Annotated in this window: 82 protein-coding genes and 4 pseudogenes; 40 read left to right on the top strand and 46 right to left on the bottom strand. The window is 71.0% G+C overall.

Annotation, left to right across the window (positions count from 1 at the left end; translation table 11 throughout):
- Positions 1–872 (bottom strand): DNRLRE domain-containing protein (locus AB0E77_RS14620; RefSeq protein ID WP_361569781.1); only part of this gene is annotated, 872 nt, incomplete at its 3' end.
- An 87-nt stretch (positions 873–959) separates the two neighbouring features.
- Here AB0E77_RS14620 and AB0E77_RS14615 point away from each other — a divergent pair.
- Positions 960–1,874, top strand: a complete 915-nt coding sequence (locus tag AB0E77_RS14615) for a HipA family kinase (RefSeq protein ID WP_361569779.1) — start codon at positions 960–962, stop codon at positions 1,872–1,874.
- 73 nt (positions 1,875–1,947) lie between these two features.
- On the opposite strand, the gene aceB is transcribed toward AB0E77_RS14615, so the two are convergent.
- A complete protein-coding gene (gene aceB, locus AB0E77_RS14610; protein ID WP_361569777.1) occupies positions 1,948–3,570 on the bottom strand; it encodes a malate synthase A in 1,623 nt (540 codons plus the stop codon).
- Positions 3,571–3,754: 184 nt separating this feature from the next.
- Complete coding sequence (locus tag AB0E77_RS14605) at positions 3,755–4,354, bottom strand: nucleotidyltransferase family protein (RefSeq protein ID WP_361569776.1); 600 nt, start codon at positions 4,352–4,354, stop codon at positions 3,755–3,757.
- Between the two features lie 199 nt (positions 4,355–4,553).
- On the opposite strand from AB0E77_RS14605, the gene AB0E77_RS14600 reads away from it, so the two are divergent.
- The gene (locus tag AB0E77_RS14600; protein WP_361569774.1) at positions 4,554–4,868 is read left to right on the top strand and encodes a DUF5955 family protein; all 315 of its coding nucleotides are present in this window, start codon (positions 4,554–4,556) and stop codon (positions 4,866–4,868) included.
- A gap of 128 nt (positions 4,869–4,996) precedes the next feature.
- Here AB0E77_RS14600 and allR read toward each other — a convergent pair whose 3' ends face one another.
- Positions 4,997–5,800, bottom strand: a complete 804-nt coding sequence (gene allR / locus AB0E77_RS14595) for an allantoin degradation transcriptional regulator AllR (RefSeq protein WP_361569772.1) — start codon at positions 5,798–5,800, stop codon at positions 4,997–4,999.
- 302 nt (positions 5,801–6,102) lie between these two features.
- On the opposite strand from allR, the gene allB reads away from it, so the two are divergent.
- Positions 6,103–7,443, top strand: coding sequence for an allantoinase AllB (gene allB / locus AB0E77_RS14590; RefSeq protein WP_361569771.1), 1,341 nt, complete (start codon positions 6,103–6,105; stop codon positions 7,441–7,443).
- 61 nt (positions 7,444–7,504) lie between these two features.
- Positions 7,505–8,635, top strand: a complete 1,131-nt coding sequence (gene alc / locus AB0E77_RS14585; RefSeq protein WP_361569769.1) for an allantoicase — start codon at positions 7,505–7,507, stop codon at positions 8,633–8,635.
- 70 nt (positions 8,636–8,705) lie between these two features.
- Here the strand turns inward: alc and AB0E77_RS14580 are convergent, their stop codons facing one another.
- A complete protein-coding gene (locus AB0E77_RS14580; RefSeq protein WP_361569767.1) occupies positions 8,706–9,473 on the bottom strand; it encodes an SDR family oxidoreductase in 768 nt (255 codons plus the stop codon).
- Between the two features lie 177 nt (positions 9,474–9,650).
- Between AB0E77_RS14580 and AB0E77_RS14575 the strand changes: the two genes are divergently transcribed.
- Positions 9,651–10,064: a ribonuclease domain-containing protein gene (locus tag AB0E77_RS14575; RefSeq protein ID WP_361569765.1), complete on the top strand. Its 414-nt coding sequence runs from the start codon at positions 9,651–9,653 to the stop codon at positions 10,062–10,064.
- Between the two features lie 30 nt (positions 10,065–10,094).
- Here AB0E77_RS14575 and AB0E77_RS14570 read toward each other — a convergent pair whose 3' ends face one another.
- Entirely contained in the window at positions 10,095–10,295 is a 201-nt protein-coding gene (locus tag AB0E77_RS14570) for a hypothetical protein (RefSeq protein WP_361569763.1), read from the bottom strand.
- Between the two features lie 236 nt (positions 10,296–10,531).
- Between AB0E77_RS14570 and AB0E77_RS14565 the strand changes: the two genes are divergently transcribed.
- From AB0E77_RS14565 to AB0E77_RS14545, 5 genes are all read left to right on the top strand, one after another.
- Positions 10,532–11,734, top strand: a complete 1,203-nt coding sequence (locus AB0E77_RS14565; RefSeq protein ID WP_361569936.1) for a histidine kinase — start codon at positions 10,532–10,534, stop codon at positions 11,732–11,734.
- Between the two features lie 49 nt (positions 11,735–11,783).
- On the top strand, positions 11,784–12,461 hold the full coding sequence (locus AB0E77_RS14560; RefSeq protein ID WP_361569761.1) for a response regulator transcription factor: 678 nt from the start codon (positions 11,784–11,786) through the stop codon (positions 12,459–12,461).
- 155 nt (positions 12,462–12,616) lie between these two features.
- Complete coding sequence (locus tag AB0E77_RS14555) at positions 12,617–12,919, top strand: hypothetical protein (protein ID WP_361569759.1); 303 nt, start codon at positions 12,617–12,619, stop codon at positions 12,917–12,919.
- Positions 12,916–13,107, top strand: a complete 192-nt coding sequence (locus AB0E77_RS14550; RefSeq protein ID WP_361569758.1) for a hypothetical protein — start codon at positions 12,916–12,918, stop codon at positions 13,105–13,107. Before AB0E77_RS14555 ends, AB0E77_RS14550 begins: the two co-directional genes overlap by 4 nt.
- A gap of 157 nt (positions 13,108–13,264) precedes the next feature.
- The gene (locus AB0E77_RS14545) at positions 13,265–13,798 is read left to right on the top strand and encodes a 2'-5' RNA ligase family protein (RefSeq protein ID WP_361569757.1); all 534 of its coding nucleotides are present in this window, start codon (positions 13,265–13,267) and stop codon (positions 13,796–13,798) included.
- 98 nt (positions 13,799–13,896) lie between these two features.
- Here AB0E77_RS14545 and AB0E77_RS14540 read toward each other — a convergent pair whose 3' ends face one another.
- The gene (locus AB0E77_RS14540; protein WP_361569756.1) at positions 13,897–14,928 is read right to left on the bottom strand and encodes a Gfo/Idh/MocA family oxidoreductase; all 1,032 of its coding nucleotides are present in this window, start codon (positions 14,926–14,928) and stop codon (positions 13,897–13,899) included.
- Positions 14,929–15,056: 128 nt separating this feature from the next.
- Between AB0E77_RS14540 and AB0E77_RS14535 the strand changes: the two genes are divergently transcribed.
- From AB0E77_RS14535 to AB0E77_RS14500, 8 genes are all read left to right on the top strand, one after another.
- Positions 15,057–15,794, top strand: a complete 738-nt coding sequence (locus tag AB0E77_RS14535; protein ID WP_361569935.1) for a GntR family transcriptional regulator — start codon at positions 15,057–15,059, stop codon at positions 15,792–15,794.
- 174 nt (positions 15,795–15,968) lie between these two features.
- Positions 15,969–16,973, top strand: a complete 1,005-nt coding sequence (locus AB0E77_RS14530) for a sugar ABC transporter substrate-binding protein (RefSeq protein WP_361569754.1) — start codon at positions 15,969–15,971, stop codon at positions 16,971–16,973.
- Positions 16,970–18,010: an ABC transporter permease gene (locus AB0E77_RS14525; protein ID WP_361569753.1), complete on the top strand. Its 1,041-nt coding sequence runs from the start codon at positions 16,970–16,972 to the stop codon at positions 18,008–18,010. The genes AB0E77_RS14530 and AB0E77_RS14525 overlap by 4 nt, the downstream gene beginning before the upstream one ends.
- On the top strand, positions 18,007–18,822 hold the full coding sequence (locus AB0E77_RS14520) for an ATP-binding cassette domain-containing protein (protein WP_361569751.1): 816 nt from the start codon (positions 18,007–18,009) through the stop codon (positions 18,820–18,822). The genes AB0E77_RS14525 and AB0E77_RS14520 overlap by 4 nt, the downstream gene beginning before the upstream one ends.
- 90 nt (positions 18,823–18,912) lie before the next feature.
- Positions 18,913–20,061, top strand: coding sequence for an ROK family glucokinase (locus AB0E77_RS14515; protein ID WP_361569750.1), 1,149 nt, complete (start codon positions 18,913–18,915; stop codon positions 20,059–20,061).
- Positions 20,058–20,639 (top strand): sugar kinase, encoded by a 582-nt coding sequence (locus AB0E77_RS14510; protein WP_361569748.1) that lies wholly within the window; start codon positions 20,058–20,060, stop codon positions 20,637–20,639. Before AB0E77_RS14515 ends, AB0E77_RS14510 begins: the two co-directional genes overlap by 4 nt.
- A 181-nt stretch (positions 20,640–20,820) precedes the next feature.
- On the top strand, positions 20,821–23,724 hold the full coding sequence (locus AB0E77_RS14505) for an SNF2-related protein (RefSeq protein WP_361569746.1): 2,904 nt from the start codon (positions 20,821–20,823) through the stop codon (positions 23,722–23,724).
- Complete coding sequence (locus AB0E77_RS14500; protein WP_361569744.1) at positions 23,721–25,838, top strand: SWIM zinc finger family protein; 2,118 nt, start codon at positions 23,721–23,723, stop codon at positions 25,836–25,838. The genes AB0E77_RS14505 and AB0E77_RS14500 overlap by 4 nt, the downstream gene beginning before the upstream one ends.
- A 154-nt stretch (positions 25,839–25,992) precedes the next feature.
- Here AB0E77_RS14500 and AB0E77_RS14495 read toward each other — a convergent pair whose 3' ends face one another.
- The gene (locus tag AB0E77_RS14495; RefSeq protein WP_361569742.1) at positions 25,993–27,450 is read right to left on the bottom strand and encodes a condensation domain-containing protein; all 1,458 of its coding nucleotides are present in this window, start codon (positions 27,448–27,450) and stop codon (positions 25,993–25,995) included.
- 277 nt (positions 27,451–27,727) lie between these two features.
- Between AB0E77_RS14495 and AB0E77_RS14490 the strand changes: the two genes are divergently transcribed.
- The 8 genes from AB0E77_RS14490 to AB0E77_RS14455 are packed head-to-tail and all read left to right on the top strand — an operon-like array spanning position 27,728 to position 40,625.
- Positions 27,728–29,521: a non-ribosomal peptide synthetase gene (locus tag AB0E77_RS14490; protein ID WP_361569741.1), complete on the top strand. Its 1,794-nt coding sequence runs from the start codon at positions 27,728–27,730 to the stop codon at positions 29,519–29,521.
- Positions 29,518–33,951 carry an SDR family NAD(P)-dependent oxidoreductase gene (locus tag AB0E77_RS14485; RefSeq protein ID WP_361569739.1) on the top strand — a complete coding sequence of 1,478 codons (4,434 nt, stop codon included), beginning with the start codon at positions 29,518–29,520 and terminating at the stop codon, positions 33,949–33,951. The genes AB0E77_RS14490 and AB0E77_RS14485 overlap by 4 nt, the downstream gene beginning before the upstream one ends.
- Entirely contained in the window at positions 33,948–34,472 is a 525-nt protein-coding gene (locus tag AB0E77_RS14480) for a 6-carboxytetrahydropterin synthase (protein WP_361569738.1), read from the top strand. The genes AB0E77_RS14485 and AB0E77_RS14480 overlap by 4 nt, the downstream gene beginning before the upstream one ends.
- Positions 34,469–35,302 carry an alpha/beta hydrolase gene (locus AB0E77_RS14475; RefSeq protein WP_361569736.1) on the top strand — a complete coding sequence of 278 codons (834 nt, stop codon included), beginning with the start codon at positions 34,469–34,471 and terminating at the stop codon, positions 35,300–35,302. The genes AB0E77_RS14480 and AB0E77_RS14475 overlap by 4 nt, the downstream gene beginning before the upstream one ends.
- 25 nt (positions 35,303–35,327) lie before the next feature.
- Positions 35,328–35,939 (top strand): GTP cyclohydrolase I FolE, encoded by a 612-nt coding sequence (gene folE / locus AB0E77_RS14470; protein WP_361569933.1) that lies wholly within the window; start codon positions 35,328–35,330, stop codon positions 35,937–35,939.
- A gap of 23 nt (positions 35,940–35,962) precedes the next feature.
- On the top strand, positions 35,963–37,672 hold the full coding sequence (locus AB0E77_RS14465) for an ABC transporter ATP-binding protein (RefSeq protein WP_361569734.1): 1,710 nt from the start codon (positions 35,963–35,965) through the stop codon (positions 37,670–37,672).
- Positions 37,669–39,495, top strand: a complete 1,827-nt coding sequence (locus tag AB0E77_RS14460) for an ABC transporter ATP-binding protein (RefSeq protein ID WP_361569732.1) — start codon at positions 37,669–37,671, stop codon at positions 39,493–39,495. The genes AB0E77_RS14465 and AB0E77_RS14460 overlap by 4 nt, the downstream gene beginning before the upstream one ends.
- Complete coding sequence (locus AB0E77_RS14455) at positions 39,492–40,625, top strand: tetratricopeptide repeat protein (protein WP_361569730.1); 1,134 nt, start codon at positions 39,492–39,494, stop codon at positions 40,623–40,625. Before AB0E77_RS14460 ends, AB0E77_RS14455 begins: the two co-directional genes overlap by 4 nt.
- On the opposite strand, the gene AB0E77_RS14450 is transcribed toward AB0E77_RS14455, so the two are convergent.
- The 7 genes from AB0E77_RS14450 to AB0E77_RS14420 all read right to left on the bottom strand — a co-directional run bounded on the left by AB0E77_RS14450 (position 40,610) and on the right by AB0E77_RS14420 (position 48,780).
- Positions 40,610–42,121 carry a long-chain fatty acid--CoA ligase gene (locus tag AB0E77_RS14450; protein ID WP_361569729.1) on the bottom strand — a complete coding sequence of 504 codons (1,512 nt, stop codon included), beginning with the start codon at positions 42,119–42,121 and terminating at the stop codon, positions 40,610–40,612. The two genes, AB0E77_RS14455 and AB0E77_RS14450, sit on opposite strands and share 16 nt — an antisense overlap.
- Positions 42,122–42,164: 43 nt before the next feature.
- On the bottom strand, positions 42,165–43,886 hold the full coding sequence (locus AB0E77_RS14445) for an aldehyde dehydrogenase family protein (RefSeq protein ID WP_361569727.1): 1,722 nt from the start codon (positions 43,884–43,886) through the stop codon (positions 42,165–42,167).
- An 80-nt stretch (positions 43,887–43,966) separates the two neighbouring features.
- Positions 43,967–45,286: an MFS transporter gene (locus AB0E77_RS14440; RefSeq protein ID WP_361569725.1), complete on the bottom strand. Its 1,320-nt coding sequence runs from the start codon at positions 45,284–45,286 to the stop codon at positions 43,967–43,969.
- Positions 45,287–45,438: 152 nt separating this feature from the next.
- Complete coding sequence (locus tag AB0E77_RS14435) at positions 45,439–46,362, bottom strand: TauD/TfdA family dioxygenase (protein WP_361569723.1); 924 nt, start codon at positions 46,360–46,362, stop codon at positions 45,439–45,441.
- A 125-nt stretch (positions 46,363–46,487) separates the two neighbouring features.
- Complete coding sequence (locus AB0E77_RS14430; protein WP_361569721.1) at positions 46,488–47,090, bottom strand: TetR/AcrR family transcriptional regulator; 603 nt, start codon at positions 47,088–47,090, stop codon at positions 46,488–46,490.
- An 83-nt stretch (positions 47,091–47,173) separates the two neighbouring features.
- Positions 47,174–48,517, bottom strand: coding sequence for a glycosyltransferase family 2 protein (locus AB0E77_RS14425; RefSeq protein ID WP_361569719.1), 1,344 nt, complete (start codon positions 48,515–48,517; stop codon positions 47,174–47,176).
- Positions 48,518–48,618: 101 nt separating this feature from the next.
- A complete protein-coding gene (locus AB0E77_RS14420; protein WP_361569717.1) occupies positions 48,619–48,780 on the bottom strand; it encodes a hypothetical protein in 162 nt (53 codons plus the stop codon).
- 400 nt (positions 48,781–49,180) lie between these two features.
- On the opposite strand from AB0E77_RS14420, the pseudogene AB0E77_RS14415 reads away from it, so the two are divergent.
- Positions 49,181–51,315: pseudogene (locus AB0E77_RS14415) on the top strand (FdhF/YdeP family oxidoreductase).
- 71 nt (positions 51,316–51,386) lie between these two features.
- Positions 51,387–52,331 carry a Dyp-type peroxidase gene (locus AB0E77_RS14410; protein WP_361569716.1) on the top strand — a complete coding sequence of 315 codons (945 nt, stop codon included), beginning with the start codon at positions 51,387–51,389 and terminating at the stop codon, positions 52,329–52,331.
- Here the strand turns inward: AB0E77_RS14410 and AB0E77_RS14405 are convergent.
- Positions 52,321–52,953, bottom strand: coding sequence for a DUF1345 domain-containing protein (locus tag AB0E77_RS14405; protein ID WP_361569714.1), 633 nt, complete (start codon positions 52,951–52,953; stop codon positions 52,321–52,323). The genes AB0E77_RS14410 and AB0E77_RS14405 overlap by 11 nt on opposite strands.
- Positions 52,954–53,051: 98 nt before the next feature.
- Between AB0E77_RS14405 and AB0E77_RS14400 the strand changes: the two genes are divergently transcribed.
- The 3 genes from AB0E77_RS14400 to AB0E77_RS14390 all read left to right on the top strand — a co-directional run bounded on the left by AB0E77_RS14400 (position 53,052) and on the right by AB0E77_RS14390 (position 54,553).
- Positions 53,052–53,426, top strand: coding sequence for a PadR family transcriptional regulator (locus AB0E77_RS14400; protein ID WP_361569713.1), 375 nt, complete (start codon positions 53,052–53,054; stop codon positions 53,424–53,426).
- Positions 53,423–54,022, top strand: a complete 600-nt coding sequence (locus AB0E77_RS14395; protein ID WP_361569712.1) for a hypothetical protein — start codon at positions 53,423–53,425, stop codon at positions 54,020–54,022. Before AB0E77_RS14400 ends, AB0E77_RS14395 begins: the two co-directional genes overlap by 4 nt.
- 150 nt (positions 54,023–54,172) lie before the next feature.
- The gene (locus tag AB0E77_RS14390) at positions 54,173–54,553 is read left to right on the top strand and encodes a hypothetical protein (protein ID WP_361569710.1); all 381 of its coding nucleotides are present in this window, start codon (positions 54,173–54,175) and stop codon (positions 54,551–54,553) included.
- Positions 54,554–55,473: 920 nt separating this feature from the next.
- Here the strand turns inward: AB0E77_RS14390 and AB0E77_RS14385 are convergent.
- The gene (locus AB0E77_RS14385) at positions 55,474–56,592 is read right to left on the bottom strand and encodes an acyl-CoA desaturase (RefSeq protein ID WP_361569708.1); all 1,119 of its coding nucleotides are present in this window, start codon (positions 56,590–56,592) and stop codon (positions 55,474–55,476) included.
- A gap of 7 nt (positions 56,593–56,599) precedes the next feature.
- Complete coding sequence (locus AB0E77_RS14380) at positions 56,600–57,655, bottom strand: ferredoxin reductase (RefSeq protein WP_361569706.1); 1,056 nt, start codon at positions 57,653–57,655, stop codon at positions 56,600–56,602.
- An 87-nt stretch (positions 57,656–57,742) separates the two neighbouring features.
- On the opposite strand from AB0E77_RS14380, the gene AB0E77_RS14375 reads away from it, so the two are divergent.
- Positions 57,743–58,882, top strand: coding sequence for a helix-turn-helix domain-containing protein (locus tag AB0E77_RS14375; RefSeq protein ID WP_361569705.1), 1,140 nt, complete (start codon positions 57,743–57,745; stop codon positions 58,880–58,882).
- A 164-nt stretch (positions 58,883–59,046) separates the two neighbouring features.
- Here the strand turns inward: AB0E77_RS14375 and AB0E77_RS14370 are convergent, their stop codons facing one another.
- The 3 genes and pseudogenes from AB0E77_RS14370 to AB0E77_RS14360 form a co-directional block, all read right to left on the bottom strand.
- Complete coding sequence (locus tag AB0E77_RS14370; RefSeq protein ID WP_361569704.1) at positions 59,047–59,223, bottom strand: hypothetical protein; 177 nt, start codon at positions 59,221–59,223, stop codon at positions 59,047–59,049.
- 34 nt (positions 59,224–59,257) lie between these two features.
- Positions 59,258–59,872 (bottom strand): annotated as a pseudogene (locus tag AB0E77_RS14365) (phytase); the annotation flags it as partial.
- Positions 59,873–60,671: 799 nt separating this feature from the next.
- Positions 60,672–60,875, bottom strand: coding sequence for a hypothetical protein (locus tag AB0E77_RS14360; RefSeq protein WP_030856548.1), 204 nt, complete (start codon positions 60,873–60,875; stop codon positions 60,672–60,674).
- A gap of 134 nt (positions 60,876–61,009) precedes the next feature.
- Here AB0E77_RS14360 and AB0E77_RS14355 point away from each other — a divergent pair.
- Both AB0E77_RS14355 and AB0E77_RS14350 read left to right on the top strand, forming a co-directional pair.
- Positions 61,010–61,108, top strand: a pseudogene (locus AB0E77_RS14355) (3-oxoadipate enol-lactone hydrolase); the annotation flags it as partial.
- Between the two features lie 443 nt (positions 61,109–61,551).
- Entirely contained in the window at positions 61,552–61,674 is a 123-nt protein-coding gene (locus tag AB0E77_RS14350; protein ID WP_361569702.1) for a hypothetical protein, read from the top strand.
- A 9-nt stretch (positions 61,675–61,683) separates the two neighbouring features.
- On the opposite strand, the gene ccsB is transcribed toward AB0E77_RS14350, so the two are convergent.
- The 6 genes from ccsB to AB0E77_RS14320 all read right to left on the bottom strand — a co-directional run bounded on the left by ccsB (position 61,684) and on the right by AB0E77_RS14320 (position 69,514).
- The gene (gene ccsB / locus AB0E77_RS14345; protein ID WP_361569700.1) at positions 61,684–62,799 is read right to left on the bottom strand and encodes a c-type cytochrome biogenesis protein CcsB; all 1,116 of its coding nucleotides are present in this window, start codon (positions 62,797–62,799) and stop codon (positions 61,684–61,686) included.
- Positions 62,796–63,422, bottom strand: coding sequence for a cytochrome c biogenesis protein ResB (locus AB0E77_RS14340; protein ID WP_361569698.1), 627 nt, complete (start codon positions 63,420–63,422; stop codon positions 62,796–62,798). Before AB0E77_RS14340 ends, ccsB begins: the two co-directional genes overlap by 4 nt.
- Before the next feature lie 120 nt (positions 63,423–63,542).
- Positions 63,543–64,907: an FAD-binding oxidoreductase gene (locus AB0E77_RS14335; RefSeq protein ID WP_361569696.1), complete on the bottom strand. Its 1,365-nt coding sequence runs from the start codon at positions 64,905–64,907 to the stop codon at positions 63,543–63,545.
- Positions 64,908–65,079: 172 nt separating this feature from the next.
- Positions 65,080–66,060, bottom strand: coding sequence for a dihydrodipicolinate reductase (locus tag AB0E77_RS14330; protein ID WP_361569694.1), 981 nt, complete (start codon positions 66,058–66,060; stop codon positions 65,080–65,082).
- A gap of 448 nt (positions 66,061–66,508) precedes the next feature.
- The gene (locus tag AB0E77_RS14325) at positions 66,509–67,906 is read right to left on the bottom strand and encodes a flavin monoamine oxidase family protein (RefSeq protein ID WP_361569692.1); all 1,398 of its coding nucleotides are present in this window, start codon (positions 67,904–67,906) and stop codon (positions 66,509–66,511) included.
- Between the two features lie 546 nt (positions 67,907–68,452).
- The gene (locus tag AB0E77_RS14320) at positions 68,453–69,514 is read right to left on the bottom strand and encodes a zinc-binding dehydrogenase (protein ID WP_217245092.1); all 1,062 of its coding nucleotides are present in this window, start codon (positions 69,512–69,514) and stop codon (positions 68,453–68,455) included.
- A gap of 248 nt (positions 69,515–69,762) precedes the next feature.
- On the opposite strand from AB0E77_RS14320, the gene AB0E77_RS14315 reads away from it, so the two are divergent.
- Positions 69,763–72,978, top strand: a complete 3,216-nt coding sequence (locus AB0E77_RS14315) for a cytochrome P450 (protein WP_361569690.1) — start codon at positions 69,763–69,765, stop codon at positions 72,976–72,978.
- A gap of 70 nt (positions 72,979–73,048) precedes the next feature.
- Here the strand turns inward: AB0E77_RS14315 and AB0E77_RS14310 are convergent, their stop codons facing one another.
- Together AB0E77_RS14310 and AB0E77_RS14305 are read right to left on the bottom strand one after the other, a co-directional pair.
- On the bottom strand, positions 73,049–73,675 hold the full coding sequence (locus AB0E77_RS14310; protein ID WP_361569689.1) for a TetR/AcrR family transcriptional regulator: 627 nt from the start codon (positions 73,673–73,675) through the stop codon (positions 73,049–73,051).
- Between the two features lie 123 nt (positions 73,676–73,798).
- A complete protein-coding gene (locus AB0E77_RS14305; RefSeq protein WP_361569687.1) occupies positions 73,799–75,979 on the bottom strand; it encodes a SpoIIE family protein phosphatase in 2,181 nt (726 codons plus the stop codon).
- Positions 75,980–76,237: 258 nt separating this feature from the next.
- On the opposite strand from AB0E77_RS14305, the gene AB0E77_RS14300 reads away from it, so the two are divergent.
- The gene (locus AB0E77_RS14300) at positions 76,238–77,563 is read left to right on the top strand and encodes a diacylglycerol kinase family protein (RefSeq protein WP_361569686.1); all 1,326 of its coding nucleotides are present in this window, start codon (positions 76,238–76,240) and stop codon (positions 77,561–77,563) included.
- Between the two features lie 129 nt (positions 77,564–77,692).
- Here the strand turns inward: AB0E77_RS14300 and AB0E77_RS14295 are convergent, their stop codons facing one another.
- The 15 genes from AB0E77_RS14295 to AB0E77_RS14225 form a co-directional block, all read right to left on the bottom strand.
- A complete protein-coding gene (locus AB0E77_RS14295; RefSeq protein WP_361569685.1) occupies positions 77,693–78,559 on the bottom strand; it encodes a phytanoyl-CoA dioxygenase family protein in 867 nt (288 codons plus the stop codon).
- Between the two features lie 177 nt (positions 78,560–78,736).
- The gene (locus tag AB0E77_RS14290; RefSeq protein WP_361569684.1) at positions 78,737–80,341 is read right to left on the bottom strand and encodes a transporter; all 1,605 of its coding nucleotides are present in this window, start codon (positions 80,339–80,341) and stop codon (positions 78,737–78,739) included.
- Positions 80,338–80,571, bottom strand: a complete 234-nt coding sequence (locus AB0E77_RS14285; RefSeq protein ID WP_219179076.1) for a hypothetical protein — start codon at positions 80,569–80,571, stop codon at positions 80,338–80,340. The genes AB0E77_RS14290 and AB0E77_RS14285 overlap by 4 nt, the downstream gene beginning before the upstream one ends.
- A gap of 158 nt (positions 80,572–80,729) precedes the next feature.
- Entirely contained in the window at positions 80,730–81,830 is a 1,101-nt protein-coding gene (locus AB0E77_RS14280) for a phosphotransferase family protein (RefSeq protein ID WP_361569682.1), read from the bottom strand.
- Positions 81,830–83,068, bottom strand: coding sequence for an acyl-CoA dehydrogenase family protein (locus AB0E77_RS14275; RefSeq protein ID WP_361569681.1), 1,239 nt, complete (start codon positions 83,066–83,068; stop codon positions 81,830–81,832). Before AB0E77_RS14275 ends, AB0E77_RS14280 begins: the two co-directional genes overlap by 1 nt.
- 29 nt (positions 83,069–83,097) lie before the next feature.
- Positions 83,098–83,880, bottom strand: a complete 783-nt coding sequence (locus tag AB0E77_RS14270; protein ID WP_361569679.1) for an SDR family oxidoreductase — start codon at positions 83,878–83,880, stop codon at positions 83,098–83,100.
- 3 nt (positions 83,881–83,883) lie between these two features.
- Positions 83,884–85,563, bottom strand: a complete 1,680-nt coding sequence (locus tag AB0E77_RS14265; protein WP_361569677.1) for an AMP-binding protein — start codon at positions 85,561–85,563, stop codon at positions 83,884–83,886.
- A gap of 42 nt (positions 85,564–85,605) precedes the next feature.
- The gene (locus tag AB0E77_RS14260) at positions 85,606–87,162 is read right to left on the bottom strand and encodes a long-chain fatty acid--CoA ligase (RefSeq protein WP_361569675.1); all 1,557 of its coding nucleotides are present in this window, start codon (positions 87,160–87,162) and stop codon (positions 85,606–85,608) included.
- A gap of 99 nt (positions 87,163–87,261) precedes the next feature.
- Positions 87,262–88,518 carry an aminotransferase class III-fold pyridoxal phosphate-dependent enzyme gene (locus tag AB0E77_RS14255; protein ID WP_361569674.1) on the bottom strand — a complete coding sequence of 419 codons (1,257 nt, stop codon included), beginning with the start codon at positions 88,516–88,518 and terminating at the stop codon, positions 87,262–87,264.
- 17 nt (positions 88,519–88,535) lie between these two features.
- Positions 88,536–89,684, bottom strand: a complete 1,149-nt coding sequence (locus tag AB0E77_RS14250) for a Zn-dependent alcohol dehydrogenase (RefSeq protein WP_361569672.1) — start codon at positions 89,682–89,684, stop codon at positions 88,536–88,538.
- Complete coding sequence (locus AB0E77_RS14245; RefSeq protein WP_361569671.1) at positions 89,681–91,039, bottom strand: NAD-dependent succinate-semialdehyde dehydrogenase; 1,359 nt, start codon at positions 91,037–91,039, stop codon at positions 89,681–89,683. Before AB0E77_RS14245 ends, AB0E77_RS14250 begins: the two co-directional genes overlap by 4 nt.
- Before the next feature lie 26 nt (positions 91,040–91,065).
- Positions 91,066–91,770, bottom strand: coding sequence for a transporter (locus AB0E77_RS14240; protein ID WP_361569670.1), 705 nt, complete (start codon positions 91,768–91,770; stop codon positions 91,066–91,068).
- Positions 91,767–93,161 (bottom strand): flavin monoamine oxidase family protein, encoded by a 1,395-nt coding sequence (locus AB0E77_RS14235; RefSeq protein ID WP_361569668.1) that lies wholly within the window; start codon positions 93,159–93,161, stop codon positions 91,767–91,769. The genes AB0E77_RS14240 and AB0E77_RS14235 overlap by 4 nt, the downstream gene beginning before the upstream one ends.
- Positions 93,145–94,080, bottom strand: a complete 936-nt coding sequence (locus AB0E77_RS14230; RefSeq protein ID WP_361569667.1) for an alpha/beta hydrolase — start codon at positions 94,078–94,080, stop codon at positions 93,145–93,147. The genes AB0E77_RS14235 and AB0E77_RS14230 overlap by 17 nt, the downstream gene beginning before the upstream one ends.
- On the bottom strand, positions 94,073–95,611 hold the full coding sequence (locus AB0E77_RS14225; RefSeq protein ID WP_361569665.1) for an NAD(P)/FAD-dependent oxidoreductase: 1,539 nt from the start codon (positions 95,609–95,611) through the stop codon (positions 94,073–94,075). Before AB0E77_RS14225 ends, AB0E77_RS14230 begins: the two co-directional genes overlap by 8 nt.
- Before the next feature lie 600 nt (positions 95,612–96,211).
- Between AB0E77_RS14225 and AB0E77_RS14220 the strand changes: the two genes are divergently transcribed.
- The gene (locus AB0E77_RS14220; protein WP_361569663.1) at positions 96,212–97,648 is read left to right on the top strand and encodes an APC family permease; all 1,437 of its coding nucleotides are present in this window, start codon (positions 96,212–96,214) and stop codon (positions 97,646–97,648) included.
- Between the two features lie 8 nt (positions 97,649–97,656).
- On the opposite strand, the gene AB0E77_RS14215 is transcribed toward AB0E77_RS14220, so the two are convergent.
- Positions 97,657–98,256, bottom strand: coding sequence for a helix-turn-helix domain-containing protein (locus tag AB0E77_RS14215; protein ID WP_361569661.1), 600 nt, complete (start codon positions 98,254–98,256; stop codon positions 97,657–97,659).
- 607 nt (positions 98,257–98,863) lie between these two features.
- Between AB0E77_RS14215 and AB0E77_RS14210 the strand changes: the two genes are divergently transcribed.
- From AB0E77_RS14210 to AB0E77_RS14200, 3 genes are all read left to right on the top strand, one after another.
- Positions 98,864–100,102 (top strand): helix-turn-helix domain-containing protein, encoded by a 1,239-nt coding sequence (locus AB0E77_RS14210; RefSeq protein ID WP_361569659.1) that lies wholly within the window; start codon positions 98,864–98,866, stop codon positions 100,100–100,102.
- A 43-nt stretch (positions 100,103–100,145) separates the two neighbouring features.
- The gene (locus AB0E77_RS14205) at positions 100,146–101,627 is read left to right on the top strand and encodes a tyrosine-type recombinase/integrase (protein WP_361569657.1); all 1,482 of its coding nucleotides are present in this window, start codon (positions 100,146–100,148) and stop codon (positions 101,625–101,627) included.
- Positions 101,628–102,353: 726 nt separating this feature from the next.
- On the top strand, positions 102,354–102,809 hold the full coding sequence (locus tag AB0E77_RS14200; RefSeq protein WP_361569656.1) for a GNAT family N-acetyltransferase: 456 nt from the start codon (positions 102,354–102,356) through the stop codon (positions 102,807–102,809).
- Between the two features lie 204 nt (positions 102,810–103,013).
- On the opposite strand, the pseudogene AB0E77_RS14195 reads toward AB0E77_RS14200, so the two are convergent.
- Positions 103,014–103,111, bottom strand: a pseudogene (locus AB0E77_RS14195) (IS5/IS1182 family transposase); the annotation flags it as partial.

The following is a 103,111-nucleotide window of genomic DNA, read 5'->3' as shown; positions in this document are numbered from 1 at the left end:
CCCCGCCCGGGGGGGTTGGGCCGCGGGGGGCCCGCCGCGGCGGGGGCCCGCGCCCGCCCCCCCGCCCGCCAGCCGTGAGCGAAGCTCTTCGACGCCAGCGACGCACCGGTCGACGGGCCGGGGTACTGCGTTGTCGTCGTCTCCGACCAGTTCGACGTGATCGGGTGCACCGTCACCGGCCGCGCCGTGCAGGACTGGGACCACGTGTTGTACAGAGCCAGGTTCGCCCCCAGCACCCACGCGTTCTTCAGTGTGCTCTCCACACCGCTGAAGCGCAGGAACGCCGCTGCCTTGTGACCGCCCCCGTCGTACGTGCCGGCCTTCAGCACCGTGTCCGAGGCGAAGTTCTGGTTGTACGGGTACTCCACATACGTGCCCGAGGTGGCATCCACGGACCTCACCGAGGGATCCACCCGCACGGGAAAGACACGCTCCGGGGCGGCAAGCCACTCCTCGTCCAGCTTCACCACGAGGACCTGACGCCCGCCGTCCTCCTCCAGGCTGTAGGTGACACCGGAGGAGATCACGCCTTCGTTGGAGTCCGGTGCCAGATGGGAGTCCTGCATCCAACCCGCCGGAGTCCACGCGCGCACCTCCCCGTCGGCGTCGGCGAAGACGACACCACCGTGATCGTCGATTGCCGCCGTCAGCCCCTCCAGGGTCAGCGGGAATCGCCACTCCGTGGGCGCACTCGCGTCCTTGAGGACCAGCGTCTCCTTGACGGAATCACCGCCGGCAATGAACTCCACGTCCGAGCCCGGTCGCGCATCGGCGTAGGTAACCGTGCTGCCCTCGGCCTCTCCAGTGACATGACCAGCGTCACTCACCCCGTAGGCGACCGACAAGCCGTCACCGACCTTGCCGACGATCACCCCCGGTTACTATGAGATCGACTCGCCGATCGACATTCCCCAGTCGTCCGTGGATCACAAAGCCGAAGAGATGGGTGGCCCGGGAAAGTGCTGAGAGAGGTCGTAGCGACCCGCTACGTCGAGCCCCTGCATCACGGCGGTTCCGTTCCGGGGGTCGTGGAGGCCGATGACCTCGGGACCTACGTCGTGAAGTTCACCGGCTCCGCGCAGGGACGCAAGGCGTTGGTCGCCGAGGTGATCGTCGGGCGGCTGGCGCTCGCGCTCGGGCTGCGTGTGCCCGAGTTGGTTCTCGTCGACTTCGATCCGTCGGTCGGCGAGGGGGAGCCGCATCAGGAGGTGCGGGATCTGCTGAACGCCAGCGCCGGGATCAACCTCGGCATGGACTATCTGCCGGGCGCCGCCGACTTCACGCCCGAGGTCGCGAAGACGTTCCCCGTGGACCCGGTCGAGGCCGGGCGGATCGTCTGGCTGGACGCCCTCACCGCGAACGTCGACCGCACCGTGCACAGCTCCAACCTCATGGTGTGGCCCACCTTCGGCGCCGTACCCCCGCGCCTGTGGCTCATCGACCACGGCGCCGCCCTCGTCTTCCACCACCGCTGGGACGCCTCCGCCCCCGAGAGGGCGTACGACCTGCGCCACCACGCCCTCGGCCACTACGCACCCGACGTCCGGGCCGCGGACGCCGAACTCGCGCCGAAGGTCACCGACGCGCTGCTGCGCGAGATCGTCGCCGAGGTGCCGGACGCGTGGCTCGCGGGCGAGCCCGGCTTCGCGGGGCCGGACGAGCTGCGGACGGCGTACGCGGACTACCTCTCGGCGAGGGTGAAGGCGTCCGCGCAGTGGCTGCCGGCCGGCTTCCCCAGCCGGGAGGAGCTGGCCGCCGAGGAGGAGCGGCGGGCGGCACGTACCCGGCGGGGCCGGCCGGCCTGGCTCAAGCAGGTCCCCGACCTGCACGGCAAGCCGCCCGCCGAGCAGGACTGGTCCGTGCACCTGGAGTGACCCGCACGCGCGACCGCGCCCCCGGTGCTGTGCGGTACCGGGGGCGCGGGCGGTGTCCTGTGCGGACCGGGCGTCAGCCCTTGAGCTGCTCGTACGCCGGCAGCGTCAGGAAGTCGGCGTAGTCCTCGTCGAGGGAGACCGTCAGCAGCAGGTCGTGCGCCTGCTGCCAGTTGCCGGCCGCGAAGGCTTCGTCGCCGATCTCGGCGCGGATGTTCGCCAGCTCCTCGGCGGCGACCTTGCGGGCCAGGTCGGCGGTGACCTGCTCGCCGTTGTCGAGGACGACCTCGGCGTTGATCCACTGCCAGATCTGCGAGCGGGAGATCTCGGCGGTGGCCGCGTCCTCCATCAGGTTGAAGATGGCGACGGCACCCAGGCCCCGCAGCCACGCCTCGATGTAACGGATGCCCACCTGCACGGCGTTGACCAGACCGGCGTACGTCGGCTTGGCGTCGAGCGAGTCGATCGCGATCAGGTCGGCCGCCTTGACGTCGACGTCCTCGCGCAGCCGGTCCTTCTGGTTCGGCCTGTCGCCGAGGACCTTGTCGAAGGACTCCATCGCGATCGGGACCAGGTCGGGGTGGGCGACCCAGGAGCCGTCGAAGCCGTCGCCGGCCTCGCGGTCCTTGTCGGCGCGGACCTTCTCGAAGGCCACCTTGTTGACCTCGGCGTCGCGACGGGAGGGGATGAACGCCGCCATGCCGCCGATCGCGTGCGCGCCGCGCTTGTGGCAGGTGCGCACGAGGAGTTCGGTGTACGCGCGCATGAACGGCGCGGTCATCGTGACCGCGTTGCGGTCCGGGAGCACGAACTTCTCGCCGCCGTCACGGAAGTTCTTGACGATGGAGAACAGGTAGTCCCAGCGGCCGGCGTTCAGACCGGAGGCGTGGTCGCGCAGCTCGTAGAGGATCTCCTCCATCTCGTACGCGGCCGTGATCGTCTCGATCAGCACGGTGGCGCGGACGGTGCCCTGCGGGATGCCGACGTAGTCCTGCGCGAAGACGAAGATCTCGTTCCAGAGGCGGGCCTCCAGGTGGGACTCCGTCTTCGGGAGGTAGAAGTACGGGCCCTTGCCGAGGTCGAGCAGGCGCTGCGCGTTGTGGAAGAAGTACAGGCCGAAGTCGACCAGGGCGCCGGGGACCGGGCGGCCGTCGACCTGGAGGTGGCGCTCGTCCAGGTGCCAGCCGCGCGGGCGCATGACGACCGTCGCCAGCTCCTCGTTCGGGCGCAGGGCGTACGACTTGCCGGTGCGCTCGTCGGTGAAGTCGATGGTGCGGGTGTAGGCGGCGGTCAGGTTGAGCTGGCCGAGGACCACGTTCTCCCAGGTCGGGGCGGAGGCGTCCTCGAAGTCCGCGAGCCAGACCTTCGCGCCCGAGTTGAGCGCGTTGATGGTCATCTTGCGGTCGGTCGGGCCGGTGATCTCGACACGGCGGTCCTGCAGCGCGGCCGGAGCGGGGGCCACCTTCCAGGAGTCGTCCGCGCGGATCGCGGCGGTCTCCGGGAGGAAGTCGAGCGTGGAGGTGCGGGCGATCTCGGCGCGGCGCTCGGCACGGCGGGCGAGGAGCTCGTCACGCCGGGGCGTGAACCGCCGGTGCAGCTCGGCCACGAAGGCGAGCGCCGCATCGGTGAGGACCTCCTCCTGCCGGGGCAGGGGCTCGGCGTCGACGATGGCCAGCGTGGACGGCGCTGGTGCGGACATGAGCTGTCACTTCCTTCAGCGGTGGCACCGGGTGCCAACGGGCACGTATGGGGCATAGCGCACTCGTTGTGCGGTCGAGTGCTTCTGGTCAGTGGATAGTAGTTTCCTCATCGTGGAACTTCAATGGTTTGTTGATGTCGAGATTCTCTGAGTCGAGGGACAGTGGCTCCCAGTGCCATGCCCCTCACTCAAGGTGGCGCAGGTCGGCCGCCGTGTCGATGTCGTACGGCCGGGCCACGTCGCCGCACTCGACGAGCGCGATCTCCGTCTCGTGTTCCCTCAGGTAGGCGCGTGCCCCCCGGTCGCCGGTGGCACTCGCCGACACGCCCGCCCAGTGGGCTGCACCGAGCAGGACGGGGTGCCCGCGTACGCCCTCGTACGCCGCCGACGCGAGTGACTCCCTGTTCCGGTACCCGGCGCGCACCCGCGCCAGCGCCTCGGCGCCGATGCCGGGCTGGTCCACCAGCGAGACCAGCGCCGCCCGAGTCTCCGTGCCGGACAACGAGGCGAGTCCGGCCCGCAGCGAGGTGCCCATGCCGTGCTCCCATTCGGGGTTGTCCACCAGGACGCACCCCGTGAGCGCCGCCCGCGCGCGCACCTCCTCGGCCCGCGCCCCCAGGACGACATGCACGCGGGCGCATCCGGCCGCACGGAGCGCCTCGACCGCGTGTTCGACGAGCGGATGTCCGCGATGTTCGAGCAGTGCCTTGGGCCGGCCGCCGAGCCGTCGTCCGCCGCCCGCGGCGAGCAGCAGCCCCGCCACCTGGTCCTCGTTGTTGGCCATGTGTCCTGCATACCTGACCGCGCGTCAAACCTCCGGATGAGCAACCGGTTTCGCAGGACTGAATTTCGGTCCTCGCGGTGGCGCGTCCGGTACCGGGTGGCGTTTACTGGCCCGCGTCCCCGGCGTCCGACCGTCGTCCGGGGGCGCGCGGCACGCTCACCACGCAGGGGCGCACAACGGTGTGCGAGGGGGAGGGACTGTGGTGCAGAGCTTGGGGCAGAGACAGGTGACCGTCGGCGACGAGGACGTGAGAGTGACGGCACTGCGGGCCGCGGTGTCCCGGTTGCGTCGCCGGCTCGCCCTGCTGCCCACGGACTTCCCGGACCGGGCGATCGCCGAGGACGAGCTGGCCGCCCTGGCCGCGATGGCGGACCACGGCGTCCCGGAGCTGCCGAGGCTGCGCCGCTCCCTGCTGCTGGTGGCCGGTGCGATCGGCTCGGTCAGCGCGCTGTCCGGCGGGCTGGCGGAGGTCCGGCACGCGGTCGAGCTGTTCGGGGACCCGCCCCGGAGCTGAAGCACCGGTGCATCGCTCCGGCGCCGAGTCACCGGTGCCCGGCTCCGGCGGTGAGCCACCGGCGCGCGACGGACACAGCCCCCGGCGGGGTGGCCGCCGGGGGCTGAACACTCGGTGCGTGAGGCCGCTCAGGCGGCCGGATTGCCGTTCGACGCCAGCAGCGCCTCGGACAGCTCTGCCGCCACCTCCTGGAGCAGCGGCACCATCCGGTCGGTCGCGTCCTCCGTGACCCGGCCCGCCGGGCCCGAGATGGAGATGGCCGCGGCGGTGGGGGAGTTCGGCACGGAGACGGCGAGGCAGCGCACCCCGATCTCCTGCTCGTTGTCGTCGATCGCGTACCCCTGGCGCCGCACGTCCTCCAGCGCCGCGATGAATCCGTCCGGCGTGGTGATCGTCTTCTCCGTCGCGGCCGGCATGCCCGTGCGCTGGAGCAGCGCCCGCACCTCCTCCGCCGGGAAGTCGGCGAGCAGCGCCTTGCCCACGCCCGTCGAGTGCGGCAGGACGCGCCGGCCGACCTCGGTGAACATGCGCATCGAGTGCTTGGACGGCACCTGGGCGACGTAGACGATCTCGTCCCCGTCGAGCAGCGCCATGTTCGCCGTCTCGCCGGTCTCCTCGACCAGCCGCGCCAGGTGCGGACGCGCCCAGGTGCCCAGCAGCCGGGACGCGGACTCGCCGAGCCGGATCAGGCGCGGGCCGAGCGCATAGCGCCGGTTGGGCTGCTGGCGTACGTATCCGCAGGCCACCAGCGTGCGCATCAGGCGGTGGATCGTGGGCAGCGGCAGCCCGCTGCTCGCGGAGAGCTCGCTCAGGCCGACCTCGCCGCCCGCGTCCGCCATCCGTTCGAGCAGGTCGAAGGCGCGTTCCAGGGACTGGACGCCACCTGAGGCGGACCTGGCGGAGTCGGTGGTGCTGGCGCTGGACGTCGGCACGGCACGTTCCTTTCGGGGCTGGCGGGAGGGCAGAAGCCTACCCGGCGACCGGTTGACTCCCCGCTTGTACGTAGCTACGTTCTGTCTGTCGGAATTCTAATTCCGCTTTGTGGAAACGTCCAGAGCGGGTTCGTTGAGCGTGCCCAGACAAAGGGTGCCTCTTGACGCCATGGAACGGGAAGTGAAGACTCCTTCAACAGAACGTTGAAGTCCGTTACGTGGTGAGAGGTCCCGTTCCCGCGGGTGAACCGACGGGCCGGCGGTGGACCGGCGGCGGAACGACAGCAGAGAGAGGGGTTCGGGTGTCCCAGGCTGACCTGGTGCTGCGCTCGACGCGTGTCATCACTCCCGAGGGCATACGCGCCGCGTCCGTCGCGGTGAGCGGCGGCACGATCACGGACGTACTCCCGTACGACGCGCCCGTCCCGGCGGGCGCCCGCCTGGAGGACGTCGGCGACCACGTCGTCCTGCCCGGCCTGGTCGACAGCCACGTGCACGTCAACGACCCCGGGCGCACCGAGTGGGAGGGCTTCTGGACCGCCACCCGTGCCGCGGCGGCCGGCGGCATCACCACCCTCGTCGACATGCCGCTCAACTCCCTCCCGCCCACCACCACCGTCGAGAACCTGCGGATCAAGCAGCAGGTCGCCGCCGACAAGGCGCACATCGACGTCGGCTTCTGGGGCGGCGCCCTGCCCGACAACGTCAAGGACCTGCGCCCACTGCACGAGGCCGGCGTCTTCGGCTTCAAGGCCTTCCTGTCGCCGTCGGGCGTGGACGAGTTCCCGCACCTCGACCAGGAGCAGCTCGCCCGGTCCCTCGCCGAGATCGCCGCCTTCGACGGCCTGCTCATCGTCCACGCCGAGGACCCGCACCACCTCGAGGCGGCGCCCCAGCAGGGCGGCCCCAAGTACGCCGACTTCCTCGCCAGCCGGCCGCGCGACGCCGAGGACACCGCCATCGCCGCCCTCATCGCGCAGGCCAAGCGGTTCAACGCCCGGGTGCACGTGCTGCACCTGTCCTCCAGCGACGCCCTGCCGCTGATCGCCGAGGCCCGCGCCGAGGGTGTCCGCCTCACCGTGGAGACCTGCCCGCACTACCTCACCCTCACCGCCGAGGAAGTGCCGGACGGCGCCAGCGAGTTCAAGTGCTGCCCGCCCATCCGGGAGGCCGCCAACCAGGACCTGCTGTGGCAGGCGCTCGCGGACGGCGTCATCGACTGCGTCGTCACCGACCACTCGCCCTCCACCGCCGACCTGAAGACCGACGACTTCGCCACCGCCTGGGGCGGCATCGCCGGCCTCCAGCTGAGCCTCGCGGCCATGTGGACCGCGGCCCGCGAACGCGGCCACGGCCTGGAGGACATCGTCCGCTGGATGTCGGCGAACACCTCCCGCCTCGTCGGCCTGGACGCCCGCAAGGGCGCCATCGCACCGGGCCACGACGCCGACTTCGCCGTCCTCGCCCCCGACGAGACCTTCACCGTCGACCCGGCCGGCCTCCAGCACCGCAACCGCGTCACCGCGTACGCGGGCAAGACCCTGTACGGCGTCGTGAAGTCCACCTGGCTGCGCGGAGAGCGCATCGTGGCGGACGGCGCGTTCACCGACCCGAAGGGACAGCTCCTCACCCGGACCCCGTGATCCACGTCCGGACCTGCCCCCACACACCGTCGAACGACCCCGAAAGGAACTCCTGATCACCGTGACGGCCCAGCAGAACACCTCGTTGGCCAGCTTCACCGGCGATGCGAACCCCTACGGAGGCGGTGACCCGTACGCGGACTACCGCAGCGCCGACCTCCCCTTCACCCAGTACGCCAACCTTGCCGACCGGCAGCTCGGCGCGGGTGTCGTCGCCGCCAACGACGAGTTCTTCGCCCAGCGCGAGAACCTGCTGGTGCCCGAGCCCGCCGAGTTCGACCCCGAGCACTTCGGTCACAAGGGCAAGGTCATGGACGGCTGGGAGACCCGCCGCCGTCGCGGTGTCTCGGCCGAGCACCCCTGGCCCACCGAGGACGACCACGACTGGGCGCTGATCCGCCTCGGCGCCCCCGGCGTGATCCGCGGCATCGTCGTCGACACCGCCCACTTCCGCGGCAACTACCCGCAGGCCGTCTCCGTCGAGGGCGCCTCGGTCGCCGGCTCCCCGTCGCCCGAGGAGCTGCTCGCGGACGACGTGAAGTGGACGACCCTCGTACCGCGCACGGCGGTCGGCGGCCACGCGGCCAACGGCTTCGCCGTCTCCGCCGAGCAGCGCTTCACCCACCTGCGCCTCAAGCAGCACCCCGACGGCGGCATCGCCCGCCTGCGGGTCTACGGCGAGGTCGTGCCCGACCCGGCGTGGCTCGCCGCGCTCGGCACCTTCGACGTGGTCGCCCTGGAGAACGGCGGCCAGGTCCTGGACGCCTCCAACCTCTTCTACTCGCCGGCCACCAACACCATCCAGCCGGGCCGCTCCCGCAAGATGGACGACGGCTGGGAGACCCGCCGCCGCCGTGACCGGGGCAACGACTGGATCAGCTACCGGCTGGTGGACCGCTCCCAGATCCGCGCCGTCGAGATCGACACGGCCTACCTGAAGGGCAACTCGGCCGGCTGGGCGTCGGTGTCCGTGAAGGACGGCGAGGACGGCGAGTGGCGCGAGGTGCTGCCCCGCACCCGGATGCAGCCCGACACCAACCACCGCTTCGTCCTGCCCGAGCCGGCCGTCGGCACCCACGCGCGCGTGGACATCTACCCCGACGGCGGCATCTCCCGGCTGCGCCTGTTCGGCTCCCTGACGGAGGACGGCGCGGCGAGCCTGGCCGCCCGCCGTCAGGAACTGGGCGGCTGACCCGCCGCTCGGCACAGACCCGCGGGGCGCACCGGCAGGACAGCACCGGTGTGCCCCGCGCGCCGTGACCTCACGCGGAGTGGCCGCCGTCCACCGCGAACTCGGCGCCGGTGACGTAGGAGGCGGCCGCCAGATGGGCCACCGTCGACGCCACCTCCTCAGCCGTGCCGAAACGGCCCAGTGCCGTCAGGGCGGACTGACCGTCCGCGTAGGGGCCGTCCGCCGGGTTCATGTCCGTGTCGATCGGACCCGGGTGCACGATGTTCGCCGTGATCCCGCGCGGCCCCAGCTCCCTCGCCAGGGCCTTGGTCAGCCCGATCAGCGCCGACTTGCTCATCGCGTAGAGCGTGCCGCCGGGGCCCGGTACGCGCTGGGTCATACAGGTGCCGATGGTGATGATCCGCCCGCCCTCGGTCATGCGGGACGCGGCGGCCCGGGAGGCCAGGAAGACGCCCCGGACGTTCACGGCCAGCAGCCGGTCCACGTCGGCGACGGACAAGCTCTCCAGCGGGCCCAGCAGCCCCAGGCCCACGTTGTTGACCAGCACGTCGATGCCGCCGAGCGCCTGTGCCGCCCGCTCCACCGCGCCGGCTGCCTCCTCGGCGTCGGCGGAGTCCGCGCGCAGGGCCACCGCCCGGCGGCCCAGCGCGTCGACGGCCCGTACGACGTCCTCGGCAGCGTCCTTGCCGTTCACATAGGTGAGGGCGACGTCCGCGCCCTCCCGCGCGAGGCGCAGCACGGTGGCCGCGCCGATGCCGCGGCTGCCGCCGGTCACGAGGGCCTTGCGGCCGGTCAGGGGGCTGGGGGCGGGTGCGTTCGTGTTCGTGTTCGTGTTCATGGCTCCATCCCAGCGGGCCCCGTCCGCCCCTGCTGGCGGCGAACGGACGTCGACCTGACCGCCGTTGCCGACGACGCCCGCCGTGACGTGAACTCGCGGAGAACTCATATGACGTCCCGGGAAACTCCACGGACTTGTCATTGACATGCCAGTGTCTACGCGCGTCATCATGACGTCATGCGATTCCCCCCACGCGCCGCTCGGATCGGCGCCGCAGCCGCAGTCCTGTCCGCCCTCCTCGTGGGCGGCTCCGTCTCCGCCACCACCGCGGGCGCCGCCACCACCGTGCGCGCCGCCACCGCCGCGGTCGGCGACATCTGCTACAGCGACCTGCCGTCCCAGGCCCACGACACGCTCGACCTGATCGAACAGGGCGGCCCCTACCCGTACGAGCAGGACGGGACCGTCTTCCAGAACCGCGAGGGCATCCTGCCCAGCCAGTCCTCCGGCTACTACCACGAGTACACGGTGATCACCCCGGGCTCCGACACCCGCGGCGCCCGCCGGATCGTCACGGGCGAGGAGTACCAGGAGGACTACTACACGGCCGACCACTACGCGTCGTTCGACCTCGTCGACTACGGCTGCTGAACACGGCGTCCTGCGGGACCCGTCTCCTGATCAGCCGTCGTCCCGGCCCTCGGCGGCGGCGAACAGGGCGAGCGCCAGCACGATCAGGGCGACGCTCGCATAGATCTCGTAGCCGTCGAGAAGGCCGAGCCGGTGCACGAATCCCCAGTTCCAGTCGGTGAATTCGTGCACCAGGCCGGCCACGCCCTGCACCAGGGCGAGGAATCCGACGATCTCCAGCAGCTTCTTCATGCCATGGACCCTCGCCCCGCGGACCCCCCACCCACATCGGCCGCGGGGCGAGACATGGGCGACCGAAGTCTGTGCCGTGCCCCGCCCGCCGCATCCAAGGTCCACAGCCGTGCGACTTCGGTCGCCGATGCGTCGCACACGGCGGTCACGGCCGCCGGAGCTGCGTAGATTCGTCCGACGTGAGCGAAGACAAGACGGTACGGACCACCCCGGCGTTGCCCGGACCGCGCTGGCTGATGCCGTCGGCGCTGCTCGACCAGCTCGACCCGGACACCGTCGGCGACGGGGCCGGCCCGCGGTCCCGGCGCACCGCACGCGACTGGCTCGTGGACTTCGCCTGCTTCGGACTGGCCGTGCTGATCGGCCTGCTGAGCGTGGAGTCGCTGGACCAGGAAGCCCACCTCCCGCACGGGTGGGGAGTCGCCGACCAGCTCCTCGGCGCCCTGGCGTGCGGCGCCGTGTGGCTCAGGCGCCGCCGGCCGGTGGGGCTCGCGGTGGCGCTGGTGCCCGTCGGCCTCCTCTCGGTCACCTCGGCCGGCGCCGCCCTCGTCGCCCTGTTCACCGTGGCCGTGCACCGGCCCTTCCGGTACACCGCGTGGCTGACCGGAGCCAACGTGCTGGTGCAGCCGCTCCTCTACTGGCTGCGCCCCGACCCCCAGCTGCCCTACCTCGCGGTGATCCTCCTCGGCACCCTGCTGGCGGTGGCGACGGCCGGCTGGGGCATGCTAGCCCGGTCCAGACGCCAGCTCCTGCTCAGCCTGCGCGACCGGGCCAGGCGCGCGGAGACGGAGGCGCGGCTGCGGGCCGAGCAGGCGCAACGGCTGGCCCGGGAGGCCATCGCCCGGGAGATGCACGACGTCCTCGCCCACCGGCTGACGCTGCTCAGCGTGCACGCGGGCGCCCTGGAGTTCCGGCCCGACGCGTCCCGCGAGGAGGTGGCGCGGGCGGCCGGGGTCATCCGGGAGAGCGCGCACGAGGCGCTGCAGGACCTGCGGGAGATCATCGGCGTACTGCGGGCCGACGAGCCCTCAGGCGACGGGGCCCGCCCCCAGCCGACGCTCGCGGCACTGGACACCCTGGTCGCCGAGTCCCGGCAGGCCGGCATGAAGGTGGCGTACGCCCCCGGCGTCACCGACCCCGCCGCCGTCCCCGCCTCGGTGGGCCGCACCGCCTACCGCGTCGTCCAGGAGGCCCTGACCAACGCCCGTAAACACGCCCCCGGGGCCGGGGTCACCGTCTCCGTCGCCGGGGCGCCGGGCGACGGTCTCGCCGTGTCCGTGCGCAACGCCCCGCCCGAGGACGAGGTGCCCGTCGTCCCCGGCTCCGGGCAGGGCCTGATCGGGCTGACCGAGCGGGCGACACTGGCCGGCGGCACGCTGGAACACGGCCCCACGCCCGACGGCGGCTTCGAGGTGCGGGCGCGGCTGCCGTGGCGATGAGCCGCGGGACCCCGTCCCGGCGTCGCGGCGACCGTGATTACGTGAGGACATGACTGTGATCAGACTGCTCCTCGTCGACGACGACCCGCTGGTGCGGGCCGGCCTGTCCTTCATGCTGGGCGGCGCCGACGACGTCGAGATCGTCGGCGAGGCCGCCGACGGCGCCGAGGCCGAGGCGCTCGTCGACCGCACCCGCCCCGACGTGGTCCTCATGGACATCCGGATGCCGGGCGTGGACGGTCTGACGGCCACCGAACGGCTGCGGGGCCGCGCGGACGCCCCGCAGGTCGTGGTGCTCACCACCTTCCACGCCGACGAACAGGTGCTGCGGGCCCTGCGCGCGGGCGCCGCCGGCTTCGTCCTCAAGGACACCCCGCCCGCGCAGATCCTCGACGCGGTGCGCAGGGTCGCCGCCGGCGACCCGGTCCTGTCGCCCGCCGTGACCCGGCGCCTGATGGCACACGCGGCCGGCACCGCCGCCGGCACCCGGCGCACCCGCGCCCGCGCCCGCATCGCCACGCTCAACGACCGCGAACGCGAGGTCGCCGTCGCCGTCGGCCGCGGCCTCGCCAACGCCGCCGTGGCGGCGGAGCTCTACATGAGCGTCCCCACCGTCAAGACCCACGTCTCCCGCATCCTGGCCAAGCTGGACCTCGACAACCGGGTGCAGATCGCGCTGCTGGCGTATGACGCGGGGTTGCTGGACGAGCACCTGGACGACGAGTAGGCCACGCGCCGCGGCCGGTGCTCAGCCGCCGGTGAAGTGCGACGGTTCACGGGCGCCCACGGTGGCGGCGACCTGTTCGAGAACGGTGCTGTTGACCCCGTCACCGTCGCGACGTCAACTCCCCTGCGGCAGCGGGGACATCATAGGATGCCCGGATGCCCCAGCCGATACGGATGAGCCGTCGCACAGGGATCGCGGTGTGGGCGGTGCTGTGCGCGACCGGCCTCGTCGTCACCCTCGCACTGAACGCCTCCGCGGAGCCCGACCCGCAGGCCGAGCAGCCCGAACGGCCGGTCAGCGCCGAATGCGCCGACTACATCGCGGACATCGACGCGCGGCTCGCCGAGGCCCGGCAGGAAGGCGGGGGAGAGGACGGCGTACTGGCCTTCGCTCGGGTCCGGTCCGGCGCCGAGGACTGCGGCGACGAGCTCCGCGACCATCTCAGCCGCGGCCGATGAGCCGCGGTGCGTGGCTCGCCGCGACGGCCGGGCTGGTGTGCGCCGGTGCCGTGGCCGTCGCCACCGTGGGCGCCGGGCCGGAACCGGAGCCCGAGCCGGGGGACGCGCCGCCGCGGGTGTACTCCTCCTGCCTCGCGGCCGACACCGAGCCGCTGTCCGCGGGCGACGACCCGTGCGACGGCGGTTGAGCCGCAGGCCGCCGGCCGCCGTCGGCGGGCGTCGAGCCGTGCGGTGGGCGACGACCCGTGCGGTGGGCGTCGACCCGTGCGGTGGGCGTCGACCCGTGCGGCGGGCGTCGAGCCGCAGGCCGTCGGCCCGCGCGCCCGTCGCCGATAAGCTGCGGCGATGCGTACGGTCGAGCTCCTGTTGGACGAGACGGCGGAGCTGGCGGTCCGGGAGGCCTGGCGGCGGCTCGCCGACGCGGGGCTGCCCAGTCAGGCACGCCACCGCTCACCCACCAACAGCCCCCACGTCACCCTGGCCGCCTGCCCGGAACTGACCGCCCCGATCCGCTGGGAGCTCGCCGAGGTGGCCGCCGCACTGCCCCTGCCCGTGCGGTTCACCGGCGTGATCCGCTTCGAGCGGCCCACCTCCGTGCTGGCCTGGGCGCTGGACCTCGACGCCACGCTGGCCGGCCTGCACCGCCGCGTGTGGGAGGCGGTGGCCTCGGACAGCCCGCCCGGGAGCCTCAGCCCCTTCCACGACCCCGCCCACTGGAGCCCGCACATCACCCTCGGCCGCACCCGGCGGGCGGGCGCCTTCACCGACCGGCGGATCCCCGGACTGCTGCCGGCGCCACCGCTGTCGGTCCGGCTCACCACCCTGCGCAGCTACGACACCGAGACCGGCGCCCTGGAGGTGCTGCGGCCCCGACCCTGAGACGCCGAGACGCCGAGACGCCGAGACGCCGAGACGCCGAGACGCCGAGACGCCGAGAGGCTGAGAGGCTGAGACGCCTGGGAAACGCCGACGGCCGCTCAGTCCGCTCGGCCCGCCGCCGATTCCGCCGCGCCCGGGACCTCCTCCGGGCGCACCGCCCTGCGCTCCCGCCGGGACATCTCGCACGCCTCGGCGATCCGCAGGGCCCACAGCGCCTCCCGGCCGTCGCACGGGTTGGCCCGCTCGCCGCGCACCACCTCCACGAACGCGGCCAGCTCCGCCTCGTAGGCGGGCCCGAAACGCTCCACGAAGCCCGTCCACGGCTTGTCCGCGGCCGGCGGCCCGGTCGGCTCGGTCGACGCGATGGGCGTACGGTCGTCCAGCCCCACCACGATCTGGTCCAGCTCCCCGGCCAGCTCCATGCGCACGTCGTACCCGGCGCCGTTCAGCCGCGTCGCGGTCACCGTGGCCAGCGTGCCGTCGTCCAGCGTCAGCAGCGCCGCGCCCGTGTCCACGTCGCCCGCCCCGCGGAACACCGGAGGCCCGGCGTCGGACCCCGCCGCGTACACGTCCACGACCTCCCGCCCGGTCACCCAGCGCAGCGCGTCGAAGTCGTGGATCAGCGTGTCCCGGTAGAGCCCGCCGGACTGCGCCAGGTACTCGGCGGGCGGCGGAGCCTGGTCGCTCGTCACCGCCCGGACCGTGTGCAGCCGGCCCAGCCGCCCGGACCGCACCGCCTCCCGCGCCCCCGTGTACCCCGCGTCGAAACGGCGCTGGAAACCCATCTGCAGAATCGTCCCCGCGCTCTCCACCTCGGCGATCGCCTGCAGTGTGCCGGCCATGTCCAGCGCGATGGGCTTCTCGCAGAACACCGGCAGCCCCGAACGCGCCGCCCGGCCGATCAGTTCCGCGTGCGCCGACGTCCCCGTCGTGATCACCACCGCGTCCACGCCCCACCGGAAGATCTCGTCCACCCCCGGCGCCGCCGTCTCGCCCAGCCGCTGGGCCAGGGCCTGCGCCCGCGGCAGATCCGCGTCCGTGAGGATCAGGGACCCGACGTCACGATGGCGGCTGAGCGTGTTCGCGTGGACCGTGCCGATCCGGCCCGTACCGATGACCCCGATGCGCATGGAATCAAAGTGGGTCACAGCCCCGGCGCTGTCAATGTGTATGTCCGGACAACCGAACTACACGACTTCCCGTCATCAGCCCACGGAGCTACGCTCGCCCCGTGCCGAAACCATCAGTGGACCCGACCGTGGCGCTGGACCTCAGCGTGGATCGCAGCAGCCCCGTGCCGCTGTACTTCCAGCTGTCGCAGCAGCTGGAGGCGGCGATCGAGCACGGCGCGCTGACCCCGGGGAGCCTGCTGGGCAACGAGATCGAGCTGGCCGCGCGGCTCGGCCTGTCCCGCCCCACCGTCCGACAGGCCATCCAGTCCCTGGTCGACAAGGGCCTGCTCGTGCGCCGCCGGGGAGTCGGCACCCAGGTGGTCCACAGTCAGGTCAAGCGTCCGCTGGAGCTCAGCAGCCTCTACGACGACCTGGAGGCGGCGGGGCAGCGCCCGGCCACGAAGCTCCTGGTCAACACGGTCGTCCCGGCCACCACCGAGGTCGCCGCCGCGCTCGGCGTCGCCGAGGGCAGCGACGTGCACCGCGTGGAGCGGCTCCGCCTCGCCCACGGGGAGCCGATGGCGTACCTGTGCAACCATCTGCCGCCCGGCCTCCTCGACCTGGACACCGGCCAGCTGGAGGCCACGGGCCTCTACCGGCTCATGCGCGCCGCCGGGATCACCCTGCACAGCGCCCGCCAGTCCATCGGTGCCCGCGCCGCCACCGCCGCCGAGGCCGAGCGGCTCGGCGAGGAGGAGGGCGCGCCGCTGCTCACCATGCGGCGCACCACGTTCGACGACACGGGACGCGCGGTGGAACTCGGCACGCACACCTACCGGCCGTCCCGCTACTCCTTCGAATTCCAGCTGCTCGTACGGCCCTGACCTGCACCGAGCGGCGGGTCCCGTTCACCGTGCGGATCGGTCCCCATGTCCGGACAATGTGACCGACCGCCGCTCCCCGGCACCGAGTGTCCGATGCCCGTGTCGGACAATGGGGCGTTTGGGATTTCCAGAGCCCAGCGGCACAGCACGGCACAGCAAGAAGGGCACGGCCTCGTGGCACGGTTTCGGACCTGGGTAGGCATCGCACTGGCGGGGGCACTGTCGGTGTCCCTGGCCGGCTGCAGCAGCACCGGCGGCAAGCGCGCCGAGGACGCCCGCAAGGCCGCGGCGGCCGAGGGCAGGGCGGCGGTGAACACCCCCCGCTGGACCTTCGCGATGATCACCCACTCGGGTGATGGAGACACCTTCTGGGACATCGTCCAGAGCGGCGCCGAACAGGCGGCCCTGAAGGACAACATCAACTTCGTGTACTCGCACGACGACGAGGCGCAGCAGCAGGCCCAGCTCGTGGACGCGGCCGTCGACAAGAAGGTCGACGGGATCATCGTCACGCTCGCCAAGCCCGACGCCATGAAGGCCGCCGTCGCCCGCGCCGAGAAGGCCGGCATCCCGGTGATCACCGTGAACTCCGGATCCCAGGAGTCCAAGGACTTCGGCGCGCTCACCCACATCGGGCAGGACGAGACGATCGCCGGCGAGGCCGTCGGCGAGGAACTGAACGAGCGCGGCCGCAAGCGGGCCCTGTGCGTCCTGCACGAGCAGGGCAACGTCGGTCACGAGCAGCGTTGCGACGGCGTCGAGAAGACCTTCGAGGGCAAGGTCGAGCGGCTCTACGTCAACGGCACGAGCATGCCGGACGTGCAGTCCGCCCTCGAGGCCAAGCTCCAGACCGACAAGGCCGTCGACGCCGTGGTCACACTCGGCGCCCCCTACGCCGACACGGCCGTCCAGGCCAAGCAGGGCGCGGGCAGCAAGGCCGAGATCGACACCTTCGACCTCAACGCCAAGGTCGCCGCGGGCCTCGAGGAGGGCACGCTCGGCTTCGCCGTCGACCAGCAGCCCTACCTCCAGGGCTACGAGGCGGTCGACCTGCTGTGGCTGTACAAGTACAACGCCGACGTCCTCGGCGGCGGCCGGCCGGTGCTCACCGGACCGCAGATCATCACCGAGGACGAGGCCGCGGCGCTGGCCGACTACACGGAGCGGGGCACCCGATGAGCGCCACGCAGGTGAAAGAGGCCGACGAGCGGATCGTGCGGACCTCCGCGCTGCGCAAGCTGCTCGGCCGCCCCGAGCTGGGCTCCGTCGTCGGCGCGGTCGCCGTCTTCCTCTTCTTCGTGTTCTTCGCCGACAGCTTCCTGCGCGCCTCCAGCCTCAGCACCGTCCTCTACGCCGCCTCCACGATCGGCATCATGGCGGTGCCCGTGTCGCTGCTGATGATCGGCGGCGAGTTCGACCTGTCCGCGGGCGTCATGGTCACCTCGTCGGCCCTGGTGTCGTCGATGTTCAGCTACCAGATGACCGCCAACGTCTGGGTCGGCGTCGGCGTCTCCCTGCTGGTCACCCTGGCGATCGGCGCCTTCAACGGCTTCATGCTCACCCGCACCAAGCTGCCCAGCTTCATCATCACGCTGGGCACCTTCCTGATGCTGACCGGCATGAACCTGGGCTTCACCAAGCTGATCGACGGCACCGTGTCCACCAAGTCGATCGACGACATGGAGGGCTTCCCCTCCGCCCGCGACGTCTTCGCGTCGACGATCACCGTCGGCGGCGTCGGCTTCAAGATCACCATCCTGTGGTGGCTCGCGCTGGTCGCCGTCGCCAGCTGGATCCTGCTGCGCACCCGCGCCGGCAACTGGATCTTCGCCGTCGGCGGCAACAAGGACGCCGCCCGCGCGGTCGGCGTCCCGGTCACCCGGACCCGCATCGGCCTCTACACGGGCGTGGCGTTCGGCGCCTGGATCTCCGGCCAGCACCTGCTCTTCTCGTACGACGTCGTCCAGTCCGGCGAGGGCGTCGGCAACGAGCTGATCTACATCATCGCGGCCGTCATCGGCGGCTGCCTCATCACCGGCGGCTACGGCAGCGCCGTCGGCTCGGCGGTCGGAGCCCTCATCTTCGGCATGACCAGCAAGGGCATCGTCTTCGCCGAGTGGAACCCCGACTGGTTCAAGTTCTTCCTCGGAGCGATGCTGCTCCTCGCGACCCTGCTCAACGCCTGGGTCCGCAAGCGCGCGGAGGCCACCAAGTGACGCAGACCGAGAACCGGACGCCACTCGTCGAGCTGTCCGACGTCAGCAAGCACTACGGCAACGTCCGTGCCCTGGAGGGCGTGTCGCTGGCGGTGCACGCCGGTGAGATCACCTGCGTGCTCGGCGACAACGGCGCCGGCAAGTCCACCCTCATCAAGATCATCGCGGGTCTCCACCAGCACGACGGCGGCACCCTCGCCCTCGACGGCGAGGAGACCCGCCTCTCCTCCCCGCGCGAGGCCCTGGACCGGGGCATCGCCACCGTCTACCAGGACCTGGCCGTCGTCCCGCTCATGCCGGTCTGGCGGAACTTCTTCCTGGGCTCCGAGCCGCACAAGGGCGCCGGCCCCTTCAAGCGCATGGACATCGACCACATGCGCCGCACCACCCACGCGGAACTCCTGCGCATGGGCATCGACCTGCGCGACGTCGACCAGCCCATCGGAACCCTGTCGGGCGGCGAACGCCAGTGCGTGGCCATCGCCCGCGCGGTGCACTTCGGCGCGAAGGTCCTGGTCCTCGACGAGCCGACGGCGGCCCTCGGCGTGAAGCAGTCGGGCGTGGTCCTGAAGTACGTGGCGGCGGCCCGCGACCAGGGCCTGGGTGTCGTCCTCATCACCCACAACCCCCACCACGCGTACCTGGTGGGCGACCGTTTCGTGCTCCTGAAGCGCGGCACGATGGTCGGCAACCACGAGCGGGAGGGCATCACCCTGGACGAGCTGACGAGGCAGATGGCGGGCGGGACGGAGCTGGACGATCTGCGCCACGAACTGCAGCGTGCCCAGGGGCGCGGGGAACCGCGCGAGTAACACGACGCACCCGCACCCGACAACGAACCGATCACACCACCCCCTGTGCCATTCGGCACCCGGCGGAGCCGTGCGGCACAATCGCACCCGATGAGCACCTACCGCGACCTCACCGCCCCCATCGGCTCCCGCCGCGCCCCGGTCCTGCGCACCGTGGGCACGAGAGAGCGCCGCTCGCACCTGACGGCACCCCGCGTGCCCACGGTCGGCATCGACATCGGCGGCACGAAAGTCATGGCGGGCGTCGTCGACGCGGACGGCAACATCCTGGAGAAGCTCCGCACGGAGACCCCGGACAAGTCCAAGAGCCCCAAGGTCGTCGAGGACACCATCGTCGAGCTGGTCCTGGACCTCTCCGACCGGCACGACGTGCACGCGGTGGGCATCGGCGCGGCCGGCTGGGTCGACGCCGACCGCAACCGGGTGCTGTTCGCCCCCCACCTGTCCTGGCGCAACGAACCGCTGCGCGACCGCATCGCCGGCCGCCTCGCGGTGCCCGTCCTGGTGGACAACGACGCCAACACCGCCGCCTGGGCCGAGTGGCGCTTCGGCGCCGGACGCGGCGAGGACCACCTCGTCATGATCACGCTCGGCACCGGCATCGGCGGCGCGATCCTGGAGGACGGCCAGGTCAAGCGGGGCAAGTACGGCGTCGCCGGCGAGTTCGGCCATATGCAGGTCGTGCCCGGCGGCCACCGCTGTCCGTGCGGCAACCGCGGCTGCTGGGAGCAGTACAGCTCCGGGAACGCCCTGGTCAGGGAGGCGCGTGAGCTGGCGGCCGCCGACTCGCCGGTGGCCTACGGGATCATCGAGCACGTCAAGGGCAGCATCGGCGACATCACCGGCCCGATGATCACCGAGCTGGCCCGCGAGGGTGACGCCATGTGCGTCGAGCTGCTCCAGGACATCGGGCAGTGGCTCGGCGTCGGCATCGCCAATCTCGCCGCCGCCCTCGACCCGTCCTGCTTCGTGATCGGCGGCGGCGTCAGCGCGGCCGACGACCTGCTGATCGGCCCCGCGCGCGACGCGTTCAAGCGTCAGCTCACCGGCCGCGGCTACCGCCCCGAGGCCCGCATCGTCCGCGCCCAGCTCGGCCCCGAGGCCGGCATGGTGGGCGCCGCCGACCTGGCCCGCCTGGTCGCCCGCCGGTTCCGGCGCGCCAAGCGGCGCCGCGTGGAGCGGTACGAGCGGTACGAGCGGTACGCGCAGGCCCGGCGCGCGCCCGAGGAGTCGTCGTGACGATCACACGCCCCGATCCGGTGGGCCCGCCTCAGGCGCCGGAGCGCCCGGCCGAGGACCGCCGGCACATGATCCGCCGGCGGGCGCTCACCCTGCTCACCATCGTCCTGCTCATCGGCGTCCCGGCCGGCTACCTGGTGATCTCCGCCAACCAGAGCCGCGACAGCGGCAAGGTCAAGGAGGCCAAGTACTCGGCGACCGGCCTGACCGAGGGCTGGCCGTCCAAGCTCCAGCGCCGCCTCTACGAGGTCCCCGTCCCGGTCCCCTCCGCGGAGGTCGCCTACTACGAGACGAACAACTGGAAGACCAGCCGGCTCTACGTCCAGTTCCAGACCACCCCCGCCGGACTGGACGCCTTCCTGTCGGGCCTGGGCGTCACCAGGGACGACCTGGAGCGCGACAGACGGGCCATCGGCGACCGCGACCAGCACATCACCGGCTGGAACTTCGACCGGCCCGGCGCCTGGTGGGGACTCGTCCACGAGCAGGCGAACCCGGCGCCCACCCACGACGTCCTCGTGAACATGTCCGACCCGGAGCGGCCCATGGTGTACGTGGTCTCGCGGACCGTCCCCTGACCGGGTCCGCGTTCCGATCCCCGGAGCCGATCCCCGGAGCCACGAACCGAGGGTCCTGAGCCCGAGTCCTGAGTCCTGGGCCGCGGATCCCGTTCCCCGGGCCGCCGGGGCCGATTGTCAGACCCCGCCCGTAGAGTCGAAGACAAGTGATCCGGGACGAGGGCGGGAGGTGGCAGAACGTATGAGCGACACGACCGGTGCGGTTGCCACGGCCCCGCGCGCCCACGACCGGGGGGAGCCGGAGCGGCCCGCCCCTTCCGTGCCCGCCCGGCTCGCCGCCGTCTTCCTGCCCGCGCCCCTCCCACGCGACGGACGCATCGCCTTCTGGGACCCCGACGGCGGTCCCGTCACCGCCCCGCAGCCCTCGGTCTCCGATGCCGCCGAGGCCGTGCCCGAGCCCACGGAGCTCACCGTCGTACGCCGGCACGGCAGCGCGGCGCGCCGCGGCACCACGCCCGCGCTGTCGCTGCCGATCGCCGAGGCCCTGCCTCTGCTGGTGCGCGCCCGGCACGACCCGGCCGCCCACCCCGCCACCGCCTGCTGGGGCGCCGCCGCCCTGCACGCCCTGCGGCTCACCGCGCGCGGACGCCTGCTGCCCGGCCTGACGGCGACCGGACACGACGCCTGGCGGGCAGGCCCGCTGGACCCCGACGACATCGCCCACCTGCGCGCGGTGGCAGCCGCCCTGCCCCCCGAGGGCCACGCGGTCCCGCTGGACGGCCCCGGCCCGGTCCGGCTGCCCGCCCCCGAGGCGCTGATGCGGTCCTTCCTCGACGCCGTGGCCGACACCCTGCCCCGCACCCCCGCCGCGCCCCACGCCTCGGGCCGCCCCTTCGCCGCGCGCGCCGCCCAGCGGCTGCCCGACGCCCACGACTGGGCCGCCGAGGTCGCCGCGGGCATGGACGCGGGCGTACGGATCTCGCTGCGCCTGGACCTCTCGGCGTACGACCTGTTCGACGGCGATCCGGGCAGCGGCACCCGGGGCGCGGGCGCGGCCGTCGTCCAGGTGCACAGCCTCGCCGACCCCACACTCGTCGCCGACGCGGCGGACCTGTGGTCGGGCGAGGCCGACGCGGCGTTCGGCCCCCGTGCCCGCGTCGACGCCGCCCTCGCGGTGCGGCGCGCGGCGCGGGTCTGGCCGCCGCTCGACCGCCTCACCGAGCAGGACGTGCCCGACGTGCTGAGCCTGTCCGAGGACGAGGTCATCGACCTCCTCGGCGTGGCCGCCGGCCGGCTCGCCGCCGCCGGCGTCGCCGTGCACTGGCCCCGCGACCTGGCCCAGGACCTCACCGCGACCGCGGTCGTCCGGCCGGCGCCCGGCTCGGCGACCGACGGCACGGGCTTCTTCGAGAGCGAGGACCTCCTCCAGTTCCGGTGGCAGCTCGCGCTCGGCGGCGACCCGCTCACCGAGGCCGAGATGGACGGCCTCGCCGAGGCCCACCGCCCGGTCGTCCGGCTGCGCGACCGGTGGGTGCTGGTCGACCCCGCTCTCGCCCGCCGCGCCCGCGCCCGCGACCTCGGCCTGCTCGACCCGGTCGACGCCCTGTCCGTCGCCCTCACCGGCACCGCCGAGGCCGAGGGCGAGACGGTGGAGGTGGTGCCGGCCGGCGCGCTGGCCGCCCTGCGCGACCGGCTGACGGCCGGCGTCCGCCCCGCCGAACCCCCGCCCGGCCTGCACGCCACCCTCCGCGACTACCAGCTGCGCGGACTGGCCTGGCTCGACCTCATGACCTCGCTGGGCCTCGGCGGCTGCCTCGCCGACGACATGGGCCTCGGCAAGACCGTCACCGTCATCGCCCTGCACCTGAAGCGGGCCCGCACCGAACCGACCCTGGTGATCTGCCCGGCCTCCCTGCTGGGCAACTGGCAGCGGGAGATCACCCGCTTCGCACCCGGCGTCCCCGTCCGCCGCTTCCACGGCCCCGACCGCACCCTGGACGACCTGAAGGACGGCTTCGTCCTCACCACGTACGGCACGATGCGCTCGGCCGCGGCGACCCTGGCCGAGCAGCCCTGGGGCATGGTCGTCGCCGACGAGGCCCAGCACGTCAAGAACCCGTACTCGGCGACCGCGAAGGCCCTGCGCACCATCTCGTCCCCGGCCCGCGTGGCGCTCACCGGCACACCCGTCGAGAACAACCTGTCCGAGCTGTGGGCCCTGCTCGACTGGACCACCCCCGGCCTCCTCGGCCCCCTCAAGTCCTTCCGCGCCCGGCACGCGCGCGCCGTGGAGAACGGCGAGGACGAGGAGGCCGTGCAGCGCCTGGCCCGGCTGGTCCGCCCCTTCCTGCTGCGCCGCAAGAAGTCCGACCCGGGCATCGTCCCCGAACTGCCGCCGAAGACCGAGACGGACCACCCGGTGCCCCTCACCCGCGAACAGGCCGCGCTGTACGAGGCGGTGGTGCGCGAGTCGATGCTCGCCATCGAGACCGCCGGCGGCATGGCCCGGCGCGGGCTGGTGCTGAAGCTGCTGACCTCGCTGAAGCAGATCTGCGACCACCCGGCGCTGTTCCTGAAGGAGGAGCACCCGCCGGGCGGGGCCGACCGGCTCAGCGCCCGCTCCGGCAAGCTCGCCCTGCTGGAGGAGCTGCTGGACACGGTCCTCGCCGAGGACGGCTCGGTGCTCGTCTTCACCCAGTACGTCGGCATGGCCCGCCTCATCACCTCCCACCTGTCCGCCCGCGCGGTCCCGGCCGAACTCCTGCACGGCGGCACGCCGGTGCCCGAGCGCGAGAACATGGTGGACCGCTTCCAGAGCGGGGCGACCCCCGTCCTCGTCCTCTCCCTGAAGGCCGCCGGCACCGGCCTCAACCTGACCCGCGCGGGCCACGTCGTGCACTTCGACCGCTGGTGGAACCCGGCCGTCGAGGAACAGGCCACCGACCGCGCCTACCGCATCGGCCAGACCCAGCCGGTCCAGGTCCACCGGCTCATCACCGAGGGCACGGTCGAGGACCGCATCGCCGAGATGCTCGAGTCCAAGCGGGCCCTGGCCGACGCGGTCCTCGGCGGAGGCGAGTCGGCCCTGACCGAGCTGACGGACCGCGAGCTGTCCGACCTGGTGTCCCTGCGGAGGCCGTCATGACCCCCAGCCCCGCCGACGAGGCCCGCCGAGCCCTGCGCGCGGCCCGCGAGCGCGGCGAGTCCGCCCGCCCGGCCGACGCGGCGACGGACGCGGGCGTCGACGCGAGCGCGGACGCCGGCACGGACGGCACGGGCCGGGTGGCGGCGCCGGAGCGGGACCAGGGGCAGGACCCGCCCCAGGCCCCGGACGAGTACTCGGCGCGGCCCGAGGAGCAGAGCCACGATGAGTCGGGGCGCGAGCACGAGGGCCCGCGCCCCGGGGACGTCGCCCGCGCGGCGTTGCACAGCGCGCGGACCGCACGGCCGCCCGTTCCCGACGACGCGACGCACCCCGGGACGGGCACGGCCCCCGCCCCCGCTCCTGCCGCCAAGGAGGACGGTCGTCCGGCGGACGTGGTGCGGGAGGCGCTGCGGGCGGCCCGTCGGCAGGCGAGGGAGGACACCGAGGCCAAGCGCGCGGTGGGCGGGCGACGAGCCGCCCGCCCGGCCCGTCGCGCGGGCGGGACCGGCGGTTCCCCCGCCGAGGCCCGCGCCCGTGTCGTCCGGGACTTCATCGCGGACGCGTTCCGGCTGCCCCCGGACGAGGAGCCTGCCGAGGACGCGGCGGCTTCCCCGGCCGGCCACGCCCCGGCCCCCGACGCCGCACGGGTCCCGGCCCCCGACGCCGCCCCGGCCGCCGACGCCGCGCGGGTCCTGGCCCCCGACGCCGCACCCGCCCCGGCTGAGACCCCCGCACCCGCGCCTCCACCCACCGCCTCGCACAAGCGCCCGCCGCGCCGACGGTCCGCACGCCCCCCGGAGCGCACCCCCCACCAGCCCCGCACCCCCGGCTCCATGGCCGCCCCGGACCGCGACGGCGACCTGAGGCGCACCTTCCCGGCCCTTCCGCCGCTCCCGCCCGGGACGGCGCCGGACGGCGGCTTCGCCGAGACCTGGTGGGGGAACGCCTGGGTGAGCGCGCTGGAGGAGGGCGCGCTGGACCCCAAGCGGCTGGTCCGCGGCCGGGGCTACGCCGAGCACGGGCACGTCGACGCCATCACCGTGACGCCCGGACAGGTCCTCGCCTATGTGCAGGGCAGCCGCCCGAGGCCGTACCGCGTGCAGGTGCGGCTGCGCACGCTCGGCGACGCGGACTGGGAGCGGTTCCTGGACGCCGCCGCCGAGCGGCCGGGGCACATCGCCGCCCTGCTCGACCGGGAGCTGCCCCACACCCTCGCCGACTGCGGGGTCCCGCTGCTGCCCGGCCCCGGGGACCTCGCCCCGCGGTGCAGCTGCCCCGACTCCGGTCATCCCTGCAAGCACGCCGCAGCCCTCTGCTACCAGACGGCGCGGCTGCTCGACGCCGACCCCTTCGTCCTGCTCCTGCTGCGCGGCAGGGGCGAGCGCGAGCTGGTCGACGCCCTGTCCCGGCTCAGCGCCGCCCGCGCGGCCCGCGCCGCCCAGGACAAGGGCCCGGAGCCCCTGCCCGGCGTCCGGGCCACCGAGGCGCTGGCCGTGCGGTCGCTGCCGCCCCTCCCGCCGCCGCTGCCCGCGCCCCCGCACCCCGAGCAGCCCCCGGCCTACCCGGCAGCACCGGGCGGACCGGACCCCTTCGCGCTGGACCAGCTGGCCACCGACGCCGCCGCCCGCGCCCACGCCCTGCTCACCACGGGCCGCGACCCGGTCGGCGGGCTGACGCTGTGGCAGGACGCCGTCCGGCACGCCGCCGCCCACCCCGGCTCCGGCCTCACCGCCGGCACCCGGGCGCTGTACTCCTCCCTGGCCGGCGCGGCCGGCCGCAGCACGTCGGAGCTGGCGCGCGCGGTGGCCGCCTGGCGGCAGGGCGGGCTCGACGGCCTCGATGTCCTGGAGGAACCCTGGGACCCGCCGGCCGGCCGTTTCGACCGCGCCCGGCCCCTGCTGCTCGCCGCCGACCTCCCCGCCTTCCGCCCCTGGCGCAACCACCTCACCCACCCCGCGGGACACCTCCAGATACGGCTCGCCCGCACGGGCCTGTGGTACGCCTACGAGTCCGAACCGGGCCGCGACGACTGGTGGCCCCGCGGCACTCCCGACCTCGACCCGGTCGGTGCCCTGACCGGCCTCGGCGGCGCCGAAGCGTTCGACGGCGCCTGAACACCTCCCAGCAGGCGGCGCGGGTCGGAGCGTGGCCGCCTGGGCGGGCGGGCGAGTGCGGCCTCGAGCCGGCCGGCCGGGGGTCCCTGCGCCCACTGATGGAGGCAGACCTCCGGCGCCGGGGGAGACGGAGCCCGCGGCGGCCTCGGCGGTCCTACGGCGCCGGGGTCCCGGCCTGCTGGGAGCGGACGTCCTCCAGCAGCCGGGACACCGGCCGGTCGGGGTGCAGGAGGATCTGCCGCAGCACCGTCTCGTAGGTCCTCAGCAGTCCGGCGACCTGCCGCTCGTCGGCCTGCGCGCGCGTCGTGTAGTACTGCAGGGTCAGGACCGGGTCGTCCGCGACGACGAAGTAGCAGAGGGCCGGCGACGAGCGGTGACTCGTCCGGGTGCGGGGCTCGGCGTGCGGGACGGCGTCGAGGGGGCCCTCGTCACGGCGGTCCGGGAGTGCGCCGTTGACCGAGTAGTTGAACATGTAGCGCCACTCGGGCAGCCCGCCGATGATCTCGTGGGAGAGGTTGTTGATCTCGTCCACGTCGTAGCAGCCGTAGCGCAGCGCGGCGAAGCTGTCCTGCTGGAGGCGCTGGGCGAGCTCCGTCACCGTCGCGTCGGCGGGGAGGTCGGCGCGCATCGGCACGATCTGGTTCATCGAGGTGACGAGGGCGCCCCACCGCGGGTCGAACCGGTTCGAGGCCATCATCCACCAGGCGGTGGACAGTTCGCCGAAGCAGACCGCGGCGGTCAGCGTGGAGGCGGCCAGGAACAGCGCCTGGGGCAGCACCTGGGCGCTCCGGGCCCGCGCGGCCACCGCGCCGCCGAGATGGTCCAGGGGCAGCTCGCCGTCGTAGCGCGGCGGCGGTTCCCGCAGGCCGTCCTCGGCGCTGAGGGGGAGAGGGGAGAGGAGTCCGCTGCGCAGCACGTCGCCGTGGAAGCGGCGTGCCTGCTGCCGCCGCGTGCGCCAGGCCGTCGAGCGCTGTTCCAGGGCGAGTGCCGTGGGGCTGTCGACGGTGTCCCCGGTCCCGCTCGGCGGCGCGGGGCGGGGCTCCGCGAGCAGTCCCGCCAGACCGTCCTCGAGAACGCCCTGAGCCCAGTCGTCGGCCGCGATGTGGTGCAGGCACATCGCGATGCCGCGGGGGCGGCCGTCCGCCGTGGCGATGGTCGCCCGCCAGCCGAAGTCGTCCTCCAGGGTGAAGGTGCGTTCCCGTGACGACTCGACCAGGGCGTCCCGCGCCTCCCGGGTGTCCTCGATCTCCGCCTGCTCGATCACGCCGTGCGCGCGGTCCTCGACGCGCTGACGGGGAGCGGCGTCCTTCGGCAGCGCGTACACCGTCCGCAGCGACTCGTGCCGTTCCGCGAGGAGTTCGAGCGCCGCGCGCGCCTCCTCCACCGTGACCGACGGCTTCAGCGGCAGCCAGTAGGCGATGTTCGCGACCGACCACAGAGGGCGCGGGATGTGCTCGATGCTGCGCAGAACGGACAGCTGGCCGAAGCTGAGGGGTTTCAGGGGGGAACACCGCCTTGGTCGGGAGGCCGGCCCGGGGCGGCGGCCGTACCGGTGGACGAGTGGCCGGAAAAGGGCGTGTGAGCGCGGTTTCCCGAGGGGCGCCGCGCTCACACGAATGGTGCTACGGGGGCGCCTTCACAGGCGCCGCGGTGCTCAGATGGCGGAGTTCACAGCAGCCATGGGACACCTCCTCGAGAGAAGAAGGAAACCGTCAAGATCCCTTACTCCTCGAACTATAGTACTGTGCACGCGAGTTGACCGAGTGACTTGAAAAAACTCCTGTGAGTCACGGGAGTTGGGGTAGCCAGCGGAACGACTTGGTGATCCCCTCGTCGGCGTGGGGCGGGCACGCTCCGGGCGTGCGCGGGGGCGGGAACGGGGGTTCAGCATGTCCGTCGACATACTCGAGCACTGCCTGGGAGCGCGGACCGGCCGCCCCGCCGCCGCGGACACCCCCGCCCTGGCCGACGGCGCCCGGAGCCTCACCTACGCGGAGCTGCACCGGCGGGTGACCGACGAGGCCGCCGCCCTGCGCCGCCGGGGCGTCGGCACCGGCTCCCTCGTCCCGCTGCCGTCCACGGCACGGTCGGCCGACACGGTGGTGTCCCTGCTGTCCGTCCTGGCGGCCGGCGCCGCGTTCACCCCCGTGCTGACCGGCGCCGACGGCGAGCCGGTGGTGCGGGACATCGTGGCGGACCCCACCGCGTGGCCGGACCACCTGCCCTCGCCCCCGGACGCCGCCTACGTCCTGCCGACCTCCGGCAGCACCGGACCGGTCAAGCGCACCGTCGTCGCCAGGGAGGGGCTGCGCGCCGTCTTCGGCGGTCTGTACACCCTCCTCCAGGACCGGATCCCGCCCGCGGCGGTCTGGACCCAGCTGCACCCGCTGACCTTCGGGTACAGCATCTGCGAGATCCTCGGCAGCCTGACCTTCGGCGGGACCCTGACCCTCGTCGAGCGCGAGGAGCCCCTGACCTTCGCCGCCCTGCGCCGGACACTGTCCGCCGGTCCGGGCCCGCACGTGGTGTGCCTGACCCCCTCGGAACTCTCGGTGCTCCTGAGCGCCGGGGACGCGCCGCTCCCCTCCCATCTGCTGCTCAGCGGTGAGCCCGTGCACCGGGCGCCGCTGCGCGACGTGCTGTCCCGGCCGGCGGACGCGCCCGTGGTCGTCGTCAACACGTACGCCGCCACCGAGACCTCCGGTCAGGTCACCGCCGACCTCGTCACCGCCGACCGGCTCGACGCCGTCCTCGCGGGGAACGTCGGCCGGCCGCTGCCGGGCACCGAGGTCCTGCTGCGCGGCCCCGACGGGCTGCCCGTGCCGCCCGGCGACACCCGTACCGAGGGGGAGATCGAGGTACGGGGACCCTCGGTCGCCGCCGGATACCTCGACGCCGCCGCACACGCGGCGAAGTTCGGCGCCGACGGCCCGCGGCGCGTGTTCCGCACCGGCGACCGGGGACGCTGGAGCGGCGACGGCGGACTCGTGGTCACCGGGCGCGCGGAGCGCAGGGTGAAGCTGGGCGGGAGCTGGACGGCCCTCGACGAGCTCGAGCGGACGCTCGTCGACGACGGCCTCGCCGGCGAGGCCGTCGCGGCGGTCGAGGAGTACACCGTCGACGGCGCCTCGGGCGGGCGGCTCCTGGTGGCCGTCACCCCCGTGGGCGCCACGCACCGCGACACCGCCGCACGGGCCCGCGAACGCGTCCTCCGGCTGCTGCCCGGCCCCGTCACCGTCCGCGTCGTCGTGTGCGAGGACATCCCCCGCACCGCGCACGGCAAGACCGACCTAGCGGCGCTCTCCCGGACCGCACCGGCACCGGTCCACGAGTCCGGAGTCGCCGGCACCGTGGCCCGGATCTGGGCGGAACTGCTCGGAGCCGGCTTCTCCGCCGACGCCAACCTCTTCGAGACGGGCGTCGACTCGCTCGGCGTGGTCGCCGCCGCGAGCCGCCTCAGCACGGCACTCGGACGCCCGGTGTCGCCGACGTTCGTCTTCGACCATCCCCGTATCGCCCTCCAGATCGCGGCCCTCTCGGGCCGGGAGGGCGAGACCGCACCGCCCCCTGCGGACACCGCCCGGAAGAACTCGCGGAGCGCCGCCGCCGACCGGCGGCGCGAGGCCAGGCTGTCGGGCCGCACCTCCGCCGTCTCCGTCCCCTCAGAAGGAGTGATGCAGTGAACGACCGCGACGTCGTGGTCCTCGGCTACGCCTGCAGAGTGCCCGGAGCCTCGGAGGTGGACGCCCTGTGGAACCTGGTCGCCACGGGCAAGGACGTGGTGACCCGTGCCGCGACCAACGTCGGAGCCACCGCCGGCGGCCGGGTGCACGCGTACGGCCTGCTGACCGGATCCGAGCAGTTCGACGAGGACTTCTTCGGCTACGCGCCGAAGGAGGCCACGGAGATCGACCCCCAGCAGCGTCTGCTCCTGCTGTGCGCGGTCGAGGCCCTCGAGGCCGCCGGGGTGCGCCCGTCCACCCTCGACTACGACATCGGGGTCTGGGCCGCCACCGGGCTCAGCTCCTATCTCCTGGAGACCTGGGACCCCGCGCTGAGCGGCACCGAGGGCATGGCGGCCCTGATGGGCGGCGACCCCCACTACGCGGCGACCCGCGTCGCCTACAAGCTGGGGCTCACGGGCCCGGCCGTATCCATCGGCTCCGCCTGCTCCTCCTCGCTGCTGGCCGTCCACTCCGCGGCCCAGGCCATCCGCGGCGGCGAATGCGACCTCGCCCTCGCGGGCGGCATGGACGTCGAGCACCCGCAGCCGATGAGCTACCTCCACCAGGAAGGCGGCATCCTCGCCGCCGACGGCGTCTGCCGCCCCTTCGACCAGGACGCGACCGGCACCGTCTTCGGCTCCGGCGGCGGCCTGGTCCTGCTCGCCGACCGCGAGGTGGCCGAGCGCGAGGGGTGGCCCGTGCGCGCCGTGCTCCTCGGTTCCGCCGCCAACAACGACGGCGGGGCCAAGGCCTCGTTCACCGCCCCCAAGTCCTCGCGCCAGAGCGACGTCATCCGCCAGGCGCTGGCCGCCGGCGGGGTGGAGCCGGGCGAGGTCACGTACGTCGAGTGCCACGGCACCGGCACCCGGCTCGGAGACCGCAGCGAACTGGACGCCATGCGGTCCGTCTACGGCGAGGGCTCCGGCATCACCCTCGGCTCCGTCAAGGCCAACCTGGGCCACCTGCGGGTGGGCGCGGGCGTCGTGGGGCTGATCAAGGCGTGCGAGATGCTGCGCCACCGGGTCCTGCCGCCGGTCGCCAACCTCGTGAACGCCTCCGCCTCGTCGAAGGAGGCCGGCTTCCTCGTCCCCTCCGAGGGGGCCGCGATGACCGACCCCGACTCGGCCGTCATCGGGGTGAGTTCGTTCGGCTTCGGCGGCACCAACGTCCACGCCGTCGTCGGTGCGCAGCCCGCCGGCACCGCGGTCGCCGGGCGGGACGCCGAAGGCGCCGACGAGACGGAGCACCTGGTCCTCCAGGTGTCCGCAGCCACCCCCGACTCCTGCCTCGCCACCTCCGTACGGCTCGCGGACCACCTGCGCGACGACGAGCGACTCCCGCTGGACGCCGTGGCCAGGACGCTGCGGGAGGGCCGCGAGACCAAGGCCTACCGCCTCGCCGTGGTCGCCCGCGAACGCGAGGACGCCGTCTCCGGGCTGGAGGGCGACTCGGCCTTCGCCGTCGAGGGCTGGGCCGCGTCCGCGGTCGCCCCGGTCGTCCTCGTCCCCGGCCAGGGCACCGACCTCACCCCGCTCGCCCGCGCGCTGTGGGAGTGGGAACCCGTGTTCACCCGCGTGCTGCGCGGCCACTGGACCCGCCTGGGCGAGCTGCGCCCTGGAACCCCTCCCGTCGAGGCGGCGCTCGAGGACCAGCGGCGGCTCACCCGGGGACAGCGGCACGCCTGGCACACCGCGGTCGTCCTGGCGCTGATCGGGCAACTGCGCGACCGAGGGCTGCCGGAGGGCCGGTACGCCGGATACTCCCTCGGCGAGTACGCCGCGGCCGTCGCCGCCGGAGCCCTCGACGCCGACCGCGCGCTGACCGCCCTCGTGGACCGCGGCGACGCCCTGGACCGGGAGGCCCCGGCCGGCCGGATGCTGGTCGTCCAGGGCGGCCCGGAAGAGATCGCCCGCGTCCTGCCCGGCCTCGTGCCCGCGGCCGTGCTCGCCGAGAACCGCACGGTGCTCGCGCTCGCCGACGCGGACGCCGACGACGCAGGCGAACGCCTCACCACCGCCGGCCTGTTCCACCGCGACGCCGGAGCGGACCTCCCGTACCACTCGGCGCTGCTCGCGGCGGCCGCCACGGCGTTCGGCCCCGCCGCCCGCACCGCGGCGCCCGAGGCGACGGACCGGTGGATCCCCACCCTCCGGGGAGCCGACACCGCGGACCTCACGGCCTACTGGGAGCGGCACCTGGTGCGCACCGCGGACCTGAGCCCCGTCGCCGCCGCCGTGCGCGGCCTCGGCGAACAGGCGCGTCCGGCGCTGGTCGACCTCAGCCCCGACGGCTTCTTCGGCCGCGCGGTGCGCTCCACCGCGGCCGACGCCGCCACCGTCCTGCCCTGCCGGACGTCCGCCGACGCCCGCGCCACCTACCTCCGCGCGCTCGGCGGCCTGTGGACGGCGGGCCTCGACCTCGACCTGAGCCGCCCCGGCGAGAAGGGGACGGTCGTCGCCCTTCCGCCGCGGGCCTGGGACCTGCGCCCGCGCCTCAAGCAGCGGCCCGAGCGCGACGAGCCGGCCGCCGTCCGCAAGGGCAGGCGCCTGGTCGTGCGGGAGCCCTCCGTCGACCGCTGGATGTACCACCCGAGCTGGCGGCTGCGGCTGCGCCCGCCCCGGCCCGAGGACGTCTCCGGCCAGCGCTGGCTCGTCTTCGCCGGCAAGGACCGGCTCAGCGACGAGATCGTCCGCGAACTCGGCGCGCTCGGCGTCGAATGCGTCTGCCTGCGCCCCCACGACGACGTCGTCCCCGGCGACGAACAGTCCGTCAAGGCCGCCGTCGCCGCACTGGACCTGGACACCCGGCCCGTGCAGCGCGTCGTGCACCTGTGGTGCGCGCGGCCCCTCACCGACTCCGGCGACCTCGACGGACGGCTCACCGCCCTCGACGACGAACTGGCGCACGGCTTCTACACCCTGCTGTTCGGCTTCCAGGCCCTCACCGCCCACCAGGGCGCCGCCGGGGTACGCCTCGACATCGTCGCCGACGGCGTCCACCCGCTGGATCCGACGAGCGGCGCGTCCTCCCCGGAGCGGGCCCTGCTCGCCGGGCCCGCGCTGGTCGTCCCGCAGGACTTCCCGTTCGTCACCGCCCGCTCCATCGACATCAGCGCCCTGCCCGACGGCACCGCCGCCGCGGAGGTCCTCGCCGAGCTGCGGACCCCGACCGCGGACCACGCCCTCGCGCTCACGCCCGCCGGCCGCTGGGCCCGCGCCTACGAACGCGACACGCTGCCCGAGGTCGAGGACGGCAAGCTGCCCCTGCGGCTGCGGGAGCGCGGCGTCTACCTCATCACCGGCGGACTCGGCGGCATCGGCATGACGCTGGCCGAGTACCTGGTCCGCACCTGCCGCGCCCGGCTCGTCCTCACCGGTCTGGACGCGGTGCCGCCCACGGACCCCGGCACCCCGCTGCCGGACGACGACCCGGCGCTGGCCGAACGCGCGGAACGCATCCGCAAACTGGAGGCGCTGGGCGGCGAGGTGCTGGCCGTCCGCTGCGACGCGGCGGACCGCGAGCAGACGGCCGCGCTCTTCGAGCAGATCGACCGGCGCTTCGGCGGGCTCGACGGCGTCGTCCACGCGGCGGGCGTCTTCGAGACCCGGCGGGCCTTCCGCAGCCTCGCGGAGACCGGCCTGGAGGACTGCGAACGAAGGCTGCGCCCCAAGGTGCAGGGCACCCTGATGCTCGCCGAGTTCCTGCGCGGACGCCGGCTGGACTTCGTCCTCATGCAGTCCTCGCTCTCCTCCCACCTGGGCGGTCTCGGCTTCTACGCCTACACCGCGGGCAACGCCTACATGGACGCGTTCGCCGAACGGCACCGCGACGACTCCGTCCCGTGGATGACCGTCAACTGGGACGGCTGGATCTTCCGCGAGCGCGACGACGACGCCCCGCACGAGTCGGTCGTCTCCCCCTCCTTCGCCTCCCCGGACTTCGGCGTGGTCGCCGAGATCGCCATCCGGCCCAGCGAGGGCGCGGACATCTACGGACGGCTGATGAACGTCGTCAGCCCCCACCAGGTCCTGGTCTCCACGGCCGACTTCGAGAGCCGCATCGACCAGTGGGTCACCCGCGTACGGCCCGAGGCCGGCGAATCGCCGGCCGCCAGGACCACCACGGCCGCCTGGACCGACCCGACCGAGGCGCGGGTGGCCCGCGCCTGGGCCGAACTGCTCGGCGCCGAGGAACTCCACCCCGACTCCAACTTCTTCGCCCTGGGCGGCGACTCCCTCCTCGGCGTCTCCCTCGCCCACCGGCTCAGCCAGGAGTTCGGCACGGTGATCAGCGCCATCACCCTGTTCGAGAACCCCACCATCACGCAGATGGCCAAGGAGATCTCGCACGCCACCACGACCGGCCACGACCGCCAGGGGGAAGCGTGAGCGACCACGCAGCCCGGACCGAGGACCGGCCCGCGGAGTACGGACCGCTCCGCCACGCCCCGGCCCGGTACACCGTCACCAAGCTCTTCGACGACCTGCCCTGCACGCACCGTTCGTGGGCGCACAGCGGCAAGTGCGCCTTCCTGCACGGCTACGAGCGCAGCTTCGAGATCGAGTTCGGGTGCGGCGAACTGGAGCCGAAGACCGGATTCGTCGTCGACTTCGGCGACCTCAAGCAGGTCCGGGAGCTGCTCCAGCGGCAGTTCGACCACACCACCCTGATCGCCGCCGACGACCCCCAGCGGGAGGCGTTCGAGGAACTGAGCCGGCTCGGCGTCGTCGATCTGCGGATCATGGACCACACCGGTATGGAGGGCGCCGCCGAGTGGGTCTACGACCAGGTGGACCGCCTCGTGCGCGAGCGCACCCTCGACCGCGTGCGGGTGCTGCGCGTCGTGGCCCGCGAGTCCCGCAAGAACGCGGTGGTCTTCCACGGCCCGGACGGCCAGGGACCCGGGTGAGCCGCACGCGGGAGCCCGGTGGTGACGCACCGGGCTCCCTGGTCACTCCGGTCCTGCCCCGGCCGGGCGGCAGACCCTGGCTGGTGCTCCCGGGCTGGCGGCAGTCCGGCGCCCACTGGACACCGCTCGCCCGCTGGCTGACCGGCTCGGGCGTCGGCCTGCACGCCGCCGACCTCGCGACCGCCGCGGCGCGCTGTGACGCGCCCCGCGGCTCCCTGGCCAGGACCGAGGAGATGGCCGCGGCCCTGCTGGCGGAGCCGGTGGCCGCCGACGCCGCGATCGTCGTCGGGCACTCGGCGGGCACCCCGCTCGCCGCGCTCCTCGCGGCGGCCCTGCCCGGGGTGGCCGGGCTGGTCCTGGTCGAACCCGTCGCCGCGCACTTCGGCGCGGCACCGCCGCGCCCGCCCGTCCTGAGCGAGGCCGTCCTCGCGGCCGGAGCGGGCAGCCTGCGCAGGCAGTACCCGCTGGCCGCCGCGACGACCCTGCGCACCATCGACGCCGCGCTGCGCGGGCAGCCCCGGCAGGCCGAGGACGACCCCGTCCCCCCGACGGCCGCGACCGACGTCCGGCGCACCGAGCGGGTGCGCGAGGCCCTGGTCTCCGCGCGCGTACCCGTCCTGGTCGTACGCGGCCGAGCCTCCGCGCTGCTCGCCGCCGAACACGCCCGAATCCTCGCCGGCATGGCGCCGAAGGGCCGGGCCGTCACGCTGCCCGACGCGGGCCACTCCCCGCACATCGACAGCCCGCGCGCCACCGCGGCCCACCTGACCGCCTTCGCGGCCGAGGTGGCCCCGCACCCTCCGACCCACGCAGGAGCCCGACTTGACTGAGATCACGGACCTGCCGGCCGCACGACTGGTCAGCAGCCGGGACACCGACGTACGCACCCGGGGCGCCGTCGACGTGAGCCGGATCGAGAAGGCCGTGCGCGACATCCTCGAGGCGCTCGGCGAGGACCCCGACCGCCAGGGCCTCCAGGAGACGCCGCGACGCGTCGCCCTGGCCTACGCCGAGCTGTTCGCCGGACTGCGCGTGGAACCCGCCGACGTCCTGGAGACCACCTTCGAGGAGGGCCACCGGGAACTCGTCATGGTCTGCGACATCGAGGTGCAGTCCTTCTGCGAGCACCATCTGCTGCCCTTCGTCGGACGCGCCCACGTCGGCTATCTGCCCGGGCCCAGCGGACGCGTGGTCGGACTGTCCAAGCTCGCCCGGCTGGTGGAGATCTACGCCCGCAGGCCCCAGGTCCAGGAGCGGCTGACCACCCAGATCGCCGACTGCCTGCACACCGCCCTGGACGCCGCCGGAGTCATCGTCGTCATCGAGTGCGAGCACACCTGCATGACGATGCGCGGCATCCGCAAGGCGGGGGCGCGTACGGTCACCTCGGCACTGCGCGGCGTCTTCCAGACCGACCCGCGCAGCCGCGCCGAGGCGCTGGACCTGCTGCACCGCACCACCGCCTGACCGCAACGACGAGGAGAGCGACCATGCCCGCCGAGCGCGCCGCCCCCACGGTCCGAGAGGCCCTGGCCGAGGCCACGACGCCCTGGCAGCTCATCGCCGGGCTGCTGCGGCCGGTGACCGGCCGGCTGGCCGTGGCCGTGCTCGCCCTGGCCGCGGCCGCGGCCGTGCACATGGTGCTGCCCTGGTTCCTCGGCCGGATCGTCGACGAGGGCCTGACCGCCGGCGACCGGGGCGCCCTGCTCTCCTGGTCGCTCGGCATGTTCGCCGTCTCCCTCCTCAACCCCGTCTGCTACACGCTCGGTTACCGGCAGATGGCGCTGGCCGAGGCGGAGACGGAACGGCGGACGGCCGAGTGCCTGACCGAACGGCTGGGCGAACGCGCCGACGAGCACGACGGCGACGAGGAGCAGCCCGAGGCCGGTGACGTCGTCAACCTGCTCACCGGGGACAGCCAGGCCACCGCGTCGATGTGCTCCACACTCGGCCACGGCGCCATGAACGTGATCGCCTTCGCCCTGGGCACCGTCATGGTCTGGCGCATCCACGTCTGGCTCGGGGTGACCCTGGCGGTCGGCGTGCTGGCGACCACCTTCGTCGCGGGCCCCCTGCTGGGACGGCTCCAGGGGCGCCGGCAGGGCTACCGCGACGAACTGGCCGACCTCACCCGCCAGGCCGGCGACGTCACGGCGGGCCTGCGCGTCCTGCGCGGCATCGGCGGCGAACAGCGGTTCCTCGGGCGCTACCGCGCACAGTCCCGGCGGCTGCGCGACGCCGGCTACCGGATGACGTCGTCCAGCTCCTGGGTCCAGGCCCTCCAGCAGGCCGTCCCGCTGGCCTACCTTGCCGCGATCATGTGGATCGGCGCCCGGCTCGCGGTGTCGGGCGCGATCAGCGTGGGAGAGCTGAGCGCCGCCTTCGGCTACGCCACCGGGCTGATCATGTACTCCGGTTCCCTGCTGGGCAACGCGCAGGCCGTGGTCGAGGCACGCGTCGGCGCGAGCCGGCTCCTGACCGCTCTGTCCGGCGGCACCGACGCGCCCCCGGCCGGCCACGGCCCCGCCGCCGGCGGGGAACTGCGCGACGCCGGCACCGGCCTGACCGTCCCCGAGGGCGGACTCACCGTCGTCGTGACCGAGCGCACCGCACGGGCGTCCGCCGCACTGCGCCGCCTGGCGGGATACGACGCCCCGGACGCCGGCGTCACCTGGGGAGGCCGCCCCGTGCGGGAGACCCCGCCGAGGGAGCGGCGCGCGCACGCGATGCTCCTCGACGACGAGGACTACCTCTTCGCCGGCACCCTGCGGGAGGTCCTGAACGCCGACGACGACACGGCCCTGCGCGCCCTCGACACCGCCTGCGCCACGGACGTCCTGACCCGGCTCGGCACCTCCCTCGACGGGAAGATCACCGACCGCGGCCGCGACCTCTCCGGCGGCCAGCGCCAACGGGTCGCCCTCGCCCGTGCGCTGGCCGCCGACCCGCCCGTCCTGCTCGCCGTCGAGCCCACCTCCGCGCTCGACGCGACCACCGAGGCGCGCGTCGCGGCGCGCGTCGCGCGGGCACGCCGGGGCCGGACGACCGTCGTCGTCAGCACGTCGCCGCCGTGGCGGACGGAGGCCGACCACGTGGTCCTGCTGGACTCCGTCACGGCCCGCGACGAGGCCCCGGACGCGGCGGACGCGGCACGGCCCGGCGGACTCGTCGGGGCCCGGGTGAGGGAGGAGACGCCATGAGCACCCTGGAGACGTCCGAGGCGGTCAAGCCGACCGACGCACCCGGCACTTCGGACACCTCGCGGCTGCCGGTCGCCGAGCCGCGTGAGGTCCGCCGTGCCATCGGCCGGCTGATCGCGCACGAGAAGGGGACCGTCGCCCTGGTCTGCCTGCTCCGGGTGCTGGCGGCGGCGGCGGGCGCCGCGCTGCCGGTGGTGCTCGGCGGCGTGGTCGACGGCGTCGAGGACGGCTGGAGCGCCTCCCGTGTCGACGCCGTCTGCCTGGCCGTGTTCGGCTGCGTCGCCCTCCAGATGGCCCTCACCCGGCTCGGCAGGCGCCTCGGCCACCGCTTCGGCGACCGGGCCTCCGCCCGCATCAGGGAACAGGCGCTGGAGCGGGTGCTGCGGCTGCCGATGCGCACCGTCGAGCGGGCCGGCACCGGCGACCTGACGACCCGTACCACCGGCGACGTGGACACCGTCGCCGGCCTGCTGCGCTCCACCGGACCCGAAGTGGTCGCGGCCGTCCTCGAGGTACTGGTCGTGGTGGCCGCGGCGTTCCTCGTCGACCCGCTCCTCGCCCTGCTGCTGGCGGTCGTCCTGCCGCCGCTGCTGATCGCGGCACGCGTCTACGTCCGTCAGGCACGCCCCGCGTTCCTCGCCGAGCGCGCGGCACTGGGCGACCTCACCGAGGCCCTCACGGCGACGGCCCAGGGACGGCGCACGGTCGCCGCGCACCGGCTGCGGGAACGGCGCGTGCAGACCGGCCGGCACCTGGCCGCCGAGCGGTACGCCCGGCAGCGCGCCATCGTGCGCATGCAGAGCTGGTTCCTGCCGACCCTCGACCTCGCCTACACCCTGCCGGTCTCCGCCGTCCTGTGCGGGGGAGGACTCGCCGCCCTCGGCGCAGGCACCGGCGCCGGCGCGGTCGTGGCCGTCGCCATGCTCGCCTACCGGCTCTCCGGCCCACTGGACCGGATCATGTACTCCCTCACCGACTTCCAGGAGGCCGCCGCGGCCCTCGCCCGCGTCGAGGGCATCGGCGCGGTCCGGCAGGAGTCCCGGACCGGGCACGCCGAGGGCAGCCGCATCGAGCTGCGCGGCGTCACCTTCGGCTACGGCGACGGCCCGGACGTCCTCAGCGACGTCGACCTGGACGTCCGGCCCGGCGAACGCCTCGCCCTCGTCGGCCCCTCCGGCGCCGGGAAGTCCACCGTGGCCTGGCTCATCGCCGGCATCGAACGCCCCCGGGGCGGAACGGCCCTCGTCGGCGGCGCGCCGAGCGCGGACATCGCCCCCGAGGACCTGCGCCGCACCCTCGTCCTGGTCACCCAGGAGCACCACGTGTTCGCCGCCAGCCTCCGCGACAACCTCGCCCTCGCCCGGGACGACGCCGACGACGCCACCCTGCTCGAGGCCCTGCGCCGGGTGGGCGGCACCTGGTACGAGGACCTCCCCGAGGGCCTGGACACCCTGCTGGGCGAGGGACGCCACGCGCTCTCCCTCGCCCAGAAACAGCAGTTGGCGCTCGCCCGGGTCCTCCTCGCGGACCCCGGCGTCGTCATCCTCGACGAGGCCACCGCCGGGCTCGACACCCGCTCCGCCGGGGACACGGAGGCCGCCCTCACCGAGGCGCTCGCCGGCCGCACCCTCATCACGATCACCCACCAGCTCCGGGCGGCCGTCGCCGCCGACCGGATCGCGGTCGTGGAGAAGGGACGGATCGCCGAACTCGGCACCCACCGCGAACTCGTCGCCCGCGGGGGCACGTACGCGCAGTTGTGGGAGGCGTGGAGCGCCGACCGCGCCGACGACCCCACGCAGGAAGGACGGACCACCCGGTGATCGTCTCCACCACCGAGTTCCTGAGAAGGAACAACGGACACGCACTGCTCCCGGAAACCAGGCCGTACCGCTTCAACCGGCCCCCCGCGGACCCCGCCCCGGACCCCGGGTCCCGCATCTTCCGTACGGGCTTCGCCGGCGACGCCGAGGGCGCCGCGCGGCTGGCGGCACAGCAGTCCCGGCCGCAGGACGGGACGGCCCCCGCCCACGTCCTGGCCGAGGCCTACTGGACCGGGGTGTCCGGGCAGCCCGCCCGGGCGGCCGCCCGCCTGGAGCAGGCGCTCGACGAGCTCCGCGCCGCCCGCCCGGGCGCCCCGGACGACGCGGCGGCCCTGGAGCTCCGCAACGACCTCGCCCACTGGCAGGGCGAGTCCGGCGACACCGGTGGCGCCAGGGAACTGTTCGAGCAACTGCTCGCGGACGCCGCCGTGGTGCTCGGCCGCCGCGACCCACGGACGCTGCTGATCCGTGGCAACGCCGCCCACTGGCGCGGCCGCGACGGCGAGGTGCGCAGGGCGGCGGACGACTTCCGCAGACTCCACGCGGACTGCCGGCGCGCCCTGGGCACCGGCCACCGCGACACGCTGCTGGCCCACAACAACCTGGCCTTCTGGACCGGCGAGTCCGGCGACGGCCGCGGCGCCCTGGAGCTGTTCGAAGAACTGCTGCCCCAGGTGCTCGACGCGCTGGGCGCCGACGACTTCTACACGCTGGCGGCCCGGAACAACGTCGCGTACTGGCGCGGCTTCAACGGCGACGCGACCGGGGCACTGGCCCAGTACGCCCCACTGCTCCGGGACTGCGAACGGACCCTCGGCGACCGCGACTACCACACGCTGTCCACGCGCCTCCAGTACGGACTGTGGAGCGGGGTGGCGGGCGACCCGGCCACGGCCGTCGCGGCCCTGTCCGCCCTGCTGCCCGACGTGGAGGCGGTCCTGGGCCCCGACCACGACCTCGCCCACGCGGCCCGCCACCAGCTCGCCCGCTGGCACGGGGCCGACGGCAACCCCCGCGCGGCCGTCGCCATCCTCGAACGACTGGTCGCCGACCAGCGCCGCGTCCTGGGCGCCGACGACTACCGCACACTGGCCACGCAGGGGCTGCTGACGCGCTATTCGTCGGCGTGAGACACCAGGGCTCCGGGCCGGGTGGCCGCGACCTCCCGCTTGAGGATCTTGCCCGTGGCACCCTTGGGCAGGGCATCGACCAGCCAGACGACCCGGGGGTACTTGTACGCGGCGACCTGGCCGCGGACGAACTCCCGCAGTTCCTCCGGCGTGGCCTCGGCGCCGGGGCGCAGGGCCACCGCGGCGGCGACCTCCTCGCCGAGCACGTCGTCGGGCAGTCCGACCACGGCGGCCTCGGCGACGGCGGGGTGCTCGTAGAGGACCTCCTCGATCTCCCGCGGGTAGACGTTGTACCCGCCCCGGATGACCAGGTCCTTCTTGCGGTCGACGATGGAGTAGTAGCCGTCCTCGTCGACACGGGCGAGGTCGCCGGTGTGCAGCCAGCCGTCCCGCACCGTCTCGGCCGTCGCCTCGGGTCGCCCCCAGTACCCCTTCATGACGTTGTGCCCGCGCACGCACAGCTCACCGACGCCGTCGACCACGTCCGTCAGGCGCATCTCGACGCCCTCGATCGGCGTGCCGATCGATCCGGCCTTGCGCGGGCGGTCGGGGTGGTTGAAGGAGGCCACGGGGGAGGTCTCGGACATCCCGAAGCCTTCCAGGACCGGGCAGCCGAAGGCCTTCTCGAAGCCGTGCAGGACCTCCACCGGGAGCGAGGCGCCGCCGGAGAGGCACAGCCGCAGGGCGGAGGTGTCGAACGCGCCGGGCTCCTGCGCACGGGCGGCGAGCAGGGCCGCGTACATCGTCGGCACGCCCGCGAACACGGTGATCCGGCGCTCCTGGACGGTCCGCAGGGCGAGCACCGGCTCGAAGCGGGCGAGCAGGGTGAGACGGGCGCCGACGGTGACGGCGGTGTTCATGGCCACGACCAGGCCGAAGGTGTGGAACAGCGGCAGACAGCCCAGCACGTTGTCCGCGGCGGTCAGGCCGAACAGCGACCGAGCGGCGATCTCGGAGTTCCGGGCGAGGTTGGTGTGGGTGAGCTCCGCGCCCTTGGGCAGGCCCGTGGTGCCGGACGTGTAGAGGATGACGGCGGTGTCGTCCCCCGCGCCGGCCGAGGTGGTGACGGGCTCGGGGTGTCCGGCGAGCAGCCCGGTGAGCGACCCGGCGGAGACCGGGATCACGGTGACCGGCGCACCGGCGGCACGGCGGCCCGCGGCCACCTCCTCCGTGAGGGACACGTGGGCGAACAGCACCACCGCGCCGGAGTCCTTGAGATGGTGGGCGATCTCCCGGGCCTTGAGGAGGGGGTTCATGGGAACGACGACGGCACCGGCGCGCAGCGCGCCGTAGAAGAGGACCGGGAACTCCGTCAGGTTGGGCAGCATGATGCCGACCCGGTCGCCGGGGCGGACACCGAGGGCGGCGAGCAGCGCGGCCGTCCGTCCGGCCAGGGCGTCGAGCGCGGAGTAGGCGAGCGAGGTGCCGCCGAGCTCGACCGCGACGCTCGGGCCGTGCTGTGCGGCGCTGCGGCCGAGGAAGTCGGAGAGGTTCATGAGGGCGTCCTTGGGAGGAGGGCGGGACGACGGCCGGCGCTCGTCAGCCGCGCAGCGCGGAGGCGAGGATGCCGGGCAGCTTGGTGAGGGCCGGCGCGGCGGTGAAGCGGGTGACCCGCTCCAGGGTGGTGGCGCCGGTGCGGTTCGTGACGAAGTAGGGCGGCCGCGGCGACAGCGACGGCGAGCCCCCCGGCAGGCCGCGGGGGAAAGGTGCGAAGGGGGCGCGCAGCACGCACTTCTCGATGTCGTCGTCGGCCAGCATGAAGGCGTTGTGGACGAAGCCGATGCCACTGCCGATGGACCGGCGGGTGTGGCCCGGATACGCGCCCCAGGGGGTGTAGCCGAGCAGGAAGCCGATCGCGGACCAGCAGTTGACGCCGACCGTCCCGTAGCGCAGGCCTGCGACGGCCGCATCGACCGCCGAGCGGTGGGCCTTCTCCGTCTTCGGGTGCACGATGAGTGTCGCGCCGAGGGTGCCGGGAAGACGGTCGTCGGCGAAGGCGACGGCCTCTTCGAGGAACGCCTCCGGGGTGTCGCCGGGAAGCCGAACGACCCCGAGCGCGCTGCCGAACACCTCGTCGGTGAGCATGACGTCCCGGTCGTCCGCGGCGGCTATGTCGGGGACCAGGAGCCGGCAGTCGCCGTCCCCGTGGGCCTCGGCCTCCGGGTGGGCCGAGCGCACGGCGGCCAGACGCCCGTCCGCGCCGGGGTAGTAGTCGCCGCGGTCGGGCAGTTCGCGCAGGATCCGCCGGATCTCCGTCAGCAGCCGTTCGCTGCCGTCCCAGTCGCGGGGGAGCACGAGGATCTGGCTCGCGACACAGTTGTGGCCGGAGTTGTTCAGCTTGCTGGTGACGATGTGCTCGGCCTGGAAGCGGAAGTCCGCGGCGCTCCACGGGCCGGGCGTGACGATGCAGGGGCTGACGCCGCCCAGTTCGCTGCTGAACGGCTTGGTGTTCAGCGGCGTGTCCGCGCGACGGCGCTCACCGGCCCGCTCGTCCGTGCCCCAGACGATGGCGTCGTGGGTGCGTTCGCTGCCGGTGACGTGAATGCCGTCGATGCCGTCGTGCGCGGCGAGATGGGCGCCCTCCGCGGCGCCGCCGTCGACGAACCGGACCCAGCCCCGCTGCACGAACTCGCCGAAGACCCGCTCGAAATGGGGGCGGAGATAGGCGTTGACCGGGTTCATCTTCGCCAGGACGACCTGGCCGTCCACGTACAGCTTGTGCAGGACGTCGAGCGCGGTGATGGCCGCGACGTTGCCGGCGCCGAGGACCAGGGCGACGCCCGGGGCTGCGGGCCGGCCCCGGTACCCGCCCGCCGCCCGCTCCCGCACCCCTTCGGCGGTCGTGCCGGGCCGGGTCCACACCCGGGCGGTGAATCCGTTGAGCAGCAGGGCGTCCCAGCCGGTGGCGGGGAAGACGTCGACGACCACGCGGCCGTCCCGCTCCCGCACCGCCCGTGCCTCGACGGGCTCCCCGCCGGCCGCGACGCGGCGCAGCACCCGCAGATACGCGCCGGCCGTCTGGGCCAGCGCCCACGGTGCGCCCGCCCAGTCCTCCGCCGCCCAGGTGGAGTCGGGCGCGTAGCCCTTGGCGCGGGCGCACGCCGCGACCATGTCCCCGGCACCGTCGGCGATCCGCGGCAGCAGCCGTTCGAGGAGCGCGACGCGTTCGGTGAGGGGCGCGGCCGCCCAGGTGCCGGCTCCCTCGCGCAGTTCGGCGACGGCGCGGTCCAGTGCTTCGATGTCGAGGACGAGAGGGGTCATGGCGGGGCTCCTCGGAACGGCTCGCGCCGCACGACGACGGTCCGGTGCGGGCGGGGTACGGGTGTCGGAAGGGGGGACGGTCAGGCGTGGGTGCGTGCCGTGTCGCGCGCCGGGTCGATCAGCGCGAAGGCGGCGAGGGCGCCGAGCAGGAGCAGGACGGCGAAGACGACGACGGCGTTCTGGTAGCCGGCGGCGCCCTGCGCGTCGACCATGCGGCCGACGACGGTCGGGGCGATCAGGCCCGCGGTGGTCACCACGGCGTTCATCGTGCCGAGGGAACCGCCGCGCCGGGCGGCCGGAGCGAGTTCGGCGACGGTCGTGACCGCGACGGTGGCGAAGGAGCCGCCGAGCGCGAAGCCCGTGACGAGCAGGGCCGTCTTCGCCCCGGTGCCGTCGGCGAGCGGGATGCCGAGGAGGCAGACCGCGCCGGCGAGGAGCAGACCCGCGCCGACCCGGCCGCGGGCCAGGCGGCTGGGCACGCCACGCTTCATGAGACGGTCGGTGAGCGCGGCCTGGCCGAGCAGGAGCACGGCGCCGAGAGCCCAGGGCAGGGCCACCAGCGTGCCCGCGGTGGCGGACGAGTGGCCGAGGCCGTTCTTCAGGTAGGACGGCAGCCATACGAGCATCAGGGCGACGCCCCAGTAGCTCGTGAAGTAGGCGACGGTGGTGCCGATCCAGGTGCGGCTGCCGAGAATGGGCCGGTACGCCTGCCAGATCCGCCGGGCGTCGCGCCCGTCCGTTCCCACGGGCCGCGTCCCGGCCTCGCCGGCGTCGCGGTGGCGGCCGTCGGCTCCCTGGACGCACCAGGCCACGGCCCACAGCAGGCCCGCGCCGGCCACCACCCAGAGGGCGGCCCGCCAGCCGTGGTGGCGGATGACCCAGGACAGCCCGGGGGCGGCGGTGACCACCCCCAGGGTGACGCCGAGGGTGACCAGCGCTCCGGGGAGGTTGCGCCGGTGGTCGGGGAACCACGACAGCGCGGCCTGCTGGGCGAGCGGGAACGCCGGGCCCTCGGCGGCGCCGAGCACGATCCGGGTGCCGATCAGGACGGCGAGTCCGCCGCCGAGGGCGGCGGGCACCTGGGCCACCGACCAGAGCAGGGCCATGGCCAGCAGCAGCCACTTCAGCGACACCCGGTCGGCGAGCAGGCCCACCGCGACCGCGGCCACGGAGAAGAGCAGGAAGAACGCGCTGTTCGCCAGCCCGAAGTCGGTGGCGGACAGCCCCAGGTCGGCGCGGATCTCGTCCGCCGCGAGGCCGAACACCGCCTTGTCGGCGAAGTTGATCATCATGAAGACGACGAGCAGGCCGGTCACGGTCCAGGCGCGGACGCCGGGGGAGTGATCGGGGTGTGCGGTCCGCGCGGGCGAAGGCGCGGCGGATGTGCCGGCGGCGGTCACGGAAACCTCCGGAGGATGGGGGCCGAGGGGCGCGCGAGGACGGGCGCCGGGCCGGGAGGGGGAGGCGTGGGGGAGGGGAGGAGAGCGGTCGGCGAGGACCGGTGAGGGGGGCGGCGGGGCCGGCCCCCCTCGTCCGAAGGGCGGCGTCCGGGTCAGGACAGGGGCACACCGGCGACGGCGATGCGCTCCATGACACGGCGCTGCGGGTAGTAGTCGTTGATCGCGTAGTGCTGGACGGCGATGTTGTCCCAGATCGCGACGGAGTCCGGCTGCCAGCGGAAGCGCACCTGGTACTCGGGGACGCGGGCCTGGAGGACGAGCTCGTCGAGCAGTTCGCGGTTCTCCTCGTCGGACAGGCCGACGATGCGCGTGGTGAACGGCTCGTTGACGTAGAGGAGCCTGCGGCCCGTCTCCGGGTGGCGGACGACGACCGGGTGCTCGACGGGCGGCAGGGTCTGCCGGAAGCGGGCGATCTGCTCCTCGGTCATGGTCGCCCCCCAGCTCGGCACCCAGTCGTGGACCGCCGTCAGGCCCTCGATGCGGGCCTTGGTGCCCTCGGGGAGGTTGTCGTACGCGGCGCCCATGTCCGCCCACATCGTGTCGCCGCCCGCGGGGGGCACCTCGACGGCGCGCAGGACCGAGCCGCGGGCGGGAGCGGCCATGAAGGAGTGGTCGCTGTGCCAGATGTTCTCCTGGCCCACGGCCATCGCGTCCTTGGCCAGCCGGGAGACCCCGACGGTCTCGGCCCTGGGGAAGAACGGGTTCGCCTCCGGCTCGCCCCACAGGCCGGCGAGCGCGAGGTGGTGCTCGGGGGTGAAGCCGTGCTGGTCGCGGAAGAAGATCACCTTCCACTCCAGCAGTGCCTGGCGGAGTTCGGCGGCGAGGGCTTCGTCGATCGGCCCGGTGAGGTCCACGGCACCGATCTCGGCGCCTATGTGCGGGGTGAGCGGCGAGACCTCGATCCGGCGGTACTCGAAGGGGGACGTACCCGGAGCCGTGCGTTCCAGGACCCGCCTGCCGTAGTGCAGCAGGGGCTTGTCGAGGACGGGCTCGGGGGTGGCGACGGACGTGGGCATGGGGATCCTCCGCGGTGACGACGGTGACGACCGGGAATTCGTTACTGGGAGTATCGATATTGGGTTGTGCGGAGGCAAGGGGTTGGCCCGCATCGATTTCGAGGCCCGCGGACGGCGGCCCTCGGTCAGTCCCGGACGGCCACGGCGCGGGAGACGAGCTCGACCACCGTGTCCACCAGCCGCTGGTCGGGCGGCTCCATCTCACCGACCAGCCGGAACACCAGCGGCGCGGCCACCATCGTGGCCACCGTGCGCACATCGGTGTCCGGGCGTACGTCGCCGCGCGCGATGCCGCGCTCCAGGATGTTCCGGGTCTCGCTCATGACCCGGGCGGAGTAGGCGCCGTAGGCGCTGCGCACGGCGTCCGCCTCCGCCGCGGCCCCGATGACCCCGGCCATCAGACGGTCGACCCCCGGCGCCCGGTAGACCTCGAGCCGGCTCTCGAGCACGACCCTCAACTCGGCCCGGAAGTCGCCCAGATCGGGCACGGACAGCGGGCCGACACGGGACTCGGCGGCGGCGATCAGCAGATCCTGTTTCGTGGGCCAGCGCCGGTAGATGGCCGGCTTGCTCACCCCCGCCCGCACGGCCACCGCGTCCATCGTGACCGCCGCCAGGCCGCTCTCCGTCACCAGGGCCACCACCGCGTCGAGCACCGCGCGATCGACCCGTTCCTCACGCGGCCGCCCCGGCCCCCGCCCCTCGTCCCGCACCCGCTTCCCGGCCATACGCCGAGCCTACGGGCTCGCCCGGAGACCGGGTCAGGCGGGACGGGACCCGCACCCCCGGCGGGGCGGCCGGCACCGAAGCGTCAGGTGGTTCGCTCGCGGGCGGACCGGGTGACCTCCACGCCGGTGCGGGTGCCCCAGCGGTTGATGCGGTGGCAGGTGGCCATCGCGTAGAAGTACAGGGGCCGCAGGACGACGGCCCGCCAGGCCGCGGCGACCGGCGCGAGGGCGAAGAGCAGCAGGAGCTGGCGCAGCCGCATGTCGGTACGGCGGACCGTGAACAGCCGCAGGGCCATCAGGTAGCTCATCGCGGTGCCGATGGCGACACCGGCGACGGCGAGGGTGCCGCAGTGGGCGCGCAGGCCGGGGTCGGTGAGGATCGCGACGGGGATGACGAGGCCGAGGGCGATGTGGACGTACTCGGCCACCGTGCTCCAGAAGACGACGCCGGTCAGCGGCATGTAGCGCAGCCACCACAGGTGCCGCACGGTCGTACCGCGCATCCAGCGCAGCTGCTGGCGCAGGTAGTGCGACCAGCGTTCCGGGGCGAGGGTGAAGACCAGCGCCGACGGCTGGTGGACGGTGTCGCCGGCCAGGAGCCCGTAGAAGGTGAGCATGGAGTCGTCGTTCATCTGCATCGGCCGGCCCCGGAACGTCTCGTGCTCGTAGACGCCCGCGGCCTCGCGCACGATGGGCGCCCGGTAGAAGGCGAGGGTCCCGGAGTTGATGGTGACGCGGCCCAGGACCGACTGGGCGGAGCGCAACCCACGGGTGAACGGCAGATAGAGCAGGTTGATCAACCGGGTGAGCGCGTTGGCGTCGTGGTTGAGGACGACCACGTGGCCCGCGACGGAGGTGACTTTCGGGTCGGCGAACGGCTTCAGCCCCTCGGCGATGGCGTCGGGGTCGAGGAGGGAGTCGCTGTCGAGGGTCACGAAGACGTCGGCGTCGTCGGTGGCCAGGACGTGCATCTGGGCGTGCCGCTTGCCCCGGTTGGGGGTGCGGTCCCAGGTGACCTCGAGCCCGCGCGCCGTCGCCCGTTCGAAGAGTTCGGCGCGGACGTCGTCGTACGTCATGGGCGAGCCGTCGTCCCGGACGGAACCGTCGTCGACCACCCGGATGCGGTCCACCGGCCGGGTCTGGACGAGCAGGGAGTGCAGACAGCCGCGCAGCGCGACGGGGTCCTCGTTGTACACGGGGATCTGCACGGTCACCCTGAGCCGGTCCAGGCCGGCAGCCTGCCCCGGGGAGACGGTGCGGGGCCTCTCCAGCCAGGACAGCGGCACCCACCACAGCAGCAGGAACGACACCAGCCACGGCAGCACCATCCCCCGGTGCCCGCCCACGAGCGCGGCGACCGTGCTGCAGACGTGGGCGACGCCCCAGGCGAGGAAGGCCGTCAGGACGACCCCGCCCAGTAGGGTCACCCCCGGGGACGAGGTATGCCAGGCCCGCGGCAGCGGAGCCACCCCCGGCCACCGCTTCGGCACGGACGGCACGGGCGCGGGTGCGTGTCCGACCGGCCGCGTCACCGCTCCGCCGGCCCCTTGCCGCGCCGGAAGGACGACCTGACCATGACCGTCCCCACCAGCACGGAGACGACGCTGATGACCACCATCCAGACCTGCCCGGTCGCCAGCCCTGTCGCGGCCAGCGTGCTTCCGGGTCCGACGATCGAACCGTACGGCATGGTGCCTCCCGGGAAGAGGGAAATCCGACAGGCCCTATATAGGCAGAAAAGTCCGCCGAGCCGCATCCGCAATCCTCCGTCCGGGCGCGTCCGGCGGGCCGGCCGCGAACGCACGGGAGGTCCCGCGTCCAGCGGGCGGTGACTGATCCGCGAGCCTACGCTGGCAGCACAGGGGCGCCGGCGGGCGTGCTGGGCTCGTATACGGGTGACGGGAGTGGTGAGAACGGTGGACGACGCCGGCAGCGAGCCCCAAGGGCTCGAGCCCCGTACGGGGCCGGCCCCCGAAGGACAGGCCGAGATTCGTCCCTACCGCCACCCCGCCGCCGGCTGGGGTGCCGCGAAGAGCGTGGCACAGGTGCTGCTGCGGGACCGCGAGCTGGTGGACGGGCCGCGGGCGATCATGCGGATGAACCACGAGAACGGTGGTTTCGACTGCCCTGGATGCGCGTGGCCGGACTCGCTGAAGGGCCTGCACCTGGACATCTGCGAGAACGGGATCAAGCACGTCACGTGGGAGATGACCCGCAAGCGGGTCGGCCGGGAGTTCTTCGCCGCGCATTCCGTGACCGAGCTGCTGGGGTGGAGCGACTTCGAGCTGGAGGACCAGGGACGGCTGACGGAACCCATGGTGTACGACGCGGAGTCGGACCACTACGTCCCGATCAGCTGGCGGGAGGCGTTCGACACGGTCGGGCGGGCCCTGCGCGGCCTCGAGAACCCGGACCAGGCCTCCTTCTACACCTCGGGCCGGCTCGGGAACGAAGCCACCTTCCTGTACCAGCTGATGGCCCGTGAACTGGGAACGAACAACCTGCCCGACTGTTCCAACATGTGTCACGAGGCCAGCGGCCGTGCCCTGGAGGCATCCCTGGGCACGGGCAAGGGCACCGCGGACCTCAAGGACTGGGAGACGACCGACGCGCTCTTCATCCTGGGCGTCAACGCCGCTTCCAACGCGCCCCGGATGCTCACGGCGCTCGCCGAGGCCCATCGACGCGGCGCACAGATCGTCCACGTCAACCCGCTGGTGGAGGCGGCCGCCACGCGGACCATCGTTCCGCACGAGTTCGTGGACATGGCGACGTTCCGCGCCACGCCGACCAGCACGCTGAACCTGCAGCCGCGCGTCGGCGGCGACATGGCCCTGCTGCGGGGCATCGCCAAGACCGTCCTGGAACAGGCCAGGACCGATCCCAAGGCCGTCGACCAGGAGTTCATCGACCGCTGCACCACGGGCATCGACGCCTATCGCGCCGTGTGCGAGGCCACGTCCTGGGCCGAGATCGAGCACCAGTCCGGACTGTCCCGGGCGGACATCCTGAAGGCGGCCCGGGTGTACCGGGACGCCGACCGCAGCATCTTCAGCTGGTGCCTGGGCATCAGCCAGCACGAGCACGGCGTCGACACCGTGCGCGAGATCGTCAACGTCCTGCTGCTGCGCGGGAACCTCGGCCGGGAGGGCGCCGGACCGTCCCCGGTGCGCGGGCACAGCAACGTCCAGGGCAACCGGACCTGCGGCATCGACCACCGCCCGGCCGGGCACTTCCTCGACCGTCTCGCCGAGGTCTGCGGGATCGACCCGCCCCGTGAGCACGGACTGGACACCGTCGGAACCTCCGCGCGATGCACCGCGGCGACGTCAAGGTCTTCGTGGGAATGGGCGGCAACTTCGCCCTCGCGGCCCCCGACACCCACTACACGCACGAGGCGCTGCGCTCCTGTGAACTCACCGTGCAGGTCAGCACCAAACTGAACCGCAGCCACCTCGTCCACGGCCGCCAGGCGCTGATCCTGCCGTGCCTCGGGCGCACCGAGAAGGACCACCAGCGCAAGGGCCTCCAGAGCACCTCCGTCGAGGACTCGATGAGCATGGTGCACCTGTCCGTCGGCATGAAGCGCCCCGCCTCCCCCCAGCTGCTCTCCGAGCCCGCGATCATCGCCGGCCTGGCCCGCGCCGCCCTGCCCGACAGCGCCACCCCCTGGGAGTGGTACGTCGAGGACTACGACCGCATCCGCGACACCATGGCCCGAGTACTCGACGGATTCGAGGACTTCAACCGCCGGGTACGGCTGCCGCTGGGCTTCCGCATCAAGCAGCCCGCCCGCGAACTGGTCTTCCACACGCCGTCCGGCCGCGCGGAGTTCTCCAGCGCCCCCCTGCCCGACGTCGTCCCCGCACCGGGCACCCTGGCCCTGGGCACCATGCGCTCCCACGACCAGTGGAACACCACCGTCTACTCGGACAACGACCGCTACCGCGGCGTCAAGAACCTGCGCACCCTCGTCTTCATGAACGCGGACGACATGCGCGAGCGCGGTCTCGCCGAGTTCGACCCCGTCACCATCGTCAGCACGGCCCGGGACGGCAGCACCCGCTCCCTCGACGGCTTCCTCGCGATCCCCTACGACATCCCCCGTGGTTGCGCCGCCGGCTACATGCCCGAGATGAACGTGCTCTGTGCGATCAGCGACTACAGCACACAGAGCGATCAACCGATCATGAAGCACGTCAAGGTGACCATCACGGCCGCGTGACAGCGGCCGCCGGTGGTCGGCGGTCCGTCCGAGACAGGTCCGAGACGGGTCCGAGGCAGGAAGGAGAAGCAGTGGCCGAGTCGCAATCCGTACTCGCTCCGCCGGCCAAAGCAGCGGTGTTCCTCGTGTGCACGCTCACGGCCGGGGGCGAGGACCGGGTCCGTGGTCTGCTCCAGGACGTGGGAGGGCTTAAGCGTTCGGTCGGCTTCCGGGTCCCGGACGCCGGGCTGACCTGCGTGGCCGGCATCGGCTCCGAGGCCTGGGACCGCCTCTTCAGCGGGCCGAGACCCCGCGACCTGCACCCCTTCGTACCCCTGACCGGCCCCCGCCACCACGCACCGGCCACCCCCGGCGACCTCCTCTTCCACATCCGCGCCGACCGCATGGACCTGTGCTTCGAACTGGCGCAGCTGATCGCCGAGCGGCTGCGCGGCGCCGCCGACGTCGTGGACGAGGTGCACGGCTTCAAGTCCTTCGACGAGCGCGACCTGCTCGGCTTCGTCGACGGCACGGCCAACCCGGAGGGCGAGAAGGCGGCACGCGCGGTGTTCGTGGGCGACGAGGACCCCGCCTTCGCCGGCGGCAGCTACGTCGTCGTACAGAAGTACCTGCACGACCTCACCGCATGGAACGCCCTGGGCACAGAGGCCCAGGAACGGGCCATGGGCCGCAGCAAGGCCGACAACATCGAATTCCCCGACGACGCCAAGGCCGTGGACTCGCACCTCGCGCTCAACACCATCACCGACGAGAACGGCCACGAGCGGAAGATCGTCCGGGACAACATGCCCTTCGGCCGCGTCGGACAGCAGGAGTTCGGCACCTACTTCATCGGGTACGCCCGTACGCCCGACGTCGTCGAGCAGATGCTGCGTCACATGTTCCTCGGCGACCGGCCCGGTGTGCACGACCGCATCCTCGACTTCTCCACCGCCGTCACCGGCTGCCTCTTCCACGTGCCGAGCGCCGACTTCCTGGACGATCCGCCCGCCCGGCCGCGTGCTCTCAACCGGTGACGAGCCCGGCGACGAGGTTGATGGCGGTCGCCAGGATGCTGGTGCCGAAGAGGTAGGACAGCAGACAGTGGCGGAGCACGATCGTGCGGATCTCCGTGCTCGAGACGTCGGTGTCGGACACCTGGTAGGTCATGCCGAGGTTGTAGCTGAAGTACAGGAAGTCCCGGTACGACGGAGGGTCGTCCGAGTTGAAGTCGATGCCGCCGTGCGTCGCGTAGTAGACGTAGGCGTAGCGGGTGGCGTACATCAGGTGCACCGTGGCCCAGGCCATGAACACGCCGCACAGGGCGACGGCCGCGGCGGCGCGTCCGGCGTCGGACGTGCCCAGCAGCAGCAGGAGCACGATCGCGACCAGCCCGCACAGGGCGACCACCACCACGACGAGTTCGTCCGTGTGCGGCCGGAAGTCCTCTCGCCGGGCGTTGCGGCGAGTGGCGGAGGCGTCCATCGACCACAGCACGAGCCACCCGGCCAGGCTGAAGACGAGCTCCGTCGCCGTGATGCCGGCCAGGGCGCCCAGCACCGCACCGGTCCCCAGCCCCACCGCGACCCCCACGACGGCTCCGACCGCGAGGGCGCCGGACAGTCGGGGCACGGCATCCAGGGGCAACCAGCTCGTCATGGCACCACCGTAGTGGCGCGTGTCCGTTTCGTCCCGGCGAGTCGCGCCCGCCCGGCCCGCCCCCCGGTCGCCTTGCGGCGCCTGGTATCTTGCTATGCATGGAACCTGGTGATTCGACCAAGCGGGCCCGTGCGGCGGCTCAGCTGCGCAAGGGCGTGCTGGAGTACTGCGTACTCGCCCTGCTGCGGGACCGCCCCCGCTACGGCGTGGAACTCCTGCACGCCCTGGAGGAGTCCGAGGCCCTGGCCACCAGTCAGGGCACGGTCTACCCGCTGCTCTCCCGGCTCCGCCGCGAGGACCTGGTCACCACCACCTGGCAGGAGTCCTCCTCCGGGCCGCCCCGTCGCTACTACGCGCTCACCGCCGACGGCCGGGCCGCGCTGGACGACTTCACCCAGGTCTGGCCCGGGTTCCGTGAAGCCGTCGACACCTTCCTGACCACCCCTCACCCTTCCGCCGGAGACCGTGCATGAAGACCCCGACCGACGCCGCTCGCGACTACCTCGCCGCCGTGGAGCGCGAGGCCTCCGCACTCCCCGCCGACCGTCGCCAGGAACTCCTCGCCGACCTCGCCGAGCACATCGAGGTGACGCGTGCCGAACGTCCGGACGCGGCGCTCGGCGAGATCCTCGCCGGGCTCGGGGACCCCCGCACGATCGCGGCGACGGCGCTGGCCGAGGCGGGGACCGGCGGGGCGGCCTTCCCGTCCCCCGGCGGCGCGGACGCGCCCGCGCGGCGCGCCAAGGTGCACCCCCTGGTGCCGCTGCTGATGCTCACCCTTCCGTACCTCGTCACGACGGTCCTCCCCGACGTGCCCGGCCTGGCGCTGTGCAGCGGCCTGATCCGCATCGCCGGCGGAGTGCTGCTGTGCACCTCGGTGCACTGGACCACGGTCCGGAAGATCGTCGGCGTACTGCTCGCCGTCGTCGCGCCGACCGTCGCCTCGCTCGTCTGGTCGGAGACCACCGTCGCCCCGGCCGGCGACACCCCGGCACTGGTGGCCAACCTGGTGGCACTCGCCGTCGTGGCGGGCACGTCGGCCTGGCTGTGGGTCTGCCGCCGGCGCTGAGCGGGCGCCGTGACCGACGGCCACGGCGGACGCCGGTCCCGAGCGGCGAAGTTGCGGATGGGCGTCGTTCGTCCCGTCCCGTTCCCCGCCGGGCGGTGATCCAGAAGCACGGAGAGCGGACGCACCGACACGAGGGGGGCAACAGCGTCGATGGGCTGGATACAGATCGGCATCGTGGGCCTGGCCGTGCTCCTGCGGCTGACGGCTTTCGGCTGGTACGCCCTGATCGCGATCGCCGTGAGTGTCCTGTCGCTCGGGACGGTCCCCGCGATCGTGCTGGGACCGCTCGTCTACGCCGGATTCTCCGCGCCACCAGCGGCATGGCCCTTGCTCGCCGCGGCCGACGTCCTGCTCCTCGCGTGTGCGCTGACCTTCGAGGACGGCGGCGACAACACCTCGACCAGCCCTTGGCAGAGGCTCACCGGCGGCCGCGGACCGTCCGGACGCGCCACGGACGCGGCGCTCCGGTCCTGCGCGATCGCCTACCTGCTCACCCTGCCGGCACTCGCCGTCTGGACCGCCACCGCGTAGACGACCCCCGGCATGGCTGACGGCGGCGATCGGCCCTCGTCACCCCCATCGCCCTCCGCCACTGGGACCGCTGCTGGCTCGGCGAGAACCGACTCCGGGACGACGTCTTCCCGCACCATTCCCGCACCACTGGAGCACCCTGACCGCCACGACCCTGCTGCGCCTCCCGACCACCCTGCGCACCCCCGACACCGACCGCCTCGCCGCAACGATCTTCCGCGCCGGCATGGCCAACTACCTCGAGGACGGCTCGGCCACCTGCGCCCTCGTCACGCCCTCCACCGTCGACGGACGCCCCACCCACACCGCCGACCCCCTCGCCAACGACCAGGACCGGCACCTGGTACGTCCGCCACGGCACCCGCGACCGCGACACCGCCTTCACCGTCTCGGTCAACCTCGCCCGCGCCCTCGCCGCGGACAAGGACGTCGAGGACCTGGACCACCGGCTCGCCTGGAACCAGCCGCACGCCGGGAACTACGACGTGCCCGAGGCCATGGCCTGGATCGCCAGGATCGTTCGGAAGGCCGGCGACCCGCTCGCATGACGGATCGGACCGCCACCGGCCGCCCTGTCCCGGATGGGACCGCCACCGGCCGTCCCGTCCGGGACAGGGCGGCCGGTGGATCGAGCACGATGCCTGCCTGCGTCCGGTGTCAGGCGCGAACTTGAGCGCTTGCGACCAGCCATTCGTGCAGGTGGCCTGTCGGGTTTGCCCCGGAGGCCCCTGCCGCGTTGCGACGCTCCAGCACGTCGCCGGCCGCCCCGAACACCGCAAGAGCGCTCTGACCTCCACATTTTCCTCTCTCCGTGCCTCCTGACGTTCTTCGATGACGCATCACGTGGAGTGCGTGGCGATTCTGGAGCCTGCGGGCAAGGGCGTTTGACCCCGCGTTGGTGAGCCAGGCGCTGGTAACGATCAGGCGGCGACGAGCTCCTGCTCACGGTCCGGCGTCTTGACCTCGGGCTTCTTGTTCGGCAGCGAGAGCCGGAAGACCTTGCGCCACGCGGAGAACACCTGCTTGGGCAGCGGCCCGGTGACGTACTCCAGCTCGTACTTCTCGAACAGCGCGCGCACCTTCACCGCGACCTCGGCGTACCGGTTGCTCGGCAGGTCCGGGAACAGGTGGTGCTCGATCTGGTGCGACAGGTTGCCGGTCATGAAGTGCATGGCCCTGCCGCCGCTGATGTTCGCCGAGCCCATCATCTGGCGCAGGTACCACTGGCCGCGCGTCTCGTCCTTGATCGACCGGCGCTCGAAGACCTGCACGCCCTCGGGGAAGTGACCGCACATGATCACCGAATGGGACCAGATGTTGCGGACGAGGTTGGCCGTGAACGTGGCGGCGAGTGTGGGAAGGAACGACGGGCCCGACAGCAGCGGGTGGATCACGTAGTCCTTGAGAACCTGCTTGCGGATCTTGCGGCCCACGGCCCTGGCCCGCGCGCGGAACTCCGGGTTCTTGCGGCGGCGCTTGTTCAGGTTCTTGCCGAGCTCCAGGTCGTACGCCGCGATGCCGTACTCGAAGAAGCAGGCGTTGATGAAGTTCCACAGCGGCTGGCCGAGGTGGAACGGGTGCCACTTCTGGTCCTCGTCGACGCGCATGATGCCGTAGCCGAGGTCGTTGTCCTTGCCGACCACGTTCGTGTACGTGTGGTGCAGCTCGTTGTGCGAGTGCTTCCACTGGTCGGCCGGCGAGACGTGGTCCCACTCCCAGGTCGTGGAGTGGATCTTCGGGTCCCGCATCCAGTCCCACTGGCCGTGCAGGATGTTGTGGCCGATCTCCATGTTGTCCATGATCTTCGCCACGGACAGGCCGGCGGTGCCGATCAGCCACGCGGGCGGGAAGATCGAGAACAGCAGGACGCCCCTGCTGACCAGCTCGAGCTTGCGCTGCGCCGAGATCACCTTGCGGATGTAGGCGGCGTCCTTCTCGCCTCGGCCGGCGATCACCTCGTCGCGGATCGCGTCCAGCTCGCGGCCCAGCTCCTCGATCTGCTCCGCGGTCAGGTGGGCGGTGGGGTCGATGGCGGTCAATGTGCTCCTACCGTTCGATGTCGCAGGGGCCCGCCGCGGCGGACACACAGGTCTGGATGAGGACGCCCGGCTCGGCCTCGGTGAGCTCGCCGGTGCGCAGGTCGCGGACGGCGCCCGCCTTGAGCGGGGTGACGCAGCCGAAGCAGATGCCCATGCGGCACCCGGAGGGCATGAGCACGCCGGCCTCCTCGCCGACGTCCAGCAACGGCGTGACGCCGTCCGCGTCGACGGTCTTGCCGGTGGCGCTGAACGTGACCTCGCCGCCGTCACCGGCGACGACGATGCTGGGGCGGAAGCGCTCGGTGTGCAGGCGTTCTTGTACGCCGTGCTCCGCCCAGTGCTCTTCGACGGCGTCGAGCAGACCTGCGGGCCCGCAGGCCCAGGTCTCGCGCTCGGCCCAGTCGGGTACGAGTTCACCGAGACGGGCGATGTCGAGTGTGCCGTCGGTGTCGGTGTGCACCTCGGTGAGCCGCAGCTTCTTGTCCGCGGCCAGGTCGTGCAGCTCGTCGCGGAAGATGACGTCCTGCGGCTGTGGCGCGCAGTGGACCATGACGACGTCGTCGAACTCGGTGTCGCGCAGCATGCCCATCACGGGTGTGATGCCGCTGCCGGCCGTCAAGAAGAGCACCTTGGCGGGCTTGGTCTGCGGCAGCACGAAGTCACCGGACGGCTGGTCGAGCTGGATGAGCGTGCCCGGTTTCGCCCTGTGGACCAGGTGGTTGCTGACCTTGCCGTCCGGGATCGCCTTCACGGTGATCGTGACGCGGCCGTCCTGCCGGTTCGTCGGCGAGGTGAGGGAGTAGGCACGCCACAGGCGCACCCCGTCGACGTCGACCCCGATCCGCACGTACTGACCGGCGGTGTGGCCGCGCCAGCCTCGTCCCGGCCTGATCACGACGGTCGCGGCGTCATCCGTCTCGGGGTGCACGGCCTCGATGCGCCCCCGCAGGTCAGCGCCCGCACGCAGTGGGCTGACCAGGTCGAGGTAGTCCGACGGCAGCAGCGGCGTCGTGACCATCTCCAGCAGTTTCCACGCCCTGCTGCGAAGGGCTGCACTCGTCATGACTCCAGCTTGCTGCGTCTCAGGGCGTAAAGTCCTGACCGTAGGACGTGAATCTGGTGGGTGGAATTGTTCGCAGGGAACAAAAACGTGAGTCGTGTAACCCAGTGGGCCAGCGAACTGGCCCTGGACGAGGCGACGGTCACCGCACTTCGGGCCGCGCTGAAGGCCACCGCCGACGAGGTCGTCCAGGCGATCATCGACGAGGTCCCTCCCTACGCCAACGCCCTTTCGGGCAGCATGGGCGGCACCATCCGCCGAGCCGTTCGCACCGCCCTCGGGCACTACCTGGACCTCGCGAGCGGGAACGCCACCGGAGGCGACGGCGGTGACGCGGCCTACGAGCTGGGCCGCGGCGAGGTGCGCGACGGCCGTTCGATGGACGCCCTGCTCAGCGCCTACCGTGTCGGCGCCCGCGTGGCCTGGCGATGCCTGGCAGCGGGCGCCGTGTCCGCAGGTCTGCCCGCCGCCGAGGTCGCCAAGTTCGCCGAGCTGACCTTCGCCTACATCGACGAGCTCTCCGCCGCGAGCGCCGCGGGCCACGCCGACGAACTGGCCGCCCGGGGCAGGGCCCACGAGCGCCACCTGGAACACCTGGCCCGCGACCTCCTCGCCGGCGCGAGCCCGGACGTGCTGCTGGCCTCTGCTCAACGGGCCGGATGGCAGCCTCCGGTCACGCTGACGGCGGTCCTGCTGCCCGCCGCCCAGGCCCGGCCTGCCTACCGCGCGCTCGACCCGAGCACCCTCGTCCTCGACGATCTGCCGGACGCCACCGGTGTGCTGCTCGTCCCCGATTGCGACCGATCACATCTCTTGCGGCAGCTGACCGACCGCACCGCCGTGGTCGGCCCGGCCCGGCCATGGACTCGTGCGTCATCCTCGTACGCGCGAGCCGCACGCGCGCGCTCCCTCTCCTCTGATGTCCGCGACACCGAGGACCACCTGCCCGAGCTGGTGCTGAGCGCCGACGTGGACGCGTTCGCGGACCTGCGTGCCCGAGCCCTCGCACCGTTGCGCACCTTGCCTGTCGCGACCGCACGGCGGCTGGAGGAGACGTTGCGGGCGTGGCTGCTGCACCAGGGCAGGCGGGACGCGGTGGCGGCGGCGTTGTTCGTCCATCCCCAGACAGTCCGGTACCGGATGTCGCAGCTGCGGGAGCTGTTTCCGGATCTCGCGTCGCCACACCGGGTCCTTGAACTGACGCTGGCGGTCGGTCTTCGGGCCAGTTGACGCGTACGCCGGCCGTCCACGAACCATCGGCGGATCCCGGCATCGTGCTCGGTGTCTACCCGGACGTCCTTGCAGCCGGGACGGTTCGGTGAGCGACGCGATCAAGGTGCAGCAGGTCGGCTGACAGGGAGCGTCCCACCACGAGTCGCCCACCTGTCGATCCGTCAGGCCCGCGTCTCGTACGACCAGCCAGGGGTCAGGCCGCCGATCACCACCGCGATGGTGTTCACCGGGATCACGGCGATGACCAGCGTGAACGTTACGGATTCCTTCGCGCTGCCTCCTCGGTCCGAGGACGGCCGGCCCGTCTCTCCGAGGCTGGGCGGGCGGGGCGGGCGCACGGTGTCGCCATCGTGCGCCCGCGGCGCTCTCAGATCAGTCGAGGGTGCCGACGACCTTGCCGAGGCCGACGAACTTGAAGCCGGTGGCCTCGCGGTCGCCGTCACCGGGGGTCTCCTCGCCGTCCTGCACGACGAGCAGGCCGCGCGGGTAGCGCGTGCCGAGCGGGGCGTTGAGGGCGGCGGCGCCGTCGCAGACCTCGGAGCCGTCGAGGGTCGCGGAGGCCGCGGCGATACGGAAAACGTTCTCGTCCTCGTTGTCCTCGTCGCGCTCGCGGTCGTACGCGACGAGGGTGTTGTCGCCCTGGCTGGAGGCGAGCAGGTAGCCGTCGCCGTCCGTCTCGGTGAGGAGGGTCAGGCCCTCGACGTCGGCACTGAGGTGCGTGCAGCCGAAGCCGGGGTCCGCAGCGGGCGCGCACTCCTCGCTCTCCTCGTCGTACGTCCCCGGGACGCCGTACTCGCGGACCTTGTCGATCAGGACCGGCGTACCGGTCAGAGCCGCGTCGATGCGCCAGATGCCCACGTCCTCCTGCCCCGTGTACAGGGTGCCGTCCGCGGGGTCGACGACCATGCCCTCCACCTGCGGCAGTTCGCCCGGCTCGGCGCAGGGCGTCCAGGAGGCGCCGTTGGGCAGCCGGAACGAAGAGGGCAGGTGTTGGATCACGCGCCGGCCCGCCTACGGCGCCCTGCACCGCAACGTCTCCACCCGGCTGCGCCACGCCCCCCGCACCCAGGCGTACTACGAACGCCGCACCGAGGAGGGCAAGACCCGACGTGAGATCATCCGATGTCTCGAGCGATACGCGGCCCGCGAGGTCTTCAACCTGGTCAGACCAGTGTCCCGTACCCCCGCGTTACAGGGGACGTCCGTGCGACGAGAAGCCCCGCAGGTGCGGCCTAGCGGGGCTTCCGAACGGGTGGGTTGCAACGGCGGCGCGGCGCGGTTGCACGCGGTTGTCCTCTTGGAGCCACCTGAAGCAAGGGGCACAACGGCGGCACGTCTCGTACGACCGATGTGCAACACACGACCCAGGGACTTCACGCGATCGACCAGGACACGGTTGTTTGCTTGCGTGAAATCTAGTGCCTCCTGGTACGACGCACGAGGCCGCCTGAAGTCGTCCTGCACAGGCTGCCCCTCGCTGCGGCAGGCCCAGGGGCAGCAGCGGCTGACCACGCCGTTCCCCGGCTCGTACGCAGCAGTTCGGGCGCCCCAGTTGCTGTCGTCGGGCGGCCGATGCGCCGATTTGATCGACCAGGTCCTGGGCAGGCGGTTCCGGGGCGCGGTGCGGGGATTCCGCCAGCCGACCCGCCGCGCGGCACGCACCGGTTGCAATCCGCCACGTTGGAGGGCTAACGGGTTCACACCTCAGTGAGCCCGGGGCGGATGGGGCCGCCACCACGGCCTCGAGCGGAGGCCGTGGTGGTCGGCGGTCATGGTGTCGTGGTGGCTACGGGATTGAGTCCAGGTAAGGGCACGCGTGTTCCCTCATCATTCGGATGGCGTGTTCGTGTTCGTCGTCGTCCTCGATTACGAGAGCCTGACGCGTCATGGTGTTGTAGATGGCGCCGGGACCGTTTTTCGTCCGGACAACCACCCAGCCTTCTTCCGACCCGTCCCAGAGGAATTCGTACCCGCCGGTCTTCTGTGTCACTTGAGCTGGCTCCACTCTGAGATCATCCGATGCCTCAAGCGATACGCAGCCCGCGAGGTCTTCAACCTGGTCAGACAGGTTCCCCGTACCCCCGCGTTACAGGGGCGTCTGTGAGACGTGAGAGGGTGCGGGGCGTGAGTGAGACACCGTCGAACACCCTGCAATACCGCTTTGACGGGCCAGAAGAGGCCCCGGTCCTGATTCTCGGTCCCTCACTGGGTACCACATGGCACAGGTTGTAGAGACCGTCTATGGGCGTCCGTGCGAGTCCATGGTGTGTGCGTTGTAGCAGGTCAGGGCTTGCTGTCCGGTGGCGTCGGCGTAGTTGGTGACAGACGCGTGATAGCGCCGGTGATAGATCGAGGCCCCGCCGGGGAGCATCCCTGGCGGGCCTCTACCTGGAGCCATGAGACGAGGCTCCGGCGGAGCGCTCCAGTGGGGCATCACCGTGCAGTTGACTGTGCGTACACGCGTGACGTGTTCGGCTCGTCATGCAGTTTGTCTTCCAGCGCTGTCCTCGAGGACGCTGAATTTGCGATTGCAGCCATGACGGACGACCTGGCCCGCCAGGCAACTGGGCGGGCTCTGTCGGTTGGAGGGTTGATGCGCTGTGCCCTGCTTGGGCAGGCCAAGCGGTATGCCGGATGCCCGTGGGTGAGTCGCGTAGCCGCCGTCGATGCTGAACCCCCGTTCGCCCCAGCGGATGCGTTTCTGGCTCCCGGAGGGCCTGTGGTTCGCCGCCCGCTACCCGGACATCGACGTCGCCCACAAGAACCTGAGCCTGTACGTCCCGCAGTAGGGGGCCGGTTCAGAAGCCGATCGACTGGAGGGCTCCGAGGCCCACGTCGGCGTAGGAGTGCTTGCCGGAGACGAAGATGTTCACGCCGTAGTAGTTGAACAGCCAGCAGGCGAAGGCGGCCAGGGCCAGGTAGGCGGCCTTGCGGCCCTTCCAGCCGGCGGTGGCGCGGGCGTGCAGGTAGCCGGCGTAGGCGACCCAGGTGATGAAGGACCAGGTCTCCTTGGGGTCCCAGCCCCAGTAGCGGCCCCAGGCGTCGCCCGCCCAGATGGCGCCCGCGATGATGGTGAACGTCCAGAGCGGGAAGACGGCGGCGTTGACGCGGTAGGCGAACTTGTCGAGGGAGGCCGCCGCGGGCAGCCGGTCCAGGACGGAGCTGGCGAAACGGCCCGGCTTGCCGCCGGAGGCGAGCTTGTTCTCGAAGCTGTCCTTGAAGAGGTACAGGAGCGTGGAGACCGCGCCGACGTAGAAGACCGCGCCGCAGAAGATCGCGGTGGAGACGTGGATGTACAGCCAGTACGAGTGCAGCGCGGGGACGAGCTGGTCGCTGGCCGTGTAGAGGACCGTGACGGCGAGACCGAGGTCGAGCAGGACCGTGGTGATCAGCGGGAGGCCGAGCCAGCGGATGTTCTTCTTCAGCGCGAGCAGGACGAGGTACACGCCGACGGCGGTCGTCGTGAGCGTGATGTTGAACTCGTACATGTTGCCCCACGGCGCCCGCTCCACCGACAGAGCGCGAGTGAGGACGCCGCCCGCCTCGATGGCGAAGGCGAGGACGGTGAGGGAGACGGCGATGCGTCCGTAGAGGTCGCCCTTCTCGGTGCCGCCGTGCGCGCCGGGTCCGTCGGGCACGTCGCGGGAGCCGGAGGCGGTGCGTACGACGACCTCGGGGCGCTCCAGTACGGCGCTGGTGCCGGCCTTCTTCACGGTGACGGCGGGACCGGACGCGGCCTTGGTGGCGGCGTCGGCGGTGAGCGCGGCGGCGGTACGGCCGACCTTGCTGCGGCTGCCGAAGAGCCACTCGGCGATGTACGCGAAGAAGGCCAGGGTGTAGACGGCCATCGCGGAGTACATCAGCGTGTTGCTGACGTTCGCGAGATGCTCGTTTGTTGCTGCGGCGAGATTCACTTCTTCTCAGTCTCTTCGGCAGTGACGGCGTGGGTGTCGGTGGATTCGGGGGTGGCGGGGTTCTCGGGCGCGGCGGGCGCCCGGTTGTACAGGACCCCGGAGAGGTCGCCGAGCTCCGCGGGAACCTTCGCGGATTCGCTGCGGCCGAGGCCGGCGACCTCCACGACGGTCACGCCGTCGGCGCCCCGCACGGCCCGCACCCAGATGCGGCGGCGCTGGATGAACAGGGAGCCGGCCAGGCCGAAGATGGCGACGACGGCACCGCTGAGCGCCCAGCCGCTGGCGGGCTGCCGGGTGACCTGGAAGCCGGCCCACTCCTGGACGCCGCCGAAGGTGGCCGAGACCGCGCCGCCGGGGAGGTTCATGGTGTCGCCGACCTTGAGCTGGTGCTTGAACAGCTTGCCGTCGGAGCCCTTGAACTCTCTTCCAGGTTCCTCTTGTCGAGCTGGTAGATGCCCTGCGACCGCGATGAGACGGCGGTGCGGAGCCTGCCCCCCCGCTAGCGCTACCAGGAGCCGATTCGGCGGCGTCCTCGCCGGTCGACGCAGCTGCCTGCCAAGCCCTCCCGTTCGGCCTGCCGAGATCGGCTTCCCGCAGCGCTGCCTACTGGGTTCTCTCGTCAAATGTCAGATCCACACAAGGAGTGATGCGAGGGGGACGGCTGCTTCGTAGGACTGGGCGGTCTTGCCGTAGCGGGTGGCGATCTCATACCACGCCGTCACAGATCAGGCGCCGCCCGAACTTCAGGAGTCCGCGCGCCTGCGACGACGGAGAGCCCGTCGCGCCAGTGTCCTGCTGCCGTTGAGGAAGTCGTTGAACCGGTCCAGTCCCCAGACGGCTCGGAGGACAAGCGGCTGCATCAGCAGCGACATCGACGGCGGGTATTTCGAGGCGTCCGACCAGATGCCGGCGAGGTCGTCCGGCATCTCACCGTCGACGATGTAGTCGGCGAGCTGGTGGGTCACGTACGGCACCTGGCAGAGGCCGTGGCCGTTGCAGGCCATCGAGTAGAAGACGTTGTCACCCACCTGCCCGGCGATCGACAGCCAGTCCGGGCTGATGCCGATCCAACCGCCCCAGGCCCGCTCGATGGCCACGTCGGACAGCGACGGGAACCGACGGGCCAGATCCTTCCCCATGTCCTGCACGACAATGGGGTCCGGTACCCGGTCCGGGAGCGGGTAGGTCTGGCCTCGCTGCGCTTGGCGGACCCCGCAGACGATGGTGTTGCGCTCGGTGAGCCGGTAGTGGGTCATCAACTGGTGCTGGGTGATGATGCCGGACCGACTGGTCCAGCCCAGCTCGGCGAGCCGCTCCGGCGCGATGGGTTCCGACTCGATCTCGATGACGTACAGCGGCGTCGCGAGGTTCTTGGGCCAGATGTCCCACTCGCCGCCGTAGACGTTGGTTGCGAGCAGCACCTTGTTGGCCCGCACGGTGCCATGCGGTGTCGTGAGCTCGACGGTGCGGCCTGTTCGCCGGACATCGCTCACCCGCGACTGCTCGAAGACCTTGGCCGACGAGGCGAGCAGCGCGCGACGCACACCACGAGCGAGCTTGCCCGGGTTCAGCATCCCGCCGATGGATTCCCGCATACCGCCCACGAAGCCGGCAGGAAGGCCGAGTTTCTCCCTGCTGCCGACAGTCCCATTCCCACCGTAGGCGCGCAGGATCGCCGCCTGGGTGCGCACCCTGAGCATCATGAGGGGTGAGACCGCACCCCACACCAGGCCGTTTGCCACGTAGTCGCAGTCGATGTCGTGCGTCTTGATGAGGTCTTCCACGTAGCGGCCCGCGTGCTCCGCCAGTTTCGCCATGACCGGCATCTTCTTAGGGGACTGGATGCTGAGCATTCGCAGGTCACCGCCCGGCGCCCCGGCGATCTGACCGCCGTTGCGCGAGGCTGAGCCGTAGCCGCAGAACTCGGCCTCCAGCAGGACCACGTCCTGGTCACGCTCCGCAAGGCGCAGCGCAGCCGCCATGCCACCCATGCCGCCGCCGATGACGGCGATGTCACAGGTGAGGTCGCCGTCCAGTGCGGGCTGCACGTCGTCCGGTCGGTCGATCCAGCCGGTGAAGTTGCTGTATTTCGTGTTGTCGGTCCTCATACCGTTCCTTCAGGTGGGGGGTTTGTCCTATTTCATGATTTGCGTCAAGATTTGCTCGGCATGCGCCGCAAACCTTCGCTCCGGTCCAGCGGATGAACCGCGACGGGTGTCTCTTCGGCGAGATGTGTGAAGACGGGTGGGCAAGAGGTTCTCCGTCTTGCGTGTCTCCGTCTCAGTCCGGTGAAGTCGTGGCCCCGAGCGAGGCCCGGGCTGCTCGTTGCTCTCCCTTGGCCGCGACCGAGCGGGCCGGGAGGTCTCCCATCGACAGGAGACCGGGACGCGCCTCGACGACCGCGGCGGCGGCGTTGACCGCCGTCGCGATCGTGCTGAGGAAGGAATCGAAGCCCACGGAGGAACCAAGGTCGATGACCTGCTCCTCACCGACGATCCGGTAGTCGTCGCCCGCGGCCATCTCATCGGCCGGCTCGAAGAACCCGAACGTGATCTCCAGGTCGATCACCGGTTCGCCCTTGAGCACGCCCCGGGCGGCATGAGTGACAGCCGTGATCTGTCCCGGTTCGATACGCAGATGGTCCCCGACGCGCGGCGACGTCGTCACGACAGCGGGTTCGACCTCTGCCACGTCCACCGAGTCGAGATCCCACCCGAGCCCTGCCGCGAGCGCCCCGATGGCCTGCTCGAAGCCGTAGTGCCCGACGACCTCGCCCCGGCTGCGAGCCGTCGCGAACTCCTCTGTGGTCGGACCGAGGCCGAACTTCGACAGGATCGCGCCGTAGCGTGACATGTTCGTCCGCCGGCGGATACACACGCTCTCCATGCGCTGGGTCAGTGCAGTCAGCAGGAGAGGGAGGGTGTCCATCAGGAGGCCCGGGTTTGCCCCGCTGCCCAGGACGGTCACGCCATGTGCCTTCGCCGTGTCGTCGAGCCTTCGGGCCAGGCCGGGATGGCTCTGCCAGGGATAGGCCAGCTCCTCGCTGATGCTCAGGACGTTGTACGAACGCTCCAGCAGCGGCAGCAGGGTGCCGGCCACCCTGTGCAGATCCGAGATGGTCGCCACGATCGCTAGGTCGGCGGCGGGCAGGTCGGCCGGGTCGCTCACGATGACGACACCGTTCGCGGCGCCACCAAGTAGCACTCCGAGGTCTTGACCAGCCACACGGGTGTCCTGGTCCACTGCTCCGACGATCTCCACGTCCGCGCGTTGCAGCAAGGAAGAAGCCATGGCCCGGCCAGTGGCACCGAGACCCACAAGGACAGTCCGAATACTCAAAGTCACTCCCCTGGGCGGGGCGCCCCAGTCGGCACGCCCACGACACGGTGTTCTTGCCTGTGGCGGTTACCTCGTACCTCACTGTCACCAGCCACGGCCGCGGTGGGAACGACACTGAGCACCGGCTTTATCTGGGTATGGTGCACGGTGCACGGGCCGGTCGCGCATTCGTTCACGTCGGCGATCTGCCTCGATCCTGCGGCTGCGCAAGTTGCGTTTGGGCTCATTTCCGGAGCCTGAAGACCGAGGCACGGGCATCCCTTAACTAGCATTGCCAGGAGCCGATTCGGCGGCGTTCTCGCCGACCGCCGCAGCCGTCTGCTACGTCTTCCCGTCCGGCCTTGCCGAAATCGGCTCCCCGCAGCGCTGCCTACTGGGCACCCGCGTCGGCGCGCTTTCCAAGCCGGTGTGCGACCCGCTCGGCGGTCTGCTGACCCGTAAGCACGGCGCCGTTCATGGTTCCGGCCCACTCGCCGGCGGTTTCTACCCCAGCCCAGTGGATGCGCCCGTGGGGCTCCGTGAGGGCGCTGCCGTAACTGACGGATGCATAGGGGGCTACAGCAGGGTTCGGCCCTCCCGGGGCGAACGGTTCGGACGCCGGGCCCCAGCAGTGGTCCACGTAGTCGATGGGGGCGCTCGCCTGAGCGCCGTACAGCTCGACGAGCTGGTCGATCACCCGGCGACGTCGATCCGCCGAGTTGAAACCGTCGAATACGCGAGGGTCGCAGAAGGCCATCAGGACGCCTGGTCCGTTGTCATCGGGCGAAACGTCGAAGGTGATGAAAACGGTCCCGGTGTCGGTCAGTGCCTCACCCGAAAGCCCGCTGCTCCGCCAGAAGGGCTTCTCATAGGCGACGAACGCCTTGCTCAGCGTGCCCAGACGCCACGTCTTCGCGAGCCCTTCCGCCTTGTCAGGCAGGGCAGGCTCGAAGTCGATGTCGGCGCGGTGCGAGGGGGCGGCAGTGACGATGGCGTACTTGGCGTTGATCAATTTCGAGTCGGTGCTGACCGTGACGCCGCTGTCGTCCTGGGTGATTCGTCGAACAGGGGCACCGACGACAACCCTGTCGCCGAGTCGCTCGGCGAGCCTGACGGCGATCTCTTGAGTCGTTTCGGTGATTCGCTCCTCTTGCTGACCGTCCTCGACGCTGAGCATGTGCTCCACGCCCCCGGCAGCGCGAATGTAACGCAAAGCGTGCAGCAGAGAGACGTCCCCCGGGCTGCAGCCCCACTGCACCTTGGTGAGGATCGTCATCAGCGCCCGGGTGCTCGTCGCCGCCTGCTGCTGGTCGAGCCATTCTCCGAACGAGATAGCGTCGAGCTGCCCGGCGTCCGGGGATTCCCAGGCTGCATCGACGTTGATGGTCGAAGTCAGTTCCGCCACCGCCATCTGGATACGGGCCAGGTCTTCCAAGGCTTCAGGTGAGACCTCGGGGAAGGTGCCGGTGTAGGTGCTGCGCTGTCCGTCCATCCACAGGACGTTGTGGCCCTCGTCGAACTGACTGGTCGTGGTGCACCCCAACCGGCTCGCGAGGTCCCGGATCGCAGTGTGCCGCCGTGCGACCCACGTCGCCCCGAGGTCGACCTTGACCCCGGCCACTTCGCCCGAGAACGCTCGGCCTCCGACGCGGTCGCGACCTTCCACGACCAAGACCGACACGCCCATATTCACCAGCCGTTCTGCGGCGGTCAGGCCGGCGAAGCCGGCACCGACGATCACGACGTCGACTGCAGTTTCCTCGGTCCCGCCCTTAAGAGAGTTCGACATGCTTTTCTCCTTCAATCACGCGGTCTGCGTATGGTGAGATGTATTGGGTGATCGGGTCAGTAAGGGATTCGATAATGCTATGGGCCGTGCCAGATATGGTGACGTGCCACCCGAATCCATGGTTTCTATGTCGGCTTCCGGCTCCTCCCTTAGCTGCGGTTCCGACGTTTCCACCGTCCCAATTGCGGAGTCCGACTGCAACAAAAAAGTGCACCTGTCTCGAGCGGAGCGAGTGCATGATGCACCGACTCCTGAGTTCGGGGCATCGCCGATTGACGAGCCTCATTCGAACAATTCGGCGATCGTGAACGTGCTTGCTGTCCGACCTCGTAATCGAACACCGCCTTCGGCTGCTTTCTGTTCCCTCGAAAGATGTCAAAACAGAGAAGGATCACAGCCGGGCAGGTAGTCGTCGCATTTGAGTGGCTGCCCTGTCAGCGCGGGGTGGCCGAATATCCGGGGTGTCGCTGACCTTCGGGCGGTGGTGGAGGCGGAGGCGGAATCGGCCGTGTTGCGCCTGGTGATCCGGACTCCACCCTGCTGTGCTCAGGGGGTGAGTACGAGGCGGATCGGGTCTCCGACCTTCTTCTCCAGCCGGGCGACGGCGTCCGCGGCTTCGGTCAGGGGGACGTGGGCGCTGACGGAGGGGCCGAGGTCGATCCGTCCGGCGGCGGCCAGCGCGACGAGCTGTTCGACGTGCTCTGGTTCGGAGCCGTAGTGTCCGCGGATCTGCCGGACGTTGAAGCAGAAGTCGATGCTGTCGGCGACGCTGACCGGCTCCGGGGTGAGGCCGGCGAGGACCAGGATGCCGTTCGGGCCGAGCACGGTCGTGGCCTGGGCGCGGGCCGCTCCGACGCCGGCGAAGTCGAAGGCGACGTCGATGCCCCGGCCTGCCGTGGCTTGGTGCACCGCTTCGGTGAAGTCTCCGGCTGTGGGGTCCAGCGCGTGGTCGGCGCCGAAAAGGAGGGCGCGCTCGCGGGCCGAGGCCAGCGGGTCGACAGCGATGACTGGGGCGGCTCCGGCCAGGCGGGCGAGCCGGATGCCGTGGGCGCCGAGACCTCCGGCTCCCCAGATGCCGACTGCCTGCGCGGGGCGGACCGCGCCCGTGTCGATGATCGCGGCGTACGGGGTGGAGACGGCGTCGGGGATGATCGCGGCCTGGTCGAACGGCAGGTGGTCCGGGATGGGGAGCAGCGTGTCCTCCCGGGCGAGGGCGTACTGCGCCCAACCGCCGTCGTAGTCCACTCCTCGGGTCAGAGGCTGGCGGCAGGTCATGTGGCGCAGGCAGTCGGCGCAGTCGCCGCACGCCTGACCGGCCTGCAGTACGACGCGCAGGCCGGGAGTCCAGTTGCCCTTGACGTCGGGGCCGACGGTGTGGACGACACCGGCCACCTCATGGCCGGGGGTGAGGGCACCGGAGTCCTTGACGGTGTCCACGGGGTAGAAGGGGCTCAGGCTGCCGTCGATCAGATGGATGTCGGACAGGCAGACGCCGGCGGCCCGCACTTCGACGAGGACTTCGCCCGGACCGGGAACCGGGACCGGGACCTCTTCGACGGCGAAGGTACGGGTGTCCAGGCGGAGCCGCCCGGCCAGCATGGTGTTCATACGAAACCTCGATGTGCTCGGTGAGAAGCGCGCATGCAGCACTGGCGCACGACATGGTCGGTTGACCATGTCAGTTAACCGTGTCGGTTGACGAGGTCGTCTGTCAAGCTGCTTCCGCAGGACGTTCTCGCAGGATGCCGGGTTCCTCGGCCGACTGTGTCCTTCAATACAGTCACACGACATGTTCACTCGACAAAGTCGTGTGTAAATTGAATGGTGACCGCTGGAGTGAAACGAAAGGCACGCTCATGACTCAGGTGTCCGTAGGTATGACGCGGGCGATCCCCGAGCGCCCCCCGCTGCCCCTCGTAGGCCACGCGTTCAACGTTCCTGCGGGCGCGGACTTCCTGGCCTACCTGCTGAAGGAGTTCAGGGAGTTCGGGCCTGTGTACCGGCTGCGGGTCTTCGGGAGGGACACCGTCATGATCGGCGGCCTGGACCTCGTGACCGAGCTGTCGGACGAGACCCGCTTCCGCAAGCACGTTCACGCCGACCTGGTCGAGGTTCGGGCCCTGGCCGGGGACGGTCTGTTCACCGCCTACAACCACGAACCGAACTGGCGCAAGGCCCACGACATCCTGATGCCCGCGTTTTCGCTCGGCGCGATGCGCAGCTACCACGCCCCCATGCTCAAGGTCGCCCGCTCACTGATCGGGAAATGGGACCGGCTCGCCGGGGTGCAGTCGGTGGATGTCCCCGACGAGATGACCCGGCTGACCTTCGACACGATCGGCCTGTGCGGCTTCGGTTACGACTTCCAGTCCTTCCGGCGCAACGACCTGCATCCGTTCGTCGAGGCGATGGCCCGAGCTCTCGTCTTCGCCCAGGAGAAGGGCGAGTCCATCCCGGGCTCCGAGCTGTTCAAGAGGAAGAAGGTCGAGCAGTTCCGCAAGGACGTCGACCTGATGACGGACCTCGTCGACGACGTGATCAAGGAGCGCCGCGCCTCCGGCGACACCAGCACGGATGACCTGATGGGGCTGATGCTGCACACCAAGGACCCCGCCACCGGGGAGCTGCTGGACGACGTCAACATCCGCCACCAGGTGATCACCTTCCTGATCGCCGGCCACGAGACCACCAGCAGCGCGCTCTCCTTCGCCCTCTACTACCTCACCAAGCATCCGGAGGTGCTCGCCCGGGCCCAGGCCGAGGTGGACGCCCTGTGGGGTGACACCGACGACCCGGATCCCGGGTACGGCGACATCGGCAAGCTCACCTACATCCGCCAGGTGCTCAACGAGAGCCTGCGGTTGTGGCCGACGGCTCCCGCGTTCGCCGTCGAGCCGATCGAGGACACCGTCATCGGCGGCAAGTACCCCGTACGCAAGGGCGAGTCGCTGATGGTGATCACCTCGGCCCTTCACCGTGACGCGGCTTGGGGGGAGAACGTCGAGCTGTTCGATCCCGAGCGCTTCACCCCCGAGCGGGAGGCGGCCCGCTCGGTCCACGCCTTCAAGCCGTTCGGCAACGGCGAGCGGGCCTGCATCGGCCGCCAGTTCGCCCTGCATGAGGCCACCCTGCTGCTGGGCCTGCTGGTGCACCGTTACCGTCTGATCGACCACACCGACTACCAGCTGAAGATCAAGTCGACGCTGACCATCAAGCCCGACGGGTTCAGCCTCCGGCTCGCCCGCCGCACCAGCGACGAACGGCGCCTGCCCGCCGTGACGGCGGCGGATCCCGTCGCGGGCCGGACCGCCACCGTGACGCGCCGTGCGAGCGGCACCGCGCTGACCCTGCTGCACGGATCCAACCTCGGCACCTGCGCCGGCATCGCCCGCGACCTCGGCGGCGACGGCGAGGAGCAGGGCTTCACCCCGTCCGTCACCTCCCTCAACGAGTACACGGAAAGGCTGGCCGGAACCGAGGGCCCCGTCGTCATCGTCGCCGCTTCCTACAACGGTCGCCCCACCGACGACGCAGCCGATTTCGTCGCCGCTCTGGAGAACCTTGCCCCCGGCTCGCTCGCCGGCCTGCGGTACGCCGTCCTCGGTGTCGGCGACCGCAACTGGGCGGCGACCTACCAGCGCATCCCCACCCTGATCGACGAGCGTCTGGCCGCCGCCGGCGCCGTCCCGCTTCTGGAGCGCGGCGCCGCCGACGCATCAGGTGACTTCGGCGGAGTGGTCGACCAGTGGACGGCGGACCTGTGGACGGTCCTGCTCGACGAGTACGGCGCACCGGTCGCCGGCGAAGCGGCAGGCACCGCACCGAGGGCGGAAGCAGAAGGGCTGTACGAGCTGGAGGACACCTCGGAGTCGGTCCTCGGCGGTCTCGCCGAGCGCCACGGCGTCCAGCCGATGGAGGTCCTCGAAGCGTACGAACTCGTCGACACCGACCACGAACTCGGACGCTCCAAGCGGTTCCTGCGGCTCCGTCTGCCCGAGGGCGTCAGCTACCGCACCGCTGATCACCTGGCCGTCCTGCCCAGCAATCCCGAGGCCCTCGTCCAGCGTGTCGCCGACCGCTTCGGCGTCGACCTGGACCGCACGGTCCGGCTGCGCGCCCGCCGTCGGAGCCGGGGCGCGCTGCCGGTCGACCGGCCGCTGACCCTGCGCCGCCTGCTCACCGACTTCGTCGAGCTGCAGGACCCGGCCACCCAGGAGCAGGTCGCCGTGCTCGCCGAGCACACTTCCTGCCCGCCCGAGAAGCAGCCGCTCACCGTCTTCGCCACCGCCGATGCCGAGACCTTCCGGGAGCAGGTGACCGTCGCGGGGCTCAGCGTCCTGGACCTCGTGGAGCGCTACCGCGCGTGCGAACTGCCCTTCGAACGCTTCCTGGAGCTGCTGCCGGTGCTGCGCCCCCGGCACTACTCGATCTCGTCGTCCGCCGCGGCCCGGCCCGGCGAGGCCGACCTGATGGTGTCGCTCCTCGCGGCGCCCCACCGGTCGGGGGAGGGCACCTTCCGGGGCATCGCCTCGCACTTCCTGCAGACGGTGAACGCGGGCGACGTGATCCAGGCGCGGGTCCTGCCGTGCAGCGAGTCCTTCCGCCTCCCCGAGGGCACCTCCGTACCGGTGATCCTGATCAGCGCGGGTACCGGTCTCGCGCCCTTCCGCGGCGCGGTCCTCGACCGCCACCACGCCGGCTCGACCGGGACCCTGCTCTGCTACTTCGGCTGCGACCATCCCGACGTGGACTTCCTCCACCGGGAGGAATTCGAGGCAGCCGAGGCGGCCGGCGCAGTCAGCATGCGCCCCACCTTCATGCACGCGCCCGAGAACGGCGCCCGCTTCGTCCAGGAGCGCATCGCCCGCGAGAGCGAGGAGGTGTGGTCGGTCCTGGAGTCCGACGGACGCGTCTACATCTGCGGCGACGGCCGCCGTATGGCACCGGCCGTCCGGGAAGCGTTCATGGCGCTCTACCGTGAAAGGACCGGTGCGAGCGATGAGCAGGCCGTGGCGTGGCTCGCGGCGCTCGTCGAGTCCGGGCGCTACGTCGAGGACGTCTGGGCCGGCTGAGTCTCACGAGTAGGCAGAGACGGTTGGGGGCGCACCTGGAAGGTGCGCCCCCAACCGTCTTCACGTCGTGTCAGGCCGTCGGCACGTCCGGGAGGTCGAGGCTCCCCTTGGCCAGCGCCACGGTCGCGGCCACGAGTGCCCTCAGGCCCGTCCGCTCCGTGTCCTCGTCCGGCACACTCAGCAGGACCTGCATGGTGAGTCCGTCGAAGCCGGAGAGGAAGAACCGAGCCACTGTTTCCGGGGGCACGGCCAGTCTCTGTCCCGCCCTGTCCGCCGTTTCGGCGATCACCTGTGCGGTCACCTCGATGACCCGCTGATAGTGACTCTGCCGCGCCTCGTTGAGCCCGGGCACACGCAGGGCGAACATGGTCAGTTCAGTGAGCAGCTGCTGGTGCGACGTCGGCTCACGCACGGTGCTCCACAAGGCCCCCGCCAGGGCGCTGAAGGTCTTCTCGAAGCCCGCGTCCTCCGGCGCCGCCCGCTGCACCTGCGCGACCAGCTCGTCGGTGATCTGGTCCATCACCGCCCGGTAGAGATCCTCCTTCGTGCCGAAGGTGTAGTGGACGGTGGCCTGTGCGACGCCGAGCTCCGCGGCGATGGCACGGGTGCTTCCCGCGGCGACGCCCTCCCGGGTCATGAGGTCGATGGCCGCCTTGATCAACTGAGGGCGGCGCTCCGCCGCGGAAACATGAGCCATACGCCCACTATATCGACTTAGTCGATCGATCAAGTCGGTCCGATCGAGGGCTCTGCCACCGGCCGGGGCGAACGCCCTGGTCACACGCCCTCGCCCTTGAGGTGCGAACGGTGTTTCGTTCGCTCAGTGGTCGGACCCGCCGGTGGCGGGGAGAGCCTGCTCGGCCCAGATGACTTTTCCCTCACGACCGTGTCGTGCGCCCCAGCGATCGGTGAGCTGGGCCACCAACAGCAGGCCCCGGCCGCCTTCGTCGAAGATCCGGGCGCGGCGCAGATGCGGGGCCGTGCTGCTGGCGTCGGAGACCTCGCAGGTGAGCGTCGACTGGAGGATCAGTCGCAGCTGGATGGGGCTCTTGCCGTAGCGGATCGCGTTCGTCACCAGTTCGCTGACGGCCAGCTCGGTGGTGAACGACATCTCCTCCAGCCCCCAGGCCGCCAGTACGTCGGACGCGAAGCGGCGGGCTCCGGAAACGGCTGCTGGATCGGACGGCAGGTTGATCGCTGCGACATGGTCGGGATCGAGGGCTCGGGTCCGGGCAATCAGCAGAGCGACGTCATCGACGGGTCGGCTGGGCAGCAGTGCGGCCAGCAGCTGGTCGCAGGTCTCCTCCAGCGACTCCGGCGCCGAGGTGAGGACATCGTGCAGTGTGGTGAGTGCGACATCTACGTCACGCGTGCGATCGGCGATCAGCCCATCGGTGTGCAGCACCAGCAGGCTGCCCTCCCGCAGTTCGAACTCGGTCGTCTCGAAGGGCAGTCCGCCCAGGCCGAGGGGCGGTCCGACAGACACCTCAGGCAGCTTGACCACGTTGGAGGTCCGGGTGTCCTCGCCGGTGGTCGAGGGGGTCACCACGGTCGGAGGTACATGGCCGGCACTGGCGACGGAGCACAGACGGGAGACAGGGTCGTAGATCGCGTACAGGCAGGTGGCGCTGGTCTCACCCTCGTCCCGTGACTCCTCGCGCTGCATCCGGATGACCACGTCGTCCAGATGCGTGAGCAGCTCATCGGGCATGAGGTCGATATCGGCGAAGGCGCGGACGGCTGTGCGGAGTCGGCCCATGGTGGCGGCGGCGTGCAGGCCGCGTCCGACGACGTCGCCGACGACGAGCGCGACGCGGGCCCCGCACAGCGGAATCACGTCGTACCAGTCACCGCCCACACCCGCGCGGGACCCGGCGGGCAGGTATCGCGAGGCCGCTTCGACGGCCGACTGTTTCACCGTGTGTCGCGGCAGCAGGGTTCGCTGGAGAGCGAGCGCGGTGGAGCGCTCACGGGTGTACCGGCGGGCGTTGTCGATGGACACCGCTGCCCTGGAGACGATCTCCTGCGCCAGCAGGAGGTCGTCGTCGTCGAAGGGGACCGAGGTGCGGTGGCGTGAGAACTGCACCAGGCCCAGTGTCTCCCCACGGGCGTGCAGCGCTACGAGGAGAACCGAGTGGAGGCCGAGGGCGCGCAACGCCTGACTGTGGGACTCGGACGGAGCCATCCACATGGGCATCCCGGCCCTTCCGACGCGGTGCAGGACGGATCTTCCGGTGGCCAGTGTGCGAGCCGGTTCCGAGTCGTCGGGGTAGGAGTGGGCCTCACCGATGCGGAGCAGGGACTCCGGACAGCCGTCGAGGACGGAGCGCTGGGCGACTCGGCGCTGCGTCAGGGCTTCCGGTGAACCCGTGCCCGTTTCGTCGAGGGCGGAGTCGAAGAGGTCGACGGTGACGAGATCGGCGAATTCCTCGGTGCACACCTCCGTCAACTCCTGTGCGGTGCGGGTGACGTCGAGCGTGGTCCCGATCCGCTTGCTCGCCCTGTTGGTGAGGGCGAGTCGGCGCTGGAGGAGATGGTCGCGCTCCTCCTGGTAGGCGGCGACGACCTCCTCCGAGGATCGGTCCACGTAGTCGAAGCCGATCGTGATCAGCCTCATCGCGGCCAGGTGGATCATGTGCCAGTCGCTGGTGAGGCGGGGAGCTTCGGCCTGGACCATTTCGAGCAGGCTGAGGTGGCCGAGCCGGTAGCCACGCAGGAGTCTGCTCACCGGGATCCCTCGCCGGGCGTAGAGACGACCTACTTCCAAGACGACCGAAGGTGCCTTCGACGCGCTCACGTCAGGTTGGTGCTCCAGGAGATCCAGAATGGTGGTGACGTGCTGGGCCGTCTCCTCCAAGGTCAGAGCCGCGATCTCCCTCTCCTCCCGCAGCTCGGGGAGTTCGCCGTTCAGGCGCTGGAGCAGCAGGCCGGCCAGCTTCTCCACCTGTGTCCTGAGGTGGCGGGCCAGCTGACCAAGGAACGCATCGACGTCGGTTCCCATAGTGTGAATGTACGGGAAGCCCTTGACGTACGCCCCTCGTCAGTGGGGGCCAGCCCCTCAGCTGTCTCGCGCCGGGGTTCGACGCGCTCGACTGACCGGCTCACCCGTACGGGCGTCCGGGACGCACTCGGCCAGGGGCGCTGGGCCAGGCTGGTGAGGCAGAACGGATCAGAGCCCCTTCAGGAGACGGCCATAGACAGGACACGAAAGGCACGGCCGCGGGCCGGGCTGGCAGCCCGGCTGCTCGCGTGGTTCGCCGTGGCGGCGGCAACCGCCGCCGTGGCAGTGCTGCTGCTCGCGCTGAGCGGGGGCGGACTGCTCGTGGTCATGGCCGGGATCCTCGGGCTCGTGGTCTGCGCCGCAGGCATCTGGTGGCTCGTGGCCCGGCGCGGTCTCGTGCGGCTGCTCGGCGCGTTCGTGGCCGTCGGGGCGCCGGCCGGAGTGCTCGTGTTCTATGCGCGGAGCGGTCTGTGGCTGATCGCGTTGATCTCCAGCCTGTGCTGGGCGACGGCGGTGACCTGCGGCCGCACGGCGCTGCACCGAGCGCGGCCGCCCCGGTCGCAGCGGCCCGTACGCGCACGTCCGCCGAGGCGGGCGGTGCTGATCATGAATCCGAAGTCGGGCGGTGGCAAGGTCGCCCGCTTCGACCTCGTGAAGCGGGCGGAGCGACTGGGCGCGCGGGTGATCCTGCTGGACCCGTCAGCCCCGGTCGACGTGGGCGGACTGGCCCGAGAGGCCGTGGAAGACGGTGCCGACCTGCTCGGTGTCGCCGGTGGCGACGGTACTCAGGCACTGGTCGCGGCCGTCGCCGCCGAACACGGACTGCCGTTCCTCGTGATCTCCGCGGGCACTCGCAATCACTTCGCCATGGATCTCGGCCTCGACCGCGCCGACCCGGCCCGCTGCCTCGATGCCTTGACCGACGGCGAGGTGATCCGGGTCGATCTCGGCGACGTCTCCGGCCGTCCCTTCGTCAACACGGTGTCCTTCGGCGTGTACGCGGACATCGTGCAGAGCCCCGAGTACCGCGACGACAAGACGGGCACCGCCCTGAAGCTGCTGCCGGATCTGCTGGCCGGGGAGGGCGCGGGACGGATCGACGCGTGGGCGGACGGTACCCGGCTCGCGGACCAGCAGGCACTGCTGATCAGCAACAACCCGTACGTCTCGGCCGACGAGCTGAGCGGCGGCGGGCGCCGGCCCGTGCTCGACGACGGTGAGCTGGGTGTGATCGGGATCAGGGTGGAGAACGCGGCACAGGCGGCACAGCTGGCCCTGTGGGGCTCACAGGCGCCGGGGCTCGCCGTGATGACCGCGCGGCGGGTCGAGGTGACGGCCGGGGAACCGCAACTCCCCGTGACGATGGGCGGGGAGGAGACGCGGATTCCGGTGGCGGTCGACGGGGAGGCGCTGTGGTTGCGCACACCGGTCGTGTGCTCGGTACGGCCCCGCGCGCTACGGGTGTTGCTGCCACGCGACCCCCCCGGCGCACCACCCACAGCGCCCCCTGTCGACTGGCGGAAACTGCTCGCCCTCGCGTGCGGTCCCGCCGAGCGCACAGCATTCGGTGAGAGCCGCACTTGACGGCAGCACGGTCCCTGCCTTCCGTGGTGAGCCCCGTGCCTCGCTGCGACGCTGCGCGAGCCCTTTGGGCCCATCCATCCAATCGGCAGAGGCAGCTGGCCAGGGCACGTGAGTCGATCGGGTCGGCTCTCAGAGTGCGAGGTAGTCGCCCAGGTCGGCGTAGTCGACCTGCCACAGGCCAGGAGAGCCCGTCGGGTACTGGGACCGGAACCCGAGGATGCGTTGGACACGGGGCGAAAGCGTTCTGGCGAGCTCCATGTCGATCAGGAAGGGGTACGCCTCTTCGCCGGTGAGGAAGCCCGGATTGAGGGCGAAGGCCACAGCCCGCCGGTACTCGTCGCTGGTCTGGTTCGCGCCGCCACCGTGCGCGGTCTTGCCGCTGAACAGAAGGGCGTCTCCGGCGTTCATGATCGCTGAAACTGTCTGCTCAGGAGTTCCGCGATCCTCGAAGTCGCTCCAGTGGTTGCTCCCGGGGATGACTCGGGTGGCGCCGTTCTCCTCCGTGAAGTCGGTCAGGGCGATCAGGAAGTTGAGGGTGACCTCCGGACCGTCGGGCCCCATCCCGATGAAAGGGAACCAGTTCTCCAGGTCCCGGTGCAGCATCTGCGCCTGGCTGCGGGGGCCGATCTCGATCACCTGCGCGGTGGTCATCCAGTACGTGCCCGACTCCGGGAGGAAGATCCGGTCGCAGACCTCGTGGACCAGGGAGTGTTCGAGGATCTCGCTGCGGAACGTGGCGCTGTGCGTGACCAGGTTGGTGAGGCGCTTGGTGTTGCTGCCGTGGAACGCGGCCACCATTTCGTTCTCGTGGGTCGAGCCTGGGCGAAGCGCCTGCATCGGCGGCTCGATCTCGGCGTTGAAGCGGTTCATCTGCTCGTTCGTCAGGAAGTTCCTGACGATGACGCCTCCGTCGCGGGTCAGGAGCTTGAGGATCTCGTCCGTCGGCGTGTCAGTCTCCACCGACGGCAGGGGCTGGCGCTGCTTCTGTGTCGTCATGTGCCTTCTCTCCCTCGACGTCCTTGCTGTTCCTGTGGCTGGTGGCGCTACTTTCACCACCCACGACCGCCGGCGAGAACGACAGCGAGCACCTGCCTCGCTCGGGCCCGGTGCACGATGCACACGCCGGTCGCACCGCCGCTCTCCCACGGTTGTCGAGTCAGGAGTCAGGGCGTGTCACTGACTCCGTGCCTCCCTCAACGCCGTGCGCCGGGCTCGTGCGGCCCTTTCCCACGGTCGCGCGCTGCCGAGCCATCCGAGGAGGAAGGCTGCCGGGACGGAGATCAGCCCGGGGGTGTGAAGCGGGACCAGGTTGAAGTCCTGGTCCGGCAACAGCGCGTACTTCGTCCCGGACACAGCCGGGGAGGCAAGGGTCAGGAGTGTGCAGAGGGACAGCCCTCCGTAGACGAGCCACAGCAGCCCTCGGCGGTTGAAGCCGGTCCACAGGAAGGAGTAGACGAGTGCGGGGAACACACAGGTGGCCGCGAGACTCAGCGAGAAGGCGAGGAGGAATTCAATGGGGTAGCGGTACAGGGCGGTGGCGAGGAGAAGGCTGACGGCACAGAGCGCGACAACGGACAGTCGCGTGATGGCCAGCTCTCCGATGCCGATCCTGGAGCGGCCCTTCTGCCCGAACAGGTCGCGGGCCACGGAGACGGCGGCGGCGAAGGTCACGCTCGCCACGGCTGTGAGGACGGCGAGGAAGGCGACACAGGCCACGAGGACGATGACCACGATCCGGCCCGTGGAGTGGTGGGGGAGGACCTCCGATGCCAGGAGGATCGGGGCTCCCTGTCCCTTCACGTCGACGACCCCGATCTGTCCGCTGCCCACCACCGCGGCAGCGGCGACACCGGCTGTGATCAGGAGCAGGTAGAAAAGGCCGGTCAGCCCTACGGCGACGCTCAATGAGCGTCGCGCGGCGGACACGTCCCGACTGGCGCTGACCCGCAGGAGCAGGTGGGGCATCATCGCGGTGCCGAGGATGACGACGATGTGGTCGCTGATCGTGCCGAGCGGACCGAAGTCGGCGGTGTGCGCCCACAGCCCGGGGCTGAGGTAGTCATCCGGCGACATGCTCTTGTCCATGGCGGCCGACAACAGCGATTCAGGACTCCAGTCGAGCAGGCGGAGCGCCAGCAGGGTGAGTGCGGCGAGCGTCGCCAGGGCTATGGGAACCTTGGCGACCTGTATGAAACTGGTGCCGCGCAGATCGGCCACTCCTGCGAAGCATGTGATGAGGAATCCCATCAGTACCGTGCACACCACCTGGGCCGTCTCGGTCGGCATGCCGATCAGAAGAGTGGCGGTGATGCCGCCGGCCCGCAGTTGGACCATGAGCAGGGGTACGGCGATGCACAGCGTCACCACCGCACCGGCGATCCGCGGTCCCGGCCCTTCAGCACGCAGGGCGAACAGCTCACCGAGGGTGTAGCGGCGGGTCGCGCGAATCCTGGAGGCGAGGAGCAGGAAGACACCGAGTGCGAGGGCACTGTCGACGGCGGTCGAGACACCGTCGTAGCCGAAGAGGGCGATCGCTCCCGGCAACGAGACCAGGATGACGACCGTGATCTGTTCCCCCGCCATCGCGACGCCGTTGAAGACGGGCGGGAGAGACCGGCCGGCGACGTAGAGGCGTTCCGGATCGTCGTCCTGAGTGGCGAGGGTGAAGACCCACAGGAGGCAGAGGCCGATGAAGACGAAGAAGGCGGTGATCACCGCGCCCCTCGCGGCGGAGCCGATGAGGTCGGGCGAGCCGACGCTCAGGAGGAACGTCGTCACCACGTGCCCCCGACCGAACGAGAGGCAGCGGTCGTCGCCGGGGCCGGCTCGCACGAGGACGCGGCCCGGCTCTCGTACCACCACGTCCCGCCGACGAGGACGACGAGCTGCGAGAGCGCCCACGCCATGCCGAGGGTGAGACGTCCGTACACGGAGATCTCACCGAGGGTCGTGGAGCAGGAGAGCACGACACCGACGGCGAGCGGCAGCGCGTTGACAGTGACCAGCACTCGTGTGTCACGGGGGGAATGCCGGGAGGAAGCGGAGGGCACGAGATCTCTCTCTGAAGAAAAGGGAAGACGGACACGGCGCGAGGGGTCGTGGAGACGGTCGCAGCCGTTGAGGACGAGCGTTGGAGTCGGGCGGCTGTACCGGGACGCGGCGGGTGTCAGCGGCGAGTGGTCGCCGTCAGGCCGGCGTATCGCCCCGCCTGCTCCAGCAGTCGAGGGACACCCGTTTCGAGCGACGGCCCGAAGGTCTTGTCGTGGGGGCGCTCCCCACGCTGCCAGCGGGTGTAGATGGCCTCGCAGAAGATCGCTGCCTTCCACAGTGCGAGGGTCTGGTACCAGGGCAGCGGGGTCAGATTAAGGCCCGTTCGGGACTCGTAGCGCTCTGCCAGTTGGCGCCGGGTGAGGTAGCCGGGCGACCGGGTCACCCGGGTGAGCTCGAGCGGGGTGGCAGGGCTGCCGGCCTCGGAGTAGGTGGCGGTGAGGTAGCCCAGGTCCGCGAGCGGGTCACCGAGCGTGGCCATTTCCCAATCCAGGATCGCGAGGACCCTGGCCGGCGCCTGGGGTGCGAACATGAGGTTGCCCATGCGGTAGTCGCCGTGCACCACCGATGCCGCCTGGCTCGGCGGGAGGTTACGGCCGAGCCAGTCCCCGACGCGCTCCACCGCGGGCAGGCTGCGTGTGGTGTTGACCTCCCACAACCCGTGGAATCTGTCGACCTGGCGCCGGAGATACCCCTCGGGGAAGCCCAGGGAGGCGAGTTCCGCTCCGGTCACGTCGATGCCGTGCAGGGCGGCGAGGGTGTCGACGACCGCCTCGCTGGTGGCCCGGCGCTGTTCGGCGGGGGAAAGACGGGGCGGGATCGTGTCGGTGATGACGATGCCGTCGAGCCTGGACATGAGGTAGAATGGCACCCCCAGAAGCGACTCGTCCTCGCATACCGCGATGATCTCCGGCACCGGCACTCCGTGGCTGCCAAGGATTTTCTGGACACGGGCCTCGCGCATCATGTCGTGCGTCGATTTGGGCAACGGCGGGCGCGGTCCACGGCGTAGTACGACGCACTCACTGCCTCGCTGGAGCAGGTAGGTGATGTTGGAGTGGCCGTCGCCGATGCGCTGCCACGCGAGCGGACCGCTGCCGATGCCGTGTGTGTCGAGGAAGCCGGTGACCGCGTCGAGGACCAGGAGTGGAGGGCTGTCGAGGTGACGGGCCCCGTCCCAGCTTGCGACGACCTCCACGCCGTCGGGGACGGTGTGCATCACGAGCCTCCGTTCCGGCCCACGACAGCGTCGCCCCGGTACCGCTCACCGGCCTGGACCGCTGCGCTGCGGCCGGCCGATGCCCGGCGGGCGATGGCCCACCGGTGGGTCTCGTTGGAGCCGTCGTAGATCCGGAACGGGCGGACCTCGTTGAGGTACTGCGCCAGTGGAAGCCCGTCGGAGACCCCGTCCCCTCCGCAGATCTGGACGGCACGGTCAACCACCCGGAAGACCGCCTCCGAGCAGTGCACCTTTGCCACCGACGACATCGCCGAACCCGCCTTCGGGTCACTGTGCAGCAGAGCCGCGGTCTTGTCGACGATCGCATCGGAGGTCTCGATGTCGATCACCGACTCGGCGATGAGGTGCTGTGCCAGGCCGAGCGAGTCGATCGGGCCGCCGAACAGTTCACGCCGCGCGGCCCGGTCCAGCGCGATGTCGTGCGCCCGCCGCGCCAGCCCCAACCACCGCATGCAGTGTGTGAGACGTGCGGGTCCGAGCCGTACCTGCGCGTACCGGAATCCCAGCCCCACCTCGCCGAGCACCGCGTCGTCGGCGACGAAGCAGTCCTCCAGGTGGAGGTGCGGGTGACCGCCGTCGATGGAGCGGTCGACGGTGTGGATCGCCTCGCCGACCCGGATACCGGAGTTCGTCATGTCGACGAGGAACATGGTGGCCCCTTCGGGGGAGCCGTCGACGGCCGGCGTCCGCGCCATCACGATGCAGAACCCGGCACCGACAGCCCCGCTGGTGAACCGCTTGTGGCCGTCGATGATCCAGCCGCCGTCGGCGCGCACGGCTGTGGTCCGCAGCGCCGCCGGGTCGGACCCCGCTCCGGGGTGTGGCTCGGTCATGCCGAAGCACGACCGGACGTCCCCCGCCGCCAGAGGCGCGAGATAGCGCTCCTTCTGCCTCACGGTCGCGATCAGGTTGAGCATGTGCATGTTCCCCTCGTCGGGTGCCATGCAGTTGAGCGCCACGGGACCGATCGGCGAGTAGCCGGCCTCCTGCAGGATCGGTGACCAGTGCTCGATGAGCAGGCCCCGCCCGCCGTACTCCGTCGGCACGAGCGGTGCGAAGACACCGGCCTCCTTCGCCGCGGCCTGCAGGCGGTCACGGGCGGTCCGGTCGAGGCGTCCGCCCGGTGCGGGCTCGGCGTCGATGACGACCTCGCGAATGAACCGGCGAGTACGCTCACGCAGCTCCGCGATCTCCGGCGGAAGGTGAGGGAAAGTCATGGTTGTCCTTTGTCGGATGGGCGCGGTCGTCACGCGGTACCGCCGGCGACCGTGAGGCCGCCGTCGACGGTGAGGATGTGGCCGGTGACCCAGGAGGAGTCCTCCGAGGCCAGGTACGCCACGGCGGAGGCGATGTCGGAGGGCACGCCCAGACGCCGCAGGGGGTAGGCGGCGGCCACCTCGGTTTCCTTGCCCTCGTACAGGGCTTCGGCGAACCGGGTCTTGACCACGGCGGGTGCCACCGCGTTGACACGGATGTCCGGGCCGAGCTCGACTGCCAGGGTCCTGGTCAGGTGGGACACCGCCGCCTTGCTCACGCCGTACAGGCCGATGCCGGGCGCGGGGGTCTCTCCGGTCACCGAGGAGAGGTTCACGACGGTGCCTCGGCGTTCGGTGAATCCGAGCTTCGGGTGGGCCACGGCGTCCTGCACCCAGGCGAGGGTGGCGAGGACGTTGACCTCCAGCACCTTGCGGGCGACATCGAGGTCCAGGCCGACGACGGGACCGTACGCCGGATTGATGCCCGCGTTGTTCACCAGGATGTCCAGTGCGCCGAACTCGCGCGCGACGCTGTCGAAGACTTCGCGGCGGTGCTCGGGGTCGTCCGCCTTGCCGGCGACGGTGATGACGCTGCTCCGGGGAAGAGCAGCGGCGGCCTCTTCGAGCGGTCCGCCCTTGCGCGCGGTGATGCACACGCGCGCCCCTTCGGTGACGAGCCGCTCGGCGACGGCGAGGCCGATACCCCGGCTCGCTCCGGTCACGATGGCGATGTGGCCCGAGAATCGCCCCTGGTTGGTGTGGTTCGCGCTCAACGATCAGTCCTTGGAGGGTGGTATCGGCCCGGCGACGTCGATGCGGCGCAGTTCGGCACGCCGGATCTTGCCGCTCTGCGTCTTGGGCAGGTCGGCGAGGAAATGGACCTCGCGGGGACACTTGTAGGCGGCCAGACGATCCCGGGCGAAGGCGATCAGCTCCTCTGCCGTGGCGTGCAGGCCCGCCTTGAGCGAGACGTAGGCGACGACGGTCTCGCCGCGGTACGCGTCCGGCTGCCCGACGACGGCTGCCTCCAGCACCGCCGGGTGCTCGTACAACGCGTCCTCGACCTCACGTGGCCAGACCTTGTACCCGGACACGTTGATCTGGTCCTTGAGCCGGTCCACCAGGTAAACCCAGCCCTGCTCGTCGATGACGGCGACGTCACCGGTACGGAGCCGGCCCTCCGGCATCGTCTGGCGGGTGGCCTCGGGCTTGTCCCAGTAACCGGGCACCACCTGCGGCCCGCTCAACTCCAGTTCGCCTTGTTCCCCGCTCGGCACCGGGTCACCGTGCGGGTCCACGACGCGCGCGGTGAGGTGCGGCAGGGGCTTGCCGATGGAGAGCGTGCCGCTCGGCAGATGCACGGGGGCACTGTCCCCCGGAGGCACGGCGATGACGGCGGACGTCGTCTCGGTCATCCCGTAGCCGTTGTGGAGGTAGACGCCGAATCGCTCCTGGAACCGCTCGACCGTGGCCGGGGGGATCGGTGCGCCGCCTGAGTACAGGGCCTTCACCGACGCGAAGTGCTCCGGCCTGGCCTGCGGCAGCTCGTAGAGGGCGTTGTACGCGGTGATGGAGCCGATGGTGTAGGTCACCCGGTGCTCGGCGAAGGCGTCCAGGGCGACTGCGGGATGGAACCGGCCCGTGAGGACGAGCGTGGTGTCGGTGAGCAGGGAGATCGTCGCGTTGACCACCGCGCCCGTGATGTGGAACAGCGGGGCGACGGCGAGCACGACGTCCCCTTCGCTCACACCCATCCACGACGCGCACGTCGCCACCACGCTCAGGACGTTGCTGTGGGTGTTCATGGCACCCTTCGGCGGCCCTGTCGTTCCCGAGGTGTACGTCAGGAACGCGACGTCGTCGCGGGTCAGCTCCACGGGTGAGGGGCTGCGGCCCTCGAACTCGCCGATCAGGGCCACCAGGTCGCCGTCCGGTGCCGGAGCGTGGCGCTCCGTCGTCATGAAGACCCGCGGATCGTTCCTCGACTGGTAGTCCAGTGCCGACGTGCTGACCAGCCATCGGACCGTGCTTCCCGCCAGCGTGCCGAGCGTTTCGTGGACGTCCGAGTCCGCACAGACGACCCCGACTGCCCCGGAGTCGTCGATGATCCGGCGCAACTCCTGACGCCGATACATCGGATTGAGCCCCAGTGCCGTGGCCCCCAGCTTCCACAGGGCCAGCAGCACCAGCGCGTACTGCGGGATGTTCTGCAGGTACACGCCGACGCGATCACCCCGGCCGGTTCCGCGGGCCTCGAACGCGGCAGCCAGGGCGTCCGACGCCGCGTCCACCTCCTGCGCGGACAGAGCGCCGTCGAAGAATCGGAGCGCTGTGCCGTCCGGGTTCCTCGCCACGCGTGTCTTCCAGGCGGCCACGAGCGAGTCGGGGCCCGTGCCCGTCCCCGTACTCAGCCCGTCGGGGGACGTGCCCGTCCGCCGGTTGTCATCCACTGTCATCTGCCGTCCTTCCCACCCATGTTCATGCGCGTGGCGTGCCGGTCACGTGAGTTCGCGCTTGAGGATCTTTCCGGTGGACGTCATCGGCAGGGTCTGCACGATCTCCACGATGCGCGGGTACTTGTAGCCGGCCATCTGCTCCCTGCCCCAGGCGATCAGCTCGTCGGGACGGGCCTGGGCGCCGCGGTCGAGGATGACGAACGCCTTGATCTCCTCACCGTGGCTTTCGTGCGGCACGCCGACGACCGCGGCCAGGCTGATCGCGGGGTGCGTCATCAGGACCTCCTCGATCTCGCGCGGGTAGACGTTGAAGCCACCACGGATGATCAGGTCCTTCGCCCGGTCGACGATGTAGTAGAAGCCGTCCTCGTCCCTGCGGGCCAGGTCACCGGTGCGGAACCAGCCGTCCCTGATGGCATCGGCGGTGGCCTCGGGGCGGCCGTGGTAGCCCTTCATGACGTTGTGGCCCTTGACCGCGATCTCGCCGATGGCACTCCCTGTGCCGTCGTCCTCGACCTCCGACCAGTCCGGCGTGACGAGCTTGACCTCCACGCCCCAGATCGGCACACCGATGGAGCCGGGCCGGGGCTCTCGCGCCGGATCGCTGAAGGTCACCACCGGAGAGGTCTCGGAGAGGCCGTAGCCCTCCAGGACCTGGACGCCCAGTCGCTCCCTGACCTGCTTGATGAGATCGGCGGGGAGCGAGGCACCCCCGGAGACACCGACGCGCAGGTTCCTGGCGATCCGCTCGACGTCGACGTCGTCGGTGAGCGCCTGCAGCAGGCCCCACCACATAGTGGGGACGCCCGCGAAGAAGGTGATGTCCTCCTGCCGCATCAGGGACACCGCCTGCCGGGCGTCGAACCGCGGCAGCAGCACCAGTGTGCTCGCCGTCGAGAAGCCGGCGTTCATCTGCACGGTCGCGCCGAAGGAGTGGAACAGCGGCAACACGACCAGGTGGGTGTCCAGGGCGGGCCGGTTCTCCAGCAGCCGGTTGCACGCCAGGGCGTTGAGAACGAGGTTGGCGTGGCTGAGTTCGGCGCCCTTCGCCTGTCCTGTCGTACCGCTCGTGTAGAGGAGCACGGCCGGGTCGTCCCCCGACGTCGCGATGCTGTCGAACGTCGTCGCAGTACCTTGCAGCGCGGCGCCCATGGTCTCGACGCCCTCGATCGGGCTTTCCGCCTCGGGGCTGGCGGTGACGAGGAAGAAGTGCTCGCAGCCCGGGGTCTCGCTGAATCCGGCGTGTCCCTCCGCGCCCATCGGCAGGCCGGCATCACCCTCGAAGCAGAAGTACGCCTTCGCCCCCGAGTCGGCGAGATGATAGGCGATCTCCCGGCTCTTGAGCAGGATGTTGAGTGGTACGACGACGGCGCCGGCCTTGAGAATCCCGTAGTAGACGATCGGGAAGTAGGGCACGTTCGGGCAACTGATCGCGACCTTGTCGCCGGGCCAGATGCCCCGGTCGACCAAAAGGTTGGCGACCCGGTTGGCGGCTGCCTCGACCTGATCGTAGGTGAGTCGCGTCGTGCCGAGGACGACGGCGTCCCGGTTCGGGTGTGTGCGGGCGGAGTCCTCGAGCAGGGTCGAGAGGTTCAACATGGTGTCTTCCGGGAAGGTGGACCGGGCCAGGCCGCGGGGGAACAGAACACGCGGCCTGGCCCGGAGCGGTTGGGGATTGCGCGCGGCTGGAAGCGGACGTCACAGCCGCCGCAGCAGCCGGTCGAGGGCCTCGGCCGTCGCCTCGATATCGGCGGTGGTGTGTGCCGTGCTGATGAAGACCTTGCCGGACGGCATGAACAGGAAGCCTTGACGCAGCATCTCTTCGAGGATCACGGTCCAGAGCCCGCTGGTCCCGTGGAGTCCGGTGGATCCACCGGCGGGGACGTACTGGAGGAGCGAGCCGACCCGGTTGAAGCGGCCGAAGTCGGCAGATGAACCGAGAGCGCCGCCGACGAGAGCTTCGAACTCGGACGAGGTCCGTTCGAGCAGCTCGTAGACCGAGGGATCGGCCAGGGCGCGCATCGTCGCCGCGACGGCCGCCAGTGCGACCGGGTTGGCGTTGAAGGTTCCGGCGTGCACGACGCCGGCCGTCACCTGATCGACCAGTTCGGCCCGGCCGACGACGGCGCTCTGGGTGAAGCCGCCGGCCATCGCCTTCCCGAAGACGGACAGGTCGGGCAGCACACCATACTTCTCGGCCGCCCCTCCCCGGGCGATCCGGAATCCGGCGATCACCTCGTCGAAGACGAGGACGACGCCGTGCCGGTCGCAGAGGGCTCGCAGGGTCGACAGAAACTGCGATGAGGGTGCTTCGACGCCCGCGTTGCTCATCACCGGGTCGACCAGCACGGCCGCGATGTCGCGCTCGGCGGACTCGCTCAGCAGGCGCTCGGCCAGCTGTACGTCGTTGAAACGCGCCACGACCAGATCGTCCAGAACACTGGCCGACTGTCCCGGTCCGCCAGGGGTGGCGGGGCGGTCGCAGTCGTCCTCGGACATCCCGGCGTACACGGTGTCGTGCCAGCCGTGGTAACTCTTGGCGAACTTGAGGACGCGGCGCCGCCCGGTGGCGGCTCGCGCGAGGCGCAGCGCCACCTGCACCGCTTCGGTCCCCGTGTTGCTCCACAGCAGTCGCTCGCCGTGCGGCACGGCCTCGAGAACCGCTTCCGCCGCGAGATACTCGAGCGGGTGGCCGGTGCCGACGACCTGCATCTTCGCCGCGACCTCGGACACCTCGGACACCACGCGCGGGTCGCCGTGACCGAGGACGAGCGGGCCCCAGGCCATCACGTAGTCGACGTACCGGTCGCCGTCCAGGTCCCAGACGTACGCGCCCCGCGCCTCCCGCACGAAGAGCGGGTGGGGAGGCATCGCGGCGCGCAGGCCCGACCCCACACCTCCGCCGACGCTGCGGCGGGCTCGCTCGAAAGCCGAGCGTGATGATTCCAGGGCCATGAGATCGCCCCTGCCTTTCAGTACGTGATCACCGAGCGGATGCCGATGCCGCGCTTCATCTGGTCGAACGCCTCGTTGATGTCCTGGAGACCGATCACGCTCGTCACGAGGGAGTCCAGGTCGATGCGGTTTTTCATGTAGTGGTCGATCAGCATGGGGAAGTCGAAATCCGGCTTGCTGGAGCCGTAGTTCGAGCCGATGAGCGACAGTTCCTGATCGGACATGACGAAGGGGTCGATGGAGATCCTCATGCCGTCCGCCACTTGCCCGGCGACTACCGCCGTGCCGCCTCGGGCCAGGACCTCGTAGGCCGACTCGATGGTGCGGGGCAGCCCGATGGCCTCGATGGCGATCTCCACGCCGCGTCCGTCGGTGAGTTGCTGCACCCTGTCGACGAAATCTTCACGGGCGTTGTTGATCAGGTCGGTCGCACCGAAGACGCGTGCCTGCTCGAGCTTCTCGTCGGAGATGTCCGCGGCGATGATCTTCCGCGCGCCGCCGAGCCGGGCCCCCTGGATCGCGTTCAGCCCGACGCCTCCGCAGCCGAGGACCAGCACGGTGTCGCTCGGCCGCACGCCGGCGGTGTTGACGGCCGCACCGACGCCGGTCGTGACGGCGCATCCGACCAAGGCCGACTGCGGGAACGGGGCATCGTCCCGGATGGCGATCGCGGCCGATTCGGGTATGAGGGTGTACTGGCCGAACGTTCCGAGGCCCGCGAAGCTGTAGACGTCGCCCTCGTCCACGGACGTGATCCGGGTACGGCCGTCGAACGAAAGGTGGTTCGCCGAGTGCCGGCTGACCATGTCACACAGGACGGGTCTGCCGCTGATGCAGTAGCGGCAGCGGCGACATGAAGGCGTCCACGACAGCACGACGTGGTCGCCCTTCTTCAGCGTCGTGACACCTTCGCCGACGCTCTCGACGATCCCGGACCCTTCATGGCCGAGGATCATCGGCGAGGGAACTTCCCATTCGCCCAGGAGCACGTGCAGGTCGCTGTGGCACACTCCGCTCGCTCTGAGCCGCACGAGGACCTCGCCGGGCGGAGGCGTCGAGGGAAGGGTCACTCGTTCGACGGTCAGTGGTTCGTTCGGCGTCCTGAAGACAGCGGCGTCGAATTCGATGGTCATGGTGGGTTTCCTTCTGCGCGGTGCGGCGATCACGTCCGGGCGGTGCGGATGAGCTTCTTGTTGGCGAACTCGTCGATTCCGGCCCGGCCCAGTTCGCGGCCGAAGCCGGACCGCTTGACCCCGCCGAAGGGCAGTTCCGCGCCTTCGAGGCCGACGCCGTTGATGAAGACCATGCCGGCGTCGATCCTGTCGGCGACGCGCAGCGCCTGCTCGGCGTCCGTCGTGAACACGTAGGAGCCCAGTCCGTATGGGGTTTCGTTCGCCAGCTCGACGGCCTCGTCCTCGGAGCCGACCCGGTAGACGGTCGCGACAGGCCCGAAGAGCTCCTCGGCGGCCGACGGCGACGTCGGCGAGACGCCCGTCAGAACGCCGGGCGGGAAGTACGCCCCCTCGCGCTGCCGTGCGGAGACGAAGGTCGCCCCGTCGGCGACGGCTCGCTCGACCTGTTCCTCGACGTACTCGGCGGCGGCGACCGAGGAGAGCGGTGTCAGACCGTCGGTCAGGGCGAGCACCTTCTCGGTGAACTTGTCGAGGAAGGCGTCGTAGAGGTTCTCGGCGACGATGAAGCGCTTCCCAGCGTTGCACGCCTGGCCGGTGTTCTCGAACCGCGTCTCGACCGCCGCCTGGACCGTGGCGTCGAGGTCGTCGGTCGCCAGGACGATGAAGGGGTCGGAGCCGCCCAGTTCGAGCACCACCTTCTTGAGGTTGCGCCCGGCCTTCTCGGCGACCTGCGCGCCGGCCCGCTCCGAACCGGTGAAGGAGACGCCCCGCACGCGGGGGTCGGCGATGGCGCGACCGATCTGCTCGCCGGTGGCGTGGACATTGACGTAACAGCCCTGGGGGAAGCCCGCGTCCGTGAACAGCTGCTGGAGAGCCGCGGACGACTCCGGGCACTGCGACGCGTGCTTGAGCACGATGGTGTTGCCCAGCGCGAGGTTGGGCGCGGCGAACCGGGCCACCTGGTAGTACGGGTAGTTCCAGGGCATGATCCCCAGCAACACGCCGACCGGCTGGCGACGGACGAAAGCGGTGCCCTCCCCTTCGAGGAGCTCGATCGGTTCGTCAGCGAGGAACTTCTCCGCGTTCTCCGCGTAGTACCTGTAGATCGAGGCGCTGAACTCGACCTCCGCGACGGCCTCGTCCACCGGCTTGCCCATCTCCCGGTGGATGATCCCGGCAAGCTGCGCGCTGCGCTCGTCGTGGAGGGAGGCGATGGCGTTCAGCAGCTGGGCGCGCTGTTCCACGGAATTCCGCCTCGACCACTGCGCGTAGGCTTCCGCCGCCGCGTCGACGGCCCCCGCGACGGCCTCGTCCGTGGCGGTCGGGTACTCCTTGACCAGCTTGCCGCTGGCGGGGTCGACCACCGCGTACACGTGCCTCTTGGCCATGCTGACTCCTTCTTCGTTGTCGGGGTTCATGCGAGGGTTCCGGTCGTGCGGACCGGGTTCGCGTCGAGAGCCGCGTTGTGGTCGTGCAGCGCGCGGTAGGCGCGGAAGTAGATGAATCCCTGGGTGCCCCACGTCGCCAGTGCGGCGGTGTAGAAGATCGTGCGGTCCGCGTCGTCGAAGGGCAGGGGGAAGAAGTCGTAGGTCAACGCGATGGTTGTTCCTGCGGCCGTGACCAGGCCCGTCCAGATCGCGGGCCGCTTCGCGCCCGCGTTCCAGAGCCGTTTCGCGAAGTACGCGAGGAAGACCGCTGTGAGGAGGTTGGCGACCACGTAGAAGACGGCGACCCAGAACGCGGCGCGGTCGGTGTGGAGGTCCGCACCGTGGAACTGCCGGAGGAAGAGGCCGGCCACGATCGCGACTCCGAACACGGCGACGTCGACGCCGAGGCTCGGCTTGTAGCGATGGGTGACCTTCATCAGGCCCATCATCAGGATGAGCGTGATGCCGACCGCCCGGGAGAAGGCGTCGAGGAAGTACGCCAGGTCGTACAGGACGCTGTCGTCGTCGGCTCCGGACAGTGACCAGAGCAGGAAGTTGCTGCCCGATGTGGCGACGACCATCCACTCGAGGCCGAGGAGGTAGTTGCCGTAGCGGCGGATGAACTTCCATCCGTAGAAATAGCCGGCGAAGATCATCCACAGGTCGGCCAGCAGGAACAGCGCTTCCTTCATGCCAACGCCCCCTCTCGGACGTCACGGGACAGGAGGGCGGCGATGCTCTCGGCAGTGCGCTGGCCGGTCAGAACCGCGCCGTTCATCGTGCCGGCCCATTCGCCGGCGGTTTCGCTGCCGGCCCAGTGGATGCGGCCGTGGGGCCTGGACAGCGCCTTGCCGAAGCTCGTGGTCGCGTAGGGGGCGACAGCGGGGTTGGGGCCGCCCGGGGCGAAGGGCTCCGCTCCCCAGCAGTGGTCCAAGTAGTCGATGGGGGTGCGGGCCTGCGGACCGTAGAGGTCGGCGAGTTGCCGGACGACTCGGTCGCGCCGGGTCTCAGGGCTGAAGCCGTCGAAGACGCGCGGATCGCAGAAGGCCATCATGACGCCCGGTCCGCTGTGGGCGGGAGACACGTCGAAGGTGATGAACACGGTTCCGGTGTCCGTCACCGCCTCACCGGAGAATCCTTCGGCCCGCCAGAACGGCTTCTCGTAGGCCGCGAATGCCTTGCTCAGCACACCCATGCGCCAGGTTCGCGTGAGCCCTTCATCCTGCTCGGGCAGGGCGGGCTCGAACTCGATGGCGGCGCGGTGCGCCGGCGAGGCCGTGACGACCGCGTACTTGGCGTGGATCTCGCCGGAGTCGGTGCGAACGGTGAGACCATGGTCGTCCTGCGTGATACGGCGCACCGGTGTCTGCAGGCGCACGCGGTCGCCGAGCCGCTCCGCCACCCGATGGGCGATCTCCTGGGTGGTTTCGACGATCCGGTCCTGCTGCTGACCGCCGTCGACGTCCAGCATGTGGTCGAGTCCGCCCGCCGAGCGGATGTAGCGCAGTGCGTGCAGCAAGGAGACGTCTCCCGGAGTGCATCCCCACTGCACCTTGCTGATGACGGTCATCAGCGCGCGGGTGCTGGGCAGTGCGTTCTTCCGGTCGAGCCACTCACCGAACGAGATGGCGTCGAGCCGGTCGGCCCCGGGCGTCTCCCAGGCGGCGTTCACGTCGACGGTCGCGACCAGCTTGTTCACCGCCGTCTGCATGCGGGCCATGTCCACGAGGGCAAGGGGGGAGACCGTGGGAATGGTGCCGCTGTAGGTGCGGCGCCGACCCGCCATCCACAGCACGTTGCGGCCCTGGGCGAACTGGTCGGTCGTGGTGCACCCCACCCGGCTCGCGAGGTCTCGGACGGCGGTGTGGCGCCGCGCCACCCACGTCGCTCCGAGGTCGACCTTCACGCCCGCCACCTCGCCGGAGAGCGAACGCCCTCCGACCCGGTCGCGGCCTTCCACGACCACGACGGACCGCCCGATGCTCACCAGCCGCTCGGCAGCGCTCAGACCGGCGAAGCCGGCACCGACGACCACGACGTCGACCGGCGTGCCCTTGGCGCGGGGCTCACGAGATCCGGACATGGTTTCCTCCTTCACCCACGCGGTTCGCGTGCTGCGAGATGTAGCTCGTGATGGGATCGACGAGGGTCTCGGGAATGTGATGGCCCATGCCGGGAATGACCACGTGCTGGGCCGAGCGGATCGCCTGGACGGTCGCGGCGCCGCCGCTCGGGTTGACCAGCGGGTCTCGATCGCCGTTGATGACCAAGGTCGGGGCCGTGATCTTGCTCAACTGGGCCGTCCGGTCTCCGGAGCGCTGGATGGCCTGTATCTGGCGCGCGGTGCCGGCGGCCAGGTCACCAGCGCTGCGATCCCACCCGCGCGCCGCGATGGCGGCCTCGGCCGCGTCGTCGATGGGATGTTCCGTTCCCGCGATGTGCCGGGTGAGCCGTAGGTGGGCACGGACCGCCGCGGTTCTGGTCCTCGCCGGCGGGGCGGCAAGGAGCCGGATCGTCGACAGAGCCGGCTGGCCCACCTTCCTCGCCCCGGTGGTCGAGTAGAGGGAAGTCAGTGACAGAACACGCTCGGGCGCCGTGGCCGCGATCGTTTGCGCGATCATCCCGCCCATTGACCGCCCCACCAGGTGCACTCGCGAGATCCCGAGATGGTCGAGTACGTCGATGCCGTCCCGGGCCATGTCGGCCAGCGCGTACGCGTCGCCGCGCGGACGCCCCGCGATCTGACGCCAGAGACCGGGAGGGGGAGCGGCGACGAACGTCGACTGACCGGCGTCGCGGTTGTCGATCGCGACGACCCGGAAGCCGCGGGTGACGAGTGAGCCGACGAACGAGCCGGTCCAGAAGGTGAGGTCCTCGCCCAGTCCCGCGACGAGCAGCATCGCGGGGGCGGCCTTGTCGCCGTAGTCCCGGAAGCAGATCCTGATCCCGGACGGCGAGGTCGCGTACTGGTCGACGCCCTCGGCGCCGCTCGTCTCAGGCATGGGTGGCTCGCCTCCCGTCGGATGACTGCGCGGCGGCCGTTCGACGGGTGCCGAACTGGAGGTTCTCGTCGGCCACCGGACCGCGGAGCGCCCTGGCGTCCTCGGGGTAGGACATCGCCATCCGCCAGGGCTTCTCGGGGCCCTGCTTGGGCAGGAGCTTCTCGCCGCGCTTGGCGTACCCGGCCTGAAGGTCCATGACGGGCCTGCGGTTCGTTCCCGACGGCGCGACCGGAACCACCGTGTCGTATCCGCGGGAGTCCATGTGCCGGACCAGGTCGATGAAGTAGCGACACATCAGGCTCACCTTGAGCGTCCAGGACGAGGTGGTGTATCCGATCGCCATCGCCCAGTTCGGGATCCCGCTCAGCAGCATGCCGCGGTAACAGAGCGCGTCCGCGATGTCGACCTGGCGCCCGTCCACCACGATGGGCATGCCGTCAAAGAGCCGCAGGTTGAGCCCCGTGGCGGTGATGATGACGTCGGCTTCCAGTTCCTCGCCCGACGCCAGGACGATTCCGCGCTTACTGAAACGCGCCACGGCGTCGGTGACGACGGAGGCCCTTCCTTCCTTGATCGCGTCGAAGAAGTCCCCGTCCGGTGCCACGCACAGTCGTTGGTCCCACGGGTTGTACGGCGGGTTGAAGTGCTTGTCGACGTCGAATCCCTTGGGAAGGCGCTTGACGTTCTCGCGCCGGATGAATGCCCGCCCGGCCTTGGGGAAGGTCCGTAGGCCCTTGACGACGGCGTGTTCGGTCCAGATGTTCTTGAACCGCGTCACGGCGTACCCGCGCTCCTCTCCGAGCAGCTTCGTGAGCGCCAGGGCGACCCTGTCGACACGGGGGAGCGCCATGACGTAGGTGGGGGTGCGCTGCAGCATCGTCACGTGCCGGGCGGCGCCCGCCCCGGTGGTCATGGCCGGCACCAGCGTGATCGCGGTCGCGCCGCTGCCGATGACGACGACCTTCTTGCTGCCGTAGTCGAGGTCCTCCGGCCAGTGCTGCGGATGGACGATCCGGCCCTCGAAGTCGTCCCGCCCCGGGAACTCCGGGGAGAATCCCTCGTCGTACCGGTAGTAGCCGGTGGCGGCGAAGACCCATCCCGCGTGGATCGTCTTGGTCCGGGTCGCTCCCGTGGCGGGGTCCGACGTCTGGACGGTGAGGGTCCACCGTGAGTCCGCCGTAGACCACTCCGAGCGGACGACCCGGTGGCCGAGCTTGAGGACGCGCTCCAGGCCGTTCTCCTCGACGGTCTCGTGCAGGTAGTCCTTGATGAGGGGAGCGTCGGCGATCGCGGCTTCGTGGCGCCAGGGCTTGAATGCGTATCCGAACGTGTGGAGATCGGAGTCCGAGCGGATACCGGGATAGCGGAACAGGTCCCAAGTGCCTCCGATGTCGTCGCGCGCTTCCAGCACGGCGAGCGACTTGTCGGGGAGCTCCCGGCTGAAATAGGTGGCCGCGCCGATCCCGGAGATGCCGGCTCCGATGATCACCACGTCGAATTCCTCGACGGCGTCCAACACCTCAGCTGTCATGACGTTTCCTCGCTGTTCCTGTGGCGGTCACCTCACTGTCGCGAGCCGCGACCGAGGTGAGAACGACAGTGAGCACCTGCTTCGCCCAGGCCCGGTGCAGGATGCACAGGCAGGTGTAGCGCTGCGCTCATACGGTGGTGGACGTCCGGGCAGTGACCTCGGTGGAGGACGTGTTCGGCTCTTCGAGGCGCAGGACGCCTGGCGTCGCCTCAGCAGAGGCCGGCCTCGCCGCAGCCATTGCGGTGCCGTCATCGGCGTGATAGACGTTTGCCGCGTTTAGTAGCACTAAACACCTCGTCGCGGTTGCGCCGGCATCGCTGTCGTCACGTCTTCTCCGCGCCTCGGGGACCACCTACGCATCGAGCCGAGGCGGATTGCGCTGTCACTCATGCTGTCGCGGCCAAGAGGAAGCGACGAGCAGACCAGCTCTCGCTCGGGGTCACGACTTCTCAGAACTGAGCCGGAGCAGCAGAAGCCGGGTCCCTCGCCCTGCTGCTGAGGTGCCGCGCCGGTCCGCTTCGTGTGGCCGTACCACCTCACGCACTCATTCATCCACCCATGACGAGCCGGAACCGGCCCGTGAGCTGAAAGGTGGTCGACATGACCGACCTCCCCAAGACAGGGCACGTCGAAGCACCTGGCGGTGAAGCAGGATCGGGCAACCCGCTCAACCGCGGGCTCGGCGTTTCGCAGGTCGTGTTCATGGTCGTCGCTGCAGCGGCACCGCTCGGACTCGTGGCCGGCGGGGTGCCGCTTGCCTTCGCCGTGAGTGGCAGTCCGGGGATGCCGCTGTACTTCGCATTGTCCACCGTGATGCTGCTGATCTTCGCCGTAGGCTTCACGCAGATGGCCGGACGGGTGCGCAACGCGGGCGCCTTCTACGCCTACGTCCAGGCGGGGTTGGGCCGCATACCCGGCCTCTCGGCCGCGACCCTCGCGCTCTTCTCCTACACTCTGCTTCTCGTCGGGGTGAATGCCTATGTCGGCGTCGCGACGAGCAATGTCATCGAACGGTACACCGACGTCGGCTCTCCGTGGTGGTTGTGGGCATTCGTCTCGCTGGGCATCATCGCCTTCCTCGGCTATCGCGACATCGAGCTGAGTGCCAAGGTGCTCGGTGCCGTGCTGGTGCTGGAAACCCTGCTGCTCCTGGTCATGGACTTCGGAATCCTGGGCCATGGTGGCGCTCACGGCCTGACGGCCGAGCCGTTGTCACCTTCCATCGTGGGGAACGGCTCTCTTGGCCTCGGCGTCATGTTCGCCATCTTCGGGTTCATCGGCTTCGAGGCGACGGCCGTGTTCCGCAACGAGACCAAGGATCCCGATGTCACGGTCCCGCGGGCGACGTACGTCGCGATCCTCGTGATCGGGGTCTTCTACTCGTTCACCGTGTGGGCCATCGTGGTGGGTGTCGGCGTCGAATCGGTGACCGGCGCCGCGAAGGCCGACCCCGAGGGCCTGGTCCTCACGCTGGCGCGGAGCTACGTCGGGTCCGTCTGGGCCGACGTGATGCAGGTGCTTCTGATTACCAGTCAGTTCGCGTGCGTGCTGGCCTTCCACAACGTCGTGACGCGCTACCAGTTCGCGTTGTCCCGGTCCGGCGGCATTCCTGCGCTGCTGGGCGTCGTTCACCCCCGGCACCGTGCGCCGTCGTCATCCTCGGTTGTCGCCTCGGCGGTCGCGTCCGTCACCACACTTGTCGTCGTCGCGCTCGATCTCGACCCGATCGGCGACCTCTACACGTGGTTCTCCGGCGCCGCCACCCTCGGCGTCGTTCTGCTGATGGCGGCCACCAGTCTCGCGGTGATCGGCTACTTCCGGCGCGTCGGTGACCAGCAGTCGGTGTGGCGCACGAGCGTGGCCCCGGCCGTGGCCTTCCTCGGCCTGGCCTGTGTGGCCTACCTGATGGTCGCCAACTTCCCGCTACTCGTCGGCACCACCGGGGGTGCGTGGGGCATCGGTGGGTGCGTCGCCCTCTCGGCCGTGGTCGGCGCGGTGCAGGCCGTCGTCCTGCGGGCGCGCCGGCCGGCCGTCTAGGAGCGGATCTAGGCGGGTCCTCGCGCGACGCGCAGCAGTGGAGGCGACAGGACCCACAGGACCTCGCTCACCGACGTACCCGGGTTGTCAAACTGGTGAAGCGTCTGACCGGAGAACGAGGTGGACACGCCGGCTGACAGCATCCGGGTCTCGCCCCCGACGATGAGACGGGTCGAGCCACTCAGCCCCATCGCGAAGATCGTGGCGTCGAGCCGATAGGAGCCACCAGTGCCTCCGCCTGGTTCGATCACGGATCGGAAGACCTGGAAGGCCGTGGTGTCGGCGGGCGTGAGCAGGTACTCGGCTACGCCTTCACCGCCCATGTCGATCAGGCTTCCGCCCTCCACGACCTCCTCGTAGGGGTACGAGAACAGCTCGCCGACCCCGATCTGCAGCACATCGCAGACGCGCAGCAACGTCGGGACGGACACGCTGGTGAGCCCACGCTCCAACTGACTCAGGAAGCCCTTGGTGACCTCTGCCCGGTGCGCGACCTCCGTCAACGACAACCCGCGGCTGAGCCTGATCTTCCTCAGCTGCGCGCCGGTGGATGCTTCGGAGGCAGCGGAGCCCTTGGCCGCTCCGCCTGCTCTCCTGCTGTCATCCATGGACATCGCCGCTCACCGCCCGTCCCGAGGCCGAGGTCGTGTGCCCGTCGGGTGACAGGCCGACCCAGACGAGCCCTCTCCGTTGCACGAGGCTAAGGCATGCGCATCACGGGCAGCTGGTGTGCCCCTGCCCGGACAACGGCGCAGAGTCCCTTGCAGCGCCATCGACGACCTGATAGACCTGCCGTCGTTTAGTAACGCTAAACACGTCCACAGTTCTTGGAGTCCATGTGCGCGGTTGTTCTCCGGAGACCCGGCCACGCCTGTCGAGGCGGCGGATGTCGACCTCACGGATCCGCGGACGGGCGAAGTCGGGGTTCACATCACCGTGGCGGGATGTGCCGAGCGGAGCGGGTGCGTCTGAATCGGGGCACGCCTCGATGAGCACACGCGCAAGCATGTCATGAGCCAGGTCGATGCCGACCGCTGACGAGCGAAAGAGCGGACGATGAGCATTCAGCTTCTCCGGCCTGCCGAGTGCACGGCAGTCTCGGGCAGCCGCTGCCGCACGTTGGGGGCGACCCGATGCCGGCGGCCGGCTACTCCTCTGCCGGTGACACGGCATGTCGGGGGCGTCGGCACCTCGAATTCAGGGGGACACTGAGACATGGACGAGCTGTGGCCCGCGCCCTCCCGCGAGGTCGCTGACGCGATCAGGTCACTGTGCCAGCGCCTGCTGACGGAAACGGACGCTCTGGTCGACACCTTTGCAAGGCCCTCTCTCGTGGCCCAGAACGATCCCGCCCTCCTCGCCGATGCCTCGCTGGTCGAGGAGGATTGGGAACTCAACCGCTCCGATCTCGTCCAATGGCTGACCGCGAACGTCCAGCAACCGGGGCGGCGAGTGGAGCCCTACGTCGGCCCGAGAACCATGGCCTACATCAACGATCTCGTCTCCCGGGGCATTGCGCCCGACTTCGCCGGCGCGTGGCGTGTGGCGCTGGGGATCGGCTGGCGGCGGTGGCTGGAGGAATGCGTGGCGCGCTGCGCCGACCCCGACCTTCTCGTGGGGGTCCTGGACGTCACGGCGCAGTCGATGGTGCAGTACGCCCTCGACTCGGTCGCAGCCCTGCGCCAAGTCGGCCTGACCGCTGCGGTGGGCAACGCGGATGCCGAGGGGATCGCACTGATCCAGCTGATCGCCAGCGGGGCGCCGATGGCGGAGGATCTTGCCGAGGGCCGCCTGCGTTACCGGATGGCGCGGTGGCACACGGGTCTTGTGTTGTGGATCGATGATCCTCAGCAAGTCGATGCTCTGGACGAGGCGACGCTGGCCGTGCGCTCCGCAGCCACCGGCCGAACCGCTCTGGTGGCACGCGCCAGTGCCACGTCGCGGTGGATCTGGCTCTCGGGGGCGGGTGCCGTCCCGGACCTTCACCACGTGGAGCAGGTCATGGCGACTGCTGACGGGGTCCGCGTGGCGGTGGGAAGGCCGGGGCATGGGCTCCAAGGGTTCAGGACCAGCCACCAGGACGCCCTCGCGGCACAGGCGCTGGTCATCCGGCTCGGGTCCGACCGGCGATTCACGGCTTACGCCGACGTCGAGCTGATCGACGCGCTCACGAAGGACCGGGCTGGCGCACGTCGGTTCGTCATTAACACGTTGGGGTCGTTGGCCGAGGCTGACACGGCACTGCGGGAGGCGCTCCTCACCTACGTGCAGTGCGGATTCAACGCCACCCGGGCGGCCGCCCACCTCTACGCCCACCGAAACACCGTCGAGCGGCGCGTCTCGCGCGCCAACGAACTCTCGGCCGTCAAGGTGGAGGACAACCCGACCCATGTGGCGGCGGCGCTCCTGGTGTTGGACATCGTGCCTGACATCGTGGCGACCAATCCAAGCTGAGCTCCGGGCGCGGCGCTCGGCGATTCCAGGGCAGGACCCCGGCGTGTGCGTCGGCGTCCGCAGCATCGATCTCAGGGCGCACCTCACGCTGGACCGCTGGCGGATACAGCTCCGGATCAGGTCGAACACGTACACCATGCCGCAGGACACAACCGAGCGGAACATAGACCGTGATCGCCGGTTGGCCAAACCGGCGATCACGGCAACCCTTGGAGTGGTTTGTCAATCTCGGGGCGTGGACGCCCCATCGACTTCTCAGTTCGGGAGAAGCGCCCAGACTGGAGGAAAGCGAGTAGTCCTGTCTTATCCGATCAAGAAGCTCGCCCCCAATGCCAGGGGGCAGGTCCGGTACCGGTTCGTGGTCGATGCAGGCCCTGATCCGGTGACCGGGAAGCGTAAGCAGTTGACTCGTACCTTCGGGACGCTGAGGGAGGCAAAGGCGGGGTACGCGAGCGTCGTGCATCGTCGTTACGAGGCGGCGCGTGCGCCGCTCAGTCAAGTCACGGTGGACGAGTGGCTCGATCAGTGGCTGTCCATGAAGGCGGAGGATCTCGAGGAGAGCACTGCCTACAGCTACACCATGACCCTGGCCCGGGTCCGCGGAAGGCTCGGGAACATCCGGCTCCCGGATCTCACCGAGGACCATGTGGCGGCATGGATGCGATGGGCGCTCCAGGATGGGCGTGGGCGGGGAGGGAGGCCGGGCACCGGCCTGGGGGCGACTTCGGTCGAGATGTCGCTGGCCCGGCTGAAGGAGGCGCTTGACTGGGCAGTGACACGGGGCTTGGTCGAGGTGAACGTCGCACGTGAGGTGACCGTTCCCCGTAAGGCACGCAAGGCAGAACGCAGGGCCAGGGCGGCAGTGCCGCCGTGGAGCGTCACGGAAGTACGCGCCTTCGTTCGTGCGATCGCAGGTGACCGCCTGCAGGCACCGTTCCTCCTGGCTCTGATGGGTCTTCGGCCGGCGGAGGTCTGCGGCCTGCGCTGGGCGGACGTCGACCTGGGCGAAGCCACGGTGTCCATCACCAACACCCGGACGGTCATGGGGAACGACATCGTGGTGGAGAAGGACGCCAAGTCGCTTGCCGGTGAGCGGCAGCTCCCGCTGCCGGCTCCGGTTGCGGCTGCCTTGACCGAGTTCCGGGCTGCTCAGGCAGCCGAGAAGACGGCGGCGGGGCAGGGGTACGAAGACAGCGGCTACGTTCTCGTGGACGCTCGGGGAAGAGCGCTCAACGGGCGGCAACTGCGTGAGCGGGCCTACAAGGTCATGGACCGCAGCGGGCTACGTCGGGTCCGTCTGTACGACGCACGTGCGAGCTGCCTGACGTACCTGGCGAACCACGGGGTCCCGGACCATCTCCTCGCCCGGTGGGCAGGGCACGCCGACGTCCGGACCACGAAGCGCTGGTACGTGAAGCCGGATGTGGAGGATCTGCGGCCGGCGGCGGACACGTGGGGAGGTCTGGCGAGTGGCTCCGCCCCCGTTCACGAAGAGAATGTGAGATGTGGGAGCGTGAACGGGTGAGTGAGAAGAACGTCGACACCATGCAATACCGCTTTGACGGGCCGGAACAGGCCCCGGTCCTCGTCATGGGGCCGTCCCTCGGTGCTACATGGCACAGGTTGTAGAGACCGTCCAGGGGCGTCTACGGCAGTCCAGCGCGGGCAGGAAATTGCAGGTCAGAGCGTCTTGGTCCGGGACGGTCTGCCCAGTTGGTGATTGCGGTGTGACACGAGGGTGATACGGCGAGGCCCCACCGAGGTCCGTCCTGACGGGATCTCTGCGCGGATCGTGAGACGGCGAAGCCGCATCGGAGCACTCCGGTGCGGCTTCTCTGTGAGATCGAACGCGCTGGCGCGCACGATGCGGTCGGCGGCCCCGTGCAGTCCGTAGGGACGTGACTTTCCCGGGTGCCTGATTTGCGATCGCACGCGCTCGTCTGTCCGTGCGAGGGTGCGTGCCCCTCCGAGTGCGACCGGGTTGAGTGAGTGCGGGAGACAGGATCGACTAGCTGGCCATCGGCAGCTGAACTGGCGATCCCGGCCTGTGGCGAAGCCGCGGCTGCATCACTGTCACGGGGGATGTCCGTGTGGGCGTCGATCCGCACTCCCGTAACTACTACGAACGCCGCATCGGGAATCTGCGAGATAGGCCCACGCCTCAATCGCTGCTTTGCACGAGAGATCGGCCACTTGGTCAGGCCCACCCGGCCATGACACCCACCAGAGGGCCGGCCGTACGCTAGGAAGTATGAAGATCAGAGTCCGTGACGCTCATCCAGCCGACGTCAAATGGATGAGCAAAAACACCGAGGGCTGGACGGTCACGGTCGAGAAGCAGGAGGGGGCCGCCTCCCTGGCGGAGGCGCTGCATGCCCTGATCGCAGAGGATCCCGACCAAGGCGTGTGTATGGGATGGCTTCACTCCAGTCTGCAGCGCGCGGTAGGCGACGAGTCCGGATACGTCAGGCTTTATGAGCTTTACGTTCCTCCCGAGTTCCGGCGAATGGGAGTGGCGCGCGCCTTGGTCGATGAGCTGTTTGCTCGGGTGCCCGATCAGGAGATCGTGTTGTCTGCGTGGGACCGGGAGCTGTACGAGGTATGGCTCAAGCTGGGATTTATTTATGTCCCTGAATTCGGTGAGGTTTCAGGGGATTGTGGATACTACGGTGACATGGTGCGCCCACCGGTGGAAGCCACATCCTGAAGAAGCAGACATCGTCCGCCCGCTCTCATCGCGGACAGGCAAGGTCGGGAGTTCTTCCGCGCATCGCGTTCTGCCACCGGGCCACGAGCTGAGAGGGGCACGGCCGGCCCCAGACTGCGCGATGAGGTGCTGTGAGCGCTGCATCCTGTTGGCCGCAAATACGCACTGATTGACGGCAACGAAGGCACTGAGCCTTTTCCATCCTCACTCTGAGCTGGTCAGATGAAGGGTGAGGACGGCCTGGACGAGTTTGGTGATCCGGGTGGTCGAGCACCGGAGTTTGCGGAGGAGCCGCCAGGACT

The organism is Streptomyces sp. NPDC032940, assembly GCF_040636935.1.
Classification (GTDB): domain Bacteria; phylum Actinomycetota; class Actinomycetes; order Streptomycetales; family Streptomycetaceae; genus Streptomyces.
This window is presented reverse-complemented; position numbering and strand designations above follow the sequence as displayed.

Excerpts from the sequence above, each read along its gene's own strand:
- aceB (WP_361569777.1), bottom strand. The coding sequence starts at position 3,570 with ATGTCCGCACCAGCGCCGTCCACGCTGGCCATCGTCGACGCCGAGCCC.
- AB0E77_RS14605 (WP_361569776.1), bottom strand. The coding sequence starts at position 4,354 with ATGGCCAACAACGAGGACCAGGTGGCGGGGCTGCTGCTCGCCGCGGGC.
- AB0E77_RS14580 (WP_361569767.1), bottom strand. The coding sequence starts at position 9,473 with ATGAACACGAACACGAACACGAACGCACCCGCCCCCAGCCCCCTGACC.
- AB0E77_RS14575 (WP_361569765.1), top strand. The coding sequence starts at position 9,651 with ATGCGATTCCCCCCACGCGCCGCTCGGATCGGCGCCGCAGCCGCAGTC.
- AB0E77_RS14570 (WP_361569763.1), bottom strand. The coding sequence starts at position 10,295 with ATGAAGAAGCTGCTGGAGATCGTCGGATTCCTCGCCCTGGTGCAGGGC.
- AB0E77_RS14565 (WP_361569936.1), top strand. The coding sequence starts at position 10,532 with ATGCCGTCGGCGCTGCTCGACCAGCTCGACCCGGACACCGTCGGCGAC.
- AB0E77_RS14560 (WP_361569761.1), top strand. The coding sequence starts at position 11,784 with ATGACTGTGATCAGACTGCTCCTCGTCGACGACGACCCGCTGGTGCGG.
- AB0E77_RS14555 (WP_361569759.1), top strand. The coding sequence starts at position 12,617 with ATGCCCCAGCCGATACGGATGAGCCGTCGCACAGGGATCGCGGTGTGG.
- AB0E77_RS14550 (WP_361569758.1), top strand. The coding sequence starts at position 12,916 with ATGAGCCGCGGTGCGTGGCTCGCCGCGACGGCCGGGCTGGTGTGCGCC.
- AB0E77_RS14545 (WP_361569757.1), top strand. The coding sequence starts at position 13,265 with ATGCGTACGGTCGAGCTCCTGTTGGACGAGACGGCGGAGCTGGCGGTC.
- AB0E77_RS14540 (WP_361569756.1), bottom strand. The coding sequence starts at position 14,928 with ATGCGCATCGGGGTCATCGGTACGGGCCGGATCGGCACGGTCCACGCG.
- AB0E77_RS14525 (WP_361569753.1), top strand. The coding sequence starts at position 16,970 with ATGAGCGCCACGCAGGTGAAAGAGGCCGACGAGCGGATCGTGCGGACC.
- AB0E77_RS14515 (WP_361569750.1), top strand. The coding sequence starts at position 18,913 with ATGAGCACCTACCGCGACCTCACCGCCCCCATCGGCTCCCGCCGCGCC.
- AB0E77_RS14505 (WP_361569746.1), top strand. The coding sequence starts at position 20,821 with ATGAGCGACACGACCGGTGCGGTTGCCACGGCCCCGCGCGCCCACGAC.
- AB0E77_RS14500 (WP_361569744.1), top strand. The coding sequence starts at position 23,721 with ATGACCCCCAGCCCCGCCGACGAGGCCCGCCGAGCCCTGCGCGCGGCC.
- AB0E77_RS14490 (WP_361569741.1), top strand. The coding sequence starts at position 27,728 with ATGTCCGTCGACATACTCGAGCACTGCCTGGGAGCGCGGACCGGCCGC.
- AB0E77_RS14465 (WP_361569734.1), top strand. The coding sequence starts at position 35,963 with ATGCCCGCCGAGCGCGCCGCCCCCACGGTCCGAGAGGCCCTGGCCGAG.
- AB0E77_RS14460 (WP_361569732.1), top strand. The coding sequence starts at position 37,669 with ATGAGCACCCTGGAGACGTCCGAGGCGGTCAAGCCGACCGACGCACCC.
- AB0E77_RS14450 (WP_361569729.1), bottom strand. The coding sequence starts at position 42,121 with ATGAACCTCTCCGACTTCCTCGGCCGCAGCGCCGCACAGCACGGCCCG.
- AB0E77_RS14445 (WP_361569727.1), bottom strand. The coding sequence starts at position 43,886 with ATGACCCCTCTCGTCCTCGACATCGAAGCACTGGACCGCGCCGTCGCC.
- AB0E77_RS14435 (WP_361569723.1), bottom strand. The coding sequence starts at position 46,362 with ATGCCCACGTCCGTCGCCACCCCCGAGCCCGTCCTCGACAAGCCCCTG.
- AB0E77_RS14430 (WP_361569721.1), bottom strand. The coding sequence starts at position 47,090 with ATGGCCGGGAAGCGGGTGCGGGACGAGGGGCGGGGGCCGGGGCGGCCG.
- AB0E77_RS14420 (WP_361569717.1), bottom strand. The coding sequence starts at position 48,780 with ATGCCGTACGGTTCGATCGTCGGACCCGGAAGCACGCTGGCCGCGACA.
- AB0E77_RS14405 (WP_361569714.1), bottom strand. The coding sequence starts at position 52,953 with ATGACGAGCTGGTTGCCCCTGGATGCCGTGCCCCGACTGTCCGGCGCC.
- AB0E77_RS14400 (WP_361569713.1), top strand. The coding sequence starts at position 53,052 with ATGGAACCTGGTGATTCGACCAAGCGGGCCCGTGCGGCGGCTCAGCTG.
- AB0E77_RS14395 (WP_361569712.1), top strand. The coding sequence starts at position 53,423 with ATGAAGACCCCGACCGACGCCGCTCGCGACTACCTCGCCGCCGTGGAG.
- AB0E77_RS14390 (WP_361569710.1), top strand. The coding sequence starts at position 54,173 with ATGGGCTGGATACAGATCGGCATCGTGGGCCTGGCCGTGCTCCTGCGG.
- AB0E77_RS14380 (WP_361569706.1), bottom strand. The coding sequence starts at position 57,655 with ATGACGAGTGCAGCCCTTCGCAGCAGGGCGTGGAAACTGCTGGAGATG.
- AB0E77_RS14350 (WP_361569702.1), top strand. The coding sequence starts at position 61,552 with ATGCTGAACCCCCGTTCGCCCCAGCGGATGCGTTTCTGGCTCCCGGAG.
- AB0E77_RS14335 (WP_361569696.1), bottom strand. The coding sequence starts at position 64,907 with ATGAGGACCGACAACACGAAATACAGCAACTTCACCGGCTGGATCGAC.
- AB0E77_RS14325 (WP_361569692.1), bottom strand. The coding sequence starts at position 67,906 with ATGTCGAACTCTCTTAAGGGCGGGACCGAGGAAACTGCAGTCGACGTC.
- AB0E77_RS14320 (WP_217245092.1), bottom strand. The coding sequence starts at position 69,514 with ATGAACACCATGCTGGCCGGGCGGCTCCGCCTGGACACCCGTACCTTC.
- AB0E77_RS14315 (WP_361569690.1), top strand. The coding sequence starts at position 69,763 with ATGACTCAGGTGTCCGTAGGTATGACGCGGGCGATCCCCGAGCGCCCC.
- AB0E77_RS14310 (WP_361569689.1), bottom strand. The coding sequence starts at position 73,675 with ATGGCTCATGTTTCCGCGGCGGAGCGCCGCCCTCAGTTGATCAAGGCG.
- AB0E77_RS14305 (WP_361569687.1), bottom strand. The coding sequence starts at position 75,979 with ATGGGAACCGACGTCGATGCGTTCCTTGGTCAGCTGGCCCGCCACCTC.
- AB0E77_RS14295 (WP_361569685.1), bottom strand. The coding sequence starts at position 78,559 with ATGACGACACAGAAGCAGCGCCAGCCCCTGCCGTCGGTGGAGACTGAC.
- AB0E77_RS14280 (WP_361569682.1), bottom strand. The coding sequence starts at position 81,830 with ATGCACACCGTCCCCGACGGCGTGGAGGTCGTCGCAAGCTGGGACGGG.
- AB0E77_RS14275 (WP_361569681.1), bottom strand. The coding sequence starts at position 83,068 with ATGACTTTCCCTCACCTTCCGCCGGAGATCGCGGAGCTGCGTGAGCGT.
- AB0E77_RS14265 (WP_361569677.1), bottom strand. The coding sequence starts at position 85,563 with ATGACAGTGGATGACAACCGGCGGACGGGCACGTCCCCCGACGGGCTG.
- AB0E77_RS14260 (WP_361569675.1), bottom strand. The coding sequence starts at position 87,162 with ATGTTGAACCTCTCGACCCTGCTCGAGGACTCCGCCCGCACACACCCG.
- AB0E77_RS14255 (WP_361569674.1), bottom strand. The coding sequence starts at position 88,518 with ATGGCCCTGGAATCATCACGCTCGGCTTTCGAGCGAGCCCGCCGCAGC.
- AB0E77_RS14245 (WP_361569671.1), bottom strand. The coding sequence starts at position 91,039 with ATGGCCAAGAGGCACGTGTACGCGGTGGTCGACCCCGCCAGCGGCAAG.
- AB0E77_RS14240 (WP_361569670.1), bottom strand. The coding sequence starts at position 91,770 with ATGAAGGAAGCGCTGTTCCTGCTGGCCGACCTGTGGATGATCTTCGCC.
- AB0E77_RS14235 (WP_361569668.1), bottom strand. The coding sequence starts at position 93,161 with ATGTCCGGATCTCGTGAGCCCCGCGCCAAGGGCACGCCGGTCGACGTC.
- AB0E77_RS14230 (WP_361569667.1), bottom strand. The coding sequence starts at position 94,080 with ATGCCTGAGACGAGCGGCGCCGAGGGCGTCGACCAGTACGCGACCTCG.
- AB0E77_RS14225 (WP_361569665.1), bottom strand. The coding sequence starts at position 95,611 with ATGACAGCTGAGGTGTTGGACGCCGTCGAGGAATTCGACGTGGTGATC.
- AB0E77_RS14220 (WP_361569663.1), top strand. The coding sequence starts at position 96,212 with ATGACCGACCTCCCCAAGACAGGGCACGTCGAAGCACCTGGCGGTGAA.
- AB0E77_RS14215 (WP_361569661.1), bottom strand. The coding sequence starts at position 98,256 with ATGGATGACAGCAGGAGAGCAGGCGGAGCGGCCAAGGGCTCCGCTGCC.
- AB0E77_RS14210 (WP_361569659.1), top strand. The coding sequence starts at position 98,864 with ATGGACGAGCTGTGGCCCGCGCCCTCCCGCGAGGTCGCTGACGCGATC.
- AB0E77_RS14200 (WP_361569656.1), top strand. The coding sequence starts at position 102,354 with ATGAAGATCAGAGTCCGTGACGCTCATCCAGCCGACGTCAAATGGATG.